Source organism: Photobacterium sp. DA100 (assembly GCF_029223585.1).
GTDB lineage: Bacteria > Pseudomonadota > Gammaproteobacteria > Enterobacterales > Vibrionaceae > Photobacterium.
Genome location: NZ_CP119424.1, coordinates 173014 through 288356 on the forward strand (window position 1 = coordinate 173014; position 115343 = coordinate 288356).

Here is a 115343-nt window from a genome sequence, read left to right on the forward strand (position 1 = left end):
CACATCAAATCGTATTAAACCCGTTGTTTTTCAACGGGTTTTTTCGTATCTGAGGCTTGTCAAATCACTTAACCGCAATTGGGTGAGACAATGTACTTACTAAAAGCACCAAATTCTTCTTATTTCACAAGGGATTGTATCCCGAAAACACTATGTGATCGTGGTTATCCCTTCGATATCAAGATTTCACTGCTAGCCAAGACAACTTATGGTCATTGATTATTCCTTTGTAGCTAAAATGGCTCTAATTGTGGCTAGCTCCTCTTCGCTGAACTGGGAATGTTGCAGTGATGCGACGTTTTCAGATAACTGTTGGACACTACTCGCACCAATAAGAACTGAAGTAACTCTTATGTCATTGAGTAGCCATGCCAACGACATTTGGGCAAGAGACTGACCGCGAGATGCGGCAATTTTTGCCAATGCTGTGATCTTGGGGAGCTGTTCCTTTAGTAATTGATGGTCAAAGTATGAATGCTCTCGGTTGGCACGACTATCAACCGGCTTTTCATTCAAGTATTTATTGGTTAACGCTCCTTGTGCTAATGGTGAAAACGCTATCATCCCTACCTTTTTATCACCCAACAGATCAAGGAGGCCTTTTTCTACCGTCTGATTCAACATCGAATATTCAGATTGTTGAATAGTACAAGGTGTACCCAGTTGCTTAAATACTTCTAATGCTTGACGAGTTTGTTCAGTATTGTAATTAGATAAGCCAATGTATAATGCTTTGCCTTGCCTAACTAAGCTATCAAGCGCCATTGCCGTTTCTTCTATCGGAGTATTTGGATCCGGTCGATGATGGTAATACACATCAACGTAATCCAAGTTCATTCTTTTCAGTGATTGATCCAAACTAGAGATGAGGTATTTTCGAGAACCCCCATTGCCATATGGGCCAGGCCACATATCGTAGCCAGCTTTTGTCGACACAAATAACTCATCGCGATAGCGTTTAAAATCAAGTTCTATTAAACGACCAAATGTCTCTTCCGCTGATCCATAAGGGGGACCATAATTATTTGCCAAGTCGAAATGGGTAATGCCCAGATCAAATGCCGCCCTCATTACTGCGCGTGAATTTGCAAAACTATCAACTTGGCCAAAATTATGCCAAAGCCCAAGTGACAGCGCGGGCAATTGCACACCACTATTGCCACAACGACGATATTGCATCTCTTGGTAACGTTGCCCATCAGCAACATACGTTTCAAAGGGGGCTTTATCATTTATATTCATTTGTCGCTCTCTAATTTCCGTTATTCTTACAAGGAAAATAGTACCCATCTATCTTTGTTAGGAAAATACGACAATACAGAATTCATTGTTCGATATATAATACAAACATAACGAGTATTTTTAAGTCAGCACTATGAGAAACCACAAAAAACTTGAGCGTATGATGCTATTTAATGCTGTAGCAAAGGAGCTCAGCTTTACCACCGCAGCTAAATCGTTGGACATCTCTCGTGGCCACCTATCAAATCAAATTACTTTGCTAGAAAAAGAGATGGGTGTAGCACTTCTCATTCGGTCTACTCGCTCCGTACGCCTTACACAGGAAGGGCAAGCTGTGTTTGAAGGAATGAAGATAATTCAAAAAGCGCTGTGGGATATAGAGAGAAGCACAGAGCAAAGTGATGCCTCTATCGAAGGGCTAATAAAAATTACCGCACCAAGACTGTTCTGCAAGACGTTTCTATTGGATGCTATAGTCGAGTTTAAACAATCTTACCCTCACGTCACTTTTTCCATTGACTGTAGTTACAGCAAGTTTGATCTTATCGAAAGTGATTTTGACCTCGCCATTAGGTCGACGACTAAACCACCAGAAAATATGGTAGCAAAGAAGATATTCGATTATCAGCACCAGTGTTATGTATCTCAAAGCTACCTAAAGACTCACGGCCCAGTGAAGAGTATTGATGACCTGAGCAATCACAACTGCTTAGTAGATAGCGAGACAACTACATGGGGTTTCGGCAATAGCACTATTCCCCTAAAACGCTGGCTAGATGTTAACGATCATGAGTTGCTAGTGAAATTAGCAGTGGAAGGATATGGAGTGATTCGAATCGCAGACTATTCGGTGGCTAGTGAAGTGAACAGGAAACAACTGATCCCTTTGTTTGAAGGTGCTGAAACAGAACGGTATGAAATGTATCTACTCTATCCCCACATTGTTCATAGACCAAATAGAGTAGCCATGTTCATTCAGTTTTTGCAGCAGTACCTCATCACAAAATAAACCCTATCGTGCACGTGACAAACAACGAGAAAAACTATGTCTCCACGCTCAAGTCCAGCTTTAACCGCATGAAATGAAACCCAAGCAATCCCTTTACCGGCAGCAGCCATTTTTCACCTAACTCCGGAATCCTTACTTCTTCTCTTAGTAAAAAAGTAGGTGACGCTAAGGCGCTCGAGTCCGTCCGCTCCGCCACTACAACGAAGCCTCAGCAGAAACGCTGAGGCTTTTTGTATCTAACGCTCCCGAAACCCCTGCGTATTTATCGTGATTTAAATTTTGTAAGTATTTAAATCGATGTCATCCAGTTGCTTCCGGGCATCCTCAAGCGACTGAGGGATATATAGCTGTTTCACGCTAGTGGCTTTTGCAGGACTGTCGAATGCAGATTTATAGTCATGCGGCATAGGGTCGACTGCATGGTTTGTGGGCTCTGAAGCTAAGGTCCAAGAGCAGAATTCGGTTCGGCTGGTCTTCAAATCGGCAAGGGCCGTAGTTGAAAACGACAAAAGTACTGTTGATAAAATAAAACGGTTCATCACCCTCTACCTTTGTGAATTTAATAGTTAGCAGAAAATTGCTGTGTTTCGAGTGGGAGGGATTATGTATTGTTTTACTAATGATGATAATGCGATTACTGAATAAATCACTTTTGCTAACAGGTAATAATCATGCCGAGCTATGCCGGCACGACACCTGAGGTGACACTCTATTTCGTAGGGTTACCGTGCGGGGAATTGCTAATCTCTTCACTCACCCAATGCAATAGCTGCTTGATGGCGCGGGACAGCACTTGGTTTTGGCGCACGATATAGCCAAGGCTTGTGGTCGGGAAGTCCGGCAGTGGGGTAATGGTGCTTTTCAGGTTGAGCTTCGGATGCAGCGAAAATGCCGGCACGATGGCGATGCCAAAGCCCGCTTCGGCCCAGTCGATTTGGGCGTCGACACTGCCGACTTCCATTACCCGGTATTTGGGTAAGTGTAAGCTAGGCAAAGCAAGATCAATCAGATCCCGGGTGCGGGTGTCGTGGCCCAATAAGATCAATGTGGGTTCTTCGCCTGATGGATTGCTCCTTCCTTCTTTGGCTTGCTGTTGCCAATCACTTAAGCCATTCCCCAGTGCGCACCAGCGAATCTGGCGCAGTTCGGTGAAGTGCAATGGCTGGCTCTCTTTCTGAGCAATAACAAAGCCTAGATCTGCCTTGGCGCTTTTGACCAGTTCGGCGGCTTGGGTAGAGGTGGTGTTGAACAGGGAAAGATCGATTCCGGGAAATTCACGTTTGAATGACTGAAAGGGTTTGATCAGCAACAGGCGAGAGATAATATCGCTGGCCGCTATTGAGAGCGTACCCTGAGATAAATCATTGATTGCATTGAGATCAGATTGACATACTTGCAGCTCTTGCAGCGTCGATTGAGCGCTTTGCAGTAGGCGTTCGCCTGCCTGGGTCAGGCGAAACGGGTTGCGCTCGACCAACTTCACCCGGGTGGCTTGTTCCAACTGCTTGATATGCAAGCTGACGTTAGGCTGGGTCATGTGCAGCTCAGAGGCTGTTTTGCCGAAATGCTCTAATCGAGCCAGGGTAACAAAAGTATTAAGCCAATTGAGATCAAGCATAAAGACTCGCCTATAGAATTGCTAATTGCTCTATTCTACGCCGTTTGTCACAAATTCCCATATGGAATCCTTATTAGGGTTATAACAATTATTAATTTTTCTTATTGGCTGGGTCGCCTTAGCATAATCGCATCTTTGTTTGGGAGAGTTAATTATGTCGTCTATCGTTGTTGTTGGTGCAAACTGGGGTGATGAAGGCAAGGGCCGAATCGTTGATTTCCTTGCCGAGCAAGCCTCTGCAAGTATTCGTTTCCAAGGTGGTAATAATGCTGGCCACACTGTGGTTAACGATCTGGGAACGTTCAAGCTGCACCAGTTGCCAAGCGGCGTATTTAACCCTGACTGTCTTGCGGTGCTAGGCCCTGGTATGGTTATCAGTCCTGAGCCTCTATCTACCGAGCTAGCCGAAGTGAAAGCTGCTGGGGTTAACGTAAACCTTTGCATTTCAGACCGTGCGACCTTGTGTCTTCCACTCCACGCTCTTGAAGATACTCTAGAAGAAGTGCGCTTGGGTGATGCAGCCTACGGTTCAACCCGTCAGGGCATAGCACCAGCTTATGGCGACCGCGTTATGAAAAAAGGTATTTTGGTCGGTTGGCTGAAGCAGCCAGAAGTACTGCGCGAGCGAATCCAGTTCTGGATGGACTGGAAACTACCACAGCTAAAAGCCCTTTACCCGAGCTTTGAGTTCAGCCAGACAGCCCAAGAAATGACCGACTGGTTGCTGGAAGTGTCTGAACCTTGGCGTGATGCGATCTGCAATGTGACCTTGCCGCTAAAAGCGCTGCAGGCTGAAAACCAGAACCTGCTGTTTGAAGCCCAGCTTGGTGCTGGCCGTGACTTGACCTACGGTGAATACCCATGGACAACATCGTCTAACGTTGTCTCTATGTATGCCGGTATCGGTAGTGGCTTGCCAGCCCTTCGCCCAGAGCGTGTAATAGCTGTAGCCAAAGCATTTAGCTCGTCGGTCGGTACGGGCACGCTGATCACAGCAATGGAAGAGCAAGATGCTTTCCGTGAAGCCGCCGGTGAGTTCGGTGCCACAACGGGCCGTCCACGAGACATGGGCTACTTCGATGCCGTAGCAACCCAGAATGGTGTAGAGCTGCAGGCGGCAACTGAAATCGCCCTGACCAAGCTTGATTGCCTAAGCGGCCTGAGCGATCTGAAAATCTGTGTGGCATACGATGGTGACCACAGTGAGAACCCAATCTGGCCTCAAACTGCCGCGCTTGCGCCTGTTTATGAGCAGATGGAAGGCTGGAGCGAAGACATCACCGGTTGCCGCAAGTTTGAAGAGCTGCCAAAAGCTGCGCAGGATTACGTATTGCGCATTGAAGAGCTGATGGGAGTACCGGTGAAAATGGTTTCTGTTGGTCCTGGCCGTGAACAGATGATCATGCGCTAATTTAGTTTTGGTTATAACTATCTGAATCGGATATAGAAAAGCCAGTACCACACTTGGTACTGGCTTTTTATTTGATGATGATTTGCTGCTATTCGACAGGTGATTCGAAGGAATCTGGCTTGAGCGTTAGTACTGAGCAGCTTAGTTGATTGATCATTGATTCTGCCGTATTGCCCATCAGGAAACCGGCGATACCGGTACGTGAGAGCGAGCCGAGGATCACTACATCGACACCTTTTGCTGATGCGTATAGCGGTAGCACTTCTCTGGCTTCCCCTTCGACAATCTCAATTTTCGTATTGACCGGACTGTTTTGGTGTGGGACCAATAACGACTTTAGCCGTTCTATCCGCTCTTGTTTCATTTTCTGCGAGAGCTGTTCGATATCATTATCGTCATAGCCGCTCCACTTTCTCAGGTAGCCTTCGGAGTCGAGCCGCCAGGCGTGGCACAGTGTTAAATCGGCACCCGTTATTTCGCAATACTCAATCGCAAGGGCAACCAGTTTTTTATTAAACTCTTGATATTCGATATTGCTAAGATCGATGGCGGCTACAACTTGCTCGATAGGCTTGGAATAGGAGCTAATCGACCAGATTGGGACTTCGGATTTACGTATTACATTTAAGGTATTGCGGCCTCGCTGGCAGGCCGTTTTTTTATCTGCCCGAGTTGAATCGATAATGACCATACTGGCCATCGATGATTTGGCTTCCTTGACGATTTCAATGTGCGGAATGCCGATACGAACGTGAGTGTCAAAAGTGATGTTGGGGTATTGGGTCTTGAGCACCTCAACGTGTTGATTTAACTGTCGGTGGTAAAACTTTTGGGCCTCTTCGATAATATTGACCGCAGTATCTGAATAATTGGCCACCTCCTTTAACTCACAGAGCTCTTCTATAACTGTCAGCAGGATGACCCGTGCAGAACATTGGTTGGCAAACCAAAATGCTTGGTGAAAGGAATCGTTGAGGGGTTGCTCAGGAGCAATGGTAACCAATAGTCGATTGAGTTTCATACTGCCTCCTTAAACACGCAAAAAAATGTCGCTATTGAAGTTAGTTTATAACGGTTGTATTTCTCTTGCCTGTCGGGTTCATGTTTGGTAACAGAATTACGCGTTTGTGAGACGGAATTTGAGGGATGGATCAGAATTTTCCGTCAATAGGGTAAACAATCAGATAAGGCCATCAAACGATGGCCTTATCTACTTTTATCATTAGTTGCCGCTTAGCAAACGTTGGTGAAGCGAGTCTTTTAATTCGGCTCTCTGGTGCTTGAGTTGGTGCATGGCAACATCATCGATAGGGGAGCCGCTGAGCTCCAGTTCGCGAATTTCCTTATCCAGAGAATCGTACTTTATTGCATCTTTGGCAAACACATCGTTGTTTGCGGATAAGTTGAAAATAGTATCTTTGAACTGCGGAAACTCGCTGAGTAATGAGTGATCTTCTCCTAACATACAACCTCCTAAACTTTACTCTCGGGCTAATTGCACCTAATAGGATAGCAGCTCTGGCAGTATCGACCGGACTTCCCTACAAAAAGTAGGGGGAAATGTGATTAATCTTGTAGAACCAATAACATGATCACCTTTTAGCAAAGAGCGGGTTATTCAGAGAGGCCATTTAAATACTATTTATAGGAATCTTATGGGGGAGCTCTTTGATCGCAATGTTCGAGTCAATTGGCGGCAAGGATTTTTCAATAACGCCATGGTTGGCCCAGATAACGTCGCCTTTTGAAACCGTCGCAGGCGTTATATTATTTGGTTTCGCTGCCGCGATTGTCCTCAAATAGGCCTCAGGAGTGAGGCCATACAATTATCCTGCCGTTACTATCAACCCCAGAGGCTCTAGCAGTTGCTCCTGCTGCCAATCACAGATCATGACGCCTTTCAGGCTGACGCGTCTTGGATCAAGACCGGTTAGATCAACGTGGCAGAGGTTGCACTCTTCGATATCAAATTGTCCCCAGCTATCGGCCGAGAACTCACCCCGGCTGAGATCTGAGCCTTTAAGAGAAGCACCGACTAAATTGGCACCTGTCCAGCGGTTTTCAAATAGTTCACATTGCTCCAATCGTTGGTTCTCTGGTTGGCATAGGCCAAATTACTTGCCGATATATAGGCTGAGCAGAAGTAGTTGTTTTGGGTTAGGTAGTTGGCGAAGCTGGCTTGGGAGAAGTTTGCCCCTTTCAAGTTGCAGGCACGGATCTCGATGCCGAAACACTGTGCACCGCGGAAGTTGGCCATGCTGAGGTCGCAATCTTTGAAGCTGGCTTCTTTGAGTTTGGTATATTCAAAACGGCACCCCTCGACATCGCCCCGCTCGATGAATTGGCAATTGGTGAACTCGGCTTCGGTAAAATTAGCCCTGCTGAAGTTACAGCGGATGAAGGTACAGTTCTCGAACTGGGCATATTCAAAGTCTTGCCCTGAAAAATCGTGCTCGATATAGGTTTGGTCTTTCATTAGAAATTGCCATTACTTGCGTCTTTATCCGGCAGATTACAGGTAAAAAAGGCTGAAAAGCCAGAGAAAGTTGAGCATGGCTAGCATTTTTTAACAGCTTAATCGTGAATCTGTGGCGTTAGTTTCTGTTAACGTTGAGAGGTATGAAGTGCAAACGGCCTGAATGGGGCTGAATAATGGTAGGAACTGCAGTTCAGTTAAAGTCACTATACAGGAGAGTCTTTGTCATCAAGTCTTTAAAGTATTTGGTGGCTTCAAGTTCAGCCATTTTAGAAGAGATGCTAGCTTAAATCAGCTCAGATTATGGAGGCAGAATAGTTATTAGAGATCAGCCGTGAACGCAAAAATTGTCCTCTATACAACTTGTATGCAATAGGTATAATAATTCATCTTGATTTAAAGTATTGAAGAATAGGAGTAATTAATCGTTATTTAAATAACGTTGTTGTAAGTGGCATAAACATAACAAAGATTTTTATTCTAGTAGATGGATTTAATGATTTCGTCAAGGATTACATACAAGCTAGTGCTTGAGTTTAATATAGAGAATATATCTGATCGTAAACAGGCCTTAAAGCGATATCCCATATACTTTAGCTCTGACTCGGCTGTTTAATGAGGTGCTTCTTATTCCTAAAGAAGCAACGCGATCTTTTTCTTCATCAATAGAGAGTGTTTTTAAGGATAATCCTAAAGTTAAATTAATTTACCCCTTAAAATCTGATTTTTATAACCAAGATAAACACCAGGTAATAATTGATAACCTTGATATAAATGGTCAGGATTTTGTTATTCTTGATCATGGTGGTTATTTTTGTGACTTGGCATCGAGTTTATATGAAAAGTATAAAGAACACTTTTTAGGGATTACTGAGATGACGGCAAATGGGCATTACCGTTATCAAAAAGTTCCGCTTAAAGTTCCGTTACAGTCTATCGCTGAGACGGAGCTGAAACGGAGTGGTGATTTTAGTGCTTCACAAAATATTGTTCACTATACGGAAAGAGCACTGCGTGATCGTTTCAGCCTGAGGCTATATGGTTCCCAACTACTTAATGCTGCAGTGATAGGCTTGGGGAATTTAGGTGAAGGCATTGTTGATGAGTTAAATCGTCTTAGCGGTAACGCGCCCTATGTATACGATATAGATCCGGTTAAGGTTGTTAGACTTGGTGCGAATAGTATTCGCTACTCCAGTAAAGAGCAGGTTTTACAACAATGCAATTTATTGTTTTTATGTAGTGGCAATATCAGTATTTCCGAAGAAGAGTTCGGTAACATCAGTAGCGAAAAGTATCTCTCAACGGTGACGTCTGCTGATGATGAGTTAGAGCTCGACGGTTTAGTTGCTCGTGGAGTATTAACCCTCGTCGAAAAATGCGAGCTAGTATCTACCTATAAAAATAGGCGTGGAGTAAAAATCCACTTAATAGCCCATGGCTCAGCAGTCAATACTTTGTCTCCGATGTCAATGGCCGATGAAACTGTTCAGCTCTTTCTTGCCGCACATATACAAGCGGCTCATAATATTGCTTCGTATCTGTACACACAGCGTGATTGTGGCATTGTTGAGTTATCGAAAGCTGATGAGAGTAGAATTGCGGCAACATGGCTACGTTGGTTCTCTTAGCACGTTTTGCGTCTAGTATAGAGATGATCGGCTGGGGGCGGTATTGTGATAAAGGAAAGGTGTGTTATGGGATTAAAGAACCGTTACCCCCATCACTCTTTATCAACTTGAAACAAAATTGTGACTAGCCCCAGCATCCCTCGGCATGTTTTAATTGCACAATATTCAAAAGAACAAAGACAAAATTTTTCAGGGACTAACATGGTGACAGTGAAAAGAGCGGCTGCAGGGATCGCAATGGTTTCTTTGTCGCTCCCAGCGGCGGCTTCAACCACACTTTCCGACACACGCAGTGTAGGGATGGGCGGTGCCGGGGTTGCATCAGCCAATTACCTGACGGCGAGCTTTCATAATCCAGCGCTGGCCACACAGAATAAAAACTATGATCGTTTTGGCATGATCCTCCCTGTGGTTGGAGGCCGTGTCTATGATGGCAATGATCTTCATGACCGGGTCGATGCATTTCAGGACTTGAATGATCAATTGGCAGGCAATCCTGATCTACAGGATGAATGGATTGCTGCACTGAAAGGTCTTGATAACGAGCGCATTGATGGCGATGCCAATATTGGTATGGTCATCGCTATACCCAACCGTGTTGTCAGCACCAACTTTTTTGTATCCAGCCACGTTACGGCACTGGTGACAACAGATATCGATGAGAATGATCTCAATAACCAGGAGATCGTCAACTCTAGCGCCCAAGGTATTGCCGGTGGCACGGTCGATATAGGCTTTACTTTTGCCAAAGAGTTTATTTTTTTGGAACGCGATCTGAGTTTGGGATTTTCGCCGAAGTTCCAGCAAATATTGACTTATAACTACCAAGATACCATTGATACATTCGACAATGATGATTTTGATATCGGCTCAGATTATGTCGATAAGTCAGCGTTCAATGCCGACTTGGGGGTCGCTTACGCGCTTAGCCGCAATGTAATGCTGGGCGCGAGCGCCAAGAACCTCTTTTCTCAGTCGCTTAAAACTAATATCAGTAACGGCAGCCAAGCAACCTTCGAAGTCAATACCCAGTACACTGCTGCGATTGCCTATAATCATCCGCGTTTTACTGTTGCTGCCGATGTCGATCTCAACAGCAATAAACCTTTCAAAGAGCATACCTATAAAACCCAGTTTGCCCGTGTTGGTCTGGAAGCGGATGCTTGGCGTATGGCACAGCTACGCTTGGGATATATCCACAGCATGACTGACTATGCCGATGATGTCCTAACCGCAGGGATCGGTTTGAAGCCATTTGGTAAATTCGGTTTAGATATCGCAGCCTTGTACGGCAAAGATGACAGCTATGGCGCTTCCGCGCAACTGGTCTTCCACTTCTAAATTGGCCAGAAACGATAGGAGAAGACGATTGTTATAGTGTTAACAATCGTCTTTTTTCATGCTTTTCTTAAATAAATGATCTATTTATTTTGCATGGTTCATGAAACCTTGTTTTTCAAGATAGTGAAGTACGGTCTCAGAAAAGCCAACATGGGAGTCGCGGGTGTATTTCAGACTGGTGTATATCTGCGCTAGGTTTTGCACATCGGATTCTTCAATTTTGGCTTTTAGCTCGGGGTAAGACATATAGCGGTTCCAGCCATCGGTCTCGCGCTGGTGGTAGATTGCCTGGATTTCATCATCAGTATGATCATGGTAGGTTTCGTTGTGAACCAACCCGCTCAATGGAAGACGATCTCGGGTTTCTGGCGCTTCATCAGCGTAACCGAGTGAATAGCCGACCACTGGCACGACACCTGATGGGAGCTCTAAGATCTCACCGATTTTGTCGCAATTAGCCAACGTTGACCCCATATAGCAAAGTCCCAGCCCCTTGGCTTCGGCGGCAATCGCCACATTTTGCGATACCAATGTGGCGTCGATAGCGGCGATCATGAAGCTCATAAAATTATCGAAGTTTGGCTTGGCATTGTTGAGCGCCAGCCATTTTTTCATGCGCCTGAAGTCGGCACAGAAGGTTAGCAGCACTGGGGCATCAACCACCATATTTTGCTGCATGTGCGGCTCAAACAGGGCTTCGCGGCGGCCCTTGTCCTTGGTCACGATAATTGAATATGACTGCATGTTGCCGGAAGATGACGCCCTGATCCCTGCTTGGAGGATCTGTTGTAAAACATCGTCACTTACTGGTTGTTCGGAATATTGGCGAATAGAGCGGTGGGCATGAAGGTGAGAAAGAATATCCACAGTGTGTCCTTACAGCATGATGGAAAAACAAAAGTACCAAACTTTGGCTTAGGCCTGCTATTGATAATCTAAAAGAAAGCATCTCGTATTGTAAGGCGTTTTGTGGTTATTGGTTGAGGTATACGACCAATAAGTCAGCTTCAACGGCGTTTGCTAACTTGGGAATGGAAGAAAAAATGCGGCTGAATAATTTATGATGATGTCCGCATACGACTAAATCAATATCCATTTTTTTCACGATTCCAGAGAGCTTGATATGGAGGTCGCCAATGACCACTAAAGTGTCAGTGATTGGATAGCCACACTGCTCTGCGAGGGTTTGCAATTCTTGCTCCAATGCCTGCTTTTCTTTTGGCGTCAAAGCAACTCTATCAACATTGACATGAGCAAAGGACAGTTTGCACTTCGCATCTTTAGCTAATGACACTGCTTTATCAATTACGTCCTTGCTGGATTGAGATAAATCAACCGCGACTAAGATATGCTGATAGCTCATCATGTGACTCCTGATTTGTGGCGACAGGTTTTCCTTAAGTCTAGCGCTGCACGTGTCTTTTGATGGCAGAAAAGGCACTGACTTGCGATACGTCCTAGTAATGCATCTAAAAGCACCAATAAGGCGTGTGGGCTAAACCGGTTGTCCATGTCTAAATAGGTATTAATCTTGATAACCTGCCTGCCAGCAGAGGCTTCTACACTTTAATATTGGCTTTGCAAACGGAGGCTGTGTGGGTGTGGTGCTTGGTTAGAAAGCTCATTTGTTGCCTTGGACTGTCGCTGTTACTGACATTGGGAGTAGGCGCGCAAACACTGCCGGATATCGATTTTGTTAATAGTGAAATTGAGCGCCTGAACAACGAGAATCCCAAAGATGAAAATCTACTCCGCCAGTATCAAAGCTTGGCTCAAAGCCTGAGTGATCAGAACGGCTTGGAACAAGAGCAAGCTAAGCTACGCGCTGTCGTTACCCAGTTTCCGCAGCAGAGAAGGCTTCTTCGCCAGAAGATCAATGAGGCCGAACAACTTCCCGTCTTTCAAACGGAGCAACTGGAAACCTATGAAGATTTATCACAAGCGCTGGCAAGGTTGCGAGCTTCGCTCAGTGAATGGCAAACCGCGAGCAAGGACAATGCCGAACAACGGAAGAGACTCAATGACTCCAGGGTTTCGTTACCCAATGAAATCGTCAGCCTCAATACCCAGCTGGAACAGGCGTCGCTAACTGTCAGTGAAAGTACGGATAAGCTGCAATCATGGTTGGCTCTGGCCAATGTTGCGACTCTCCAGCAAGAAAAAGAGCAAAAACTGTTGGCGCAGCAGACGTTGGATGAACGCAGTGAATTGCTACAGCTAGAGCAGGACTTTCTGGCAAAGAAAATAGACTTGGCAACGCCCTTACAGGCCAAGCTGCAAAGACGTTTGACCGAGATAGAGCAGGGGTCGGCTAGGGCTCTGATAGCCAAAGCCGAGCAGCTCAATTCAGAGCTTCACAATTCCACGGGGGGGCCAGAGAAAAGCATCAAAACACTGCAGGAGCAAGCAGCTAAACAGTTGGAATTTGCGAAAGAGCTAGAGCGGGTTCTGCTCAGTGTGGATGAAGCGCGCATTGAGATTCACCGTATTCAAGCCGAAAGGCAAAGCCTCAACGATGAACAAGTACTCATCAAGAATAATTTGGACTGGCTGAGAGAAAGTACCGCATTCGGCGCTTCTATCAGGGCACAATTACAGCGCTTGCCAAGTCGCGTCTCCGTCAGTGCCATTCCTGATCAAATTGCCAATGCCCATATCCGAAAATATGAGATCAGCCAACTTCGCACCGATACCGCTTTTGGCGACCAAGCGGGTAGCCGTACAATGATTCAGGAGGCTGACTCTGAGGTTGCATTAAAGCTCAAAAAGCTACACCAAGAGCTTCTGGCTCGGCTTAAACAAGAGTATGACAAGCTGATCAATGAGCTTAGCCGCCTGCAGGCTGCCACTCTTCAATATAAAGACGAGGTGAATAATGCTCGGGTTTTTCTCCGCGAGCAGCAATTATGGATACGCAGCAACCTGCCGCTGTGGAAAAACCTGACACGGTTTGAAATGAATGTGTGGTTTGGTGCCCATACCCCCCTCAAAGTGTTGTTCGAAAGGACAACCCAGCAGCAGCAACTGGCGCTGGCGTTTTCCATTGCAGCCTACACGCTGTTGTTTACCCTCTTGCGGTCAAGACTAACCCGGCTCAGCGATCAGTACAGGATGGACTACAAAAGCCTCTTCGGCCATCCGCTGAGAGATAAATTTCGCTATACCTTGATTTTGTTTTTCTTAGCCGTGTTCCGGGCCGTCATTTGGCCGTTGTGGTACGGCTTGACTGCCCTTGGCATTTATTGGCTGTGGCCATTACCGACCTCGGGTGATCTCCCCTCACTGATCTCCGCCAGCGCATGTGGTTTATTTGTCTTGGAGCTGATCCACGGGTTGACTGCCAAGGACGGGGTATTGGATCTGCATCTCAATTGGCCTTCGGAAATTTGCCGCTACTTATGTCGCGAAAGCCGGCGGTTGCGCTGGCCGCTGATTGTTATTCTGCTTGCCTTGTATTGCACTGAGCTGGTATCTGGCGAGAAGGAAGCAGAGGCATCACGGGTACTGTTTTTGCTGCTGGTCGGTTGTATGGCCTATATCTATACTTTTTTATTCAAGCGCGAACGTTTACCTATGGTGTTGCCGTCCCCCCTGCATCAGGGGGTACCGCTGATGCTGATCCGCGGTTTAGTCATCGGCTCTTTTTTCGTCATAATATTGATGTCTGTTATGGGGCTCTACCTGGCTTCCTGGGTATTGCTCAACTACCAGCAGTTGACTCTGTTTTTGATGTTGGGGGGGTTGCTGGCCTATCAGATGGGAGAGCGATGGCTCAAGCTGGAACACCGCCAACTGCACTATCAGCGCTTGTTGGAAAGGCGAGAGGAGTTGCTGGCCCATCAGCAAGAGCAGGCAGGCGAGCCTCCGGAGCTGGCCGAGCTGCGGGAAGTGATGCCGGAAGTAGAAGAGAGTAGTTTGGATGCAGAGCAAGTTAGCGAGCAATCGCTCACCTTGCTAAGAGGGCTATCCCTGCTCGGCTTTGTTCTGGCTTTGCTGACCTTGTGGTCGAGTGCTCTCGAGATGACCAGTTGGCTCTCCCACAAGGTCGTCTGGCAGGTAAGTGAAGTGGGCGAGACCGGGGTGGTGATGGTGGATATCACGCTTCAGTCGCTGCTGTATGCGCTTATCTCGCTACTGGTTACGTTTATTGCGGTGAAGAATCTTCCCGGTATTTTGGAGCTGCTGGTACTGCGCAGGTTGGATCTATCCCCAGGTATGGGTTACGCCACAACGACCGTGATACGCTACTTGCTGATGCTAGTCGGGGTGTTCGCCGCTTGTTCGTTCATCGGTTTCCAATGGTCGAAGTTACAGTGGTTGGTCGCAGCGTTTGGGGTCGGCTTGGGATTTGGCCTGCAGGAGATTTTTGCCAACTTTATTTCTGGCCTGATCATCTTGTTCGAGCGGCCTATCCGTATCGGTGACATTGTCACCATCAATGAGTTGTCGGGAACGGTGAGTAAGATCAAGACCCGGGCGACCACGATCATAGACTGGGATAACAAGGAAATCGTTGTGCCTAACAAGGTTTTCATTACTGAAAAGCTGATCAACTGGTCACTGACCGATCCTATTACCCGTATCGTGATCCCGATTGGTGTTGCCTATGGCTCTGATATCGAGCGCGTCGAGCAGCTCCTTTATCAGGCGGCCACTAGCCATCCGCTGGTGCTCAAAGAGCCCCCGCCCTCGGTATATTTTCTTGCTTTCGGCGCCAGTAGTTTAGATTTCGAATTGCGGGTTTACATTACCGCAATAGAGCATCGCTTATCGACTATCCACCTGATCAACAAGAGCATTGACCGTTTGTTCAAAGAGAACGGTATTGAGATTGCCTTCCCGCAATTGGATATCCACGTCAGGGATGTGAATCAGGGGAAAGGTAAACCACGCGGCGATTAGGGCTTGGTGTCCTTAGCTGCAACAAGGGAGCCTACAGCTGCAGCATGATTGACAGCGGGCAATGGTCACTGAGCTGATATTGTTTCAGTTGTTGTTCGGTATAAAGATATTCAGAAAAGGGTACCTCGGTGGTGTTCTTTTTTTGTATTCGGCTACCGACAATAAAGTGATCGATAAACCCGGGGTATTGCCTCACCTCCCATTGCCGTTTGCGCTTGTTATAGACCTGCGAGCGGCATTGGCTTGTTATCCCATTGGTGGCCAGTGTCGGAGCCGATGACAGTTCAGCGGTGAGAGCGGTCCAGAATTTGTCCCCCTTATTCGCCAGTCGGCGGTTAAAGTCCCCCAAAATAATAAAGGACTGTTGCTGTTCTTGCCGTTTGGCTATCCAGTTTTTGAGTACCTCAAATTGCTTTTTTAAAACAGTACAGTTCTTGTTGCGGTGACGGTTACTGTAGCAACCGCTTTTGAGGTGGACAGCTAGTAGTCTTAGTTCGTTTTTACCGTCTGGGTAGAGTGAGATATCAATACCATAGCGTAGGTATTGGTTACCCCATATATCCAGTTGATGGAGATCGGGGTGGCGTCGGTAATCTATTCCTTTTCGAATGGCAAAACCGACAAACTGCGGCCAGGGCCCTTTGTTGCTCTGAGTTTTCCTGCTTGAGAATTCTATCCGATATTGGTTGAGTGGAATTACCTTGCCGATTGATTGAGGGTCAGCGACTTCCTGAAAGGCCAATATGTCGGGCGATATTTCATTGAGAACACTGGCCAATGCTCGGTAGTCACTCGCGACTCTCGATGGAACGTCCGCCCGCTGCTGTCCATTCGCTTTATCTGCTGTCAGCCAATTGAGGTTCCAGGTTGTGATGGTTACTGTACCGGTGCTGTTACTTGAGGCTGCAGCAAGTAACGGTGAAGATAATAGCAACCCAAGCGCGAGCAGTAGTTTTGAAGCGGTCATGGGAATAGTCGGCCATCGCTGTTGAAAACGGTACTGTTACAGCGGGTGAACAAAAAGGCGATGTGTAAGAATGACGGTGCGGGAAGACAAACAGTTTGAATGCAACAGCAGCATTGTTGCAGGCGCAAAATACACACTTCCCGAAGTTTCCATTTGTTTCTCGATCAGGCTACGACCCCAAATATTCGACCGACCACCGCTGTCAGCACCATGGCTAAAGCCCCCCAAAAAGTGACTCTAACTGCCCCAATCGTTATTGATGCTCCGCCTGCTCTTGCGGCGATGGCTCCGAGGGAAGCCAAAAAGACCAGAGAGAAGCCGGCAACCATAGTGATGAGCAGTGATAGCGGCACAATCCATGCGACCAGCAATGGAAGGGCGGCACCGATCGTAAAGGTAGTGGCAGAGAAGACGGCGGCTTGAACCGGGTTTGCTCCTTGGCTATCCGACAGTCCAATTTCATCTCGGGCGTGGGCCCCGAGTGCGTCATGGTCCATCAGTTTTTCGGCAACTTGACGGGCCAGTATCGGATCGAGCCCTCGTTGCTCGTAAATTTGGGCAAGCTCCACGACCTCCTCTTCGTAGTCTTCTTCGAGTGAGCGCTGTTCGAGTGCCAAATCGGCTTTTTCAATATCCAGCTGTGAGCTTACCGACACATATTCGCCAGCCGCCATGGACATCGCACCGGCAACTAAACCGGCAATACCTGCCAGAAGGATACTATCTTGAGTGGTATTGGCCGCGGCAACGCCAATAATCAGGCTGGCAGTTGATACGATGCCATCATTGGCCCCCATCACCGCTGCTCGTAGCCAGCCAGCACGGTGCGAACGGTGGTTTTCCTTGTGGCTCATATATTATCCCCCGTTAGGTCTCTCGCCCGGTTAAATTAAGCATAAATCAATAATCACAAATAAACGCAGTGTATTTGACAGAAGGCGAAAATATATTGCTGGCAGGCTCAGTTTGGTCAGTATGATGTGAGCGCCTGTGCTTCTGACGCCTGAGTTACAATCGGCTCAAGCTAGGGGCGTTAATAATGCCATCGCCTTACGCTTAATCGTGATTTTACCCTGTGAAAGAGGGCAGTATTTTTAGGTGGTGATAAATACACATTCCATTCAACACAAATAAAAAATATGCGATTGTGAATGTAATCCGGTAACGACTGTTGTTATCGGCCATTTTACCAAAGTCGTAGTCTGTTGTTTTACTAAGGTATTGATATTAATTCAATTGGTCCTTGAGGAGATATTTTTAATTATTGAAATTGTTACGTTAGTAGAATTAAATTATTTGCCATCACCTTAGAATATGAGTAGGGACAGGTAGGAAGGTGAATTATGAAAAGCCAGAGCGTTAAATATTCTGATAGAGAGTTTGAATATTATTTTTCAAATTGTCAGCAAGAGGTCAGTCAGCAGGCAAGTTCCCTCCCTCCCGTTGTTTTTATTCACGGTATCCTTAGCAGTGGCCAGCTATTTACCCATCACATGATGCCTTATTTTAACTCGCTGGGTTTGACTACTTATTCCCTGACTCTTCGTGGCCATGGTTCACATTCCGCAAAGCCATCATCCCGGCCTTTTGATGAGCATATTGATGATGTGGCGGCTTTTATTGAGTTTGTATACCAACAGGAGAAAAAGCCCGTGGTGGTGGCCGGGTACTCTCTCGGAGGTTTGATTACCCAGCATGTCTGCCTGCGTGAAGAGATAAAGCCGAAATTAGCGGGTATGGTATTGATGGCATCGGTTCCCCCGCAAGGCTTTAGTCAGTTGAATCAAGCAATGTGGCTTGATAACCCTGTTTTATCTTTGGTCTTAGGACAGTTAATGGTTATGCCGAATATGGCGTTGCTTAACCCCTATTATCGCAACGTCTTGATAGATGCATTGTTTGCCTGCAAACCCAATGAGCAGCAGCTGGGGATGCTGCTTTCAGAGCTCAAGGCTGAAGATCTGCGGTTGTTCTTAGAGCCTCATCCTATTGATGACAGGTTATCATTGAGTGTTCCTGTCACTGTCGTCGGGGCTCAGGAAGATAAACTGGTACCTGCATCTCAAGTGGAGGCCACGGCGGTATTTTACGGGGTAGAGCCTGTGTTCTTCAGCCCGATGGGGCATGCAATGCCAGTGGAAAAAGAAGTGGCAAAACTAGCCGCTTACCTTGCCGGGTGGTGCAGCAGCTTGTGATGCCGTTAAGGCTATCGCCTTGGTGAAATTCACTTCACGGCCTCTTCTCTTAGGCTAGTAACATCCTGATTTACATTAATGTGAGCTCGGTGTTGTCGATTTTTTGATCTAAAACAACCAATCCCTCCAATACCTCTTTGTGGGTATCCAACCTATCCATATTAGGCATAAATTAATCAATAACCACTAAATTATTAAGTGTATTTTTTTTGCACTTTTTGATTTGGGAAGGATTCGGTGGTGTGCCTTAAAGGGGGGCTTTGTTGTGAGTGAGTTCCATGTCTGCAGCTTGATTGTTTACGTCGTGGCTGAGCAGCTTGAATCAATAAAAAAGACCATAGAGAGCTTACCGGTGGCAGAGGTGCCGATTTTGGGTGAATCAGGGAAATTGGTTGTCGTGCTTGAGGGCGAGCAAAAAAACGACATTGTTGGTCATTTTGACTATATCAAGCAGTTGCCCGGGGTACTCGATACCACACTGGTTTACCACCAAATGGAAGAACAATCTGAGCTAAAGGAAGCGTAACATGACAGTTACTAGACGTAGTTTCTTAAAGGCCAATGCAGCTATTGCTGCCGCCAGTGCAGCAGGGTTAACCATACCAGTCTCGGTGGCCAATGCCGCGGATGGCGATCAGGAAGTGAAGTGGGACAAAGCCCCATGCCGCTTCTGTGGTACGGGCTGTAGTGTGCTGGTGGGTACCAAGAATGGTCGAGTGGTGGCATCACAGGGAGACCCGGATGCACCGGTAAACAGGGGCCTTAACTGTATCAAAGGCTACTTCTTGCCTAAGATCATGTATGGGGAAGATCGCCTGACCCAACCGTTATTGCGAAAGAGAGACGGCCAGTATCACAAGGAAGGTGAGTTCACCCCGGTCAGCTGGGATGAAGCCTTCGATGTGATGGCTGACAAGTTCAAGCAGGCACTGAAAGACAAAGGTCCTTCTGCCGTTGGTATGTTCGGCTCTGGCCAGTGGACAGTCTGGGAAGGCTATGCCGCGGCGAAATTGTACAAGGCGGGTTTCCGCTCCAACAATATTGACCCGAACGCCCGCCACTGTATGGCGTCAGCGGTCGTTGGGTTTGGCCGTACCTTCGGTATGGACGAGCCTATGGGTAGCTATGACGATCTCGAACATGCCGATGCCTTCGTGCTTTGGGGATCTAACATGGCTGAGATGCACCCAATTCTCTGGACCCGCCTGACCGACCGCCGTCTGTCATCTGACAAGGTGAAAGTTGCAGTACTGTCGACCTTTACCCACCGCAGCTATGAGTTGGCTGACAACCCAATCATTTTCAAGCCGCAGACCGATCTGGCTATCCTCAACTTTGTTGCCCATTACATAATCGCCAATGACAAGGTCAACACGGACTTCATGGACAAGCATGTCAACATCCGCAAGGGTGTGACGGATATCGGTTATGGTTTGCGCCCAACCCATCCATTGGAAAAAGCAGCCAAGAACCCGGGTAGCGGTGATTCGACGCCGATGAGTTTCGACGATTACGCCAAGTTTGTCTCGACCTATACCGCGGAATACACCTCGGAGCTGACAGGGGTACCGGTCGACCAGCTTAACGCGTTGGCCGAAATGTACGCCAACCCGGAAACCAAGGTGGTGTCCTACTGGACCATGGGCTTCAACCAGCACACCCGCGGTGTATGGGCCAATAACCTGATTTATAACATCCATTTGCTGACCGGTAAGATCTCCAAGCCGGGCTGTGGCCCATTCTCGCTGACTGGCCAGCCATCAGCCTGCGGTACGGCGCGTGAGGTCGGCACCTTTGCCCACCGCTTGCCAGCCGACATGGTGGTGATGAATCCGAAGCACCGTGAAATGTGTGAAACCCACTGGAATATCCCAGAAGGCACGATCCCACCGAAGCCGGGTTACCACGCGATTTTGCAAGACCGGATGCTCAAAGATCGCCAGCTCAATGCCTACTGGGTGATGTGTAACAACAACATGCAGGCCGGGCCGAATATCAACGAGGAGCGCCTGCCTGGCTACCGTGATCCCGCTAACTTCATCGTGACTTCTGATCCTTACCCAACCGTTACGGCCATGGCATCGGACTTGATCTTGCCAACCGCAATGTGGGTGGAAAAAGAAGGGGCATACGGTAACGCCGAACGCCGCACCCAGTTCTGGCACCAGCAGATCAGTGCGCCGGGCGAGGCGAAGTCGGACTTGTGGCAGCTGATGGAATTTTCTAAGCGCTTCAAAGTTGAGGAAGTGTGGCCGCAGGAATTGATAGCCAAGAAACCTGAGCTCAAAGGCAAAACGCTGTTTGAGGTGCTGTTCAAAAACGGCAAGGCCGATAAATACAGCTTGGATGAAATCGCCGCCGACCAGCTCAACGACGAATCCCGTCACTTTGGCTTCTATGTTCAGAAAGGTTTGTTCGAAGAGTACGCCTATTTCGGTCGCGGTCATGCCCACGATTTGGCACCGTTTGATATGTACCACCAGTCCCGTGGTTTGCGTTGGCCTGTGGTTGATGGCAAGGAAACGGTATGGCGTTACTCCGAAGGCTATGACCCGTATGTGAAGAAAGGCGAAGAGTTCGCTTTCTACGGCAAGCCGGACAAAAAAGCGGTGATTTTCGCGCTGCCGTACGAGCCGCCAGCGGAATCACCGGATAACGAGTATGACCTGTGGCTGTCGACTGGACGGGTACTGGAGCACTGGCATACCGGTTCGATGACCCGCCGTGTGCCGGAGCTATACCGCTCCTTCCCGGATGCGGTGCTCTACATGCACCCGCTCGATGCCAAAGAGCGCGGGCTACGCCGGGGCGATGCTGTGAAAATTGTTTCCCGCCGTGGTGAGGTACTCACCCATGTGGAAACTCGCGGGCGTAACCGGGTTCCGCAAGGCTTGGTGTATATGCCTTTCTTTGACGCCGGGCAGTTGACCAACAAACTCACGCTTGATGCGACCGATCCAATTTCGAAAGAAACGGACTTCAAGAAATGTGCAGTGAAGGTGGTTAAAGCCTAACTATTGGAAACAGACTGATGAAGCGTTCACCTCTCAAATCATCACAAAGCCGCCGCCGTTTCCTCCGGGATGCCGCGCGAACGGCTGTGGGTGTGGGAGCGGCAGCGACCGTACTCGGACTACAGAGCAAACAAAGCCAGGCTGACAGCAGCGGTGTGCCGATAAGGCCGCCGGGTGCATTGCCTGAGCCGGAGTTTTTGCAGGCTTGCTTGCGCTGTGGGTTATGCGTTCAGGCGTGTCCTTACGATACCTTGAAGCTGGCAAGCTTGTTGTCGCCAGTGGCCTCGGGGACACCGTATTTTACCGCCCGAGCGATTCCGTGTGAGATGTGTGAAGACATCCCCTGTGTGGCAGCCTGCCCGAGTGGCGCGCTGGATCAAGGCCTGACCGATATCGATGATGCCCGGATGGGCACCGCGGTGTTGATTGACCATGAAACCTGCCTCAACTGGTTGGGTTTGCGCTGTGATGTGTGCCATCGGGTTTGTCCGCTGATTGATGAAGCGATCACCCTAGAACCGATCCGCAACCAACGTACCGGCTACCATGCCAAGTTTATCCCGACGGTGCATTCAGATGTCTGTACCGGCTGCGGTAAATGCGAGCAAGCCTGTGTGCTGGATGAAGCGGCGATCAAGGTTGTGCCGACGGCATTAGCCAAAGGCGAGCTCGGTCACCACTACCGCTTGGGTTGGGAAGAAAAGGCCAAGAAAGGGGAAAGCCTGATCCCTGAGGATCTGACTTTGCCAGCTCACAAGCCGGGTAACAGTGGAGGAGGTCAGTAATGGCTAAGCATTTGGCAAAAGATGCCGGCAAGGCAGCGACCGCCTCGCTAGGCTGGTGGAAAGCCCACCGTTTCTTGCTGCTACGCCGCAGCTGTCAGCTGCTGATCATCGCCTTGTTCATGATCGGCCCGGCACTGGGGGTACTGCGTGGTAATTTGTCGGCAAGCACCTTGTTCGACACGGTGCCACTGACCGACCCGTTGATCTTGCTGCAAACCATTGCTGCAGGCCATTGGCCTGAGCTGGCTGCCCTGCTCGGTGGTGTCATTGTGGTGGGCTTTTATGCCGTGCTGGCTCCTCGGGTGTTTTGCGCCTGGGTATGCCCGCTCAACATGGTGACGGATCTGGCCGCTTGGCTACGCCGAAAACTGGGAATCAAGCTCAGTTACCGCTGGTCATCAAACCTGCGTTACTGGTTGTTGCCGGTGCTGCTACTTGGCAGTGCGGTATCGGGCAGCGTGTTGTGGAGCTGGATTGACCCGGTTGCGGCGCTGCACCGTGGCTTGGTGTTCGGTATGGGTGCGGGTTGGGTGCTGATCTTGCTGGTGTTCTTGCTGGATCTGGTGTTGGTCGAGCATGGCTGGTGCGGTCATTTATGCCCGCTTGGCGCGACTTATGGGGTGATTGGCCGTAAGAGCCTGGTTCGTATCACCGCGACCAACCGCGAAGCCTGCAACAAGTGCATGGATTGCTTCAACGTGTGCCCCGAGCCAGAAGTGCTCAGGCAGCCGCTCAAAGGCGGAGATCGCAAGGTGATGAGCCAAGATTGCATCAGTTGTGGACGCTGTATTGATGTCTGTTCCGAGGAAGTATTGGAATTTAAAATAAGAATTGGAGCCAATAAAGATGAAGGGTAAGTATGTTGTGTCTGCGCTGCTGGCGGCTGTCGTGAGCCTGGCAGCATTTGCAGAGGTTACCTCGTTACGTGGCGCGCAGGAGATAGGGGATACCAATACCGTTGCGCCCATCAAGCCGGTGCCAAAAATGCAAGATAAGCTGGCCTTGGAATATGTCCATCAACCCCCACTGATCCCGCACTCAACGGAAATGGTGCAGATCAACCCGAGTAACAATGGCTGTTTGCAATGCCATGATGTCGACAAGTACCGCAGAACGGGCGCTCCGAGGGTGAGCCCAACGCACTACATGGACAGTAACAACAAGATCCTGAGTGACGTAGCCCCTCGCCGTTACTTCTGTTTGCAGTGCCATGTACCGCAGGCTGATGCCGCGCCGCTGGTGGAAAATACCTTTAAACCGGCTGGCAAATTCGGCCAATAGGAGGGGCTATGGAGAGTCAACGACCTGGAATCATCCGGCGTTTTTGGCAGTGGTTCAGAAAGCCCAGCCACTTTGCGATTGGCACTGTCCTGACCGTGGGTGTGGTTGCAGGTGTTATCCTGTGGGGCGGGTTTAACACTGCGATGGAGTACAGCAACACGGAAAGCTTCTGTATCGGTTGTCATGAAATGGAGAACAACGTTTACCAAGAGTATGTTGGAACCGTTCACTACAACAACAGCAGCGGTGTCAGGGCAACCTGTCCGGATTGTCACGTACCCAAAGAGTGGGCACCGAAAATGGTGCGAAAGATCCAAGCCTCGAAAGAGCTGTATGCCAAAGCGCTGGGACTTGTCGATACCCCGCAGAAGTTCGAGGATCACCGGTTTGAAATGGCCTCCCGAGAGTGGGACCGGATGAAAGCCAATGATTCTCAGGAGTGTCGTAACTGCCATAACTTTGAATACATGGATTTCAGCACCCAGAAGTCGGTCGCTGCCGGCATCCATAGCCGGGCCATCGAAGACGGCAATACCTGTATTGATTGCCACAAGGGTATTGCCCACCAACTACCGAAAGGTCATAAAATCGAAAGTGCGATTTAACGACGTGTAATTGCGATAAAACGAATCCCCAGTGGAGTGAACCGCTGGGGATTTTTGTATCTTTTGACCTTGAGAACGGCGAATTATCGTTACATAACACGTTCCACTTGAGGCAGTGGGTACGTATTGTTCAGAACCGCTTCTGTTGGTTCGTACAAGCGCATATGAAGGTAAAAATCGTCTTCAGGGGCGGGGAGCCAGTTACATCCATTGTCTTTTGGTTGTTCGTTTTGAATACAAATGGTCAGTGTGCCATCAGGGTTGTATGCCAATTCACCGGGGCGGTTGGTTGAAATAGAGTAGCGGTTTATCTCGTTTTCGACCATGTAGAGATTTTCGGCATCGTACATGGTCAGCGACCAAAATGCTTCTGCTGGCGCGTCAGCTGGCATGGTCATCCGGTATTGGTGAGCGCCAGACAGTTGGTTACCGTCAGCATCGGTATAGCGGTTGGGGTAGAGTGCCCGCTCGGGAACGTTCAGTCCGGCTGCGCGGAGGTTGATGCTGGCACGGCTCAAGTAGTCGTTGCCGTACTGGCCTCCTTCGAACATCATTGACCATCCGTTATTGCTTGTGCCGATGCTGCGACCGGCATAGTGAATGATCTGCTGTGAACTTTGCAGAGCTCGCAGCAAGCCTTTCTTTTGAGTATCAGATAGGTTGTCTGGATCGAACGGCTCATCGCCGCCAATACCGATGTACTTGAATTGTTCCACCATCGCGGCATCTTCTGATAGTGGGTTTTTACGCAGCTCCTGATCGATTAAGGCATACCATTCCAGTCCCTGCGGCTTGGCCATGGGCGGAATCCGGCCAGAGGATTTTTTGAGTTCAACCGGGCCATGGTTAGCGCCAAGCTCAGTTAATGGATAGCTGATAAATTTATCGTGGACTTCCAGCGCCGCCTGGGTGTCCTGCTCACCCGATACCCCGGTTCTTTGGATCAGCCATACCATTGGGGTTCTTGATTCGATAAGCGCATCTATACCCTCTGGTATGTCTCCTTCCCACCCTTGGTTTACCAGCAGGAATTTAGCGCCTCGGACCCCGGCATTATTGCGGTGGATATCGGTAATGGAGTCTGAGTAGGCATCCAGTAACTGGACGATATAGTACCGGGCGTCCGTTCTGGGAATTTCAAGCACCATAGGCCCAGAGAGATCAAGATCATAGTGGGCCTGTGAATATAAGGTATCGTTATTGACGGTCGGTACAATTCTATCTTGTGGCCCAGACAGTACCCGTGTTTTGCCCATCTGGTTGAGCGGGGCCATGGCATTGTCCATCGGTGCATCGACCGAGGTTGACGTCTGGCGTACCGCCGCGACGGTGAGAGGGCCTGCACCGTAAATGAAGGCCTGCACGCCCAAGTTGTAGGCGAGTTCTTCTTCTGCTGAGGGCTGGCTTTCAGCGGCATAAGAGCCGGTGATAGTCATTAGCCCAATCGAGCTACAGACTACGCTGGCCAATAGTGTTTTGTTCATATCAAACCTTATTTATCGTTATTTATTTCCTTGAGGGTAAATGTTTAGCGACTTCGATTGATTAATATCGACTATTAGTCTTTTTGATAATTGGTTGGCCAAGATAGGAATATTAGAAATGCTAATAGAGGCTATTTCTCTTATTTAGCAGGCTTTTATTTATGCTATCTCCGTCCTTTAACGGAGAAACGTTATGAAAACAAATAATAAAAACATGAAAAGTGCGTTAGCGCTTTCCATCGTGGCAGCCTCGTCGTCGCTGGCTTTTCCGGCATTGGCGGATAGCCCCAATATTGTCGCCATCATGGTTGATGATGTTGCGCCGATGGATATTTCGGTTTATCACCGGGGCTTAGGGGCTATTAAGACACCCAATATTGATCGCATTGCCGATAACGGGCTGATGATCAGCGACTATTATGCCCAGAGCAGCTCGACAGCGGGGCGGGCAGCGTTTATCACGGGGCAATACCCCTTCCGCTCAGGACTGACGTCGGTCGGTCAGCCGGGCTCGAAGCTGGGCTTGAAAAAAGAAACGCCAACGCTGGCTGAGCTTCTGAAGCAAAAGGGCTATGCCACTGTTCATGTCGGTAAGTCCCACCTGGGTGACAATAACAGTCATCTTCCGACCGTCCACGGTTTCGATGAGTTCTATGGGTTCTTATATCACCTTAATGTAATGGAGATGCCCGAGCAGCCTGAGTTTCCGAAAGATCCGAACTTTGTCGGTGTACCTCGCAATGTGCTCCATTCAATTGCGAGTAATACATATGATAAAACCGACGATCCCCGCTTCGGTGCGGTCGGCAAACAGGTCATCACCGATAAAGGAGCGCTTGGCAAAGCGCGCATGAAGCAGATTGATGAAGAGTTCCTGAACTTTGCGACTGACTGGCTAGACCGCCATGAAGCCAAAAACGATGACCAGCCATATTTCATGTGGTTTAACCCATCACGTATGCATACGATTACCCATGTCCGAGAAGAGTATGAGGGGGTGAGCCAAACCTCCACTTATTATGACGCGCTAAAAGAGTTGGACGATCAAATCGGAGTTTTGCTCGACAAGCTAGAGTCGTTAGGCGAACTCGACAATACCATCATCATGTTTACCTCTGATAACGGGGTGAATTTAGACCACTGGCCCGACGCCGGGGCCGCCTCGTTCAGAGGCCAGAAGGGGACTACCTGGGATGGTGGATTCCGGGTGCCGATGCTGGTCAGCTGGCCGGATAAATTCCCTCAGGGCCAATATGTTGAAGGCATGATGTCAGCCGAGGATTGGCTGCCAACCCTGATGGCTGCCAGCGGTGAGCCAAATATCAAAGCACAGCTGCTCGCAGGGAAAGTTATCGAGGGCGTTGAGCGGGTTGCGCACATCGACGGCTATAACCAGATGGATATGTTGGCCAATGGCGGCGAAAGCAATCGCCACGAATTCTTTTTCTATAACGAAACCGATCTCAATGCTGTTCGGGTCAACCAGTGGAAGGTCCATTTAAAGACCAAAACAACCTGGACAGAGCCAGCTAAAGAGTGGCCATTCGGGGTGCTGGTCAATATCAAGGCCGATCCGTACGAGCGTACCCCCGATACCCATGGTTGGTACCACTGGATGAAGCAAAAATCGTGGGTATTGCCGGAGTTCTACCAAGCGATAGGCCAATACCAAAAGTCGTTGCAAGAGTACCCGCCGGTCCAAAAAGGCACCGGTATCGGGATGGGTAATGACACCATCAATTAACTCCGGATGACGGCAATGCTCATTAGCGCCGCTGCTTCCATGGCGCTATTGGCAAAACCAATATCCGCTATTACCCCTTTTCTTTCATGTTTTGAATACCCTGTGCCCAGCAGTGTAAGGTTTCCTATGATGAAAAAAATGATGACGAAAACCGTGCTAGCCACCATGCTGGCCTTATCTGGCACCATGGCGGCGATACCCTGTGCCGCCGCAGTCGACAGCACCATTGTTACCACCCAGCAAGCGTTAGACAACGAGGGTTATGTATTGGGGGTCAATGCCTATATGTGGGGCTCGACGCTCGTCCGTATGGAGCAGATTGCCCGCCAGTACAGCGATGTATCGGCCCCTCAGTCTGATACCAGTTACCGTGGTCCGTTGAATGAATTTGGCCATGCCCGTCGCTTGAGTACCCCCGCCGATACGGATATGCCAACTGCCAACCGCGACACCCTCTATTCCAGTGCGGTACTGGATCTTAGCCAGGGGCCTCTGGTGCTGTCGGTGCCTGATGTGACTGACCGCTACTATGTGATCAACATGTTCGATATGTGGCACAACCTGTTCCAGTACGTCGGCACCCGGGAAACCGGGTCGCTGGAGAAAGAGATATTGATTGTGCCGCCGGGCTGGAAGGCCGATGGTGCGATCCCGCGTGAATTGAATATCGTTGAGGCGCCAACTAGCAAAGTATGGCTTTGGGGGCGGACTCAGGTCATGGGCGAAGACGACTACTCTGCTGCCCACGCCATCCAAGATCAATACACCTTAACCCCTTTGACCGAGTACATGGGAGGCGAATCACTTCAACTCCGCCCACTATCGCCACGTCCGGGCAGGGCTGATGATCCATTGCGTTTCTATGTTGAGCTGGGCGAATCTCTAAAAGAGAACCCCGTTGATGAACGCCAGCAAGCGATGCTAGGCCAGCTCAATAAAATAGGTATCAGCGAGCAAGGGTTTGACCGAAGTGGGTTAAGCGACACAATGATTTCGGCCATGGTTAAAGCGGTCGCCGACGGCCAGAAAATGGTGATGGCACAGCAGGCCAACCCAACCACGTTGGAGGTCAAAGATGGCTGGGTCTATGCCTTCAACCTTGATGGTTTTGGTGATGATAACGCCATGCGATCCTTGATTGCGCACCCATATCTAGGCGGGCAAGGAGCCAAAGAAGCGGTCTACCCGATGGCAGCGATGGACACGCAGGGCAAGCCTCTGACGGGCCAGCGCAGCTATACCATGAAATTTGACGGTGAGCCGCCGGTCGATGCCTTTTGGTCCGTCACCGTCTACGATGCCAAGTCTAAGATGTTGGTTGATAACCCGATAAACCGCTATAGCCTGAATAACTTATCGGATCTCAAAAAGTCACCGGATGGCTCATTTGAGATCACTTTCTCCCATCAACAACCATCCGCAGATACCAATTGGTTACCCACCCCAGCAGAAGGGTTTTATGTACTGACACGGCTGTATATCCCATCTAAGTCGGTCTTGAACATGGACTGGACAGTGCCAGGTCTAGAACAGCGTTAACACACCCGCGGGTGCTGAACCTGTCGGTTGGGCATCCGCTATCGGAGTCACAATGAAGTATGTAGTTTACTTGGGCGTATGCCTGACATCGGTGTCGGCATTTGCGCAAGAAGAGGCCGTGCAGGATATGTCCGATCCCCTTGCGGTTTATACGCAGGTCGGCATCGGGGCGACAGATAAAGGACTAAATCTCAAAGTCGGGCAGACCTACGAGACGGGCAGGGATGATACCGCGGCAATGAACATCATAGAGGTAAAAGGTTTCCTCGGGGAAAAGGTGGGTTGGCAGGATGGTAATGATGATAGCGTCGACAGCCTGCGTCTTAGGAACTTTCATGTCAACCTGACCAGTGGGCGCGGAGCCCAGCTGGATGTTAATTATGACATTGCTAGTGAGTCGGGCTCGGCATCGTACAGCTTGATACAGGCATTACCGCAAATGGGGCCCGTGACCGTCTATCCTCTGGTCGGGTTGGGGGCCAGTTTCATTAATGCGGCCAATAGTGAGGGCGAGAAACTGTTTGGCTATGCGCTGCCCGGTACGTTTGCTGTGGTAGGGACCTACGGCAAGGTCGCGATGAGCGACAAGCTGTGGCTGAACTACAACCCGATGTGGTTTACCACCTTGTCTGGTAGCGATAGCTATGTCGACTTTGGCCTCGAAGGGGATAGCAATGTGTTGAAGCATGAGGTTGCGCTTTCTTATCAATTTACTCCGCGCTTCAATGCCCGTTATTTTGCCAATTGGTCACAAAATGAAGATTTCAAGGACGGTGGACATCGGCTCGAATTCAATTATCAGCTTTAACGCTTAGGAGCAACTATGACGATCGCTTTGCCTTACAGCCTTGCTATCAAGCCTGTTGGATCATCCTGTAACCTTGACTGTAGCTATTGCTATTATTTGCAGCACCAGCCTGGTGGTGAAAAAAAGATGGATAGGGCAACGGCTGAAGCTTTAATTAAAAACCATATCCAATCACAACCTGGCAAGAGCAAGCAGGTCGACTTCATTTGGCATGGTGGTGAACCTTTATTAATTGGCAGAGACTTTTATAAAGACATTATTACCTTGCAGAATAAATGGGGCGAGGGGAAGTGTATCGTCAACACCATTCAGACCAATGGTACTTTGATCAACAAACGCTGGGCAGCGTTCTTCAAGCAACACAACATAATGGTCGGGGTCAGTATTGATGGTCCCAACCTGCTCAATGATATTGCTCGAATAGATTGTCATGGAAAATCGAGCTTCGAGAGGACAATGAGGGGGATCCGGCTGCTTAGGGATTATAACGTCGAATTTAATACCCTGACGGTGGTCAATAACCGTACCTACCATTCGGGTAAGCAGATTTATGACTTCCTCAAGCATAATGGCAGTCTTTATATGCAGTTCCAACCTTGTATCGACCATGAGCTGGACAGGCGTTTTGACTATGACTGGTCACTGTCGGGCGAGCAGTGGGGGACGTTTTTATGTGATGTTTTTGATGCGTGGTGCCAACGTGATGTTGGCAAAATTTATGTGCAGTTTTTTGAAAACTGTCTGATGATTTTGCTGGGGCGACCGAGCCAGATGTGCCACCACGCCCAGACCTGTGGCCAGCAGTTGATGGCAGAAGCCCAGGGGCAGGTGTATAGCTGTGATCACTTTGGCTACGATAGCTACCAGATAGGGAATGCCCGTCACCAATCACTGGCCGATATGGTGGTTAGCCCGGCGCAAGTTCAATTCGGCCAAAGTAAACACAACTCACTGTGCCGTGAATGTAAGTCCTGCGACTTTTTGCCGTTGTGCAACGGTGGCTGCCCTAAAAACCGAACGCTCGCGACGGCGGACACGTTGCCGCTCAACCAACTGTGCCAAGGCTATAAGATGTTTTTTAACTATGCTCTGCCAAGGCTGCTGAAAATGGTGGATGTAATGAAAGCAGGCTACCCAGCACAGTATTACTCCTTGTTTTAATCTATATTACGGCGATTCCATTTATAGAGAAGCGCAATGAGCAAAGACTATAATCTACTACGATTGTTGGTGGTGTTGTACGAAACCCGCCAGACGGTAACGGCGGCGAAAAAACTGAATGTCAGCCAGCCTACGGTCAGCCTTATGCTCAAAAAGCTTCGCGAGCAATTTAACGACGAGTTATTTGTACGTGATGGCAACCGTTTTGAGCCGACGGCAAAATGCATAGATTTAGTCGAGAAGGTTCCCTTTATTCTCGACCAGCTCGATGAGCTTTACACCAATGATCAGCAGTGGCAAATCGAGCAGATGCGCGGAGAAGTCACCTTGTTTTTTCCTCCGACATTGATGGCTCCGGTGGCCGCCCCCCTTATTGCCAAGTTGACCCTTCTTGCCCCCGGTTTGACGGTGAATTGTCAGCCTTGGTCGCCGATGAGTTTGCATGATCTTGCCAATCACCGAGCTTATTGGGGGGTGAGCTATTTACCGATGGAAACCAATAAAAATGTGGTCCAAAAGCCACTGCCTGATGACAGATTTATGCTTGTTACCCGAAGAGGCCACCCACTTACCATTAATGATCTTCAGGAAGTATTGAAATACCCGCTCTGCGTCAGTGTCATCCCCGGGTATATCGAAGCATCAAAAGTCGAGATGCTGATTAAAAAATATAAGCTAGAAAAAAACGTTAATGTGCGCTCTAGCGATATGAGTATGATGCTGGAACTCATTAAGCAGAGCGACGCAATTGGTGTGATGTCTGAAAAAAACGGGCCACTGCTAAATGATCAATTTCAAACCTATCCTTTGCCTGAAGTTCTGTATCAAGATACCTTCCGTCGTCAGGCCGCTTTTTTCTGCCATCTAAGAGACCGTCACTCACCATTTACCGAGTGGCTGTACCGAGAGGTAAAAAGCTTATTCGATGCGAGTGATAAAGTGCTGTAGGTGCTATTTCTTACTTGTCCAAGATGTAATCACCATGCTGTATTTAGCATGTTGCAAATTAACAACCAGGTATCATGCAACGGTTTACATTTAACGCTGTATTTCACCAGCTTACCGATTTTACATTTCGCAACAGATTGAGTGGTTTTTACGTATTTATTCTATTTTTTTTCCTTATATTGCCCATACCCAAGTTCCTTGGATATAAGACTTTATCCTGACATTAGGCTCTGTGAGATGAAAAATAAAACCTTTAAGCTTGCCACGTTAAGTGCTGCAATTTTGCTGGCTTCTGCGGGAAGCTATGCAAAATCCCCTACAACAATAGCTGAATGTAAAACCTTTGAATCGACGCCATCGGTTATCGTAAAAAGCGAGAATAACGAACTAACAAGCCAGACCATCACCATTGGTGCGACCGGCGATATGCACGGTCGTATCTTTGCGTATGACTATGCCCTTGACGGTGTCGATAGAAACGCCGGTTTCTCGAAAATTGCGACCTTGCTGCGTGATGAGCGCGCAAGTAACGACAATTTCCTGTTGATTGACTTGGGGGATACGGTCCAGGGTAACTCGGCAGAGCTGTTCAACAACGATCCGGTTCACCCTGTGGTTGAAACCATGAACAGCTTGAACTACGACGTGTGGGTACCGGGTAACCATGAGTTTGATTTCGAGCGCGCTTTCCTTGAGCGTAGCCTTGAGAACTTTAACGGTTCGGTGATTTCTTCCAATGTGGTTTGGGACAAGAACTCGGTGGACTGTAAAGCCAGCGAGGCCGAGGTGCCTTTCCTGCGCGGTTATCAGATCTTCGATTACAACGGTGCCAAAGTGGCGGTTATCGGTCTGACGCCGTCTTACGTGAAAGTATGGAATGCGTCTAATCCAGAGAACTTCCGTAACCTGGATTTCAAAGATGAGCTGGAGGCTGTTACCGAAACAGTCAACTCGGTCATTGACCAATACCAGCCGGATGTGGTGATTGGTGCTCTGCACCATGGCCGCAAGGAGCATGGCCGCGGCGTACATGAAATTGCTTCAAAGCTGGCTGACAAGTTCGATGTGATTTTCATGGGCCACGAGCACGCTCGCTTCATTGAGCAAGTGGAGAAAGGCGCGGATATCACGGCTGAAATGCCGGAAATTTCTGTTGGCGGTAACAGCGAACGGGAAGACAAGGCGAAATCCGGTGTGTACAACGCCCAGAACCGTCACGAGAAAGTAAAGATTATCGAGCCGGGGAACTGGGGCTGGGCACTGGCCAAGGCGGAAATCGAACTGGCGAAAGATCAACAAGGCAAGTGGCAGATTGTTGATACCACGCTATCGAACCGTAAAGTCGAGAATGTTCTAGAAGACAAGCAGTTGCAACAGCAGATGCAGCATATCCATGATTCTTCTGTTGAAGATGCCAATATTATGATTGGTAAGGTGAAAGGTAACTTCACCAACTCAGCAGGTGGCTTTGCCGATGAAGCCGTACTGGAAGAGCAGGTACTCAACAGCGAAGGTCTGCGCCTATACAGCTCCATCCACAACGGTAAGCTGGCCGATATGCCGATTACAGATTTGATCAATCAGATCCAAATCATGAATATCGAGCAGAAAGGATCTGACGCTGAAGGTAACAGCATTAAAGTTGATGTGTCTGCGGCAGCCCTGTTCTCGGATGGCTCTAACTTGTTCGATGGTCAGGAGTATCGTAAGAAAGACAGTGCCAACCTGTACATGTATGACAACCAGTTGGTTGCAGTCAGCATTAAGGGCGAGCAGCTAAAAGAGTACATGGAGTGGTCGTACGGTTACTTCAATACTTACCAAGAAAATGACATCACTGTGTCTTTCGACCCTGCAATCCCTGCTTATAACTACGATATCTTCGATGGCTCTATTCAATACACCGTTGATCTGAGCAAAGCAGTTGGTGAGCGTATTGATATTGCCGAAATCCGTGGCGGTGCGTTCAACCCTCAAGCGGATTATGTATTGGCGATCAATGATTACCGCCTCGGCACTTTGCTTGGCCAAGCTTGGATCACCCGCGAGCAGGTGATCTGGGATTCTTCCAACGAACCTGTTTATGCGGTACGTGACATGATCACCGAATACGTCGAGAACGAAGGTGTGTTGGATCGCAGCAAGTTCGAAAACGTAAACTGGTACATCAAGCAATACGGCGCTGCGAAGGCAAACGGTGAGGTCGCAGAGAAAGGCGATATCCTGATGCTGCGTGAAGGCGCGGGTGCCGAACTGTGGAACAAACTGCAGAACAAGGAAATCTGTGTAATGCGCTCAGGTCCGAGTGCGCGTGATTCCATCAATGTATCAGTGAACCTGGCCGATGAAACGACGTGGTTTGCCAACCCTAATTATTCAGCAGAGGCGACTCAGCAAGCCTTGTATGAAGGTTGTGCGTACAGCAACCAGCCAAAATAGTTTCCTCCCTTTATCCTAATTCAAGGCGCTTCGGCGCCTTTTTTTGTGCCTAAACCAGACGAAGATCACGATTGATCCTTACCCAAGGTTTGAATTTTTTGATTTAGGTGTTATTGTATTACAATATTAATTATCGGCGGCGTCGAGGGATAGTCTGTTTAGGCTCTTGGCATCGCCATTAACTAACGTAAAGAGAACATTGATATGTCTAATAAAGTCGCATTTATCTCTGGTGCTACAGGTGGGATCGGTTTCCAGGTGGCTAAGCGCCTGGGTCAAAATGGCTACACGGTGATCCTCAACGGTATCGAAGCGTCGAAAGGTGCAAGCTGCGTTGCTGAGCTAACTGGAATGGGCATCGAGGCCGAGTACCGTGGCTTTGACGTGACAGATGAGCATGCCGTGACCGAAAATATCAATGCGATCGGTGAAAAATTCGGTAAGATCGATGTTGTCGTTAACAACGCAGGTGGCCTAGGTGGCCGTAGCCCAATTGAAGGCATGGAAACTGAGTTCTTCCGCAGAGTCATGGCGCTTAACCTCGATAGCGCATTCTTTGTTTCCCGCGCGGCTATCCCGCTCCTGAAGAAGTCTGACAATGCGTCAATCATCAATTTCACGTCTAATGCAGCATGGAATGCAGGTGGCCCGGGTGCTGGTATCTACGGTACGTCTAAGGCTGCGGTTCACACCCTAACTCGCGCTCTTGCGAAAGAACTTGCACCAGCGAAAATCCGTGTTAATGCAGTATCGCCAGGTACTATCGACACGCCGTTCCACGCGCAAATTAAAGCGACTAAGCCAGAAGTATTTGCCTCCTGGGCTGACAGCATCATGCTTGGCCGTCTGGGCCAGCCAGAGGAAGTGGCTTCTGCGATTTCATTCCTGGTCAGCAAAGATGCTTCCTTTATCACGGCTGAAACCCTTCAGATCGGCGGTGGTCAGGCACTGGGGATCTAATCTAATCGCTCTTTTGCGCTATTTTAAAAGCTGAAAATGTAAGCGGTCGATACTGATAGGTATCGGCCGTTTTTGTTGCAGGTAGGAAAATACTTTTGCTGCTTCACCACTTTTTTGCTCGGAAATCCAAGTCTGTGTATTGATGAAATCAGTAAAACCAGCGACCTTAAAGATCTTACACTGGTTTACATAATAGATATTAAAACACGGTTATTGCGGCGAAATAGCAAAGCATTTTGGGGGAATTACCTGCGTTGTGGTTGGGAAGTGATCGTTATCTTTCATTTTGTAAGACATCACTTTGCTAACCTAACAGTTGAAAGTCATTTTAATCATCAATGGTTTTTTGTGATCCATCTCACTTAATTGTTTATCTGGTGTTTTGGTGTCGGGTTTTAATTTGGGATTAAAATCACATTTGCAAACGTTTGCCTGTGCGTTTTTTGCTCGTTTTGGTGTTGTGTTGTTGTTGCTGTTTAACGTTTGCTTAGCATGAAACGGTTTACAATTAACGATTCATTTATCGAACTTACCAAATTTACGTTTAGAAACACTCTTGGTTTTTTTTCGAGTTTTTATTCTATTGCTTAGGCGTATATTTCCCGGTGCTTTATATACCATTTTTTATATTTTCTTTTTGATTGCCTAACCATGAATAAAAACACAATGAAAATTGCTGCACTCAGTGCAGCGGTTGTTACCGCCCTCGCAGGGTGTAATAGCAGTAGCAATGATGAAAAGACACAACCATCACGTCCATCAATTGCAGAATGTAAAACCTATGAGCCAACCCAACCGGTTATTGTCAAAGGTGATAATGATCAGTTAACTCGCCAGACCATTACAATTGGTGCAACCGGTGATATGCACGGCCGTATCTTTGCTTATGATTACGCGTTGGATAGTGTTGACCAGAATGCTGGCTTTACCAAAATTGCGACTCTTCTAAACGAAGAGCGTGCCAGCAACGACAATTTCCTGATGATTGATCTGGGTGATACCGTCCAGGGTAACTCCGCAGAATTGTTCAACGACCTACCGGTTCACCCTGTGGTTGAAACCATGAACTTCATGGATTACGACGTTTGGGTGCCGGGCAACCACGAGTTTGATTTCGAACGTGCATTCCTTGAGCGCAGTTTGGAAGGTTTCAACGGCTCAGTGATTTCTTCTAACATCATTTGGGATAAGAACTCAGCAGATTGTAAAACTAACGGTCAGGAAGTGCCTTTCCTTCGTGGTTACCAGATTTTTGACTATAACGGTGCAAAAGTTGCGGTTATTGGTCTGACGCCTTCTTACGTGAAAATCTGGAATGCCTCTAACCCAGAGAACTTCCGCAATCTGGACTTCAAAGAAGAATTTTCGTCGCTAGAAAGCACGGTTGACCAAGTGATTGCCAAGTACCAGCCAGATGTAGTGATTGGTGCACTTCACCACGGCCGCAGCGAATCCCATGCCCGCGGTGTGAACGAAATCGCGTCTAAGATGGCAGACAAGTTCGATGTGATCTTCATGGGGCACGAGCACGCGCGTTTCATCGAGCAAATCGAGCTGGATGCACCGTTCGAGCAGGGTATGGACGATATCTCTATTGATGGTGAGAACCAACAAGAAGACAAAGATAAGTCTGGCGTGTATAACGCCCAGACGCGCCAAACCAAAGTGAAAGTGATTGAACCGGGTAACTGGGGCTGGGCACTGGCAAAAGCTGAAATCGAGCTGGAAAAAGATGAAAACGACCAGTGGCAGATTGTCGATACCACGATGTCGAACCGCACGGTTGCAAGTGTAGAAGAAGATGCCGCGCTGCAGAATGAAATGCAGCATATCCACGATGCCTCTGTAGAAGATGCCAACATCGAAATCGGCGTAGTACGCGGTAACTTCACCAATACACCAAACGGTAAAGCTGATGAAGCCGTGCTGGAAGATCAGGTGCTGAACAACGAAGGTCTTCGCCTGTACTCGACAATCCACAGTGCCAAACTGTCTGACATGCCACTAACGGATTTGATTAACCAAATTCAAATCATGAATGTGGAAGAGAAGGCCGGTATTGAAGTGGATGTGTCTGCGGCGGCCTTGTTCTCTGATGGCTCGAACTTGTTCGATGGTGAAACCTATCGTAAGAAAGACAGCGCCAACCTATACATGTACGACAACCAGTTAGTGGCGGTCAACATCACCGGTGCCAACCTGAAAGCCTACATGGAGTGGTCTTACAGCTACTTCAACAAGTATGAAGAGGGTGATCTGACGGTTTCTTTCGATGAAACTGTGCCTTCCTTCAACTACGATATCTTTGATGGTCACATTGAATATGTTGTTGATCTTTCTCAAGACGTAGGCAACCGTATTCAGGATATCAAGATCCGTGGTGTTGACTTGGCTGATGACCAAACGTATGTACTGGCTATCAACGACTACCGTTTTGGCTCGCCAATGAAGGAAGTCGGTTGGGTATCTGACGAAGATGTGCTGTGGGATTCTTCTGCAGAAGCTATCTACGCAGTGCGTGATATGCTGACTGATTATGTTGCCAAGAATGGCGTGCTTGACCGCGCTGATTTCGAAAACGTGAACTGGTACATCACGCAGTATGGCCCATCCGATGCCAAGGGTAACATTGCTGATGAAGACAAAGGTGCTATTCTTCAGCTGCGTGAAGATGGCGCACAAGGTGAAGCGCTATGGAACCGCCTGCAGAACAAGGAAATCTGTGTGATGCGCTCTGGTCCGGGTGCCCGCGATTCAATCAATGTATCTGTTAATGTCGATAACAACAACACTTGGTTCGTGAATCCTAATCCAAGCAATCCGTATGAAGGCTGTACTTACAGTAATCAGCCTAAGTAATGTAATTTGCTGAATATTATAAAGAAGGCGCTTTGGCGCCTTCTTGTTTTGGAACATTCAAATGTTAAAACGATTACTATTTCCCTTTGTCGTCTTTGTGATATCGACGGTTATCTTGTGGTACTCGCCTGCAGTGAGCGAGTCATTCAGGCCAAAAGCTTACAGCAATCAGGAATTTGTCCGCGCGAGTGTGATCGATGTTTTAGCTGAGAGTACTCAGTCAGATCCTTTAGTGCCTTCAGTTAAGACAGGACGTCAACGTTTGCTGGTGGAATTGCTGGAAGGGGATGAAAAAGGCAAGCAGGTTGAAGTCGAGAACCAGCTTAGCCGGTTACACAATGTTTACGTGAGCGCCGGTGACCGGTTCATCCTGTTGGTCAGAGAGCAGGGTGATCGTACTATTTACTGGCCCTATAACCATGACCGCTCATCGGCGGTCTACTGGATGGTGGGGATCATAGTGCTTCTGACGGTACTGTTTGCCGGTCTTCAGGGCGTTAATTCGGTGATTTCACTCTATTTTACCGGCGCGCTGTTAATCGGTGTGCTGATTCCGGCTTTGTTTGCCGGCTGGAACCCGATCCTAGTTACCATTGGTTTGATGGCGGTGAAGATTGTGGTCAATTTCCTGCTGGTTGCCGGCTGGAACAAGAAATCACTGGTTTCCATGCTGGGTACGCTGGCGGGTGTGGTCATGGCTGGCTTGATGGCGCAGTTTTTTGGCGAGATGGCCCAGCTTAACGGTTTATACCTCGAAAAAGGCGAAGATATTCTCTATCTCGGCGGCACCGCCCAAGTACAGGTGCGCTGGCTGCTGTTCGTCGCCATTATGATTTCGGCACTTGGCGCGGTCATGGATGTGGCGATTTCTATGGCCTCGTCTTATCACGAGTTGCGGGAGATGTCGCCGGAGCAATCTGAAAAAGATCGTCTACTGGCAACCATTCGTATCGGGCGTGATATTCTGGGCACCATGACCAATACATTGGTACTGGCTTTCGTCGGCAGCGCGCTGACCACCATCATGATGGTGTGGGGCTTTCAGATGCCGGTGATGCAGTTTATGAATATTCCGGCCTTGTCACTGGCGATGATCCATGGTTTGGCGGGGAGTATCGGCTTGATCATGACCGTGCCGCTGACGGTATTGATTGCCAGTGCTGTCTACCAGCGAAATGCTGATTTACCGGCATCTGCATCTGCCCCGAGCTCTGAGCCTGTGAAAGAGTGATTATCGACACTCATTAGCCCCAATACTAATAAAAAAGCCATGATGCGTTATTAATGCATCGTGGCTTTTTTAGTTGAGGCGGGAATGGGCTTTACACCATAAAGCCCAAATTCATAGTGCCGAAGTTAGTGGATGTGGTTGGGAAGATGGTTTGTATTCCGCCGTCACTTATTCCGAACCAACTCGCTAGGGTAGCTGCCATTTGCTCATGGGCTAAGGTAGGGATCAACCGGCCTTTGCCGTTGTCATCTGGGCTACCGACGCTAAAGTCGGGGTAAGCACCATAACAACCACTAGATACACTGCCACCAATCACCAACTGATTACTGCCCCAACCATGGTCAGTACCGTCATTGGCATTGTTGTGCATGGTGCGGCCAAAGTCCGACATGGTAAAGCTGGTGACATTGGGCTGCAGTGCGCCCAAGGCTCGGGTGAACTCAGTCAGCGCGGTATCGAGCTGGCTATACAGCGACTGGTGGCGTGGTACTTGGTTGGAGTGCGTATCGTAACCGCCCTGGTTTACGATAAAGACCTGTCTGCCGACACTGCCTGACGCTACGGAGGCGTCAATGATCCGCTTAACGGCCGATAGTTGCGAGCCCAGGGAGGTATTGCGGCTTATTGCCGGGTCGAGCTCGGTGGAATCGATCAGTGAGCGGAAGTTATTGTAGGGGGCCAGGAAGTCACCATGTTGCCTGAGATATTGCTGGTGGAAGGGAGACATATACACCTCTTCGACCATCTCGTTATATTCTCTTTCCAGTGTGCCGGAAGCGCTAAAGGCGTTAACGGCAGAGACCGACCCTTGGGTGTTGGTGCGAATATCACTGACATTCATGCCGCTCAGCCAACTGTTGCCGCCCAATGATACCAGCTCAGGGATCGCCCCGCCTTGGGCGAGCAGATCCATCAGCAAGCCTCCCCAGCCATAGGCGGCATAGGCGCTGGTATGCCAGGTACTCTCCCAGGCATATTGTTGCTTGGCATGGTTGAACAGGCCTGTCGGGTAAGGCGCGCCTGAGCCCGCCGGGCCGACAAGGGTACCGATATTGATAAGCCCTGCAGCCAGGCCATCGTGAAACAATGACTGGATGCCTGGCATATTGGGGTGCAGGCCAATTGGCACACCATTGCTATCCGTTTTGCCGGTCATTAGCAGATTGGCTTTGTCGATGGCAATATTGGGGCGGCGAGCAGCATACTTGCCATAGAGTTCCTCATCGCCAGCCATCATCATGTTGAACGAGTCATTCCCGCCTCTGAGAAACACGCACACTAGTGCTTTGTAATCTTCTGCTGCATAGGCCTTGCTAGAGAGGGAAAAAGCCATTGGCAGTGCTGTTGCCCCGGTCATCAGGGCGCTGTGTTGTAAAAATCGACGTCTCGATAATTTCATCATCATTACTCCTGAATCTGGAATTCGGGCGACATAGCAGCCATCCAAAATACCTTGTACATGTTGTCATGATTGCTCTTGGGCATGTCGTCATAGACATCGCCCAACCGCTGTTCAAGCTGTGGGGTCAGTGCGCCATCGAACATCGTGTCAGCGAGCAGGGCGAGGAAGTTTTCCCTGTCATCGGTAGTCCACAGGCCGGTGAAGGCGGAGTAATCCAAGATCAATCGATTATCGGGAAGTCCAGTTACATCACCGCTTAAGGTGATGTCGTCTTTGAGTTTGCGGAAAATCAGGTTAGACAGATTCGGAATTTCAGCTGATGTGTACAAGGCAAATTCAGGTCCGATTAGCCCATTGTCTTCCAGAGGACCACTCGGGGTATAAGTGGCCGGGTAGAAGTTAAAGACTGACGGTGCCGATAATGGTCCCTGCGAAAAGCGATGACCCTCCGGCGAGTATTGCGTGTCGAAACCGTAACCCAGTGAGGTATCTCGGTGGTGCGGGTAGTTGTCTCCCATCTGGCTGTTGAATGCGCGGTATAGCGCTGTCATGGTAACAATCGGCTCTCTGGCTTTTGATACGGAGATGGGGTTCGACTCGTAGGGTTGCGGATCGGTCAAAATGGCTTTGACCACGGCGGCCAAATCCCCCTGAGTGTCGTTGAAGGTACGGGCTACCCGTGCGATATAGCGCTTGTCGGGGTTGGAGGTCACCAGCTGTTTGATCAAATGGGTACTGACAAATACCGCAGTTTCTCTTTGAGAGACAAGAATATCGAGTAATCTTTCCAGCTCTTGATCGGCGGTTTCATTGCCGGGAAAATTGCGGCCAAGAATACGCTTGGGGTTCGTATCATGGTTGCTGGCGGAAACGACCATCGGGCTGAGCAAGCCATTGTCTTCATCCCAACCGGTAAACAGTCTTGCTAACTCTTGAACATCTTCTTCGGTATAGGCCGGGATGGGTTGGTTTGTCTCGCTGTCCTTTCTGATGGTGCCTTGATAGCTCACCTTCCACTCGCCCAAGGAGAAGAGTTGCAATAATTCACGGGCATAGTTTTCGTCGGGGTATTGATTATTCTCGGGATCTGGCGGTAAGTTCCCGGCCATAGTAAGGAATCGGCCCATTGCAGGCGAGTAGGTGACATCTCGGATCAGATCTTTGTAGTTGCCAAAAGCGTGTTTGACCAGAATATCGTAATATATCGCCAGCCCTCTCGCCCGCTCATCACCAGACAGGCCGGCATCGTTTTGCGAAACCACGACCATCTGGCTCAATGCGAAAGCAACACGCTGCCGCAGTTGGTCTTCGCTATTTAGGACAATTCCCCACCAGGCATTGCTGCGGTAATTTCGGTGCTCTTGGCTACTGCCGTTCAGATCGGCCCTGATCGACTGGATCCGCAGGTATTCGTCCAGATGGTATGATGGTGGGACAGCGATTTGCTCGTCAACCCACTGGTCAGGGGTTTTTCCTATGGTTGCGTTGACGTCGGCCGGTGTCGGCCCGAAGGTCCCTCGCTCTAGCAGCCGCGAGGCATTGCTATAGTCAAGGATCAGTGGCGGGATGATCAGTTCAAAGTTGAGGCTGTAATCTCCCGTCGATGCCCAGAGGCTATTCTCTGTGCTCGATTTTATCGGCAAAATAGTGCCGTCTGTTTGTAACTGTCCGGCAACCACTTCAACGCTTTGGTCATTGATACACTGAGAAATGTAGTATGGCCATTGTGCTGTACGGTTGTGGCTAAGTCTATTGATTTGACAGCTAAAGGTTTCAGTTGCAATTCCACCTTTGGCAACGGTGACTTCCACGGTATATGGGAAGTAGGTGTAGTTTATTTCTTTTGTGATGCTACCATTGTCAATCAAATCAACAGCGTATGCTTTTGCAGCAATAATTTGAAATAGCAGTACTACGATAGCATTTCTCAAAAAGCATAAGTTTTTGAAAAACATCGATGTTACTCCAACATTAATTGACAGATTAGAAAGATATGTTTAATTAAAAAATTAATACTAAGGCAAGTATTTGTTATTGATTAAATTCCTTTTCCTCTCTTTTATTACTGGCGTTTGAAATTTGATATAAAAATGGTAGCAAAGAAAAACAAACTGTATATAAATTTGGGCATGATAAGACCAATAAATATTTACTGGTGACTGAAATTGTGAGCTTTAGCCAAACTCACTTTGAAATTGTTATAAATATTGGTGCTTAACTTGACGTTGAACAAATCAAAACTAGCGGCTTGATGTTTTTTTGACGCCAAGGTAAAAGTTATGACACTGAAAAGTAAAGCGTAAATTGGCTTGTGTTACAAAAAGCGGGTTTAATGTTAGTTTGGGTTCAATACAGAAGAATACTTTTGTTGGTGCTTGAGATGTTTCATACGATACAACGCCTTGTCTGAGCGGTTAATTGCTTCGCGCAAGTTGCGCCGGTTGAAATTTTCAGCGATGCCATAGCTGTATGAAATGTTGAGTGCGGAAATAGTTGCTTCTATATCAACCAGAAACGACTTGGCTCGGTGAGATTGGAGAATGACAATAAATTCATCACCACCGAAGCGTATTATTATTTCATCTTGTTGGGTATATTGCTTTAGCCCCTGGCTGAATAATTTGAGTATACTGTCACCAAAATTATGGCCATGTTCATCATTGAGTTGCTTGAAGTTATCAATATCAAAAAAAACCAAATCAAATTGTTTGAGAGGGATCTTTCTCAACGCTTTCCGATTGTAAACCCCGGTGAGCTCATCGGTGCTTTGGCTAGACTCATAATGGTCTATTGTCTGTTTGACGCCCAGAGCAAGACAGCCAACACCAATCAAAGCACATCCGTCATCCAGAAAAATGGCAACAGGGACAGGAATGGATTCGAGTGTTTTCTTTAATGCGATAATTTCGTGTAGCATACCGTAGGCCTTTTCTAGGCCAAGCAACATCATTCCAAATAGAAATAATTTTTCTTTTTTTAAAACGGGATAGGCACAGATAGCAATAGCAGTGATGATAGTTAAGCTAAGGTACTCGACAACAAATCCAGCTTTGGAATAGAAAAAGGGGCTATCAACCTTGATTATAGGTAAGTGGAAAATCAATCCTATGAATACCGCGGTTGATAAAGCTTTAACCATTGATGTCACCCTATTGTGCATATAAATAATATGCCCTTAAGCTCATTTATACTCCTTGATAATAAGGTATATTTGATATGTATCAACAAAGCAATAGTCAGCTACGGCTATTGCCTGGTTGGTTTATCTAGACGTTATTGGGATCACCGAATGTCAAAAAGTTCGGGATATTTGCCTGAAAAAGAAGTCGATGAAGGTCCTGACTTTCAGTGGTTGCGTTTTGTCTTTATACAACACATGGATCGGCTTTGACGGTGGCCGAGAGGTCGTTAGGCATTCTGTTAGCAAACCCTGTTCAATGTCTTTTTCCAACAGAATTGCAGGCTGCAGGATAATTCCGGCATGCTCTATCGCCGCAGCTTTGAGCACATTGCCGCTGTTGCTGCTGAGCCTTGATTGCTGACGGCTGAAATATTGCGATTCGTATTCTTTCTGCTGGGGCAGATATTCACCGTAGTAGAATCCCAAACAGTGGTGGAGGCCTAGATCCTTGGTCTGGCGGGGCATGCCGAAGCGCTCGAAGTAGGTCGGTGACGCACAAAACAGTAATTGGTAATCACCCACCTTTCTTGCTATCAAGCTCGAATCCTCCAACTCACCGATGCGAAAGACCAGGTCAAAGTGGTCGTGCAGAGGGTCGATGCGGTTATTGTCGACTATCAGCTCGACGTCGATATGGGGATGTTGCTGGAGAAACTGTGCAACCAGGGGGGCGACGACAGTACTGCCATAGGTAACCGGTGCGTTGATCCTGATTGTTCCCATAGGGATGTTAGTTAAGGTCTGCAGGTTCTCTTCTGCCTCCCTGATGTCATCCAAGATCCGCTGGCACTGATGGAAATAGTTCTCGCCTGCTTCAGTGAGCGACTGCTTACGCGTGGTGCGGTTGAGTAGCTTGGTTCCCAGGTTTTGTTCCAGTGCCTTGAGATGTTTGCCTACCATGGTCGATGTGATGTTGAAGTGGGCGGCCGCTTTAGCCAAGCTTCCCCGCTCGACCACATCGACAAACACCTGCATGCTTTTCAATTTATCCATATTGCGAACTATAAGTTGATAAATAACGGAATAGATCGTTGTTTATCAAGTTGTAGATGTCAATTACATTGTTTCCCTATCTCTATTATGCAGTTGGGGCTTGAGAAGATGTTTGAACAAGGGTTATTTATCACAGCAGAGCTGAAGGTCATTGACGGTATTTCGCTGGAAGCAGCAAAAGCCGAAATAGCAAAGTTTTGCCAGGGGATGAACAGTGAGCCGGGGTGCTCCCTAGCGGTTGCCACACAGGACAGGGAAGATCCCCGCCGGTTTATCTTTTGGGAGCGATATGACGACCAAGCGGCGTTCGAGGCGCATTTTAATGCCAAGCATACGCAAGACTTCATTGCATTGGGATATACCCAGCTGGAGCAGGCATTTGAAACTCATCTAATGGCAGCAGGAGAGGAGTGATGAGCCAAGCAAAACATCAACCCGTGCAGTGGGGCATTTTAGGTACTAGCTTTATTTCTGGTGTGATGGCCGAGGCAATCCGCCAAGATGGCCAAAGTCTTATACATGCTGTGGCTGGGCGCAGACCGGAGCCTCGCGAGTCGCTGGCGAGTGCGTATGACATTCCGGTTCAATATGACAGCTACGACGCACTCTTAGCTGATCCAAAGGTAGATATTGTCTATATTGCTCTGCCCAATCACCTTCATCACGAGTATGTGATCAAAGCCGCGCAAGCGGGTAAGGCGATATTGTGCGAGAAGTCCTTGTCGGTGGATATGGAAAAGACCGAGGCGGCGTTAGCAGCGGTCGACCGACACCGGGTCTTTTTTGCCGAAGGCTTGATGTATCTCAACCATCCATTTACGGCTGGGATTCTTGATGTGATTAAGGCGGGAAAAATTGGTCAGTTGCGGGCGATCCAAGGCCAGTATACGGCGGCTATTTCGCAATTCGTGAATCCTGATAGCAAAGGGGCGCTCTACAACCTCGGTTGTTATCCGGTGTCTTTGCTACACCTGATCATCGAGCAGTGTTGTGGCCCAGAAGCCTTTGAAGGCTATACGCTATCAGCGATGGGGCGGCGGGGGAGCGACGGCAATATATGCGAGACACAAGCCAATTTCCAGTTCGCCAATGGCATGATGGCGCAACTGCATACTGCCGAAGATTATGGGCTGCATGCAGAGTTCACGGTATTGGGGACGACCGGTAGCCTGCAAGTATCAAGCAACCCTTGGTTACCTGGCGCGCAAAACCAACTGACTATTACCCAATATGAACAGAAGCCTGAAGTGATCGAAGTAGAAGCCGAGGGGGATGGTTTCCTGTATCAGGTCAGGGCCGTGCTGAAAGCATTGGAAAGCCATCAATCCCACTTAATCCGACCTGCTGCAAGGCCGGAAGATTCAAGACAGGTTATGAAGCTATTAACCGACTGGGAAGCGGCGGTAATGGCACAATAACCTCTCTTTGAGAGGAGCCCCCTAGACAAAGCCAATTTATTGCCCAGACGGATTAACCCGGCTAGCCATTCGCTCTGGGCGTACAATCCCATACATTGTACCCATTTAATTCGACAGAAAACCAAACTGTCTAATTGTACACTGTTTGTAATTGTGTCTTATTGTGTGGTTTTGCTGTGCGTTCTTCTACCCATCATTTTGATTACCTGCGTCGTCTTCCTCAACTGGCAAATACGGTTTACCCAAGTAGCCGGGGTTTTAGGAAGATAAAGAAAAATGCCCGCTTCTGTCTATGGGGGGTATTGAACGCCGATGCGGTAAAGGCGATGGCCGACGTTTTTGCCCATCCTGAGTTGGCGCCAGTGCTGCAGAAAAACCCGAAGATTTTCGAGAAACCGCTTAAGCCCTACCTGTGTGTCAATTGGACGCGTAAAGAGAAAATTGCCCGCATTCGGGAGCACTATCTGTTTATCAAAGACACCTTCGGCAGCCACGCGCAATCTGTGCTCTCCCCAAAAGGTGTCACTATCCTTGAGTTCACCGATAACCAAGAGGTGCGATATAAGGTTCAGCTTTGCCAAGGAATGAGCCGTGAGGGCTCGCTTGGGCTGTATCTGGTTGACGAGAATAACCGCAATATTTATTCGCTGACCTGTCATATTGCAACAGGCAATAAAAAGACACTGTATATTGGCGCTTTGCAAGGACCCAAAGAGGACATTGCCGATCGCAACCAGGTGATCAAGACCTTGACCCGTTCGCTGCACGGTTTGCGCACCAAAGCCCTGATGGCTGAATTGGTGCTGATCCTCGCCAATGTTCTCGGCATTGACGAAGTGCGTGGCGTGTCTAACAAAGGACATGTGTACCAAGCACTGCGCTATATTGGCTCGAAACGCAAAGCGGTGACCTTTGATTATGATGATCTGTGGCAGGAGTACGGGGCAACGAAAGAGAGTGCTTATTTCTATCGGTTGCCGCTGCAGCCGCCCCGCAAAGATCCGTCAAGCCTGAAGAAAACCAAGCGCCGCCTGTATACTAAGCGTTACCAGTGGCTGGATGAGATTAAAGTGGAGATGGGCAAGAATATCAGAGCCGTCATGAACTGCACTCCGCGATCTTAACCTAATAAAGCAATGTCCCCTCAGGCATGGAGCTTGAGGGGGGGTATAGGCTACCGCTAATAGTTTAGGGGATCTTATAGACGAACAACCGGAATAAGTTTTTGGTGTTTTAGCAAGTTACCGTCTGAGTCTTTGAGTAGTGGGTAATATCCATCCAAGAAAGCCCAGTTTTCATTATTCCATTTCAGCTTTGAAACATACCAGTGCTTGCTGGAAAACTCCTCAGATGTCGCACCATTGCCATTATCATCGGCAATATTGCCAATATATGATTTATCAGTGTTGAAATAGGACTGGTAAATTAGAGATGGCGGCTATCACTAGGTCAAGCTTAATTTTGCTTATTTTATCTGTCGATACCGGCATGTTGTCACAATAGGCAGGTAGTATTGGCGGCTTTAGTGAAATAGGTTTGGGGGAAGCATGGAAGTTCTTTTGGCATCGACGTATGAAGATATTGTTGCAGTTGCGCCGATTATGCAGCAGCTGCGGCCGAAATATGAGCTTGAGCAATTGATTGAGTTGGTGAGCCAGCAGCGCAAACAGGGTTACCAGCTAGTTTATGTCAGGGAGGGAACGTCGGTTTTGTCTGTTGCCGGCTTTGTCACGGGGCATAAATTGGGATGGGGAAATTACCTGTATATCGATGATCTGGTGACTGACGAAACTCAGCGCTCGACTGGAGCCGGAAGGTATTTGCTGGAATGGTTCAAGGATTATGCCCATATTAACCAGATAGAGCAGATCCACCTTGACTCCAGCGTACACCGCTATGGCGCGCATAAATTTTATTTACAGCAAGACTTTGTGATCGCCAGTCATCACTTTGTGTGTCAGTGCTAGTTTATTGCAGTTTGGTAGCTTTGCCGACTGTGCCTGTGGTGAGGGGCATATAGGCACAGTCGTTATCTGTTTCAGTATTAGTGGCAATAAGTTGGCTCCGGTGTCTCTTCCACAAGAGATGCCTGCAAGATTTCTTCAATCAGTAGCAGAGAGGCAGATTTCTGATCTTCCTGACACTTAAAGTCAATTGAAAGCACTTCTAATAAGTCTTTCAGCAGAAAGCTCATGTGTGACGCGTTTTTGCTGTTACTTACATAGGGCTCAAGATCGAATATCAGTTTTTCGATATCGCTGGTGATTGAGCTATTCGCCTCGTTTTTCCATTGTGCTCCCTTTACTTTGAGAACATCATAAATTGAATGGTATGTATTCATTGCTTCTGCACCCTTAGGAAAGCTGCTAATAATAGAAAAAACTAACTTTGTTGAGCTGATATCCAAGCGTTTTGGTGCTAATGGAATATAGATTGAGGCTCGTCTTTTGTTGTGACGTTATACCCCAGCGTTTTCTTTTTTCCTTACTGACATTGTGGATTTTAATCTGCGCTAGCGAGAAAAACTAGTAGGTATAACCTGAAAATGACAGTGCTTTAAACGTATTATTAGATAGCCATTCATTTTGCACCAACCCGTTCCCCTCGGGCTTCATAACGGTGCTCAATTGCCTCAAAGCGCTCCGAAAAAGTGATATTTTCTCTATGTTGCCCCGGTTTGATTCAATCTGAAATACCTCGTCACTGTTTTGGGGCGTCTGTGGTTTTGTTTGCACCAATATGCACCTTGGATATTAGGTTACTTGCTGAGTTTATAATGTTGAGTGATTTATAAATCTATGTTTATCAATGATTTATTATTATGTCGGGTGGGTTCATGTTTTTGGCATCGATTTTGATTGGGCTATGGATGCATAGTTATTACAAACGGAGATGTTAAGTATGACCACGAAGTCCAAACTGAATCTAGCCACGCTTGGCCTGAGCTTATCGTTACTGTCGGCGGCGGCTGTGGCCGAAGAGACGATCAAAGTTGGGATTCTCCACTCACTGTCAGGAACGATGGCGATCAGCGAAACCACGTTGAAAGATACAGTATTGATGCTGGTTGATGAGCAGAACAAAAAGGGAGGTTTGTTAGGCAAGAAACTGGAAGCGGTGGTTGTCGACCCGGCTTCTAACTGGCCGCTGTTTGCCGAGAAAGCCCGAGAACTGATCGAAAAAGAAAAGGTCGATGTGGTATTTGGTGGCTGGACGTCGGTCTCTCGTAAATCCATGCTGCCGGTGTTCGAAGAGCTCAATAGTATTTTGTTCTACCCGGTCCAGTATGAGGGGGAAGAGTCATCCAAAAACGTCTTCTATACCGGTGCGGCGCCCAATCAGCAGGCTATCCCTGCCGTTGAATATTTGATGGATGAACTGGACGTTGAGCGCTGGGTCTTGGCGGGAACCGACTATGTCTACCCGCGTACCACCAATAAAATTCTTGAGTCCTACCTGAAGGCTAAAGGCGTTGCTGATGAAGATATCATGATCAGCTACACCCCGTTCGGGCACTCGGACTGGCAGTCTATTGTCTCCGATATCAAGAAATTTGGCTCTGCAGGTAAGAAAACGGCGGTAGTCTCAACCATCAACGGTGACGCTAATGTGCCATTTTACAAAGAGCTAGGTGCCCAGGGCGTCTCCTCTGAAGACATCCCTGTTGTCGCGTTCTCCGTAGGCGAAGAAGAGCTATCTGGCATGGATACCTCGCCGCTGGTCGGCCACCTTGCGGCATGGAATTACTTCATGAGCGTCGATACCGACCAAAATGGTGATTTTATCGATTCCTGGCATGGTTTCATCAAAGATAAAAAGCGGGTGACCAATGATCCGATGGAAGCCCACTATATCGGGTTCAACATGTGGGTACAGGCGGTGAAAAATGCCGGCACCACTGATTCTGAAGCAGTGCAAGATGCCCTAATCGGTATTGCGGTGCCGAATTTGTCGGGTGGATATTCGACGATGTTGCCGAACCATCACATCACCAAGCCGGTATTGATCGGTGAAATCCAAGACGATGGCCAGTTTGATGTGGTCTGGGAAACAACCGGACTTGTTGCCGGTGATGCGTGGTCTAAGTATCTGCCTGAGTCTGCCAAGCTATATTCTAGCTGGTCCAAGCCTTTCTCCTGCGGAGCCTTCAACACCGAAACCAATAAGTGTTCAGGTGCGAATTAACACAGTGTACTGATATGGGCCCGATGCCCTTTTTGATGGCGCTTCAGGTTTGGCTGAAGCGCTATTTTCAGTGGGGATTCTCCCACTTTGGAAGTTGTTAATTGCTAGTAAGGACACCAGAAATGACATCACTAATGAAGCTCGTTAACGCGCTCATTATTCTCATGTTGTCTATTCCCATGGCGTTTGCTTCGGTCAGTTCAACGGATGAATTTGACCGGGTATTGATTGGGAAAAACAACAAGGAAAAGGAAATCGCCATTGAGTGGCTAGTTGCCAACCAGTCTGGCGGGAAGGCCAAGCCGATCCTCCGGGCCTGGCTGGAAGGCAACTTGTTTTATTACCGCAACAAGCAAAGCGAGAGCTACCAGCAGCTATATATCATCTCGACCAGAAGCGCCAAGCAGGCAGAAAATATTTGGGATGGAGAGTTATTGCCAGTTTCGCAAGCGCGAGATTTTGCCAAAGTGCGGGTTAATAACAAGCTGCGCAGTATTATCCGGATGCAGTTGGCATCCCTTGGGCTCAATTCGCCAGATGCGACAGTTCGCTTGCAGGCTGCAGAGGGGCTGCTCGGCCAAACCGATGATGAGATCATTGCAAGGATCAGTGCCCAGCTGAGTGTTGAGCCAGATGCCAAGGTACAGGATAGGCTGCAACTGGCGCTGGCGATCAATACCGTATTGGATAATGGTGCGCCTACCCAGCAGCGTATTGCGGCTGTCGAGTCGTTATCGCAATACAAGCAGGCGATTGTGCTGCAGACTCTCAATAAATTATCGCCAGTTTCGCTTGAACCGGAACTGGCGGCTGCGGTTGTAAAGGGGCTGGATAACTATCACCAGAGCCAGCGGTTTTATTCCGGTGTTGAAACGGTCTTTTTTGGCCTCAGTTTAGGGTCGGTGTTGGTATTGGCCGGGATAGGCTTGGCTATTACGTTCGGGGTAATGGGCGTCATCAACATGGCCCATGGTGAGCTCATCATGATCGGGGCCTACACGACCTATGTCGTGCAGCAATTGTTCCCTCAACAAGCCGGTGTCGCGTTACTGCTGTCGATACCCATGGCCTTTGTGATTTCAGGGCTAGTGGGGATCGCCATAGAGCGCAGTGTGATAAGGCACCTCTATGGCCGGCCGCTGGAGACGCTGCTGGCAACCTTCGGGCTCAGCCTGATCCTCCAGCAAGCCGTGCGTTCTATCTTCTCTCCGCTTAACCGTTCGGTCACTACGCCCGACTGGATGGCAGGGGCTTGGGAGCTCAATCCCATGCTGTCACTGACTTATAACCGCCTTTATATCATTCTCTTTTGTGCTTTGGTGTTTGTCGCCATGGTGATGGTGTTGAAGAAAACCCCTCTTGGTCTGCAAGTCCGGGCGGTTTCCCAAAACAGGGCGATGGCCAGGGCGATGGGGATCCGCTCCGAGCGTGTCGATGCCCTGACATTTGGTCTGGGTTCTGGCGTAGCCGGTGTGGCTGGCGTGGCATTGTCACAGCTGACGAATGTGGGGCCGAACATGGGCCAAGCCTACATCATCGACTCCTTTATGGTGGTGGTGTTTGGCGGGGTCGGCAACCTGTGGGGCACCCTGGTTGCTGGCTTGGGGCTGGGGCTCTTCAACAAGTTATTGGAACCTTGGGCTGGCGCAGTACTGGCGAAGATCTTGATGCTGGTCTTTATCATCCTGTTTATTCAGAAACGTCCTCGTGGGCTATTCCCGCAACGTGGCCGTGCGGCAGAAAGCTAAGGAGCGCTTGATGCAGTCTAAATCAATTATTCTCTCGGCTTTGGGGCAGGATCGGGGCGGTAAAGTCGTCCTCACTCTTCTGCTTGCTGCCGTTATTCTGGTACCGATGGCTAATCTTTTATTGCCAGCTGGCCACTCGCTACATATCGAAACCTTTACGATTTCGCTGATGGGCAAATACCTCAGCTACGCCATGCTCGCGCTCGCGGTTGACTTAGTGTGGGGCTACCTCGGGATCCTCAGTTTGGGGCACGGGGCTTTTTTCGCCCTCGGAGGTTACGCCATGGGGATGTACCTGATGCGTCAGATTGGAGACCGTGGTGTATACGCCCACCCGGTTCTGCCCGATTTCATGGTTTTTTTGAACTGGCAGGAGTTGCCATGGTTCTGGCACGGGTTTGATCAGTTCTGGTTGGCCTGTCTGATGGTGGTGTTGGTTCCCGGTGCGCTGGCTTATGTCTTTGGCTATTTGGCCTTTCGTTCCCGGGTGTCTGGCGTGTACTTGTCGATCATGACCCAGGCTTTGACCTATGCCCTGATGTTGGCGTTCTTTCGCAATGAAATGGGCTTTGGCGGTAACAACGGCTTGACGGACTTCAAGGACATCCTCGGTTACAGCTTGCAGCAGGATACAACCAAAATCGCATTGTTTGTGTGTACCGGCCTGGCACTTGCGGTTAGCTATATCGTGTGCCGCACGGTGGTTAGCAGCCGGTTGGGCCGTGTCGCGATGGCTATCCGTGATACCGAGTCGCGTACCCGGTTTATGGGCTATGACGTCGATGGCATCAAACTCTGGATCTTTGTGCTGTCCGCGGTGATCGCGGGGATTGCCGGTGCTTTGTATGTGCCGCAGGTGGGCATTATCAATCCGGGGGAGTTTGCCCCGCTTAACTCTATCGAGGTCGTGGTATGGGTCGCTTTGGGCGGTAGGGCAACGCTGTTTGGGGCCATTATTGGTGCCTTGATTATCAACTATGCCAAGAGCTGGTTCACGGTTGAATTCCCCGAGGTTTGGCTCTTCGCCCTCGGTGGTTTGTTTGTGCTTACCACCATGTATTTTCCGAAGGGGGTGATTGGATTTGTGTCAGACGTAGTAGCTCGTATTGGCCAAAGGAAACAGGAGCGAGGCTACCGGCAATCAGCTGCGCCTCAACCAGAATGCGGTACAGGTGAGGTAGTGCAATGACAGTATTAGAGACGGCAAAAAAACTCAGGACCTTTGCCCATGAGATGACCAACCGTGAAGAAACGTTTTCATTTCTCGTTCCCGATGAACATCCTCTGATCGATACCCGGCATAACATCCTGCTTTATGTCGAGGGTGTGAACAAGAGCTTTGATGGATTCAAAGCTATCGACGATCTCAACCTGTATGTCCGTGAGGGCGAGCTGCGCTGCATTATCGGGCCAAACGGGGCCGGGAAAACCACCATGATGGATATCATCACCGGCAAGACTAAACCCGACTCCGGGCAAGTCTGGCTGGGGGCGAATATCAACCTGCTGACAATGAATGAATCGCAGATAGCCAATGCCGGCGTGGGAAGGAAATTCCAAAAGCCTACCGTGATCGAGTGCCTGAGCGTGTGGCAGAACCTGGAGTTGGCGATGTCGGGAGTTCGAACCGTTTGGGCGACCTATAGGGCTAGGCTGACGACCGAGCAGAAAGAAAAGCTTGAGTCGGTATTGGCGCTTATCAACCTGGCGGATAACGCAGCGCTCTTGGCCGGTAACTTGTCCCATGGCCAAAAGCAGTGGCTGGAGATTGGCATGTTGCTGATGCAGAACCCCAAGTTGCTGCTGGTCGATGAGCCGGTTGCGGGGATGACCCACCAAGAGATGGATAAAACCGCAGAATTGCTCAATTCGCTGGCCGGCAAGCACTCGGTCGTTGTTGTAGAGCACGATATGGACTTTGTCCGCTCGATTGCCAGTGAGGTGACGGTGCTTCACCAGGGCCATGTATTGGCGGAAGGCACTATGGATCAAGTACAGAACCATCCTGAAGTGAAACGGGTTTATCTGGGGGAATAGCATGTTAGAAATCAAATCACTCAATCAATTCTACGGTGAAAGCCATACATTGTGGGATTTGGATATGCAGATCCCCGAAGGCAAGTGCACGGTGCTGATGGGACGCAACGGCGTAGGCAAGACCACTTTGTTGCAGTGCATTATGGGGTTGGTTGGCGCCAAAAGTGGCGACATTATCTTTAACGGCCAGTCGATTCTCTCCGAGCCGGCTGAGTCTCGGCCACGGTGGGGGATCGGTTATGTTCCCCAGGGGCGCCAGATCTTTCCGATGTTGACGGTACAGGAAAATTTGGAAATTGGCCTGCCTATCCGTGCCCGGGGGGATCGCAAGGTGCCCGATTTTATTTTCGACCTGTTTCCGGTGCTGAAAGAGATGCGTCACCGCCGTGGCGGCGATCTGTCCGGTGGCCAGCAACAGCAGCTGGCAATCGGCCGGGCTCTGGTGGTCAATCCCAAACTGTTGATTTTGGACGAGCCTACCGAGGGTATCCAGCCCAATATCGTGCAAGAGATTGGCGACATCATCAGGATGCTGAACGAAAAAATGGGCCTGACGGTATTGCTGGTTGAGCAGAAATTGCCGTTTGCCCGCCGGGTGGGCGATCAGTTCTGCATTCTCGATCGGGGACGCCATGTGGCAAGCGGGAAAATGGCGGCGTTGGATGACGCCTTGGTGAAGGAGTACCTCACGGTATGACAGCGTCTTTTTCAGCGGTGGCGGCCCACCCGACTGCAAGCCAAATCGACCTGCATACCCGTAAGGGGTGGCAGGCTGAGTTGAGTCTGAGCTATCGCGACAGGGTCGACAAAACGGTTCTCAAGCACCGAGAGCAAAAAGGGCCTTTGACGGTGCAGCAGGCACTCTATCCAGAAGGGGAGGTATGCCACAGTTACTTGCTCCATCCTCCTGGAGGGGTTGCCGGTGGTGATACGTTGGATATCCGGGTGGATGTGGCTACCGGAGCCAAAGTCTTGGTAACCACGCCTGGCGCCACTAAGTTTTACCGCTCGGAAGGGCGCTTTGCCCGGCAACTCCAACACTTGTCGGTGGCACAAGGAGGCCGGCTCGAATGGTTGCCCCAGGAGAATATCTTTTTCCCTGATGCCCATGCCCAGCTCAATACCGTTGTCCACCTGGCGAAAGGTGCACAGTTTGTGGGCTGGGAGTTGCACTGTTTTGGCCGCCCTGCACTAAATGAGTGCTTTGGTAGCGGAAAATTGATTGGCAAAACAGAGGTTTATATCGACGGTCGCCGCGTGATCTGTGAAGGGTTGAACTTCTCGGGTGGAGATAAGCTGCTGATTAACATAGGAATGCAGGGGTTCCCCATGATGGGGAACCTTTACTTGTCCGAAATAGGGCAAGGTTTCTATCAGTTGGTACAGGGCTTGCTATCAGATATTCAGAGCGAGTTAGGTGGTGACAAGCTACTCGTGGCGGCAACGCAGGTTGAGGGGCTTATTATTGTCAGGGCGCTTGGGCACTGGAGCGAAGATATCTTGCATTGCTTTACCCGGGTCTGGCAGCAAGCGCGAAGCCAGACGACGGGGAGAGCGCCTTCCCCTCCTCGTATCTGGGCCACTTAGTCGCTTAGCAACTTAGTTTTTTAGCCACTTAGCAACAGCGGGAGAATGACATGGAGTTGACACCAAGAGAGAAGGATAAACTGCTGATTTTTTGCGCGGGAATGCTGGCTCAGCAGCGCAAGGAGAGGGGGCTAAAGCTGAACTATCCAGAATCCATTGCCTTTATCAGCAGTGCCATCTTGGAAGGGGCGCGAGAAGGTAAAAGTGTCGCCGAGCTGATGGACTATGGCCGCACCCTGCTCTCTGTAAACGATGTGATGGAAGGGGTCGCTGCGATGATCCCCGACGTTCAGGTCGAGGCTACTTTTCCCGATGGTACCAAGCTGGTAACGGTGCATGAGCCGATCGTGTAGCGGTTCGGGTTTGGGGTGATAACGCAGATAAATAAGGAACAGCAATGGCAGGAAGTAGTGCGTTTAACACCTCCGCTTTTGTACCGGGTCAAATCGAGACGGCAAGCGGAGAAATTGAGCTAAATGCAGGGAGGGAAACCATTACGGTTGTGGTCGAGAACCTAGGAGATAGGCCGGTCCAGATCGGTTCGCATTACCACTTCTACGAGGTCAACGATGCTCTCAAATTTGATCGGCAAGCCTGCAAGGGGTTTCGCCTCAACATACCGGCCGGAACCGCAACCCGTTTCGAGCCGGGCCAGTCGAGGACCGTGGAGCTGGTTGATTTCTCCGGCAAACGGGAAGTTTACGGCTTTCAGGGCAAAGTGATGGGCAAGCTCTAGCTCGTCTGCATCTCTACAAATTATACAAGGAATAGTCATGGCAAACATTTCACGTCAGGCCTATGCCGAAATGTTTGGCCCAACTGTGGGTGATCGTGTGCGTCTTGCCGATACCGAGTTGTGGCTGGAGGTTGAAAAAGATTTCACCGTCTATGGAGATGAAGTGAAATTTGGTGGCGGCAAAGTGATCCGCGACGGGATGGGGCAGAGCCAGCGGCCAAGTGCCGAAACACCCGACTTGGTGATCACCAACGCTATCGTGCTCGATTATTGGGGCATTGTGAAGGCGGATGTAGCTGTTAAAAACGGCCGGATCAGCGGGCTGGGCAAAGCGGGTAACCCCGATATCCAGCCAGGGGTCGATATCATTATTGGCCCCGGTACTGAAATATTGGCAGGAGAGGGGGCCATCCTGACAGCGGGCGGCATTGATTCCCATATTCATTTTATTTGTCCGCAGCAAATCGAAGAGGCGTTGGCTTCTGGGGTTACTACCATGATCGGAGGGGGGACGGGCCCAGCAACGGGCACCAATGCCACCACCTGTACCCCCGGCCCCTGGAATATGGCACAAATGCTCCAAGCACTCGATGGCTTTCCGATGAACTTCGGTTTGCTAGGCAAAGGCAATGCCAGTCAGCCAGAGGCGCTGCGCGAACAGGTTGCCGCCGGGGCGGTGGGGCTAAAACTCCATGAAGATTGGGGCACGACCCCGGCATCGATTGATACCTGCCTATCGGTTGCCGATGAGATGGACGTTCAAGTCGCGATCCATACCGATACCCTCAATGAGTCAGGTTTTGTCGAATCGACCTTGGCGGCGATCGGCGACCGAGTGATCCATACCTACCATACCGAAGGAGCCGGTGGCGGCCATGCGCCCGATATTATCCGCGCTGCCGGTGAGTCCAACGTGTTGCCGTCATCGACCAACCCGACCCGTCCCTACACGGTTAATACGGTGGATGAGCATTTAGACATGCTGATGGTCTGCCATCACTTGTCCCCGGCGATTGCCGAAGACGTGGCCTTTGCTGAGTCCCGGATACGCCGGGAAACCATCGCCGCCGAGGATATCCTGCACGATCTGGGGGCATTTTCGATGATAGCCTCCGATTCCCAGGCCATGGGGCGGGTCGGTGAGGTGATCACCCGTACTTGGCAGACGGCCCATAAGATGAAGGTCCAGCGAGGCAGCTTGGCACAAGACTCCGGCTCCAGCGATAACTTTCGCCTCAAGCGCTATGTGGCCAAGTACACCATCAACCCGGCGATCACCCATGGTATGGCACATGAAATTGGCTCTGTCGAGGTGGGCAAGTTGGCCGACTTGGTGTTGTGGAAACCGGCCTTTTTTGGCGTGAAGCCGAGCGTGGTGGTCAAGGGCGGCATGATCGCCATGGCACCGATGGGCGATCCCAATGCCTCTATTCCCACCCCGCAGCCGGTTCATTACCGCTCGATGTTCGGCAGCTACGGCAAAGCGGCCATTAATACCTCCATGCTGTTTGTGTCGTCGGCTGCGGCAGAGGCCGGAGTCGCTGAGCAGCTCCAGCTCGGCAGCCAAATTGGTATCGCGCGACATTGCCGCACGATTAGCAAGTCAGATATGAAGCTCAACGATTGGCAGCCTCGCATTGAGGTTGATTCCCAGACCTATCAGGTGCGGGCTGACGGCGAACTGTTAGTGTGTGAGCCAGCGGAGGTCTTGCCCATGGCCCAGCGCTATTTCCTGTTTTGATTTATCTGGTTCGAATAATAACAAAGGAATAATCAATGATTGAGTTGGTAGAAGTGAGTGCAGAGGCAACATCGCAGCCCGATGCGTTTTTGAGCTTGCCGATTGATAGCCGGATCAAGAGCCGGTTGAAGGTGGTGCTGGACGATGGCCGTGACGCCGGTCTGTTTCTGCCTCGGGGCCATATTCTGCGCGGGGGCGAACAGCTAAAGAGTCGCTGTGGTGGCCTTGTGGTGGAGATCAGGGCGGCCAGCGAGCAGGTGTCGACCGTGTATTGCGACGATCGCCATTTGCTGATGCGGGTGGCATATCACTTGGGCAACCGGCATGTGCCGCTCCAGGTCGAAGCGGGCTGGGTGCGTTACCAGCATGACCATGTTCTGGACGAAATGGTCGAGGGGCTAGGGGCCCGGGTTACCGTTGAAACAGCGCCGTTCGAGCCAGAAGGCGGTGCCTATGGTGGTCGTTCCGGTGGGCACCACCATCATCACTAGAAAGAATGCTCACGTTTTTTGTACAAGGATATGACAATGAAAGCACTTAAAAATATCTCTTCGTTGGCCGTGGCGGCCTTGGTTCTCCCTGTTTCAGCCCATGCTCACCCAGGACATGATCACGCCTCGTTTTTCAATGGGCTTGTGCATCCGATCACCGGTGTTGACCACCTTATTATGCTGCTCGCTTTTGGCGCATTAGCCTTCTTTGCCGCCCGGAAAACCGCGACTCAATTGAGCTTGGTGGCCGCCGCGCTCGTGGCCATGGTCACAGGAACAATTGCGGGGCTAAATATTGGAGCCATCAGCGGTATTGAGGGGGCTATCGCCGCTTCGCTACTCGTGGTCAGCGCTGCGCTCTGGCAGGTATTGACGGCCAGTAAGCCGGTAAAAAGCATGGCGGTGGCGCTCTGTGTTGCCCTTATCTTTTGCCATGGTTATGCCCACGGTGTTGAGGCTTCAGGCAATGTTTGGCTGTTCGCGGTTGCGATGGCGATATCGGCGTCAGCGTTGATGCTGCTGGGCAACCGACTCGCCGCTTTTGCTTCCAGTCGCTGGGTCTCTGCTGGGGTGGCTTCTGCCAGCTTAGTCTATTTGCTGGTGGCTTGATATGGCGGCAGAGGCGCAGAGGATAAACGAAGCTGGACTAGGTGACAGCCAGTTTGCCACCTACCGTTTGTTTCAGCTAATTAGCCCCTCATTGCCTATCGGAGGGTTTACCTATTCGCAGGGGCTAGAATGGGCCGTCGAGGCCGGTTGGGTAAAAGACAGGGCGACTATGGTGCTTTGGCTGGAAAACCAGTTGCGTTGTAGCGTGGCCACACTTGAGCTGCCTCTCATCGACCGGTTTTACCAGGCTATTGAAGCCAAGGATCTGCAGGGCATCGCGGCATTGAGCAATCTGCTCTGTTCCAGCCGGGAAACCAAGGAGCTGCGTGCCGAGGAGGTTCAGCGGGGCAAAGCACTGAATGTTTTGCTCAAACAGTTGGAAGTACCGGTGGATGAGTATCTTGGCAGCAATGACGATCCCAACCAGTTGCTAGGGCTTTGTGTCGCAGGATATTTGTGGGGGATCAGCCCTGATGCCATGAAGCAGGGCTATCTGTGGAGCTGGGCCGAAAATTTGGTCATGGCCGGGGTGAAGTTGGTGCCGCTGGGCCAGACGGATGGCCAGCGGGCCCTGATTGAGCTGACCCGGCTGTTCCCAGAGATGATTTCAATATCCGGGCAGATTGATGAGGTGATGATTGGCAGCTTTACGCCAATCGTCTCGCTGGCCAGCAGTCTGCATGAAACACAATATACCCGTTTGTTCCGTTCTTAAGCCGAAGGGCAAGAGATCATTAGAAAATAAGGATTGTTATGGACACATATAAGCAGCCGCTGCGAGTCGGAATTGGTGGCCCGGTCGGGTCAGGAAAAACTGCACTTCTTGAAGTGTTGTGTAAAGCGATTCGCGACCAGCTGAATATCGCAGTGGTAACCAACGATATCTATACCCAGGAAGATGCCAAGATCCTGACTCGGGCCGAGGCGCTTGCGCCTGATCGGATCATGGGTGTGGAAACTGGTGGCTGCCCGCATACCGCCATTCGAGAAGATGCGTCGATGAACCTGGCGGCGGTCGAAGAGCTGGCCAAGCGACATAAGAACTTGGATGTGGTCTTTGTCGAAAGTGGCGGCGACAATCTGAGTGCGACCTTCAGCCCAGAGCTTGCGGATCTCACCATCTATGTGATTGACGTGGCCGAGGGCGAGAAGATCCCGCGCAAGGGAGGGCCGGGTATTACCCGTTCGGATCTGCTGGTGATCAACAAGATTGACCTTGCGCCTTATGTTGGTGCTTCCCTTGAGGTAATGGAGCAAGATACCAAGCGGATGCGTCCAACACGCCCATATGTCTTTACCAATCTAAAGGAGAGTCAGGGGCTCGAGATAATCATCGACTTTATTATTACCGAAGGGATGTTGACGCCCAAAGCAGAGTAAGTTGAATGCGTGTTGAGCAACAACCTCGAGAATGAAGCGATTCTTAATGAAACGTAGCTCTTTCGCATTAGAGCCTTGGCGATTTAGTGCTTGTCCAAAAAAAGCGCCCTGCGGGGCGCTTTTGATCGGTTGCTTTTTTTGGGGGGGGGGGGAATTAAGGGTTTTCGTTGCGGCTTACGACAATGCCGTCATCGTTGAAGCCGACTAAATCAGGAAGGCCATTACCCGTAATATCACCGAGTAGGCGATAGTGGGTATTGCTTGACCAACCTGCTTCGTAGCCGAAGTTGTTCCACTGCTCGGCAATCTCTTGGATACGGCCAGTCAGTGTGTAGACCGCCGTTACGCCACCCAAGAATTCGAAGCGCTCACCGTTGGAGTGGGCAACCAGAAGGTCACGATTACCCAAATTCGCCAGGTCGGCGCGGCCGTTGCCTGTCATATCGATGGCCAACTTAAGGTGGCGGTCATTCTGCCAGCCGAGGAAATCGAGTACGTCACCCTCTCCATGGTCGTTATCAAGCCAACTTACTTGAGGGGCGAAAGACCCATTTTCTTGCTGTAGGGCTGCGTAAATACCGCTGCGTCCATAGACAACCACGTCCGCGAGGCCATTTCCGTTAACGTCTGCAAGAAGGCGGTTGGTCAGGTTTAATTCGTTGCGGAAAATGCGGCCCGAGTCGTCATCTTCGATAATCGAATCCAGGCCAAAGTTGTCACTTACCTTAACGACTGGCGCGAATTCCTTGCCGTCAGAAAAGGCGACGTATAGTCCGTCTTCACCGAACGCAGCTAGGTCAGTTAGTCCGTTGTTATTGACATCAATCGCGACGAAATTATGGATTGAAGCGTCCCAATCGTTGTCGGTAGCGAAGTCGGTGCCCCAAAGCTCCATTTCTTCGAAATATTTGCCGTTTGACTTTGAGACATACACACCATCGGTGGTGACGGCGATCAGATCGGCCATGCCGTTGCCGTCAACGTCGCCAACCAAGCGGGTCATTTCGTTATTCCAGCCCTGCGCATGCTTTGGCAAGAAGTTTGAAGCCCACAGTGTTTTTTTATCGAAGCGTTTATTTTTCGACTCTGCGACATAAACCTCACTGCCTTTGAAGGCAACAATATCAGCCGTGCCGCTGCCGTTTACGTCAGCGAGGTATACTTGGCTGTTGGCGGGTGTCCACTCGCCGGCTCGGAACGAATCGCCCCACATTTCATCTGGGGAGAAAGCGCTTGAGGTGTAGCTGTTGTCATGGTCAAAGGTGTCAGCGCCAAAGAAGGTGTTAAAGTCACGGATTGCCGAACCGTCAGTCCCGTTAATATTGCCGCGGTAGATGTGGTAGTGGCTGGAAACGAGGTGCATCGAGCGGATTCGTACGCCGTCCTCAAGCATGGCGTCAACGATCTTGATAGCCTCTTCGGCGTTCTGGTAGGTAGTGGTAGAGTTCTCTTCTAGGATGATTTGATCTTCTGGAACGCCGTACTTTTCCATCAATATTTGCTGAATAGCGGCGGCTTCTGTTAGCTCACCTTTCTCAACACAAGTTTGGACCGATGTTGGGTTTCCTTTACCTGTTGCCATAAAGACAGGGTTCGGCAGAGATTGTGCAACCTCATACACACGGTCAACACGATATTCCATCAACTGGCGCGGGGTGCAAGATTGATAGTTAACCTGGAGGCCAAGGTTGATCACCAGGTCAATTGGTCGGTTTTCTTCATTTGCAGGTACGTCGGACGCCACAGCGTTAGCGGTGCCACCAATGAGTAGCGCACCAAGGATAGCTTTTGCAATTACACTCTTCTTCACGTTCAAAACCTTCTTAAAGTATGTGGGAGACTGTTAACCGTCTCTTATTAAGCGTTGGTTGGTTGGGCGTGAATATATCATGCAGGGGGATGCGTTTTGCTTTCAGGTAGTGGGCATTGATCGCATTATTCTCAATGCAAATAAAGTATTTTGCGAATCGGTGATCTTGCTTCAAATGGTCGGTGTTTATGGTGAATGGAAGGAAGAAGCATGATCCTTAACGTCATCTATAAGACATTTTGACGGTGGTGATCACAAATTTTTGCTTTGCGGCGATTGTTCTGGGTCATTTTCGGCCGACTCAAGTTAATCGAGTGTTCATAGGGGCTTATTTTCTTTGATTCTCTAATTAAGTCATTCCCTCTAATACACGGTTTGGCCCTATTCCGTAATTTGTTTTGTACCAATCAGGTTCTCTTTCATGTCTGTTCAAGAACGTTTTTGTCTGCTTCAGTGCTAGTTTACAAATATTTACACCTGATCACGTTAATATACATTGAAAGGCATATATTTAAGCTGATAGTACAGCAATAAAGGGGGCTGTTATGAAAGCGCAAAGTATGCTGCTTACTGCCTTGCTGGCAGTATCAATGGTATCTGTATCGGCGTGGGCGGCCGGCCCGCAATCAGGTAATCCACCACCAAGGCCTGCATTTAGCGATTTCGATACTGACAATGATGGTTATATCACTCCGCAAGAGTTGTCCGCCTTCCAGTCAAAGCGTATGCAAGAGCGTGCCGAGAATGGAGGACGTATGCAGTATGCCGGGATGCGTCCAGAGTTGTCTGATATCGATACCGATGGCGATAATCTGATATCAGAAGAAGAATTTCTGAGTCATCAAATGATGGGCCCACGAGGCCCGGGTAGAGGAAATAAAAGTAATTGGTAGGTCTCAACGATATGACACTTCGTGTGGATACGTACGTATAGGATTTTGGAGTGATGCTTATAACGTATAATTCTAGCCCTCCTTTGAGGGCTTTTTTATGACTTCTTATTGCGTTAAAAACGCTAGGAGAAAAGTTGAGATTTACCTAATTATGGGCAAGCACCGTTTTGGAGTCCAACAGTGATTGAGCTTGTTGAAAATTTTATAAGAAAAAATATTTAAGTTAATTATTTTAATAAAGCTAGCTGCGTATTTTGGCTACTGCCTCTGCGTGAAGGCGATTATTTGCTTTTGTGGGTTGGGTAAGAAATTCAGCCTGGAAGTTATTAAATGCTTTTAATAATAAAAAAATCAACCAGGCTAACTGTAATTAAACAAAAGTGAAATATTGTTTTATTATTTGTTTAATATTGTTCATCTATAGTCCGTTGAAATTTTTCAGGACTTAAATATGAACAAGAAGTATTCTTTTCTCTCTCTTGCTATTGCGGTGGCTATTGCTGGATGTAACAGTAGCTCAACAGGTAAAAGCTCTCCAGAAGTAAAAATCGGCCGCTACATGGCGGGTGACATCCATATGCATTCAACGATGACGGATGGTGACTACACTTATTATCAAGTTGCTCAAAAAGCGTTTGAGCAGTTTGGGTTAGACTTTATTGCAAATGCCGGACATGGCGGCTGGTACTGGATGCTTGATGAGGAAGGCTATCGCTTAGATGATAATGGTAATCGCATTTACCTAGAAGATGCTCCTGAGGTTGGTGAAAAACCACGACATGACTACGATTATGCGCTCGAAGTGGCTCGAGACTCTAAAACGGTTGCTCGTGATATTCAAATGCTCGACGGAGGCGCTTACGGCATCGTCAAGAAAGTTCGCGAAATGTACGCCGATAAGGGGCAGTTTGTCATCAATGGCCTTGAATGGAACGTTCCTGGGGTAAATGACCATGCTTCTATTGGCGTGATTAATGAGCAGGATGGAGAGATAATCGCAGAGTTTCATAGAAACTTTGATTACAGTGTGACGGATCATCATGGGAATATTTGGAAAGATCCGGAATATAAATGGTTAGCCTACGCTGGGGTTCAATTTCTAGAGAACAATTACGGTCAAGATGCTTACTTTATTATTAACCACCCGTCTCGCCGTATTAATTATAAAGTCGAAGACTACCGTAGCTTTCATAATGCGTCTGAACTCGTCACTCTTGGCTTTGAAGGCTTTCCTGGTCATCAGAAGCAAAACTTCCGCGGCGGTTACGACAACAATATCCACTATCAAATGATTGATGGTGAGCTGGTTGATAATTTTGATACTGGTCGTGGTGAGATTGGTGGTAAGTACGACTTCTGTGAGACCAACCTCCCTGAAGTCAATGAGTCATTGTATTACCATGCGCAAACGTATGGTGGTGCAGATTATGCGCTGGCAAAAGTTGGAGGTTTGTGGGATGCCCTTTTGGGAGAAGGGCGAGAGTTTTGGTTATTCTCAAATGCTGATTTTCACCATATCCGGGGCGACTTTTGGCCGGGTGAATACCAGAAGAGTCATAGCTGGGTCGAAAAAGAGTCTTATGAAGGGATTGTGGCGGGTATGCGTTCAGGTAACACCTTTGTCACGACAGGTGACTTGATAACTGATCTCGACTTTACCGTTAGTTCCGGCAATAAATCTGCCTACATGGGGGAGACTCTTGTTGCATCAACAGACACATCTAGCGTATCGGTTAAGTTCCAAACCGGGCAGAAGAACCATAATGATGATATAGCGACCATGGTTCAGCTGGATGTTATTGTTGGTGATGTTACGGGACGTGTCTACCCGGGTAATCCGACAGAATTCAATAATCCCAACAACGCTTCGACATATATTGCTAAAAGCTTCACCCCTGAGAGCGTGGAGTGGGTTGAGGGTGAAAATGGCTGGGTAACCGTTGAGTTTGAACTCGATGTAGAGGCGCACCAATATGTTCGTCTGCGTGGCTCAAGCAATGGCGCTAACGTTCCAGGATATACTGACCAATACGGTAACCCGCTGGTAGATACTCTTAAAGCAAGATTTAATGATGGCCAATGTATTTCTGAAGAGAGTGGTGATTTAGAGGAATGGAACCCTGAAGAGCCGTGGAATGATCTCTGGTTCTATTCTAACCCTATCTTCATTAAACAAGCATAGAGTTTGGGACAGAAATAAGTTTTGTCGCATAGATGGAAAGTTATCCACCTTGTGTCCGTTAGATGACGGCACAAGGTGTTTTTATTTTTTACTGGGCCAAACAAGCAATACAATCATTTCACGGACTGTCATCCAAACCATTATTCTTGGCTTTGAGTCGGCTGTTGAAACGGGGGATGGGGCGCAATGCCACTATCATGATTGACTAGGCGGCATAACATAGCGTGCCCGCTTGTTGTCTATTTACTTTTAGATAAAAACAGTTTCTCTATTCGTGCTGGCTTTGCATAAAGGTAACCTTGATGAAGAGTGACGCCTTGAGTAAGCAGGTATTGCGCTTGACGATCCGTTTCTACACCTTCAGCGATAATGCCGACGTTAAGCTCTTTTGCTAAGTTAATGATTGCGTTTAGTACGGGGGCATTAACACTTTGATGGCCAATAGAGTCAACGAAACATTTATCAATTTTAAGGTAGTCAATATTCGTTCTCTCTAATACAGAAAGTGATGTTTGGCCAGTGCCGAAGTCATCGATAAGAATATCGATGCCAAAAGTACGTAGGCGGCTAATGCTCTCACAAGCAACACTATCGAGAAATTGCCTCTCAGTGATTTCTAATCCAAGGCTGATACCGATACCGTCAAACTTATTTTTGTACAGCTTGAGTAAACGGATGTTTTTTGGGTTTGAGAAATAGCCCGGCGGTACATTAATACCTAGGTGTATACCCTCTCTAAAGTCTTTTCCTGCTAAGTCATGATAGGCTGCATTTAGTACATAATCTGTTAGTTCATCCATCAACCCATATTCTTCCATTAGTGGAATAAAAAGATCTGGGTATACAATACCTCGGGAAGGATGTTGCCAACGAACCAAGGCTTCGACACCAAAGACACAACCAGAAGAAGCATCAATGTGGGGTTGATAGTGAAGAAAGAATTCACGCATTTTGAGAGCAAGCTTTACCTCGGTGTACATACTACGTTTGCGACTAAACAAGTACCGCGCGAAGTACAAAGTGAGATAAACGACCAGTGTAATAGGGATAAATAACAGGAAGTAGAATGTCTTGCGTTCAGACGTAAATTTATCACTAGCCTCAAGTAATATTTCGTATTCGTATAAATCTGATTTGGCAATATATTGAGGATTAATTCCCCTCTTTGATTGCCCGACCGGTGCACTAGATTCACCAATAAAAAGAACCGCTCGTTTGAAGCGATTGTCTAACATGTAGCCTATTTTCGATCTGATATAAGCCTTATCAATAGATGAAACGGCGTAATATCCAGTATTTATTGTATCTTTATTAATGACAGACAGACCTGCGCCTGTAATACTATAAGGGTCCGGGATTATTACTAGCGTTGAAAATAATTCATCGCTAGGTATATGTATTGGCTGTACATCGACCCTATCCCCCCTTGATGAGCAAATTACATCTTGGTTGAGAAGAATTTGCATTTCTTCTATATCATGTTCATAACGTAAGTTTCGCTCAAGAAGTACACAATTTTGGGGATCTAGTAGAGCTGTTTTATTTTCAGATTCAACATCGGAAAATATTTCATTGGCCTCTTGAATGTATCTATTTACAGTTGTGACTAAAACTTCGTTGATACTGTTATGGACTAAATATGAGCCTGTGGCAAAAATGACTACAAGAGGTGAGACATAAACAAAAAATCTTAGATACTTCCGCATTTGCTTATCCATCCAGTAAACAATCTATTGCCATTTGCCCCATATTTAAGGGTGTATTAACCATGTCTGTTAACAGAACAAAGAGCTGTCAGTATATAATATATAAATTGAAAAAATAAGATTAAAACGTCTTTGTAGCACATGATTGTAAAGAGGTGTGTTATAGCGTTGGAGTTTAAATAGAAACGCCCATTGTTGGGTGTCAATCATGATCGCCCGCTCCGTTGTTGAGTTGGGAATACAAGGTGTCATAAACATCTCTCTGTTGGGGCTATATAAATGCGTTAGTTTGTTGCGGTGTTTGTTTTTGTGGGTGCAATAGTTGCAGTTGCAACTATTGTTGTGTAATCTTACCCCTGTTCTTCAAATGAACAGGGGTAACTGTTATGAACATGCAAAAAGCCACCCGAGTGAACAGTCATCGCTCTACGCTAATTTTGATCCATCGCTGCGCCGGTGCTATCGCCTTATGTCTGATTTTGACATTTTTTTTAAGCAGCTTAGCTGTTGATTTGGCAGGTACTCATGCCCAGATAGCCATGGTTAAGCAAGGGATCCTCTATTGTGTTGGGCTCTTGATTTTGGCAATGATGGTGACAGGGATATCAGCTAAAAAACTGTATCCGGGAAAAGCAAAAGGGATACTGGCAACAAAGCAGTTGAGAATGAAGCTGGCTGCTGCAAATGGATTGTTGATCTTGTTACCGGCAGCGGTCATGCTGGCACAATGGTCAGCCGCCGGGCAATTCGATCTCTGGTTCTGGCGATTACAGGGGCTCGAATTAATTGCAGGTGCTACCAATGCAACTTTGCTGGGATTGAATATCCGCGATGGGCTAAGAATAGCGAAAAACAGACGAGTTTAATTGCTGAGATCTATCTTTTTACCCGCAAGGCTGTTAGTGTCGCATCCCTTGCGGTAACGGGGTGAGACAGAAAGTACTTTTCGCCGGTGTTGCCAGTGTTTTTTTAGCCTGCAAAGTGATGTTGAATTTGCAGGCCATGACAGGACTTTGCCCGTGAGCAGCAACGCGTTTTCTACCTTGAACCTAAAGCCTGAACTAGAAGCCAACCTGGCGACCCTTGGCTATGCATCTATGACACCGATCCAGAGCCAGAGCCTGCCGCATATCTTGGCGGGTAAGGATGTTATCGCCCAGGGCAAAACAGGTTCGGGTAAAACCGCAGCGTTCGGTCTGGGCTTGCTCGACCACCTCAACGTAAAACGCTTCCGTATTCAGTCGCTGGTCCTCTGTCCGACCCGTGAACTGGCCGATCAGGTCGCCAAAGAGATCCGTAAGCTGGCTCGCTCTATCCACAACATCAAGGTACTGACCCTGTGTGGTGGTATGCCGTTTGGCCCGCAGATCGGCTCGCTGGAGCACGGTGCCCATATCATTGTGGGGACACCAGGACGTGTAGAAGAACATGTGCGCAAAGGCTTTCTTTCGCTTGATGATCTGAACCAGCTGGTACTTGATGAAGCAGACCGTATGCTGGAGATGGGCTTCCAGGATGCGTTGGATGCGATTGTCGATGCTGCGCCTGTTGATCGTCAAACCTTGTTGTTCAGTGCTACCTATCCAAAACAGATTGAAGCTATCGCCAGTGAAATCATGCATAAGCCGGTGATGGTGAAGGTCGAGTCGACCCATGATGAGAGCAGTATCGATCAGCATTTCTACCACGTAGAGAGCAACGAAGATCGCATGACGGCGCTACGCCTGCTGCTGTCTCTGCACAAGCCAGAATCTTCTGTGGTGTTCTGCAACACTAAGCGCGAAGCTCAGGAAGTGGCCGATGAGCTAGATATGTACGGTTTCAGTGCCATGGCACTGCACGGCGATTTGGAGCAGCGCGAGCGTGACCAGACATTGGTTCGCTTTGCCAACAAGAGTACCTCGGTATTGGTTGCCACCGATGTGGCGGCACGTGGTTTGGATATCGAAGCACTCGATTGTGTGATCAACTATCACCTTGCCCGCGATACCGAAGTGCATGTCCACCGCATTGGCCGTACCGGCCGTGCCGGCAGTAAGGGGGTGGCTTGCTCGTTCTTCAGCGACAAAGAGCACTACAAGGTTGCTTTGCTGGAAGACTATCTGGAGAAAGACATTGTCAGCGCCGAGCTGCCTTCGGCCTCCCTGCTTAGCCAACCAACGTTCCGCCCAGCAATGACCACATTGCAAATTCTGGGCGGCAAAAAGCAGAAGGTCCGTCCTGGCGATATTTTGGGGGCGCTGACCGGTGAAAACGGCATTCGCGGTGATCAGGTCGGAAAAATCAATGTGTTCGATATGGTGGCCTATGTTGCAGTGCGTAGTGATGTAGCCCGCACGGCCTTGAAAAAACTGGAAAAAGGCAAGATGAAGGGACGCTCGTTCCGTGCCCGCGTTATTAGAGGCTAAATAGTGCTTCGGGCCGCTTGCTAGATCGCATTTTCATCATCCGGCCAAGGGTAATTATTCATCTTGAGTCGGATTTCGCAGAACTGGGTTGTTTAAAACGGTACAAAAACAAACAGATAACCAAGGAGCTTGTTATATGTTTAAGAAAAATGCCGTGATTACAGCAGAAAGTGGCCTGCACACAAGGCCTGCAGCCCAGTTTGTGAAGGCCGCCAAGAAGTATGCGGAAGAGATTGAAATTGTGTCTAATGGCAAGACGGCCACGGCCAAGAACTTGTTCAAGTTACAGACCTTGGCGCTGGTTCAAGGGACGACAGTAACGGTGCAGTCGAGCAATCAGCAAGCCGTTAATGAGCTGGCGACGTTTATTGAGAATGTCACCGGTTAACGCCCGCCTTATTGTAACTTTCTTGCTCTGAGCAAGAGTATTCGCATCAAATCGAAAAAGCCCGCTAGTCAAGCGGGCTTTGTTTTTTCTCTTTTCAAATGAACAGACTATCGGCTTTCTTGCGCCAGCTGTGGCTCAGGAGTCGCTGGTGTGTTGACTGTCTCTGGCTCCTCATCGCCGTACTTCTGCATCAGCTTATGCTGGACATCGTTGAGCAGCGTGCCGTTTAGTTTGTAGTAGCGGAAGTAAATGAACAGCGCGATGGCAAAGAAGAAGCTCGGCAGGCCAATCATGATGCACTGCATGCCAAACACGGTATCGGCGTTTTGCTCGACGTTCGGGACATAGTCCACTGCGGTCAGGGCAATACCGATGAAGAAGGCAGCAAAGGCCGAGCCGGCTTTTACCACTAAGGTCTGAACCGAGTAGGCGATACTTTCACAGCGTACGCCCAGTTTGTATTCGCCGTAGTCCACGGTATCCGCGACCATGATGACATTAAGTACCCAGAACAGGGCGGTGCCGATTTGCAGCAGGATACCGGCAGTCGAAATCAGGATGATGCTTTGCGGGTTGTACATGCCGACATAAATCAGTACCAGGCTGCCAAGGATCGGGAAACCCGACGCGCAGGCCCAAAGCACACGACGGGAGAACATACCGGCAAGCTTAGGGAACAGGACTAGGGTGATCAGGTTGGCAATACCCGCATAGGCCATGTAGTAAGGGAACAGCGCCTCGTTACCAACCACATAGGTGAAGTAGTAGACCGCAAAGGCGGTGATGATATTGGTCGCGAGGTTGTAGGCCAGTGCCATGCATAGCACGCTGCTTAGCTGGCTGTTTTTGTAGATCAGCCCCACCATGGCTTTGAGCGAGATTTTTTCTTGTACCGGCGTATCTTCAAGCTGCGCAGTCGAGTAGCGCTCTTTGACATTACGCAGGGTGATGTAAGTGGATACCGCAAAGCATGCGATCAGTAACAGGGTGAAGACCTGGAAGCCAAAGCCCTTGTCGTCACCACCAACGTAGTTGATGAACGGCATTGCGATGGCGGCGGTGACAATCCATGCCAGGCTGGCAAAGAAGCGAGGGTAGGGAACCAACTCTTCGCGCTCGCGCTTGTCCAGCGTCAGGGTAGGGACCAACGACCAGAAAGGAATATCCATCAAGGTGTAAGTCATGCCCCATAAAATGTAAGTGACGGCAGCGTAGGCAATAAGCCATGGGCCTTCAAAGTAGTGGGCGTTGAACAGCAGGTAAAGCACAACAGAGTTGGCGATGGTCCCAATGAGGATCCAAGGTTTGAATTTACCCCAGCGGCTGCGGGTGTTGTTGACGATCCAGCCCATGATGGGGTCATTGACCGCATCCCAGATTCGAGCCACGAGGAAAATGGTACCGACAATACCGGCAGAAATACCGGCCACATCGGTGTAGTAAAACATCAGGTACATATAGACGATGGTAATGGCAAAGTCCTTGCCGAATGCACCAAAGCCGTAGCTTAACTTGGTGTTCATTGAGACGCTCATAAAAGCTCCTTGTTTCCTTTTCCCTGTTTTACTGCTTAATTAGGAAAGGCATTTATTGTTTGTGTCACGATAGGGATACACTCAAACCACTTCAAGGAGCAGGGCTCATAATTGGGCTCGGTCTCTTTGAGTGGTTTGAAAAATTTGCTTCTTGCTCTTTACCACCACGCCGCAAAGCATGGCGTGATGGTGTCATTGATGTTGTTTTCAGTGTGTGGTGATTAGAGCCTGATGGTTAGATCCACGCTGGCAGCCAGTCTTGCTGCGCTTCAATCAGCTCATCCACCAAGGCGTAGATTTCCTCAATGCCAAGTACGGCGGCAGTATGAGGGTCCAGCATAGCGGCGTGGTAAATGCGCTCGCGGTTTTCGGTCAGAATCGCTTCTGTCAGCAGGGTTTGGACATTGATGTTGGTTTGCATCAAGGCTGCAAGGTGGCTTGGCAGTTTGCCCACCGCCGTCGGTTGGATACCGTTGGCATCAACCAAGCAGGCGACTTCGACACAGCAGCCTTGCGGCAGGTTGTCGATAAGCCCCTCGTTTTTCACGTTGCCGTAAATCACGCTAGGGGTATTGGTCCAGATTGCATTCATAATGGTACTGGCGTACTCGTGGGATTCCTTCTGCTCGATACGCTCTGCTTGTTTGAAGGCTTCGAGATCTTTTTTCCAGTTGGCAATCTGCTCGACACAACGCTTTGGATACTCGTCCAATGGCACTTTGTAGCGTTCAATCAAATCTGGACGGTTTGGCTTGATGAAGTAAGGCGTGTATTCGGCAAAGTGCTCGGACGACTCGGTGACGAAGTAGCCCAGCTTCTTGAACATTTCATAGCGTACGATGTTTTCGCAGCGAGGGTTGCCGTGAATATTCGGCTTCGGTGCCTGTCCCATTTCGTAAGCTTTTAACAGATCCGGGTAGATGCTGACATACTCGCCGTCCTCGGTTTTCTTCTCCAGCGTCAGGTAGTAGGCCATGTGGTTGATACCGGCGCAGGTATAGCGCAGGTCGCTGTAGTCAATGTCCAGATCACGCGCCAGTTCTTCGGCTGTGCCCTGTACCGAGTGACATAGACCCACTTGCTTGATATGCGGGTATTTTTCGTACATCGCCCAAGTGTTCATCGCCATCGGGTTGACATAGTTCAGCATGGTGGCTTTTGGACAAACTTCAGTCATGTCCTCGCAGATCTGCCACAGGTGAGGAATGGTGCGTAGGGAGCGCATGATGCCGCCAGGGCCCAACGTATCAGCAATCGTCTGCTCCAGGCCGTGTTTTTTACACACGTCAAAGTCAATGACAGTACAAGGCTCGTAGCCTCCGATTTGGAAGGCCACTACGACAAAGTCAGCCCCTTTCAATGCTTCTTTTTGGTCGGTGTAGCAGTGGATGTTACCGGTTGCACCGGCCGATTCCATCAGCTTGCTGACAACGATTTGCGACTCTTCGAGACGGACAGGATCGATGTCCATCAAGGCAACTTCAGCCCCTTTTAGCGCAGGTTTGTGAAAAACGTCGCCAAGGATGTTTTTGACGAAAATGGTCGAACCGGCCCCGATGAAGGTAATTTTAGGGTGATGCATGGCTGTTCCTTTGTATGCTTGGTTTTGATGGGTACATCTTCATCGAATTGGGGGCGGCTATCTTCCCTATAGTGGGCAATTATGTCCCGTTTTCTAAGATTTTTGTGCTGGTATCACAAATTCGCTTGTTGGAGGGGGGGAAAATTGGGCATGAAAAAGCGTGATTATCTGGGGGAGCTGAAAACAAGAAGAGGCAAGTTCTGGCCTTGCCTCTGTGCGGGGATATATGTTTGATTTTATATATCAGCTAGATAGTATTATTTAATCTTTCTCTCAGCCGTGGGCTGGTGGTAGCGCATCAGAATAAATCCGCTTTGCCAGCTCAGGATTGGCGTGCTGAATTTGTTGATAAGCCGTTTGCACCATCTGGTAGCGGCCACAGATATAGATATCTTGCTCTGCCCTCAATTCGCTGTTGGCAAAAAAGATATCTAGCAGTCTGCCCTGATGTAGCCCGGCTTCCTCAACCAAATTCGTCATATCATCGCTAGAAAGCAATTCAACAACAGGTACATAGTGTAACTGCGGGTGCGCTTGGCTCAGCGCTATCATTGCCTCGTGCTCATACAAGTCGCTTAGGCGTTTGCCACCCCAGAACAAGGTGATATCGGGTGGCGTTGGCTGTGACAGGGCCTCCAGCACAATGCTCTTGGCATAGCTGAAGCCTGAGCCGCCGGCAATGACCGATATCGGTCTGCCTGCTGATCTGAAGTAAGCCTCCCCGGCGGCTTGCCCAAGCAAGAAGGGCTCCTGATTCAGCCTATGGGCGCGAAAATGGGTAATTTCCACAGCTAATTCAGAATCTGGCAAAATCCCACCAATTTGTATTTCAATAGCATCGATATCACCGCATTTTCCTTCTTTTTCCCGAGGCGATCTGCTAGCGATAGAGTAGGACATTGCTTTTGGGCTGCTTGAAAAGGGCAAAGTCAGATACTGCCCTGCCCGGAAGGGGTAAGGCTGTTGCGGTTGCAGCGTCAGGCTCATGGTATGGCCGTTGAGCCATCTCATGCCGATAAGCTTAAAGGGGGTCATAGGACGTTCCATCGCGTTATCGCTTGAGTACGGCTGTGACTTCGCAGCGCTTGCCACTTGAGGTGCTGCTTGCGTCAAACAAAATATCAAGCTCAATCAATTTGTCACTCATTTCGCTGCTAAAGGCTACATTTTCAATCACAAAGCAGCCATTTCCCTCGCAGCGTTTATCGAAGTCGATGTGCTCCTCGCCGTGCGCACCAATGCCGTAGCTATCGATAACAATGAAAGCCGGTTGCTTGGCCAGAATCGCATCCAGTACCTCGCTCTTAAGCGTGGTATCGGCTTTGCCGTATTCTGGGGTGCCGTAACCATTGTTCTCAAGGTTTGCGGTAAACAACACCAAAGATTTACCACTAAGTTCAAGTGGTTCGATGCCATCAAGGCTGGGCATGGCCTGGGTACAGTCAAGTAAAACGGTATCAGTATTGTAGTGGCTGTCTGCCGGTACTCTGGTATAGCAATCGATATGGGTGCCAATATGGCCAAAGGCATTGACTGAGTCAGACTGTTTCTTGGCCCATTGGTAAGCCGGGTGATCTTCGTTGATCAACAAGCTGATGGACTGGCGTGTGCGATTTGATAGGGCTGATGTCGCTGGGTAAGACATACAAAGGCTCCAGTTGGTTGTTGTTAATGTTGGGAGCCATTGTAGGCAAGTCTCGAAATGCCCATTACAAACATTAAGACTAAAAATATCAAAATAAGGACAGGTTGACTGTCAGGGTGTTTCTTTAGTACCTGCTGTTTTGACCGTGGCGGTTCGAAAAGTCATCGGTGTTAGTACCGCCTTTCCAAAGCGACGGTCTGGCCATGTCGATGATCTGGAGGGCGTTAAAGGCCGTGCCGGCGAATAGGCCATCTGCAAGCTCTTGGTGCAAATCCGGATATTGGTCACCAAAAAGTGCGTAGGCATAGTGTTCATAGCGTCGGCTAAGGCCGGACTGCGCCAAAACAGCGGCTATTTGACCGTTGGTATAGGCTTCCCTTGGGCCATAGGATGTCACCAGCATCGGACTGAGTGTCTTGATGTATTTGCGGATAGTTCTTCGTTTGAATAACTGGGTGAACACGAACATCATTGCTCTCCTCTGCTCAAAAGTCTATTAATACAGTGTTCAATAGATTTTGGCAACCTAAGTGTGGTGGTGATCGTCGTCCAATGCCTCTGCAATAAAGTCGATAAAAGCCCTGATACGCAAAGGCAATGAGTGGCTGGCCTTATAGACGGCATACAAAGGGATAGTTTGCTTGTTGTAGCCCGTCAGTACCTGAACCAATTCGCCGGTTGCTTCATAGGGGGTAACCATCCAGTGGGGCAAGATGCTGATCCCCTGTCCTAGGACTGCCATCTTCAGCAGCATTTCTGGGCTGTCTGTCCGGAAATATTCATTCAGGGGCACTTTTTCTGATTGGCCCTCGCGGCTGGTCAATGTCCAAACATTGGACGGGTATACCAACGAATATGTCAGGCATTGATGGCCGGTTAGTTCGCTAGCGGTTTGGGGCGAACCGTGGCGCTGAAGGTAATCGGGGGAGGCGCAATAGACCATGGTATTTTCCATCAGCTGTTTGGCTTTCAGTCCTGAATCCTTGAGGTAAGACGCGCGGAAAGCAATATCGATATTATCGCGGTAGAGATCGATGTGCTGATCATTGAGGGATAAGTCGATGTCGACTTCTGGATGCAATGCCATGAAGTCAGCAATCGGCTCTGCCAGCAGGTGCAGTCCGAGTGACGTGGGCATTGATAGTGCCAGCCTCCCTTTTGCTGTGAGCTGTTCACCTTTTAGCATCGTCTCGAAGCCGTCATGTTCTTCCAGCAGGCGCAGGGCGTGCTGATAATAGGCCTCTCCCGCGTCGGTTAGAGACAACTGGCGGCTTGTTCGGTGCAGCAGCAAAACCGATAGTTGCTGTTCAAGCCAGGCGACTTTCTTACTCACGCTGCCTTGGGTGATGTTGTGTGCATGGGCGACAGCGGTAAAGCTGCCAAGTTGAACGACGCGGATAAACGTCCGGATACAGTCTAGTTTGTCCATTACTATTCCTGTTTGGAATGTTTGGTAATCAATTTTAGCTATATATCAAGTGTAATTGGAATGTTTATGATTGTCCCCGGGTTAAATAACGGGACAGATATCATGACGACCACTCAAACTATTATCACAACTCTTCTCGGCGCGTTCTTCGTGTTTGCAAGCTCAGTCAAACTGCTAGGCTGGCACAAGTTGATTTTTACTACCCAGTTGGCCTTCTTTGTGAAGTATGGCCTTAACCGGCAATGGATGTTCATGGTGGGAGCCATTGAGTTGACTGCTGCGGTGCTGATTATCTCTCCGCTGTTAATAACAGTACCGATTGCTGCGTCCTTATCTTTAGTCGGGGCGGCAGGCCTAGCCGCCGTGTCATTTGGCGCGATTGCCTGCCACCTATGGTTCGACTCCTGGCGGGATGGCATACCAGCAATGGTTACTTTGGTGTTGTCAGGCTATTTACTGCTGGTAATGTAACTTGGAAGGTATTGCCGTTGCCCGAAGAGGCGGGCAGTAGGCAGATCTCCCCGCAGTGGAGGCTGGCGATGTCCCGCACGATGGACATCCCCAAGCCGGCCCCATCACCCCGTTCGGTATGGGCGCGAAAGAATTTTTCAAAAATCTTGTCACGGATATCAAGTGGGATAGGCAAGCCGCTATCGTTGACGGTGACAATGATGTTCGGGTTGGTGAACTGGGCGGTCACGGTGATGTTGGCTGCCCGGCCAGCGTAACGGATAGCATTGTCAATAAGATTGCTGAACAGAGCCGAGAGCAACAGCGCATGGCCGTTGAACGGCAGGGCGTCGGGACACCTTAGTTCCAGCGATTGCTGGTTGCGCAGGGCTAGCGGAGCCATGGTGGCGATGACTTCGCGCAGGATCTCGGCAACATCGCATTTGGTTAAATGATATTGATGGTGTGCTTCGATTTTTGACAGCATCAGAAGTTGTTGGATCAGCCGATCGGTACGGTCTATGCCCTTTAGGATTTGTTGCAAATCACTTTGAAGCTCTTGCTGGCGATCACCGGCAAGGGCGATAAGCGCGTTTTCGGTGTTGAGCCTCAAAACTGACAGCGGGGTTTTCAGCTCGTGCGCGGCAGTTCGGGTAAGCCGTTTTTCTCGCTGCCAGGCTTTGTCGAGCTCGCTGAGCAAGTAGTTGAGCTGAGAGACCAGCGGGGCCAGTTCGACCGTTGGTTGGCTGACTGTTATCTCGGCAAGATGATTGATGTGGCGATCGGCAATCGCTTCACGTAATTCTTTGATGGGCTGAAAGAATTTGTTTGCAAGCAAAATAATAGCCACAGCGATGGCTGCAATTAAGACAAGCTGCGGGATGGCGGTAGACAAGGCTATCTCGCCGATTAACTCATTTCTGACCGTCAGCCGCTCGGCAACGACCAGATAAGCGGGTTGCTCTCCCACTAACAGTGCTGGGAGTTGGATTTGGAAACGGCGCCATTCTTCGCCGTTTATTGTGGTTTGAGAAAACCCCGACAGATCCGGATATCCGATCAGGGCTTCAGGGGCGCCGGGTGACTTAATGACGATTTTCTCTTGTTGGTAGAACTGGAACATGAGGTTTTTTTCATAGGGATGCCCAAAAGGAGAGGCGGCATCGTCGTCATCGTATTGCTCGATGTCCTGGTACCAATTGGCATAAGCCTTGGCGCGGGTTTCCTCCGGCTCCTTTAGCATATGCGGCACACTGAGGGCGAGGATCTTGGCGGACTGGCCGAGTCTGGCATCATAGATCTCTTCGATTTCATGGTGCGTTTCGGAGAAGATCGCCGCCCATGAGATAAGGGCAAGCACCGAGGTGATGCTGACACTGGCAATGATCAGTCGGCGCTTGAATGAAAAAATGACCTTATCCCCGCGGCTATTAATTGTTTTCAATGATATACCCTACACCTCGGATATTTTTTATCAGTGATCCCCCTACTTTTTTACGCAAGTTGTGAATATGTACCTCGATGGCATTGTCGCTGGCGGTGTCATCCCACCCATGCAGGGCCTGTTGCAGTTTTTCTTTGCTGAGCACACGGCCTGCTTGAGTCGCTAGGGTAGCCAACAGTTTGAATTCGTTTTTGGTTAGCGAGATGGGCCTGTCTTGTACGGTGACTTCGTTGTTTTTCAGCGAGAGCGATAGGTCGCCGATTTCCAGTACGGTTTCCGTGCAACCGGCAGCCCGCCGGATCAGGACTCTCAGCCGGGCAAGCAGCTCCTCGAGGGCAAAAGGTTTAACCAGATAGTCATCCGCGCCGCCATCGAGGCCCTTGACCCGGTCTTCTATATCATCCCTGGCGGTCAAGATAAGGACGGGCAGGGTGTGCCCTTCACGGCGAACACGGTGAAGCACGTCCAGGCCATCGGTGTCGGGCAGGGTGAGGTCGAGTATCACAGCCATGAAGGTTTCCGTCCGCAAGGCGAGCTCGACCCCGTTACCGAGCTGAAGCCAGTCGACGGTATAGCCGTGGCGGCTGAGCGAAGCGACCATCGATTCACCGAGCATGCGGTCGTCTTCTACAAGTAGTATTCGCATGGCTATTGTAGTTCCTTGAGCTTGGTGGCAATTTCTTGTTGCCTTCCTTGGTCGGCTAATGGCCGGCCCGGGCGAGGGGCAGCGTGCTGGGCTTTTTTCAGGAAGGCAATCGCTTCGGACTTGCGCCCGTTACGGGCCAGAAAGTCACCGTAAAAATAATTGGGGTCAATGCCGTTGGGGTTAATGGCAAGAGCCTGTTTTAGTAGCTCTTCAGCCTTGTCATCATCCCCGAAGCTAATCGGCCATCCCGGTACCTGATAGTATAGTGAACCTAAGCTGGTAAATGCTGATCCATCAAGGACTTTTGGATCGTTTTGGATCACATCTTCTAGCAAAACTTTAGACTCTTTGACCAGTGACAGCGCACTCAGCCCCCCATCGGCACCCGCCAGCGTGCTTTTGTTGATGGCAAGCCACACTTTGAGGTCGGTACGGTTAGGCTGCTTCGTGAGTGCTTGCTGATTTAAGGTTATATTATTCTTTAAACATTTGATTTTATTATCGTGGTTGAAGGTGTCATATTGGCATTTGGCCCATTGGTGCTGAATCGTCTGCAAAGAAGCAGGTTCGTCAGCCCAACTGGTTGCGGGTATAACGAGAAAAAGTGCGGCGATGACTGTGTTATGGCTCATGGCTGGCTCCTTAGGTAATCGCTTTACCGGGTTAATGGGTTTTATGAGCAAACGCGCTGATAACGGCAGACTGTTTGCGAATTGCCGCAGAGACAACGGCGGGAAACAGCTGGTTAATGCGGGCAAAGACTTTCTCCGGCCACCCTATCCACCGGGCCGAGACTTCCTGCTCGAGGCTTCTGACGATGGCGCTGGCCACGACTGGTGGCATATCGGTAGCGTTACCCAACTGGCGGTTCATTTGACTGACACGCTGATCGTTCAGGCTGGTTTCGGTCGCTCTTGGCGCGATATACAAGACCTTGATGTTGGCCTCTTCCAGCTCGCGGCTTAGCGCTTCGCTAAAGCGGTAGAGCCCGGCTTTGCTGGCGCAGTAGGTCGTATAACCGGGATAGCCAATGGCTGCGAAGGTCGACCCGACATTGAGGATGAGCCCCGGCCGGTTGAGCCAGCACAATGCCTTTTGGCTGAGCAATATTGGCGCGACAAGGTTGAGCTTGATTTCCTGCTCGATCGATGGACCGTCCCGCTGGGCCAAAAAGGCAAAATGGTTGACGCCGGCATTGTTGATCACAATATCGATTGCTACTCCATCGTTGCGCCATTGCTGGCATTGCTGGGCTAGCGCGTTGAGATCACTGCTACGGGCCAGATCAGCCTTAAAGCACATATGTGGCTGGCCTGCGTGCTGGCCGTTGGTGGACAGTTGCTGCAGCAGTCTGTCCAGTTTGCGTTGGTCGCGGCCGATCAGAATGAGGTGTGCCCCTTTGCTGGCGAGTTGACGGGCTAGCTCGCAGCCAATGCCGCCGCAAGCGCCGGTTAGTAATATCCTTTTATTGGTCAGTTCCATATTGGCCTACCTCTATGCGGCTGAATGTTGTTCGGTGGCGGAGGCGGCTGTTTCGCCTAGCGGAAGCTGGGCCAGCATTTCGCCATACAGCCGGTAAACCATGTTCGCTCCGTCAACAATGGCTTGCTGATCGGCAGGATCGGTGATCCGGTTCATGAGCACCTCGAACAGTTGGATATGCTGTTGGTCGAGGGCGCTGTGTGACATCAGGTAGGTCATTGCTTGGTCAGGCAGCTCCAAGGTCTTCTGAATATGTGCGGCCATCTGCCCCCCGGCGGCGACACTGGTTCCTTCAAGTACCCACACCATGCCGAAAAAGGCGAGAGGGTTACCTCGGTCGATTTGGTAGTAGAGGTAAGCGACCATCAATTCGATATGGCAGCCTACTTTGCCGGCTCCGGTATTAGCGCGAACAGGCGCCGTGTCGACGTGACAGGCATCGAGATCACTGAGGATCCAATCGTGGTGCCCTTTCTCCTCCTCGATGTATTCCCCTATGGCCTGTCGGAGCCACTCGTATTGCTCTGGCAGCCTTGAACCACAAGCCATCAGCAGAGGTACCGTGTGTTTGACATGGTGATAGGCCTGAGTCAGAAAGGCGGTGTAGGTGGCGTGGCTTATTCCTCCTTTGCCGACAGCGTGGAACACGGGAGCTTGGTACATCTGCTCACGGGCGGTTTGGGTTTGTTGTTCTAGTTGGTCAAAAAAGCACGGTGTTGCAGTGAGCTCGCGGGTTACGTCACTAGTCATCAGGCTGTTCTCCGAAAAGGCAAATAGAGTCATGGGCTTGGTCTGCATAATGTTGTGCATGGCATGGGACCACTGGGTTTGAAGTTGGCATAGCGGTGCGGTAAATCGTCGGGTAAAAATGTCACGCCGTGGGCGACCATTCGCTGTCAGCAAGCTGGGTTGTGCGCTGAAGCTGGATGTGATGATGATCCCGCCGATGCGGGCGTAATCGGGGAGCCCGCTGTTCAGCAGGTCAATCGCGTGTTCGATAGCTGCTTTCTGGGTGGTGATATTGGTACCGTGGGCCAGACCGACGATTGCGGCGAGTTTGTCGCAGCCGTCGCCCACGATAACAGACTGCTGCAAGGCCGGATGGAGATGCGCTTCGGCTTCAATCCATTCCGGGGACACGTTCCTGCCGAATCGGGTGATCAGAACGTTTTTGCGGCGGCCGGTGATGTGAAGGAACCCCTGTGCGTCGAGGTAACCTAAGTCTCCGGTGCGGATTTCCCCCAGCGGAGCCAAAGGCCTGTCACGGGTGTAGCCGAGCATAGAGGGACCGCAGACGATGACTTCCCCTTCTTCGCTGATCCGAACTGAGCAGTGGGGAAGGGGTTGGCCGACACTGCCAGGCTGGTGGTTTGCAGGGGTGTTCAAGCTGACCACCGAGCCGCATTCGGAGAGCCCGTAACCTTCGAAGACCGGAATATTTAACTGCTGGGCATGCTCGAGTAGGGGGCGGGCAACTTTGGCACCACCGACAGCCACGAACTTGAGAGATTCGGCCAGCGTTGGCTGTTGCTGGCAGAGATGGCACAGTGCATTAAGCAGGGCCGGTGTCAGTACCAGGCTCTCGGGGCGGAACCGGGCGATGGCCGCGGCAAATCGCGCAGCATCGAGCTGGGCTGAGCCCGTCAAGCCGACTTGCTCGCCTGGCAGGATGAACGAGGTGATCCCCAGCAGGAGCGGTACATACAGTCCGCTGATATTTTCCAGCAATGTTGTCAGCGGCAAGATCACCAGGTGGCGGGCGGGGGCGTTCTTCCCTTGTAACTGCTGTGCCAGCGAGCCACTGACGCTGTCGAGCAGATCTTGGTCCAGGCAAACGCCTTTGGGATGCCCGGTAGAGCCGGAGGTGAAGGTGATTTTACGGGTACCGGCCGGGAGTTGTGCGAAAGCGCTGTCAGCCTGGCGGATGCTTGTTATCCGGCTTCGCAGGATAAGGGGCTCCCTGAGCTCTGGGTGAAGCGACAACGCAAGCGGTTCGCCGTATGGGTCTGGCAAGGTTTCGAGCAGTGCTTCGGGCCAGTCGCCCACCAACAGTGCGATATCTGCCTCATCCAGCAGATGCCCGACTTGGGCGGGATGGAAGAAAGCCGGGACAGGAACAAGAACCTTGTTAGCAGCTATCGCAGCGAGATCAGCTATCGCCCAGGCCAGGCTGTTTTCTAGCCGCAGGGCAATCCGTCCGGCATTGTATGTCTCGAACGTCTGCTGCAAGGACACGATGGCCTGCCAGAGCTGCCGGTAAGTAAGCGTGAGCATGGGAGAGCGTGTACTGCTCGCTGCGCATCCTTGCAGGGCAATAGCCGCTGGCTGGGTGGCAGCGTAGTGGGCAATTGCAGCGAGAACCTCTGACGCATATTTGATCTCGTTATGTAGCGGCATAGTGCTTAACTCCAAAATGCGTGGCTTATTGTGGTCGGACGGCAGGCGTTCAGGGCCGGTTGCGGTGCGTGAAAAGGGTTATCCGGCTTCAACCTGTTGGCTTAGGGCGCCCAAGCGCTTCGACAGTTGCTGATAGGCGCTGGGAAGATAGCCGCAGCAGACCCTCGGGTGGTGGCGGTAATAACTGCCCCAGATCTGCTTGGCATTTTCGACATGCTCGGCTTTTGCTTCGCAGAGCTGAATCGGGGCAAGGCCGAGACGCCGCATCATGGCATAGAGCGGATCGGTGGCGGTGAATACGCACCACTCGAAACCCTGCTCGATAAGGTATTGGGTCAGCAGTAAGAAGTGTAAAGGTGCCGAGCCTTGGGAGAATGACGCCAGCTGGCCTATTTCAATAAGGTGTTGCCGCTCAACACGTTGTTGGCCGGCGCTCATTATTAAGGTTTCTGCGGGCGCTGAAAGGTATCCCTCAAGAAACAAGGGCCCGGTACTGGCGACACGGATGCCGCACGCTGATTTAAGCTGGTGCTGTTTATTGAAAACAGCAAGCAGCAACGGCATGAAGTCGGTGACATTGGCATTGAATGCTAGTCTGTAGCGCTCGGCAATATACCCCTCGACATCTCTGCGCAATGGATGTTGGCTACCGATGAGCTGAAGCTGGAAGGTTGACAGCATTGGCGTTTCCCCTAAACGTTATCCGTTGTGTTCAAATTAGAGGGGAAAACTTAAGAAAGGCTTAAGAAATATAAAGCGCCATAAATTTTGTTAAGAAATAGACTTTTTTTGTTGTACCGTAGTTGGTTTAACTCGTTGAAAGAAAGTAGGTTAATTCTTCACTGGTTCAAAGCGAAAAATATAAGGAAAACAACCGCCGGGTAAGTCCCTAGCGGGCCCGTTGGGGACAAAGCCGAGCTTTTGATAGAAGTTCACGGCATACCTCGAAGCATTGAGGAGGATTGCTTGCTTGGGGGAGCGCCCTCGGCACTCTTCAACGGCTGCGTCGATGAGCTGCCGCGCGATCCCTTGGTGATGGTAGTGAGGATCAACAAATAAATTAGATAGGTTCCAGTACTCTTTAACCAATATCGCGCCAACCACGCTGCCATCGATACGATAGACATAGTGTAAAGAACTGTCTGGGTGCGTGCGCCACCATAAAATACTGTCAGCACAACTGGCGATAAGTTCATCCTGGATATGTTCCGGCTCATCAACACATGATCTGATTGCCCGGCCTGTAAGGGTAATAATGTCGGAGATATCCCTGAATTTTGCTTGCTGAATCATGCGCACTCTTCCTTGTCACAGTGTCATTGGTCTTATCATTCTAAATAATTTACCCGCAAAGGAATATCATTGTGTTTTTAATTCTCTTGATGGATTAAAAAATTTCGTACTTGTGTGATTACCTAAAATATATTCCAATTCAGAATGCCAGTGTTGTTAATTGTGGAGATTAAGTTAATCTGGCAGAAAAAATTACTAACAATTTAAGCAAAAGATTATTTGTTAATTTTCTAGTGAGTGCTCAATGTCCATGGGTGTTTATTGATAGAATGATTATGTGTGGGAATTTTAAAGTGTAAATACCATGGAGAAGGTATATGCTACATGCTGTATCCCCTGATGATAAGACAAACCTAACTTTAAAAGAGCTTAAGACAGACTTGCACAGTATAGAAACATCGAATGCTGAATTTACTGTTAATGGCGAACAAAAAGATAACAAAGCAAAATTTAATTCGCATCGTTTGCGAATTAAAAATGTAGAAAGGCCACAATCCAGCTACTATTTTTTGGCGGATAATGAAAATGAAAAAAATGTCAACTGGGTTGTAGGATTAAGTCAGGCTCACATACTCTATGGCTTTAAGTCATCGAGCGAAATTGATGCGCTATTGAAAGAGCGGGAGTCTTTAAGGCCTTTATCTGATGTACTGTATATGTTGGGTATTAAGGGGCTGTATAACCACCTCAACAAGGCATCGATTGATGACATTTATAATTGGCTATGCCCGATATTGTCTGAAACCCAATCAGATTATCGAAACGGTGTCATAGAGAAAAATAATCCAGATTATTGGCTGCATAGGTTGGTGGATAGTTATGATCTCTATGGTTACCCCTTAGATGCTAACTTGTTTAATGTTTACTTACTAAAAATGGCTAGCTTATCTTTTGGGCAGGCACTCACAATAAAAAATAACCATATATTTATGCCAATACAGGGTTCTTACTTGGAAGTGATAGGCTTCCAGCAATCATTATGTGAATTTGATGTGGTTGACTGGTTGTACGACAGAGAGTATGAAGTAGATAAATTACATTTTTAAAATTTGGAAATACTACGTTAACGGATAATGGCAACAGCCTGTAACCGCAAGGCATCGTGCTTATTCAATCGTTCGAGAAGAATCGAAAGGTATTACTTTCCTGATAGCACTGGCTATAAGCAATAAGGGGGGAGATTAATATCCTTAAATGCCTGATAGCCAGCAATAGGTTAAACAAAGCTGTGCATGGTGGCTCAGCGCTAAGAGCAACGGTTTTGCGTCAACTTAGTTTAATTTTAGCAATACGTCGTTTGCCTACTTGGACGATTTGTTCACCGACAGGTAGGGCTACCGATGGATCCTCGACCTTATCGCCTGCTATTTTCACGGCCCCCTGTCGAATGAGACGCAGGGCTTCTGAGGTTGATGACGTTAATTTCGCTTGCTTTAGCACTTGGCTAAGCGTCAGTCCATGCTGGAATTCAATCGTCTCTAAGTTGTCTGGCATTATCTTTGCGGCGAAACGTTGGTTGAACATGTTCTCAGCATGATCAGCTTCTGGCTCCGAGTGGAAGCGGGTGACGATTTCTTTGGCCAAGAGTACCTTGATTTCTTTTGGGTTGCGGCCGGATTCGATATCCCGTTTGAACTGTTCAATTTCATCTATGCGGCGAAAAGACAGCAACTCGAAGTAGTTCCACATCAAGTTGTCTGAAATTGACATCAACTTGCCGAACATTTCTTCTGGCGATTCGGTAATGCCAATGTAATTGGCGGCTGATTTGGACATCTTCTTCACGCCATCGAGGCCGACCAGCAGCGGCATGGTGATCACCACCTGCGGCTCCATGTTGTGATGCTTTTGCAGTTCACGCCCCATCAGCAAGTTAAAGGTCTGATCCGTGCCGCCCAGCTCAATGTCGGCTTTCAATTCTACCGAGTCGTAGCCCTGGAGCAGTGGGTAGATAAATTCATGGATACCTATAGATTGCTGCTCGGCAAATCGTTTTTTGAAGTCCTCCCGCTCCAGCATTCGAGCGACTGTTTGGCTAGCAGTGAGTTTCAGCATGCCTTCAGCCCCAAGTTTGGACAGCCAATGTGAATTAAATACGATGTCGGTTTTTTGCGGATCGAGTATTTTGAACACTTGCTGCTGGTAGGTCTCGGCGTTGGTAAGCACCTGTTCTGTTGTCAGTGGTGGGCGGGTTGTATTCTTGCCGCTCGGATCGCCGATTTTGCCGGTAAAATCGCCAATAAGAAAGACAACCTTATGGCCCAGGTCTTGGAACTGTCGAAGCTTGTTCAGAATGACAGTGTGGCCGAGGTGGATATCCGGCGCGGTAGGATCGGCACCAAGCTTGACCACCAGAGGTCGGTCTTTCTTCAGTTTCTCGATTAATGCTTTTTCAGGGGTAATTTGCTCTGCCCCTCGGTGGATAAGAGCAAGGGCTTGGTCAATGTTCATCGTAGCTCCGCCAATAGTTGGGTGTTACCTATCATTTATTCTGATACTGTGATTGCAAGGAAAGTGTCTGTTAGTATTCTTATGTACTAATATCCATCACCACGCAGGTAGAGCAGCGTAGCAAAAATATTGCAGGACGAAAGTTAGCAGCTATCACACATCGTGATGGCTGGGGGTAAACAACGAAAGGGTGTGAATCAGCAGTTATGTATAGCTTTGAGCAATTGAAAATGTTTGTCGCCGTTTGCGAGTGTGGGTCTTTTTCGGCGGCAGCAAGAAAGCACCTGCGGGCACAGTCGGGGGTAAGCCAGTCGGTGTCGAACCTTGAAATCGCGTTGAATCAAACCTTGTTTGACCGCTCAAGCAATATGCCCACGCTGACAGCCCAGGGAGAAGCGCTGTTGCCAATCGCCCGTGCAATATTGCTGCAGCAACAGCGTCTGGATCAAAAGGTGATGGCCCTGGATGCCGATGAAGAGCATGAGCTGGTGGTCGCGATAGAAGAAAGTGTGGTTGAACCGGATTTGCTGGGGCAGATCACTGCGGTCGGTGAGCAGTACCCGATGACCAGCATCGAGTTAATCTCGGCTTCGACTTTCGACATCAAGGCGATGGTCAGCGAGGGAAGGGCGCATATCGGTGTGGTCTATTCTGACGGCAAAATATTGGAAGATACCGAGTTTGCTACGGTGGGCTACAACCGGTTTTTGACCCTGGCTGCCCCACAACACCCTCTGGCGCATAAAACGGCGCTTAAAGATGACGATCTGCGTAACTACCGCCAGATCGTACAACGCTCATCCAGCGGCAAGGAGCTGTGGTTCAGTTATGCGATCAGTTCGCAGGTATGGTATGCCAATAACCATCAGTTGCTCTTGGAGTTGGCGGCTCAAGGTCTCGGTTGGGCTATCGTCCCTGAAAGCTTAGCGGCATCCTATGTAGAACAAGGCAAGCTGGCGGTGTTGGATCTTGCCTACGAACCCGATGGTTGGCTGACAACGGTAGATGTGATCCAAACGCGCCGCCATTCGGAGGGGCCGGTACGCCAAGCATTGTTGCAGATCCTCGAGAAGACGCTTGCTGCTAAGCCGAGGTTGTAGGACCTCCTCCTATTTCTTGAGTTTTGATAAAGGTGCCCGGCTGGAAATCATGCACAATGATGCGATTCCCGCGACTGCGAATGATCCAATGGCCCAGTTTACCGGGCTGATACACATGGCGATGTCGGTTGGCTCCGAGCAAGGCGTCGATGCATTAACCGCCCGTTTAGCCAATGATGGTTATAACGTCGTAGACGGTCCGCGGCGAACCGGCGATGGTTATTATGAGAGCGTTGTACTTGACCCTGAAGGAAACCGGTTGGAAATCACGCTGTGAATGACATCATTTAGCGTGGCAACTATCTGCACACACCAACTTTGAGGAAGGATATGAAGGAAGTAAAAGCGGTACTGTTTGACATGGATGGCCTGATCTTTGATACCGAAGGGCTTTATAAGGCCTGCTGGCAGTCAGCGGCTAACGAGCAAGGACTTGTGCTAACCGATGAAGACTATCAATCATTTATTGGTGTGCAAGATGAAGAATGTGAGCGACGGGTTGCGATAAAGTTTGGTGAAGCATTGGATCTCGAGCGCTTCTGCCAAGTGAGAGACGCCATGTTTAGTGCCGAGCAGGACAAGGGTATTCCATACCAGCCAGGCTTTGCCGAGCTGTTTGCACATATTAAGCAAAACGGGCTGAAGTGTGCACTTGTGACTTCTTCGCCGATCAAGAAGGTCACCCACCATTTTGCCGGTACGGATTATATCTCGCAGTTTGACGCCATTGTTACGGCCGAAAATGTAGCAAACGGTAAACCGGCTCCGGATTGCTACCTGATGGCTTGCGGCCAGTTGGATATCACCCCGTCGAGCTGTTTGGTGCTGGAAGATTCAAACAATGGCATGCGCTCGGGGCTTGATGCCGGCTGCCAGGCGATAATGATCCCGGATTTGCTAGCGCCAGCTGAAGATATCGTGTCAAGAGCCACGTCAATTGTTGACTCCTTACTGGAAGTTAAGCCATACCTCTAAATGTTGACCATGGGGAAATTGATGAATCTGTGATCTGAAAAGCATGCCTTTGCACCAGCCTCTGGCACTATAGTTAAATGTTGAATAGAAACAACTAACTAGCGGGGAAGGTATGCGACAGATAGGTGATGGTATTTGGGTTCACGAAGACTCAATGAAGATGTTGGGTACCAAGCTCGGATTGAGGATGACGGTTATCCGGCTGAGCGACGGTCGCCTCTGGGTACATTCACCCACTGCGATTTCTCCTGCGCTCAAGCAGCAAATTGATGAGCTTGGCTCTGTCTGTTTCTTGGTTGCGGCCAATAACCACCACAGTAAATGGTTACAGGATTGGATTGAAGCCTATCCCGATGCCGAGGTGTACGTCAGCGCCGGGATCCCCCGTAAAGTACCGCTATCTAATTACCATATCCTACAGCGTGGGATGGAGAATGTATGGCAAGATGATTTGGAGTGGCAAACCATGCCGTCGGTGCCGCTGTTCAATGAAACAGTTTTCTTTCATCATCGCTCAAAATCTTTGATCGTGACGGACTTGGTGCAAAACTACCCTGAAAATACTACTCATAACGGCTTGGCTGGCGCGATGACTAAATATGTCTTTGAGCCGATTGGCTTCAAAGGGCGCTGCGTCGCCCCTCCTCTGAAAATGGGGTTTACCATCAAGGATAAACCGGCTTTCTATCGTTTTATCCAAAGTGTGCAGGAGTGGGACTTTGACAAGATTATCGTCACCCATGGCGACATAATAGAAGATGATGCCCAGACAGTTTTTGCCAATTTGTCTTCAAGATTTGCCTCATAACTGAGAGATATAGTGTCGAATTTCAGCGTACTGTTGCGATAGTGAGCACTTAATTGTCTGGGGTAAAGTTTCTACTTTACAGCGTGCAAAGAACGCCGTATTATCCACCGCACTTACGGAGAGATGGCTGAGTGGTTGAAAGCACCGGTCTTGAAAACCGGCATACGTTAATAGCGTATCTAGGGTTCAAATCCCTATCTCTCCGCCACATTAGAAAAAGCCGCTGAGAAATCAGCGGCTTTTTTGTATCTGGAATCTAGGGTTCAGCTGAGCGAAGCGAGACAACGTTGCTAGCTAAAGGCGCTGTAAAGCAACGGCCGCAGGGCGAAGTAAACCCTATCTCTCGGCCACACTCTGCGGGCTTGCAGAAATGCATAGCTTGCACAAGGGCACCTCTGGTTAATAACTAAATCACTTTTATCAATGAGATAGGTGTTATAAAGGCTGACTTTAGAGTGGTGGCTCCAATGTTCGCGGTTTTGTGCGTACATTCCTTTTGTATCGTTGCTATTTTGTGGCTTTTCACTTGAGAGGTCAGTTTATGGGCAGTTTATCGAGAAGAGCGGTACTCAAAGGGCTTGGGTTGGCTGGCGTCGTCGGCGGGGTAGGGGCTTGGGCCCTTGCCGAGAATAAAGCGCCTGAACAGGTGCTCGAAGAAATGTTCCAGGATGCCTTAACGGCTTTGCCGGCGGCGACCATCAGTGCGGCGGTCATAAAAAGCGGCGAGCTTGCCTGGGCGAAAAGTTTCGGTTACCAAGATCTGGAAAGCAAAACCCCCGCATCACTCGACAGTATCTGGCCGACTCTGGGCTCGGTATCGAAGTTGGTTACCTGGACTGCATTGATGCAACTGGTGGAAACAGGGGCGATACAACTCGATGGTGACATCAGTGACTATCTGGGGTTCACGCTGCGAAATCCCAGCTTTCCGGACACGCCAATCACGCCATACCATTTACTGACCCACTCTTCCTCGCTATCTTCCCGTCGGATGACCTCTGCACCGGACATTATGGCCGATCTGTTCTGTAAAGATTATCAAGAGAGCCTGAACGCCTGGGTACTGGCATACCTTGCTCCCGAGGGGGCATACTATAACTCCGAGCTTGTTTTCGATAATTACCGTCCCGGTGATTTTGCCAATGTAACACCTGATCCACTGGGCGTTGTGGCGGGGTATTCCAACTTAAATGCCATGCTTGCTGCTTACATGGTTGAACAGGTTACATCACAGTCGTTCGAGGAATACACCAGCAAGCGTATTTTTTTACCGTTGGGTATTGAGGATGCCGGGTGGCAAAAAGATGTGTTGAACCAAGCAAAAATTATCACGCCGTATGAAGCAAAAAACAGTCCTCGGCCACCTGTCATGGCGGTCTATACCAAGAGTATGCAAGACCGGGGATATATGGGAACTAGCGAGATAGCGGCAGTAGGCAATAAGAGTTATTTCTCGATGGCCGATTGCCAGTTCTTCTCGCCGTTCAGCTCTGCGGCTTTACTCGGCGCTTCGACTCATGCATTGACGGCATTTATTCAGTCCTTTTTGCCACATGCAAAAACCAGATTGCTGCAAAGAGAAACGTTAGATCGCATGTGGAAAGTCCACCGGCAGGATGCCATCACCGGCAGCAAGCTGGGGCTGGGATGGTTCCAGTTTGCACCCCCCCGACATGGTGTGTTCTGGGGGCATGACGGAGGAGGGCCGGGTATCCTTTCTCGGGTGATGATTGATCCGCACAGCGGAAATGGCGTGGTATTGCTAATCAATAACTTTTTCGTGGATTTCAGGCGTCGTTCGCAGCTAATTGAGGAGCTTTGCTCTTCCCTTAAAGTGGTTTAGCAAGCACGCAGTAATTTTGTTGCCCCCCATTCTGGATATGGCCAAAGGAAACCGCTGATATCAGCGGTTTCCGTTTGTGTGGGTTACAGGCTCTCAACAGCATTTTGGATGGCTGGGCCAATCTGGCGCTTACGAGACGTTACCCCTTCAAGCGTCAGCATATCTTTTTCGAGATCTGTCGCGTCAAAAGCGATTTTGAGCACCTTTAAGTCGCTACTATCAGCCCATAGCAGGTTGGCTTTTTTGTCTTTGGTGTTGGTGATTGAGAAGAACAGATGGTCCAGTTGATTGGCCTTTTTGTATGCCCGCATGGCTGCCAGCAGCTCTTCTTTGCGGTCGAGTAGTTGCTGGGCGGTGAGGGTTTCTGCCACGCCGATACCAACTTTCTTGCCGCCGTATTCAAAATTTTTGTAGTCCATGGTCAAAATGGTGCTGGCGGAAAGGTGGCTGAGATCTGATTTGGCGATCAGCATCTGCTGGCCGAAATCCTCTATGTCATTGATACCCGCCAGGTCAGCAAGTTGCTTTGCGTAGTATTTGTCGTATTCGGTGGTGGTGGCAGACTGGAAGAGCACGGTATCCGACAAGATAGCCCCTAAAGCGGCACAGGCGAGCTGCTTGGGCAGGGTAATATCAAGTTTGGTGGCATTGTCTGCCAAGATCGTTGCTGCTGAGCCCCAGCCTCGGATATCCATGGCGACAATCTGTGGGGTATTGATTGGCGAGCCACCAATGGCATGGTGGTCGATAACGGCAACGATAGCGTTCTGATCAATGGTTGGCGTGAGTTGAGTGGTCTGGTTGAAGTCGACCAGGCCTATTTGGACGTTTTTGTAGTCTGACTCGATGCGAGGCGGTTCGGCGTTACAGTAGCTGAGAACAAACTCAGACTCCGGATTGATCTTCTCTGGTACCGTCGCTTCTCCGCCATAGATGTGAGCTGCCAGCATGGCTGAAACGACGGTGTCGGTATCTGGGCTTAGGTGACCGGTCCAAACCAAGTTGTCCGTATTATTGTTCGCGGGATACTGTAGATCGAAGGCATGGCTGGGCGAACCGGTCGATATGAGTACAGCAGCAACGAGAGGTGAAAGCTTCACGGTAATTTCCCTATTAAATTCAATGAGAGTGAAGCAAAACTACCTTTGTTTTTTTACATAAATATTTCAAAGCGTTAGCTTTATATATGGCAATGATTAAAATCGAACTTCGACCTCCATGCCTTCAATCCAGTACCTGGGGTCTAGGTCGCCTTCGAAGCGCAGGGTGATCTTTAGGTATGCCGGTTGTCCTTCAAACGGGCGCCTTAGCTCCTGCGGTAGTTTGTTAACGATCTCGACAGGCTTGCTGACGACGGCGTCCATTTTTTTTCCGTCGGGGAAGGTAACAGTTGCTTTGTTGCCGAGATCGCCGAACTTCAGGTATTTTGGATTGAGGAAGGCAACAATTTCAGGAGTGATATTTTCCGCCACAGTGATCAATGGCGTGTCCATCGTTATTCTTTCTCCCTCTAATACGTGAATATCGATGATTCGTCCATCGATTGGGCTACGGATAGTCAGGTTATCTTGTCGGGCTCGTTTGACGACCAGCTCTTGCATTAAGCGGCGATGGGCCTGGCTTACAGGGCCTGCAAGGGTTACTTCATGCAAATGGCGCAGGGCTTCAATGTAAGCCAATTTTTGGTTGTAGAGTTGATTGTTGAGGGAGCTGCTGATGTTGATTATCGCAGCGTAGTCAACCTCAGAGACCTGCCCTTTGGTTCTGAAATTGTCATACTTTGCTTGGATTTGCTTGAATTTCTGCAGATTTTGCTCTGACTGTGCAATTGCAGCCTGGTAGAGCTTGTCGATGTTCGGTGAGGGTGGCGTGAGCTTGAGTAACTCTTTCTCGATAAAGTGTGTCTCTTCATCAAGCGCGGGGTCGGATAGCAATATAATGGCTTGGCCTTTTGTTACTTGGTTGCCAACAACTGTCGGCAATGGTGCCACGAGACTATTCTCAGCAGAGGTGATGGTTACCGGATAGGAGGTAATAATCGCTGGGGCAATCACCAGCACTTGGGTGCGAAACAGATAGTACCCCATTATGAGCAGCGGACTGATGACCAAGGCAAGGATCAGGTACCAGCGCAGTTTATATCCGCCACGCTTTGCCTGCCCGTAAACGACTTTGACGCCGCTTTCTGACTGGGGTTTTTGCTGCTTGTCGAGGTGGAATTTGACTTTCATCGTTTAGAATCTTTTTCCTCGTTTTAGTACCCACCAGGGGGCCATGCTCGATTCTTCATGGCTGCGACGGACGACTTCATTGATCATGGCAAAAGCGGTGAGAAGGCGCATAATAAATTGATAAATAGGATAAATTGGCAGCCATACAGCCGCTTTCCAATCACTGCTTCGCTCAGACACCAAGCCGCAGTAAACAATAAAGAATAGCGATGAAAAGATGAGGTAAATACAGTACAGCAGCATGGAGAGGGCCAGCACAAAACCGAGCGGGTAAGCCAAGGTAATGTATATCGTATAGCCGGCAACTATGATGGGCAGCAGTACGTTTTGGATCACTCCGTATGCCAAGGTGAAAATGAAGTTGCCCCAGCCCAGCAATGACGGCGTCAATCCTTCGCTGTGCTTGCGAAGGAACAGAAAGAGGAGATCGCCGTCCCACCTCAAACGCTGCATGATCAGCCCTTTCAAGGTATCGGGTACGTCGGTATGACCAACTGCGTGGGGGGAAAATGCCAGGTTGTAATGGGGGTAGCGAACCTTATATTGTTTCAGGCGTGTGGTGAGATCGAGATCTTCGGCGGTATGGGTGTCCCATCCCCCGACTTGTTTGAGAATTTTTGTTCTGAAGGCTCCAAATGCCCCCGATATATTATTCAATACCCCCCAGTTTGCCATACCTGTCTTCCCGGCTTGCATAGATAACATGTATTCCAGCGCTTGCATACGTGTGAGGAGGTTCGCCGTATGGTTTCTGACCCGCAATGCGCCGCCGCAAGCGAGAGTGTGGGGCGAAGAAAATACCTGCGCCATGTTATAGGCCATATCGTTATCAAACGAGGTATCCCCATCGACGTTGATGACAAGTTGGCCCTTCGCCATGGCTAGCCCTGCGTTGAGGGTCGATACTCTCCCACCGCGCTGCCATTTAGGGATAACATAGATTCTTCGGTCTTTTTTGTGGCTATGGAATTGTTTACTGCGCATAGCGGCAAGGTAGGTGTCTTTATTCTGACTTGCTCCGTCAACGACTGCCAGTATTTCGATGGCTCCCGGATAAACTTGCTCAATTAAGGTATCGATTGTGATTTGAATGGCATCACCTTCGCCGTAGCAAGTAATGATAAAGCTGATACTGGGAAAATGACGAGGAGAGGGGCTGGGGGGCTGGGAAGCCCAGCGGAAAATCCCCGTTACAACCAGTAGATATAGCGGTAGTTCAACGATGATTAACATCGGAAACAGCAGCAGCCATACTTCATGGTTATCTCGCAGGACGAGAAATAGGTACTCAAAAATGTAGATGCTATCTTGCAGCATAAATGTTACCTACGGTTTCAGCGAGCCACACCTTGATGCCGTCGTTAATCCTAGGATCCGGTATTTTGAATGCGGAGACATGGAGAGTAAAAAGATCGTCTTCAATCAATTGGCTAAGTTTTTCTATTTTGCTTTGCAAGACTGGCATGGTTGATATCTTGGTTTTAGGCATCAAGACCAAGAGAAGATCTTGCTTGTACTGACAACATATGTCGGTATCGCGAAACAGGCCGTTGAGCCTGTTGGTAATTTGGTCTAACAGGGCAAACAATTTATTGTCCCCATAAAGGTTGCTGTATTTTTCCAGCCCGGGGAGATGCATGCTTAGTAGCAGGTGCTCTTCATCATGGCGTAAGGCGACCTTGTTTAGCCACAGTAGGATATTTTCAAAGTAACCGGCATCGACTTTGCCCTTGATTGACAGTTCCGGTGCCTGCAGCATTTTGCCATGTTGGTAGACATATTCACCGAGTTGCCCCAGTTTAAGTTGATAAATCTTTTGGACAATCAGTTCCGCTATTTCTGTTTGTGCCTCACAGCTGAGGCACTGACTGATAGTTTCTGCTTCCACGAACAAATGAGAGCACTTATGACAAATGTGGGTCTCTAATGGCCTGTCATAATCAACCCCGATATGGCGCAGTTGAGTTATACACTTTGGGCATTCTAGTTTTCCTTTACGTAGAAAACTTTGTTGGTCACCAACGTGTCCGCAGGTAAAGCAATGGAGAGAGGTCTGTACGTCGATGTCGATACTTTTGCAGCTAGGGCAGACTTCGACATAGTTAAGGTGGCCGCTATTGCATTGTTTGCACACTCTTATGCGGTCAATGAGGATGTCGTTTTCCAATATTTCTCGTTTAGCTTCGGCAAGAATAAACCGATAGCTCGAATTCAGCTCAGGGTAGAGAACCTCTATGATGGGGTAGCGATAGATTGATAGTGAATCGAGCAGCTTAACGGGTCTTACTCTGCGTTGCCGGTTAATGCCAAGCCAGCCAACCAGTGGCTCGATTTTCTCTAATTCTGGCAGTTTGCTGAGTTTGACCTTGGTGTTTTGCCAGTGCTCGAAGGCTGTTTGCTCATTGAATATCCCGTCAATCAAACAGTCACTGTATGGGTTACTATGCACGACGTACGTAGACCATGACCAGAATTTGGGATGGTTGAACATCGCAGTTAGCGTTTGGTTCTGCTCTTCGGGGACATCAAGGTTGATGCACAAGATACCGCCCCAAATATCAGGCAGGTCTTCCACTGTGCCAACAACGCCAACTTGCTCAAATAAAGTGGCCTCGGGGGCGTTATTTCCAAGCCAATATAAGCATTTGTCGGTAAATAGCATAGATCGGCCCCAATGGTTTGTAATTGGTATATAGAGGTCAAATCAACAACAGCTAATAACAAAAGATAGTGAACTTCAGAAAACTTGGTTTCCTAAACTTGCTACAAAACGAATGGCAAAATTGAGTCTGGTAACGGTTTCGCAGTTTGGACCTACACGCTTTTGTGAACCGTGATGTAGTGGCCCTGGAAGCCGACAATCCCCAAGCTTTTCAGTGCCTGATATTGAGGTTGGTGTTCAACCCGGGTTGCTATGGTCTTGATATTGCGATGATGCGCCGTCTGAATCAGTGCCCTGAGGGCATCGTGCTGAACTGCCTCGGTTGGCTGGCGGGTAAAATCGGTATCGATTTTGACATATTTGGGGTGGTATTGACGTAAGTAGCCAACCGATTCGAAATGGTGGCCGAAATGATCAATGCCATAGGTAAACTGGTGTTTGTCGAGGACCAGGCACAGCAGCCGGGTTTGAGCACTCTCTTCGAGAAAAGCGATCTCGGGCAATTCGAAAATAAGCTGCTGGCTGACGACAGGATGCTCGGCGAGGAAACTGTCGAGCCATTGGATAAATTCGGTATCTGCAATCGACGTCGGCGCGATGTTGATCGCCAGAAAAGTTTGGTGAAGTGACAGGTAATGAACTGCCTTTTGGATAATATGGCGATCCAACGGCGACGTCTGTCTGAGGGCATTGAGGGCCGGAATAAAGAGGTGGGCGGAATAGCAATGCTCTTGGTGCTTGAGTACCGCAAAGACTTCTTGGTGAAGGGGGTGGTGTTGGCTGTCTCTGACCGTTTGGAAGGACAGGGTAATGTGGTCACTGTCGATTGCGGTTTGGCACAGTTCGAGCCATTGCTGCTTACCCCATAGCAGATGCTCGGGTTGATGCATCTGTTGCAATGCCTGGTGTGGCGTTTGATTGCCTTGGTCTTCAGTTTTGGGGAGCGGGCCTTTTTGATGGCGAATAGCAGCCAATCGGCTAGGACTGTGTTGGGCCTTGGATAGCACATTATCGCACTGGGCCAGCAGCGCAGACACCGCCAGTGAGCTTCGGGTTTGTTTGGTGATAATACCACCACAAACGGGCTGGAGGCTCTTTGGGGAACACCTAGTTTGAATGTGGCTGAGCTGATCGAGCAGGCTCTGCAATGTACGGGTGATTTGTTCTTCGTCGATGGCATCAGCCTGCTCTGGCTGGATAATGATAAATTCACTGTGGCTCAGTCGCCCCAGTTTCGCATGGGCTGAGGCCGTACTTTTTAAGTGGTGCCCCACTTTTTCTGCGAGCTGGGCCGCCTGCGGAAAGTGCTTTTGGCTCCGCAGCCGGCTTATGGCCTCTAGTCTCACTATCACAATAGTCCCGGCGGTGTCTTGCTCTAGCCAGTCTTCCAGGTGGAGGAGCAGCCGCTTGCGGTTATTGAGCCCGGATTCCTGGTCTTGATACGCTTGTTTTCGGAGCAGATCGGCCTCTTGGGCTTGCTGGTTGAAGTGCTGTTCAATTTTGGTCGCCATTTGGTTGAAGGCATGGGTCAGCGGGATGAACTCCTTGGTCGATGGTGCGGGCAGTGGCTGGCCAAAGTGCTGGTCGGCAATGGCATGGGCTTTTTGCTGTAATTGGCGCAGTGGCTTTTTGACGAATCGATCCAGTAACAGCTTCAAGACCAGTACGCCGATAGCAAAGCCGATGATGAATGTACTCAGCAGTTGCCAGCTGCTTTGCCACAGCTTGCTGTATGCCAGCGTTGGATAACTGGTGACGGTAATTTTTCCATACTGGAGCCAGCTGCTGGTCAGGGTGTTTTGCCGGGTCACGGCAGGGATGTTGACCCATTGCCGAAACCAGTGCGGGACATCACTTGGCTGGGAGGGGGAGGACCGTTCGATAATGATATTGCCCTCCAGCAGCTGCAACGTGACTTTTTGGTACAGGCTGGCGTCGAAGATGGCGTCGATCACCGACTCGATGGCGACAGTATCATCCTGTTCGAGGTAGGGGGAGATGGCCAGCCCGACCGCATGGATGGCGTTATCAATTTCGAGGGTTTGCTGTTCAACCAAATAGCTGCGCGTGGTGGTAAACTGGCTAAAAGCGATCCCTGCCAGCAGTAGCAGGAATAGCAGGCTCAACCCTAACAATAGCTGGCGATGGAGTGACATTGTAACGCATTGCCTCCTACTTGCCCCAGATAGCGAAATTAAGCTAAAAACGCAGCCAGCCCAACCGGAGAATACATTGACCTCTTCCAGTGGAGTACACTCGTGCTGCCGATAAAGAAAACGATAAATGACTTATGTATTATAGGCAGCAGGACTCTTTGGTAGAAGCTTAGGGTATCGCTTGAAATGATGTCGTAGCGAGTTTGGGATCCTGCGGGATGCTTTGAGTATTTAGTCAGATATTGGCAGCCAAAAGAACGGTGAGAATACAATCTCACCGACGGAAATAGCCAAGCAATGAGGTCTTGAACTGATATTTATTTTGAAAACTTCTTCGTTTTTTAATTAATTAAATTAGAAAGTTAAAGAAAGCTGGGGTATTTGTCCTTATTGCTCGTGGATTAGAAATAATATTTCACTATTTATACAAGCCATAGGTTTCAGTTACCCGTTGATCCAGTTTGCTTTAAAGACTCGAAGGAGGTTTTCGCCCAAGAAACCACGTATTTCTTTTTCTTCCCAACCGTATTGTTCTTCCAGTACTTTGGCAACGCCCCAGGCGTCAATCGCAAATGCCATTTCTGTGATTGAAGCATAACCATTTTCAGGATTAAATTTGTCAGGATTGCGAATAGTAAAATTTAAGGTTTCTTCATAGGTATGGATGTAATCAGAGCCAAATCCCGTATGTAATCGACCGTTTTTTTCCGTCTCTTGCGAAATATGTTCTGCAATATAGTTGACCGATTTTGCAAGCGCTTCAGGCGAGGCGTCACCGTCTTTATTATGCCAACCGCCAAGGAAGTTAATCGCGACGACACCATCCGTTTTCGCAATTGCAACAATGGCCTCATCGCTAATGTTGCGGGTAATATTCACAAAGTGATCCGGATTTGAATGCGATGCTATAACCGGTTTGGTCGAGTACTTTGCGATATCAATACAGACTGCATTTGTATCCGGCACCCTTGTTTTAGTCTCGTAAATTTCGTTCATCTCACAAGCCAAATCATAGTGATCACATTTCTCTGTAATGCTTGCAAAGTTGCTATTAAACCTTGGCGTATAAATCCTTGTGATGGCGGAAATCACGACAGCCTAGGATGAGTGCCGCAAGGATCCAGAATTCCAAGCAGAACTGACTCGCCTCTGTAAACACTTCGTTGGCCGCCCTTGCCCTATCTTCCATACTGCGAACCTAACGGCGAAGTACGCCACGCAAATCTACCTCAAGCGTGAAGAAATCAACCATACTGGTGACCACATGATTAACCATTGGCTGGATGATTTGGTCAATACCGTCAATCAAGTCGGTGTGGGTGACGGCGCCGCCGATTTCTTGCTGGATAACGGCGAGGACGATCTTGAGCGTCTGCTCAATAACATCACTGCTGGGATCGATGCTGGCGCGGCGGTAAGTTTATCGGTCGCGGTGAGTGATACCTCGCAGCAAAATATCGTCGTTGAAAATATCGATCTCGCCTCGTTGGGGCTCGGTGCCGGCTCTTCATCAAACGATATCATCACAGTTGCCTTTGGCTAATGGTGTAGCTTAGATTTGCCCCTTTGGTGTTTAAGTAAATTCTTTTTCAGTCCTGTTGACGTAGCAATGCCATATTTTGCTAATATGGTTTGAAGCGCTAAACCCTACATACCTTTGGTAGTGTTTCAAGTTCATCTACTTCGATACCCTAATAGTTAGCATCCTGGGCGGTAAATTTATGGACAGGAGGGCTAGCTGATTGATAAAGGCAGTTGCCTTTCTAGACTGCGTTAGATAACCAATTACTTTTATGAAGGTGAGTAGGTAGTTTGAAAACTTCCCTTGTTGATGAATGTGTGGTCACTTGCAGAAGTGTTAAGCCTTTCAACTTTTAATCAATATTATCCATATTTTGTACGACATCAAATTACCAGTTACGATATGTGTAAAGTTGCTTATCATGATGATATATTGTCAGTTTAAAACTATAACGCCAAGGAAAAGGTTAAATTAATGAACAAAGTAATAGCTTTATGTGTTAGCGGTATATTTCTTTCTGGTTGTACGACAGCAAGATTAGCTGATAGTGTAGAGAAAAAAGCAATTAACTCTGACAAAGCCGTCATTGAATCTCATGATAAAAATAAAGAGTATAGTACTGCGATGCAGTTAATGTACCTTGGTACTCAAAAAGAACCTGATAGGCATAATAATCTTGATGAATTATCAAAAGATTATTATAAGAATATTGATACACACAATAGTGCTGTTTCTTTAGGGGCTGTTTTGGTCTGGACTCAGACATTATCGGTACTTGATACTGCATCTTTTTTCTTTGGTACATCAAAGTATGATAAATTGTTTGGTCATTACAAGGGGGATACTTTATTGTTTATTGAGCCATTCTCTAATCAAGAATCAACTGAGGATGCATATTTAAGAACAAATAATAAATTAAAATCAATAATTCAAGATGCATACACAGAAAATGAGTATGCCATTTTTGAGTATGAGGAAAGTGTTTTTGGTGATATCACTAAGTTTATTACAGTATGGAATAATGCAGATGATGACTGTAAAAATTATTTAGAGAGTGAGGATTTTACACCGTTATGGCTTGATGCACCCAAAGAGTATCGGGAATGCCATGTAAGAAAAGATGGCTTTATTTGGAATCCCAAAGTAATACATGGCACACTAGATATTGACGGTGTGCCTAAGGCAGATAACTATTTTGTTGTCTCTTATGTTGCGGGTAAGTCGCTCAAGGAAGCGGCAATAGCTTCAGGTTTAAGTGGTGTTTATAGTTATGAACCTGCATATACATGGCGCTCCCAAAGTAGCCTTGGCAAGAACTACTCTAATGATCCCGAGTTGGTTAAAGCTGATATTAATTTAGGCATCATCTCACCATTCCCATATTTAGTTAGAGTCGAAGATAATACTGTCATGATGTTTAAGGCAAATTAAAAAAAGCTAGATCTAATTTATTTAGATCTAGCTTAAAAATTTAGTTTGATCTTAAGTAGTAAAAACAAGGTTTTGATGTACATGTAGTAATTCATCGTTCGCTAAATTAGCATAGTCACTGACACGTTTCTGTTCAATTACGTTTTATCACCTCGTTAAAACCAGCGGCTATTGCTAGCAAGTAGCCGCCCCTTGTTGAGCGTGTCTAATAGTGCGCTCAACAAGGCGATAAGAACACGAATACAAAGGCGCGTGTTTATCTTCTGGGTATTGCCACGACTTTAGCAGAGCTGATTACAAAATGTACGCTAACTCCCATTGCTACCACATTTAGCCCTACAGAGTGTGATAAAACAAAAAGAACATAACAAAATTTTACTCCGTTATGTGGTCGGTATGCTCTTATCAATCCCAAGACAGAGACACCTATAACAGAGGATTATGATGGAGCGTACAAAAACACTACTCGCAGCCGTTCTTGCTACAGGCTGCCTTTCTTCCACTGCTTATGCTGACACTATTTTGCATGCCTTCAACTGGAAATACTCAGATATTACGGCTAATGCTGCTGAAATCGCCAACATTGGCTACAAAAAGGTTTTGGTTTCACCAACATTAAAATCATCAGGAACTGAGTGGTGGGCTCGATATCAGCCACAGGATATTCGGGTTATTGATTCTCCTCTGGGCAACAAAACAGATTTTCAAGCAATGATTGATACGCTTAAACAGCACGGCGTAGAAGTTTATGCCGATGTTGTACTGAACCACATGGCGAATGAAACCTGGAAGCGGGAAGACTTGAACTACCCGGGAGCAGAGGTACTCGCAGACTACGCAGCAAATAGCGAATATTATGCGAAACAGACCCTATTTGGCGACTTAAGCGAAAACATTTTCTCTGCAAATGACTTTCATCCTGAAGGGTGTATCTCTGACTGGGGAGACCCAGGTCATGTACAGTACTGGCGCCTTTGCGGGGGAGAAGGTGATCGCGGTTTGCCTGATCTTGACCCGAATAACTGGGTTGTATCGCAGCAGCGATTATACCTTCAGGCTCTGAAGCAGATGGGGGTAACTGGATTTAGAATTGACGCAGTAAAACACATGAGCCAGTACCAAATAGATCAAGTGTTTACCGCCGAAATTACTACTGGAATGCATGTGTTTGGTGAAGTCATTACCAGCGGTGGAGCCGGAGATTCAAGTTATGAGGTATTTTTGGAACCCTACCTCAATAATACCGATCATGCAGCCTATGATTTTCCTCTGTTTGCATCAATCCGTTCTGCGTTCTCTTATGATGGCAGCATGACAAAACTGCATGATCCACAAGCTTATGGCCAGGCACTGGATAACGCTAGAGCAGTCACTTTTACTATTACACATGACATTCCTACCAATGACGGTTTCCGTTATCAGATCATGGATCCTGAAGATGAAGCACTCGCTTATGCTTATATTCTTGGTAAAGATGGGGGAACGCCACTTATTTACAGTGATGAACTACCTGATAGCGAAGATAAAGACAATGGCCGTTGGGCAGATGTCTGGAATAAAACAGATATGAAAAACATGATTGCTTTCCATAATGCTATGCAGGGGCAAGGTATGACGGTACTGCACAGTGACCAGTGCCTAATTATTTTTAAACGTGGTAAGCAAGGCGTTGTCGGAATTAACAAGTGTGGCGAAGAACGCAGCCATACTGTCGATACGTATCAGCATGAATTCAACTGGTATCAGTCATATCAGGACACGCTTTCTGATGCGACTGAAACGGTAAGCTCTCGTTATCATACGTTCAGCATTCCTGCGCGCACGGCAAGAATGTATATGCTCTAAGCACAATGTGGCCTGATCTATCATGAACAGGATCATTTAGTTATAAGTAGACAGATTTGCTGTAGCCCGGTGAGTTTTCCCCGGGCCATTTCCGCAAGCTAAATCGTCGTGATCACATTTCTCTGAAATGCTCGCAAGGTTGCTATTCAACCTTGGCATATAAGTCTTTATGATGGCTGAGTGTACTCATTGAATAGGACAAGGAATGCCATGAAGAACTCGTTTGATCACGCTCTACCCAATGCTCAAGGTTATTTTGGTGAATATGGCGGCAGTTTTATTCCCGAAGAGCTGCAAAAAGTGATGGAGGAGATCACCGCAGCCTATGATGAGTGCCGTAAGGATCCCGCATTCCAAGCAGAACTGGCTCGCCTCTATAAACACTTTGTTGGCCGTCCTAGCCCTATCTTCCATGCCGAGAACCTATCGGCGAAGTACGGCGCGCCAATCTATCTCAAGCGTGAAGATCTCAACCATACCGGTGCCCACAAGATTAACCATTGCCTGGGTGAAGCCCTTGTGGCCAAGAAAATGGGCAAGAAGAAGCTTATTGCCGAAACCGGGGCTGGCCAGCACGGCGTGGCGCTGGCAACGGCTGCCGCGTTGGTTGGCTTGGAATGCGATATCTACATGGGTGAAGTGGATATCGCCAAGGAGCACCCGAATGTCGTTAGAATGCGCATCCTTGGTGCCAATGTGATCCCGGCAACCCATGGCCGTAAAACACTCAAAGAAGCCGTGGATGCTGCGTTTGAAGCTTACCTTAAAGATCCTATCAACCAGTTATATGCTATTGGCTCGGTGGTCGGCCCGCACCCGTTCCCAATGATGGTACGTGATTTTCAGTCGATTATCGGCAATGAAGCCCGCGTTCAATTTAAGGAGATGACCGGAAACCTGCCGAATAATCTGGTGGCCTGTGTCGGTGGTGGTTCTAATGCGATGGGGCTGTTTACCGCGTTCTTGGATGATCAGGATATTGCCATTCACGGGGTAGAGCCCGCAGGACGCTCATTAACCGAAGTCGGCGAACATGCCGCGACGTTGTCGCTGGGTGAACCCGGTATCATGCATGGCTTTAAGTCTTACATGTTAAAAGACGAGCAGGGCGAACCGCAGGAAGTGTATTCGGTTGCCAGTGGTTTGGATTACCCATCGGTGGGGCCGCAGCACAGTTACCTGAAAGATATCGGCCGGGTTAGCTACGGCACAGCGAATGATCAGGAAGCGATTGATGCTTTCTTCGAGCTATCACGATGCGAAGGTATTATTCCGGCAATCGAATCGGCCCATGCCCTGGCGTACGCCCTGAAGCTGGCCAAGCAAGGTGAAACAGGCTCAATTCTGATTAACCTTTCTGGGCGCGGGGATAAGGATATCGATTTTGTGGTGGAGAACTACGGTAAAGAATACGGTATCGAATCATTGATTTAATTCGAGTCGAGGCTAAGCCAGCGGGTTTTAGTTCCGCTGGTTTTCTTGGTGCCTATCGCTCATCGCCCATGTCATTGTAATTGTCTCACTTTTCAGAACACTGATTACTACCCGTCAGTCAGCGTTTATTGACCTTAAAACGGCTATTTTTAATAGAGTTTTGCTAGGGTTAATAAAAGTTTTGCAAATGTTAAGGATATAACAATATGGAAATGGATTGGGTCAATGGCATTTTGAGGTTTGATTCCTTTTTTGCCGTCACCATCGGGATACTGGTGCTGTTTATTGGCCGACAGCTTAATAATGTGTTCAAGCCACTCAAAGAGTTCAGTATTCCAGAGCCGGTCACGGGCGGTATTTTGTTTTCGGTGATCATCGCGATTGTTTACAGCGTGTCGGATATCGCCATTGAATTTGATCTGGTCGCGCGTGATGTGCTTTTGGTGTACTTCTTTACCACCATTGGGATCAATGCGAGCTTGAAAGATTTGCTCAAGGGGGGCTTGCCCTTGGTGATCCTGTTGGCGATCACCATAGCTTATATGATGGTGCAAAACTTCACGGGGATAGGCGTGGCCAAAGCCTTTGGCCTTGAGAGCCCGGTTGGTATGCTGGGAGGCAGTGTTTCACTCATTGGCGGCCATGGTACCGCTATTGCTTGGGCTCCCCGTATATCGGAAGGCTACGGCATCAGCAATGCGATGGAGATAGGGGTCGCCTGTGCCACCTTTGGTCTCATCCTGGCAAGCTTGATGGGCGGTCCCATTGCTAAGTTTCTCATCGCCCGCCATGATCTCAAGCCAGAGAAAAAAGAAGCGTTGGATGTGGGGGTTGCGGATGAGGAGTCAAATGGCCACATCTCGGGCTTCGATTTCCTCGATGCCATTTTATCCATTCATGTTTGTGTCATTCTTGGTTATATCCTCAATGAATCAATTGCCGAAATGGGCTTGCAATTACCGCTGTTCGTCACCTGTTTGTTCGCTGGTATTGTGATGACCAATATTGTGCACAATATCGGTTTCCGACGTATTACAGGCACGAGCTGGCCAGCGAGAAAACCTGCGATAGCGCTGATTGCCGATATTGCTTTGGGCACTTTCTTGGCGATGTCGTTGATGAGTATGCAGCTATGGACACTGATTGACTTGGCGGGGCCTATTTTCGCTATTCTTACCGCGCAGTTCATCGTTGCGGTGCTGATCAATATCTTCGTGGTGTTCCCGGCGATGGGGAAAAACTACGATGCGGCGGTTATCTGCTCCGGTTTCGGAGGAATTTCACTGGGCTCCACGCCGACGGCGATGGCCAATATGTCTGCGGTCTCCCAGCGCTACGGTAACTCCCATTTGGCCTTCATTATTGTGCCATTGGTGTGTGCGTTCTTTATCGACCTGGTCAATGCCTTGATGATCCCGTACTTCCTGGCGAATTTCTAATAGCACTGTGTGTTCATCGCATAGCTGGCTTTCCTCTCCCCTCTCCATCAGTCGCAGTGCTGGCTTATGGAGGAGGAGATTTAGCCGGCGCTCTTCGCTAGATGAATTTCAACTTCTTCAGAATGATGATCTCAATCGCCACGATAAGGATTAGGCCGAGACAAAACAGAGGGAATGCCAGCGGGTCCTCAACCCCTGGTATTCCTCCTATATTGACACCAAGCAACCCGGTGAAAAATCCAGCGGGGAGAAATAGGCCAGCAATGACAGAGAACAAATAGGTATTCCTGTTCATCGTTTCTGCTTGTCGCTGGTTGATATTGGCAAAGTAGAGATTGACCTGGTCGATATAGAACTCGATAGATTCGTTCATTCTCACGATGGTATCTAGGCAGTTTTTGAAATGGTTCTTGTGTCCGGTCAATACCTCTATCTCAGCTTGTATAAGATCTTCAAGTACATAGCGCTGGGGCTTGAGGTATCGGCGAAGTCGCAGCAGGCGGGAATATATCGCATTGAGTTCTTTGGGATCAGCCTTGACGTTGTGATCCATTTCGTTGAGCGTATCTTCCACGGGGGAGAGAAAACCTGAGATGATCCCGTTGATGCTGTTTGCCATTGCTTGCAGCAAGTCCGGTAAGTTAAGCGGCCCGATACCTTGTTCCAGTTGGTTGATGATTTTCGTGACGGCTCGCGAAGGTACCTTCCGTGTTGAGATAAGGGCACCTTTGAACCAGAGAATACGTAGGCTAAGCATATCGTCGGGCTCAGCCCCTTGGTTGAGGTTGATGCCGCGCAATATCACCAAAAAACAATCGTCGCTGTACTTTTCGAATCGCGGACGTGTGTCATCGGCGAGCAGGGAGTCAACAACGGCCTCAGGGATCTGATTAGCGAGCAGCCAGTCCTTCAGTCCTGCGGCATCTCGCTGGCAGTGATACCAGTTTTCGGCGAGGAGTTTTTGTACCTCCGGTGGGTTTTGCCTTGCTGCGCCGGATGAAAAGTCCCAGCTAGAAATAACAAATCCTTTCATCACACACATCCCTTTTTTGGTTTGATGTGTAATTAATTCATTAGAAAACGGTATCTTGCAATATTTTTGTTAAGGATTGCTAGCTGTGTCATCGCAATTTTTCATTGTGATTACGTAATTCCAAAATTCTCATCTATATTTCAAGCTATTGAGGTATAGGGGAAATTTTCTATGCATGCCATGTTGGCTAGGGGATTGTCTTCGTGTTACGAAGCCTTGTTGTCAGGAGCCTTGTTAGCCGCCCTTGCCGCTCCCTGCCAAGTGACGGCAGAAGAGGGGGGGAGTGGTCACTATCTGCCCGGTACATTGTCATCGAGGATCAATCAAATTCCACCCAGTAAATCACTCAATGTGTATATGGATCTGAGCGGGTTTGACGGCAGCACTCAGAGTGAACTGAGTGTTCCCTTGGCGGGTTTGGCGGTAAACGATCTGAGTATTACCACCCAGACTTATTCGATGAACCTTGTTTGGAATCCGGGGATTCGATTAAAAGGCGGGTGGCAATATGCCATGGCAATTGCGTTGCCATATAGTTCAGTGGAAGTCTCTGCCAGCCAAGAACATAATGCGCAAGGGCATCGCCTGCGAGACAGGGACAGTGGCCTTGGCGATATCATGATTGCCCCCTTGATGTTGGCTTACTCTTTGTCTGAATATTGGCTAACGGAACTACATTTCAACCTTTATGCCCCGACCGGTAATTTTGAACCCGGTAAATTGGCCAATGTCGGTAAAAATTACTGGAGCGTTTCACCTGTTGCCTGGCTTCAGTATATTGAGCCGGTCACCGGACAAGAGTTTACTGTGTCAGGCGGAATCGATTGGAACACCAAAAATGAGGATACCGACTATCAGACGGGTACCCAGATGCATGTTGACTCGACGCTGATCCAATATATTCCTCTGTTGTGGGGCTTCACCGGGATCGGCTTGTCAGGTTACTGGTATCAACAGCTCAGCTCGGACTCTGGTAGTGGGGCCGTATCGGGAGACTTCAAAGCAAAGGCTGTCGGCCTGGGGCCGGTTATTAGTTATCGGGCAACCTGGTCTGGGCGGCCGATTCGGGCGGAATTAAAGTGGATCAATGAGCTGGAGGTTCGTAATCGTGCAGAGGGGGACCGGCTCTCTTTCAAGCTGTCAGCCCAGTTTTAGCTGTGTGATTTCAGTCGGATTCCGATTCCTACCAGGCATGGAACAGGAACATAAACTTTATGTGCCACATGAAACCCGTACTCTTGCTATCGATGTGTGATCGGCTGATCCCAAGGGCTCAATCCGACAATATTGCTTACTGAAGTGGCCTATCAACCTCATAGAAAGACGTATATGCACGAGCTATACCCTATAGGGATCTAAGGTTAACTTTGAAGTGTGGGCGATTATTTGCATGTAAGCTATTCCTTACACCTTAAATACCCGAACTGCATCGAAGAAATGCGCTAAGCATCCCCTGTTGGTGTGCCTGTAAATGCTACTTTCCCAATTTATGTTGTGCTGTGCCCAAGCGTGGCAATTAGTGCTAATGGTTTGGGTGCGGTAATTATTTGCAGAGAATAGGAATAAAGGATTATTCGATGGGGAAACGTCACCTTCAACAGCCGGTGAAGCAACGTGTCACATTGGCCGCAGCCATCATTACCAGCGCGTTGCTGTCAGGGTGTTTCGATGGGGATAGAGATGAGAGCATTTCAAAGCCAACGACTACACCAACACCGGACAATAATACGATTGAATTAGTTATTACAACGTCTGAGTATGCAGCCATAAATCGAGCCATTACCTTGAGTGCAGCGGGAAGTACCACAGAAAATGGCAGTGCCTTGACTTACCAATGGCAGATTGTCGAAGAGCCGGAAAAAGATGCTGGGAATATATTGGCTCCGTCATCAAGGAATACCCGACTCTTAGCATTGGTCGAGGGTAATTATACGATTAAGCTGACTGTGTCAGATGGTGAGTATTCCCGCTCGGGAACCAAGACACTATATGTCGATTATGATGCTGATGGTATACCGTCTAGCCGTGATCTGGACATTGATGGAGACGGTACATTAAACGTTGATGATCAATTCCCAAAAGATATCACGGAGTGGATCGATTCTGATGGTAACGGGGTCGGTAACTATGCTCAGAGTGACGAAGATGGCGATGGCAAGCCCGATCAAAGTGATGCCTACCCGTTTGATCCTGAGCAGCAGGACTTGTTTGTTTATTCTGAAATGGAATTTAACGGCAACCTCTACCCTAATGGTAATCAGTTGAACCGCAGCTACCCATTTGCTGTAAAAGGGGTGGTTGAGTCGGGCTCGGGTTATGAAGTGGATACTGATTATTTCCTATTTGATGCCAAGGCCGGCGATATCATTACGCTGTTGCTGCATAAAACCAATAAAGAATTTGCCCCATCTTTGGCTCTTCTGAGCAGTGCTGGTGCCAGCTTGCCAACAGTAAAAGTTGATTGGTCACATGAAGATTACCTTGCGGTGAGCTCGCGTATTACTGCCGATGGTTCCCATGCGTTCTCGGTAGCTGATATTAATAATGCGGCATCGGAACAATTTAGCTACCGGGTTAGCGTGTTCAAAGATAGTGATATGGATGGGCTGTCCGATGATACTGAACTGGCGCTAGGCATGCAGCCAACCAACCCAGATAGTGACGGCGATGGCATCCTCGACGGCTTGGAACAACTGTTGTCCGCAGGAGATGTAGATCAGGATGGTGATCAGCTGCCGGCCTGGTGGGATCTTGATAGTGATGGCGACTTAATTGATGATTCAGTTGAGGGCGTGCAGGACATTGATGGCGATGGAGTGGCTAACTTCCTCGATACGGATTCTGATGGCAACGATATTACCGATGATGTGGAAATCGGTTTTGACCCGATATTGCCTGAGGACTCAGACAACGATGCTATCTTGGATTTTGTCGATACCGATGATGACAACGATAGCCTCAAGGATATCAATGACAATGATCGTTTGTCTCCACTAGAGCAGGCAGAGCCGGGAGATAAAGAAGGTCGCCTGGTAGTCACAACTGTCACGGTGATCACCACTGATGGCAGCCATGCCATAGAAGGTGTTGCCCGCCGTGGAGATACTATTCGCCTCGAGGGTGAAGGGTTTGGCACAACACCAATGATCGCTTGGCAGCAAGGGACTGAGCTACTTAACCTTGTACCACAAGTCGATGAGTCAGGTGTCCTGACATTCACCGTACCGCAAAAGGCGCAATCAGGTGAGATCAAAGTGTCTAACGGCGGGAAGATCTCCTACCCTCACCAGATCACCGTGGTGGATGCCGATAGCCCATTGCTGTTTGATGTGGAAGTCATCGGCGATGTGGGTTACGCCTTTGCAGGTGAGAGCATCACTTTGCTAGGGATAAACCTGAGTGCGCCATCTGTCAGGGTGAACTTGAATGGTGTGGAGTTGATCCCAACATCTGTTTCCAATAATCGTATCCGGGTTACCCTTCCGCTGGATGCTGCCAGTGGCGTGATTGCCGTGGTTAGCGACGAGATCTCTAACCGCCTGCCCGTTGAGGTTCGCCAGCAGACGGGAGGCAGTGTCGTCTTGCCATCGGGGTCGACCTTGGCCTTTGATCAGCTAACAGCTGAGTTTCTGGGGTCTTCAGACAGCGCTGTTGCCGCTAATGGCAGCTTCGTCCTGCCAACACGGAACCAGGGAGCAACGACTGTCCACCTGTTTGCACCTGAACAAGCAGGTAGGGAGCCGGCGATTTTCCTAAGTGGTGTCGTGCTGCCGGGGCAGGGTAGTATTGAAATCAGCCCCTATACCATGGCGGCTGGCTTGGTATATACCAGCATGGGGTTAGAGGCAACGATCCATGCTGATGACCAGCGTGCAGTGATGGACGTATTGCTAAACTCGACTCGGGCATTTGGTGATTACCTTGACGAGAAGCTAGGGCAAGATCCGTACTACCTCGAAGACTACCGCCGGGCAGACTTTACCGAAATGTTCCTGAAGGCTATCGAAACGGCTGGTAGCGCTGTAGATTCTGCGCTGTCTCAGGGGCAGATAAGCCAAAAAACAGCGGCGCTGGTGAGTGCTAAGTCAATCGTTGCTTATGCAAGCCAAGCTGCTGGCGCAGAAGTGACGCCACAGCCTTTCCAGCAAGATTTCGGAGTCAGCTTCCAAGACGCTGGTGACAGCGTCAACGGTAAAATTGATATTGAAAATGATACGATGATGTTTGCCGATTATAAGCTGCTCAATGCTTACAATGGCAAGATCATCCGGGATTATGCTAACAGCTATTTCTCCTCTGACTTGCTCGGCCCACAGAGCGGGATCTTCAGCTTCTACAATGCCAATATGAAGACGGAAGATCTCAAACACCGTTCGGCAGATCTACGATTGTACACGCCAGGTTTCAAAGGAGAGGTATGGCATATCTATAAAAATTCGCCATCATATAAATTGGCAGTACGTACTTTCATGAGTCAGGCATTTGTTCCGGTGGTCAATACTGTGGTAGGGCTGCGAATGACAGATAGCACTACCAGTAGAGTGTTGGACATCCTGTTCCAATATGGTCTAGTTGATGCCGTTGAGTCAGGCTGGAGCAAGGGCACCGTAAGTGGCTTTGCTGAAGGCGTAGAGGCTATGATCAAAAAATCAGAAGCGTCTACCTATGAAGCTATTGTCAAAGCTGTCGCGGTAAACCAGGGGCCAGCTGTTGTTAAGAAGATGGCGGTTGCATTGGGCATGAAATTGACACCTTGGGGAAGTGCGGCGACGGTGGTTTCGGTAGGTGGCACCGCGGTGGATTTGGGCAAGCTGGCGACAGATATTGCCACCACTAGTAGCTACCTCGAGTTCCGGGTGAACTTCCCGATTTCGGTCGAGGAAGTAACACCGGCAGTGATCATGGTTGATGGCGAGCCAAAAGATGTAGCCCTGAAAGGGCAGGGTTTAGACCCGGTTATTAAAGGCAGTATTTTCGGTGCGACGACCCACAAACCTTCAGTGACCTTTACTGATAGCAAGCAGGAAATCCATACCGATGACGCGCCAACTTATGAGTCGTACATCGTGGGAGCGGGATTGACAGCACCGGTGTCCCCGCTGAAAGTTCGCCTGCCTGCGGATTACCTTGATAAGGCCGAGTCACCGTTATCGGTGAAGTTATCCCACCACCGTCTAGACAGGGATCCGTTTGTTGATGACTTGGTAGAGGTTAAGCTGGATACCCAGTTCACGATTGAGCTGGTGAAGGAGCTGACACTTTCAGCACTTGATCCTTCGACCGGGGCATGGGGAGAAACGGTAACCATCTCAGGTGCCGGTTTCTCGCGGATCATTACCGATAATCGGGTATTTTTCACCGGTGATGAGGGACAGCCTGTTGCCGTGATGATCACTGGAGCGACGCCTTCGGAGCTGACAGTTGTGGTGCCAAATGGTGCTGAGACGGGTGACGTATGGGCCGAGGTTGTGAATGTCAACGGCACCCAGCAGAGCAATACGTTGCCGTTTGAGCTGGAGCAGCAGACTTACACCTTTACGTTTGGTGATAACGGTGCAGCGAATGATGACACTTATGCCTTGTATGTTAATGGCCAGCTGATCCGCACAATGGCAAGCCCCTCCCGTTCGGTCAGTGCCGATGTGCCGCTGACGCCGGGGGTGCACCAGGTTGAATTGCACGGTATCACTGCCCCTGACCGGATCGGTACTTACTACGTCTCGTTCCCGGCAGGAGTGACCTTGATCAGCGGTGATGCGATGACAGGCTCGGATCTCACGGCAGGTAAAGTGAAGCGGTATTCGGTTGAAGTTCAGCCGGTAGCGCCAGCGAAAGCAGGGACCAAATCACTGCGCAGGGCTGGAATGCCAGTGCCTATCTTATGGGATGAATAGCCCTTGCTGGTAAGTAGTGATGTGTAAAAAGAAAGGCCGATTCATCGGCCTTTCTTGTTTGCTTTGGTGAGACGTTCATGGAAAGAGTGATGAGAATTAAGAAGAAACATGTCTTTTTCTGGGGGGCAATATTGGTTTTTTCCCAGCTAATTCTATGGCTGATTGATTTTACTGTTGAATCGACAAGCTCGATTAATAGAAAAGCAATTACTGAACTGTGGTATATCCGGCCAATGATTTTAGTGTTAGGACTATTTCTCATGGCATATAGCCAGTACCCACGTAGCCGGTTGGGGAAGGTGGGGCGGTGGATTTATCGCTTTATTCTGTGGCTGATAAAGACCAAGCGCTCCGCAAAAAAGTAATCTAAGCTATGCGCAAGTTAAAGGCAGGTGGCTGCCTTTAACCTCACATTGAGACAGTTAGGCGTTTTTTAGCACAAACTCTTCAATCACTTTCGCCACACCGTCGTTGTCGTTGGTGTCGGTGACGTGGTTGGCAATCGCTTTGATATCGTCGGTGGCGTTGCCCATTGCCACACCCAGACCGGCGTATTTAATCATGTGGTGATCATTACCCGCATCACCCATGCAAATCACTTCGCTAGCGTCCAGGCCCAAATGCTCGGCAAGCATAGCAACGCCGGTGCCTTTGTTGCTGTTCGGGTTCATCAGCTCGAGGAAGAAAGGGGCACTTTGCACCACGGTGTACTGGTCGTAGAGGCTCGCAGGCAGTTGGTTGATCGCTGCTGTTAGGATTTCCGGATCCGCGACCATCATTACTTTGATCACTTCTTCGTCGTCGGCAAGCTCGGCAAAATCAAGCACTGTCGTCGGTACGCCGTTGATCACTGATTCATGATCGGTATACGGGTTGTTCTCTGGCGTGATCAAACCGCGTTCAGGGGTAAAGGCATGAATGAAAGTACCGAAATCATTGGCCAGGCTGGCGATATTCTTCGCATCTCGGCCTGTCATGATCTGCTTGCGGATCACTGTTTTGCTAGCAACACGTTGCACCAAAGATGCGTTGTAGCTAAGGACATAATCTTTTTCGCCAGTCATACCCAGTTCATCGAGGTACTTGGTCATGCCCTCCAGTGGGCGGCCGGAAGCTAGGACCACTTGCACACCGCAGTCGCGAGCAGCCTGGATAGCTTGTTTGGTTCGAGGTGAAATGGCCTTCTGCGAGTTAAGCAGTGTGCCATCCATATCAAGGGCAACCAGTTTATACATTGATTCGTCCAATCCGTGAAAAATTTCAGAGCCCGCATACTAATCAATTTTTGTGATCAACTCGACACCCTTTGATGATGTTAGTGTGACATTTCAGGACTGGCTTGATGTGTGTCAACTGAGAGTACCGTGCACTGGGTTTTGAGAAATGCAGCATTACAAATTGTTACTTGTTTGGAAATGGGAGGGAGGTATAAGTTTATGAAAATAATCATAAAATCAAAGTGTGTTCAGCTTGGTTTCTAACATGTATTAAGTGGTTGTTTTATCGGTGTATATTGGCCTTTTTGCCTACGATATGTGTGAAACTATCAAACAACTCAAAGGGATTTGTGGCTTTTCTCACTGTTTAATTCGCATGGCGAATTTAATATTTCTTCAACCCACAAGGGGGGAGTGAGAGTGGTATCCAGCCCTACCCCAATCAATCATGCTGGGTATCAGCCCCAACAATTATGATGAGTATGTCTGAGGAATAATCATGAAAAAAACGATCTTGTCTGCTTTGGTTGCAGGTTCGATGCTGTCGTCGGCAGCGTATGCCGCTGCACCAAATACCGATTTGAATTTAATGCCATATCCACATTCTGTGGAGCTGCGTGAAGGCAAGGTCGAGATTGATGGTGATTTCAAGGTTTTCATCAAAGGCTACCAGTCCGAGCGGGTGGCGTTTACCGCCAAGCGATTGCTCAAACGCCTGGAGCGCCAGACGGGTGTGCCGATGCTCAATCCATATGTCGATAGCGAAGACAAAGCGACACTGGTGATTGATATCCAGCAGGCGCCGAAAACAGCAGTTCAAACGGTTGAGGCGGACGAGTCCTATACCCTGACGG

General features: G+C 49.0%; 95 protein-coding genes, 2 tRNA genes and 3 pseudogenes (2 of these 100 only partly in view). 60 read left to right on the forward strand and 40 right to left on the reverse strand.

Translation table 11 applies throughout. The features are described 5' to 3' along the window. Positions 1 to 2, forward strand: a tRNA-Ser gene (locus PTW35_RS18500) (it extends 89 nt beyond the left edge of the window). 217 nt (positions 3 to 219) lie between these two features. On the opposite strand, the gene PTW35_RS18505 is transcribed toward PTW35_RS18500, so the two are convergent. Next, positions 220 to 1242 carry an aldo/keto reductase gene (locus PTW35_RS18505; RefSeq protein ID WP_281028435.1) on the reverse strand — a complete coding sequence of 341 codons (1023 nt, stop codon included), beginning with the start codon at positions 1240 to 1242 and terminating at the stop codon, positions 220 to 222. Positions 1243 to 1375: 133 nt separating this feature from the next. Between PTW35_RS18505 and PTW35_RS18510 the strand changes: the two genes are divergently transcribed. Beyond that, the gene (locus PTW35_RS18510; RefSeq protein ID WP_281028436.1) at positions 1376 to 2251 is read left to right on the forward strand and encodes a LysR family transcriptional regulator; all 876 of its coding nucleotides are present in this window, start codon (positions 1376 to 1378) and stop codon (positions 2249 to 2251) included. A 272-nt stretch (positions 2252 to 2523) separates the two neighbouring features. Here PTW35_RS18510 and PTW35_RS18515 read toward each other — a convergent pair whose 3' ends face one another. Beyond that, positions 2524 to 2790, reverse strand: a complete 267-nt coding sequence (locus tag PTW35_RS18515; RefSeq protein ID WP_281028437.1) for a hypothetical protein — start codon at positions 2788 to 2790, stop codon at positions 2524 to 2526. A 170-nt stretch (positions 2791 to 2960) separates the two neighbouring features. After that, the gene (locus PTW35_RS18520) at positions 2961 to 3869 is read right to left on the reverse strand and encodes a LysR family transcriptional regulator (protein WP_281028438.1); all 909 of its coding nucleotides are present in this window, start codon (positions 3867 to 3869) and stop codon (positions 2961 to 2963) included. Positions 3870 to 4023: 154 nt separating this feature from the next. Here PTW35_RS18520 and PTW35_RS18525 point away from each other — a divergent pair, with 154 nt between their 5' ends. Beyond that, the gene (locus tag PTW35_RS18525) at positions 4024 to 5280 is read left to right on the forward strand and encodes an adenylosuccinate synthase (protein WP_281028439.1); all 1257 of its coding nucleotides are present in this window, start codon (positions 4024 to 4026) and stop codon (positions 5278 to 5280) included. Between the two features lie 88 nt (positions 5281 to 5368). On the opposite strand, the gene PTW35_RS18530 is transcribed toward PTW35_RS18525, so the two are convergent. From PTW35_RS18530 to PTW35_RS18540, 3 genes and pseudogenes are all read right to left on the reverse strand, one after another. Beyond that, positions 5369 to 6301, reverse strand: coding sequence for a universal stress protein (locus tag PTW35_RS18530; protein ID WP_281028440.1), 933 nt, complete (start codon positions 6299 to 6301; stop codon positions 5369 to 5371). 201 nt (positions 6302 to 6502) lie between these two features. Then, positions 6503 to 6745, reverse strand: coding sequence for a YdcH family protein (locus PTW35_RS18535; protein ID WP_281028441.1), 243 nt, complete (start codon positions 6743 to 6745; stop codon positions 6503 to 6505). Positions 6746 to 7106: 361 nt separating this feature from the next. Continuing rightward, a pseudogene (locus PTW35_RS18540) lies at positions 7107 to 7756 on the reverse strand (Qnr family pentapeptide repeat protein). Between the two features lie 620 nt (positions 7757 to 8376). Between PTW35_RS18540 and PTW35_RS18545 the strand changes: the two are divergent. Together PTW35_RS18545 and PTW35_RS18550 are read left to right on the forward strand one after the other, a co-directional pair. Then, on the forward strand, positions 8377 to 9387 hold the full coding sequence (locus PTW35_RS18545; protein ID WP_281028442.1) for a hypothetical protein: 1011 nt from the start codon (positions 8377 to 8379) through the stop codon (positions 9385 to 9387). Between the two features lie 201 nt (positions 9388 to 9588). Further along, entirely contained in the window at positions 9589 to 10728 is a 1140-nt protein-coding gene (locus PTW35_RS18550) for a conjugal transfer protein TraF (protein ID WP_281028443.1), read from the forward strand. An 84-nt stretch (positions 10729 to 10812) separates the two neighbouring features. Here PTW35_RS18550 and PTW35_RS18555 read toward each other — a convergent pair whose 3' ends face one another. Both PTW35_RS18555 and PTW35_RS18560 read right to left on the reverse strand, forming a co-directional pair. Then, positions 10813 to 11595, reverse strand: a complete 783-nt coding sequence (locus PTW35_RS18555) for a nitroreductase family protein (RefSeq protein WP_281028444.1) — start codon at positions 11593 to 11595, stop codon at positions 10813 to 10815. 106 nt (positions 11596 to 11701) lie between these two features. Next, positions 11702 to 12091, reverse strand: coding sequence for a universal stress protein (locus PTW35_RS18560; protein ID WP_281029100.1), 390 nt, complete (start codon positions 12089 to 12091; stop codon positions 11702 to 11704). A gap of 245 nt (positions 12092 to 12336) precedes the next feature. On the opposite strand from PTW35_RS18560, the gene PTW35_RS18565 reads away from it, so the two are divergent. Further along, on the forward strand, positions 12337 to 15630 hold the full coding sequence (locus PTW35_RS18565; RefSeq protein WP_281028445.1) for a mechanosensitive ion channel domain-containing protein: 3294 nt from the start codon (positions 12337 to 12339) through the stop codon (positions 15628 to 15630). A gap of 31 nt (positions 15631 to 15661) precedes the next feature. On the opposite strand, the gene PTW35_RS18570 is transcribed toward PTW35_RS18565, so the two are convergent. Both PTW35_RS18570 and PTW35_RS18575 read right to left on the reverse strand, forming a co-directional pair. Next, positions 15662 to 16597 (reverse strand): endonuclease/exonuclease/phosphatase family protein, encoded by a 936-nt coding sequence (locus PTW35_RS18570; RefSeq protein ID WP_281028446.1) that lies wholly within the window; start codon positions 16595 to 16597, stop codon positions 15662 to 15664. Between the two features lie 164 nt (positions 16598 to 16761). Continuing rightward, positions 16762 to 17451 (reverse strand): VIT family protein, encoded by a 690-nt coding sequence (locus tag PTW35_RS18575; RefSeq protein WP_281028447.1) that lies wholly within the window; start codon positions 17449 to 17451, stop codon positions 16762 to 16764. A gap of 489 nt (positions 17452 to 17940) precedes the next feature. On the opposite strand from PTW35_RS18575, the gene PTW35_RS18580 reads away from it, so the two are divergent. The 7 genes from PTW35_RS18580 to napC all read left to right on the forward strand — a co-directional run bounded on the left by PTW35_RS18580 (position 17941) and on the right by napC (position 24477). Beyond that, complete coding sequence (locus PTW35_RS18580) at positions 17941 to 18792, forward strand: alpha/beta hydrolase (protein WP_281028448.1); 852 nt, start codon at positions 17941 to 17943, stop codon at positions 18790 to 18792. A gap of 265 nt (positions 18793 to 19057) precedes the next feature. Beyond that, complete coding sequence (locus PTW35_RS18585) at positions 19058 to 19318, forward strand: chaperone NapD (RefSeq protein ID WP_281028449.1); 261 nt, start codon at positions 19058 to 19060, stop codon at positions 19316 to 19318. Between the two features lies 1 nt (position 19319). Further along, complete coding sequence (gene napA, locus PTW35_RS18590) at positions 19320 to 21806, forward strand: nitrate reductase catalytic subunit NapA (RefSeq protein ID WP_281028450.1); 2487 nt, start codon at positions 19320 to 19322, stop codon at positions 21804 to 21806. Between the two features lie 17 nt (positions 21807 to 21823). After that, a complete protein-coding gene (gene napG / locus PTW35_RS18595; protein ID WP_281028451.1) occupies positions 21824 to 22591 on the forward strand; it encodes a ferredoxin-type protein NapG in 768 nt (255 codons plus the stop codon). Then, entirely contained in the window at positions 22591 to 23448 is an 858-nt protein-coding gene (gene napH / locus PTW35_RS18600; protein WP_281028452.1) for a quinol dehydrogenase ferredoxin subunit NapH, read from the forward strand. Before napG ends, napH begins: the two co-directional genes overlap by 1 nt. Further along, the gene (locus PTW35_RS18605; RefSeq protein WP_039465999.1) at positions 23438 to 23872 is read left to right on the forward strand and encodes a nitrate reductase cytochrome c-type subunit; all 435 of its coding nucleotides are present in this window, start codon (positions 23438 to 23440) and stop codon (positions 23870 to 23872) included. Before napH ends, PTW35_RS18605 begins: the two co-directional genes overlap by 11 nt. A gap of 8 nt (positions 23873 to 23880) precedes the next feature. Then, complete coding sequence (gene napC, locus PTW35_RS18610; RefSeq protein WP_039465998.1) at positions 23881 to 24477, forward strand: cytochrome c-type protein NapC; 597 nt, start codon at positions 23881 to 23883, stop codon at positions 24475 to 24477. A gap of 89 nt (positions 24478 to 24566) precedes the next feature. Here napC and PTW35_RS18615 read toward each other — a convergent pair whose 3' ends face one another. Then, a complete protein-coding gene (locus PTW35_RS18615; protein WP_281028453.1) occupies positions 24567 to 25961 on the reverse strand; it encodes a DUF1214 domain-containing protein in 1395 nt (464 codons plus the stop codon). Between the two features lie 193 nt (positions 25962 to 26154). Here PTW35_RS18615 and PTW35_RS18620 point away from each other — a divergent pair, with 193 nt between their 5' ends. The 9 genes from PTW35_RS18620 (at position 26155) to PTW35_RS18660 (ending at position 39650) form a co-directional block, all read left to right on the forward strand. Further along, entirely contained in the window at positions 26155 to 27705 is a 1551-nt protein-coding gene (locus PTW35_RS18620) for a sulfatase-like hydrolase/transferase (RefSeq protein ID WP_281028454.1), read from the forward strand. A 126-nt stretch (positions 27706 to 27831) separates the two neighbouring features. After that, positions 27832 to 29244 (forward strand): DUF1254 domain-containing protein, encoded by a 1413-nt coding sequence (locus tag PTW35_RS18625; protein ID WP_281028455.1) that lies wholly within the window; start codon positions 27832 to 27834, stop codon positions 29242 to 29244. A gap of 52 nt (positions 29245 to 29296) precedes the next feature. Beyond that, a complete protein-coding gene (locus tag PTW35_RS18630) occupies positions 29297 to 30052 on the forward strand; it encodes a hypothetical protein (RefSeq protein ID WP_281028456.1) in 756 nt (251 codons plus the stop codon). 15 nt (positions 30053 to 30067) lie between these two features. Then, positions 30068 to 31213 carry an anaerobic sulfatase maturase gene (locus PTW35_RS18635; RefSeq protein WP_281028457.1) on the forward strand — a complete coding sequence of 382 codons (1146 nt, stop codon included), beginning with the start codon at positions 30068 to 30070 and terminating at the stop codon, positions 31211 to 31213. A gap of 36 nt (positions 31214 to 31249) precedes the next feature. After that, entirely contained in the window at positions 31250 to 32161 is a 912-nt protein-coding gene (locus PTW35_RS18640) for a LysR family transcriptional regulator (protein WP_281028458.1), read from the forward strand. Between the two features lie 237 nt (positions 32162 to 32398). Beyond that, complete coding sequence (locus PTW35_RS18645) at positions 32399 to 34600, forward strand: 5'-nucleotidase C-terminal domain-containing protein (protein WP_281028459.1); 2202 nt, start codon at positions 32399 to 32401, stop codon at positions 34598 to 34600. A 204-nt stretch (positions 34601 to 34804) separates the two neighbouring features. Then, positions 34805 to 35560 carry an SDR family NAD(P)-dependent oxidoreductase gene (locus PTW35_RS18650; RefSeq protein ID WP_281028460.1) on the forward strand — a complete coding sequence of 252 codons (756 nt, stop codon included), beginning with the start codon at positions 34805 to 34807 and terminating at the stop codon, positions 35558 to 35560. A gap of 666 nt (positions 35561 to 36226) precedes the next feature. Next, entirely contained in the window at positions 36227 to 38419 is a 2193-nt protein-coding gene (locus PTW35_RS18655) for a 5'-nucleotidase C-terminal domain-containing protein (RefSeq protein ID WP_281028461.1), read from the forward strand. A 61-nt stretch (positions 38420 to 38480) separates the two neighbouring features. Further along, positions 38481 to 39650 carry a YibE/F family protein gene (locus tag PTW35_RS18660; protein WP_281028462.1) on the forward strand — a complete coding sequence of 390 codons (1170 nt, stop codon included), beginning with the start codon at positions 38481 to 38483 and terminating at the stop codon, positions 39648 to 39650. Between the two features lie 91 nt (positions 39651 to 39741). Here the strand turns inward: PTW35_RS18660 and PTW35_RS18665 are convergent, their stop codons facing one another. The 4 genes from PTW35_RS18665 to PTW35_RS18680 all read right to left on the reverse strand — a co-directional run bounded on the left by PTW35_RS18665 (position 39742) and on the right by PTW35_RS18680 (position 45226). Beyond that, entirely contained in the window at positions 39742 to 41052 is a 1311-nt protein-coding gene (locus PTW35_RS18665) for a DUF1501 domain-containing protein (protein WP_281028463.1), read from the reverse strand. A gap of 2 nt (positions 41053 to 41054) precedes the next feature. Continuing rightward, positions 41055 to 43007, reverse strand: a complete 1953-nt coding sequence (locus tag PTW35_RS18670; RefSeq protein WP_281028464.1) for a DUF1800 family protein — start codon at positions 43005 to 43007, stop codon at positions 41055 to 41057. A 380-nt stretch (positions 43008 to 43387) separates the two neighbouring features. Next, entirely contained in the window at positions 43388 to 44191 is an 804-nt protein-coding gene (locus PTW35_RS18675) for a GGDEF domain-containing protein (RefSeq protein ID WP_281028465.1), read from the reverse strand. A gap of 153 nt (positions 44192 to 44344) precedes the next feature. After that, positions 44345 to 45226 carry a LysR substrate-binding domain-containing protein gene (locus PTW35_RS18680; RefSeq protein WP_281028466.1) on the reverse strand — a complete coding sequence of 294 codons (882 nt, stop codon included), beginning with the start codon at positions 45224 to 45226 and terminating at the stop codon, positions 44345 to 44347. Positions 45227 to 45334: 108 nt separating this feature from the next. Between PTW35_RS18680 and PTW35_RS18685 the strand changes: the two genes are divergently transcribed. The 4 genes from PTW35_RS18685 (at position 45335) to PTW35_RS18700 (ending at position 48611) form a co-directional block, all read left to right on the forward strand. Continuing rightward, a complete protein-coding gene (locus tag PTW35_RS18685; RefSeq protein WP_039458077.1) occupies positions 45335 to 45640 on the forward strand; it encodes an antibiotic biosynthesis monooxygenase in 306 nt (101 codons plus the stop codon). Continuing rightward, positions 45640 to 46644, forward strand: coding sequence for a Gfo/Idh/MocA family oxidoreductase (locus PTW35_RS18690; protein WP_281028467.1), 1005 nt, complete (start codon positions 45640 to 45642; stop codon positions 46642 to 46644). The genes PTW35_RS18685 and PTW35_RS18690 overlap by 1 nt, the downstream gene beginning before the upstream one ends. Before the next feature lie 176 nt (positions 46645 to 46820). After that, the gene (locus PTW35_RS18695; protein WP_281028468.1) at positions 46821 to 47768 is read left to right on the forward strand and encodes a VirK/YbjX family protein; all 948 of its coding nucleotides are present in this window, start codon (positions 46821 to 46823) and stop codon (positions 47766 to 47768) included. 423 nt (positions 47769 to 48191) lie between these two features. After that, the gene (locus PTW35_RS18700) at positions 48192 to 48611 is read left to right on the forward strand and encodes a GNAT family N-acetyltransferase (RefSeq protein ID WP_281028469.1); all 420 of its coding nucleotides are present in this window, start codon (positions 48192 to 48194) and stop codon (positions 48609 to 48611) included. Positions 48612 to 48688: 77 nt separating this feature from the next. Here the strand turns inward: PTW35_RS18700 and PTW35_RS18705 are convergent, their stop codons facing one another. Further along, positions 48689 to 48985 carry a hypothetical protein gene (locus tag PTW35_RS18705; protein WP_281028470.1) on the reverse strand — a complete coding sequence of 99 codons (297 nt, stop codon included), beginning with the start codon at positions 48983 to 48985 and terminating at the stop codon, positions 48689 to 48691. Positions 48986 to 49545: 560 nt separating this feature from the next. Here PTW35_RS18705 and urtA point away from each other — a divergent pair. The 13 genes from urtA to ureG all read left to right on the forward strand — a co-directional run bounded on the left by urtA (position 49546) and on the right by ureG (position 61158). After that, positions 49546 to 50829, forward strand: coding sequence for an urea ABC transporter substrate-binding protein (gene urtA, locus PTW35_RS18710; protein ID WP_281028471.1), 1284 nt, complete (start codon positions 49546 to 49548; stop codon positions 50827 to 50829). 122 nt (positions 50830 to 50951) lie between these two features. Next, on the forward strand, positions 50952 to 52577 hold the full coding sequence (gene urtB, locus PTW35_RS18715; protein ID WP_281028472.1) for an urea ABC transporter permease subunit UrtB: 1626 nt from the start codon (positions 50952 to 50954) through the stop codon (positions 52575 to 52577). Between the two features lie 10 nt (positions 52578 to 52587). Then, positions 52588 to 53766 (forward strand): urea ABC transporter permease subunit UrtC, encoded by a 1179-nt coding sequence (gene urtC, locus PTW35_RS18720; RefSeq protein ID WP_281028473.1) that lies wholly within the window; start codon positions 52588 to 52590, stop codon positions 53764 to 53766. Then, entirely contained in the window at positions 53763 to 54614 is an 852-nt protein-coding gene (gene urtD, locus PTW35_RS18725; protein ID WP_281028474.1) for an urea ABC transporter ATP-binding protein UrtD, read from the forward strand. The genes urtC and urtD overlap by 4 nt, the downstream gene beginning before the upstream one ends. Position 54615: 1 nt before the next feature. Next, entirely contained in the window at positions 54616 to 55311 is a 696-nt protein-coding gene (gene urtE / locus PTW35_RS18730) for an urea ABC transporter ATP-binding subunit UrtE (protein WP_044621546.1), read from the forward strand. Beyond that, complete coding sequence (locus PTW35_RS18735) at positions 55308 to 56201, forward strand: urease accessory protein UreD (RefSeq protein WP_281028475.1); 894 nt, start codon at positions 55308 to 55310, stop codon at positions 56199 to 56201. Before urtE ends, PTW35_RS18735 begins: the two co-directional genes overlap by 4 nt. 50 nt (positions 56202 to 56251) lie before the next feature. Next, positions 56252 to 56554: an urease subunit gamma gene (gene ureA / locus PTW35_RS18740; protein ID WP_044621545.1), complete on the forward strand. Its 303-nt coding sequence runs from the start codon at positions 56252 to 56254 to the stop codon at positions 56552 to 56554. Positions 56555 to 56598: 44 nt separating this feature from the next. Beyond that, positions 56599 to 56937, forward strand: coding sequence for an urease subunit beta (locus tag PTW35_RS18745; RefSeq protein WP_281028476.1), 339 nt, complete (start codon positions 56599 to 56601; stop codon positions 56935 to 56937). A gap of 37 nt (positions 56938 to 56974) precedes the next feature. Next, positions 56975 to 58678, forward strand: coding sequence for an urease subunit alpha (gene ureC / locus PTW35_RS18750; RefSeq protein WP_281028477.1), 1704 nt, complete (start codon positions 56975 to 56977; stop codon positions 58676 to 58678). A 35-nt stretch (positions 58679 to 58713) separates the two neighbouring features. Beyond that, positions 58714 to 59169 carry an urease accessory protein UreE gene (ureE, locus tag PTW35_RS18755; protein WP_281028478.1) on the forward strand — a complete coding sequence of 152 codons (456 nt, stop codon included), beginning with the start codon at positions 58714 to 58716 and terminating at the stop codon, positions 59167 to 59169. A 36-nt stretch (positions 59170 to 59205) separates the two neighbouring features. Continuing rightward, entirely contained in the window at positions 59206 to 59778 is a 573-nt protein-coding gene (locus PTW35_RS18760) for a HupE/UreJ family protein (RefSeq protein WP_281028479.1), read from the forward strand. A gap of 1 nt (position 59779) precedes the next feature. Further along, the gene (locus PTW35_RS18765; RefSeq protein ID WP_281028480.1) at positions 59780 to 60493 is read left to right on the forward strand and encodes an urease accessory UreF family protein; all 714 of its coding nucleotides are present in this window, start codon (positions 59780 to 59782) and stop codon (positions 60491 to 60493) included. Positions 60494 to 60531: 38 nt separating this feature from the next. Continuing rightward, positions 60532 to 61158 carry an urease accessory protein UreG gene (gene ureG, locus PTW35_RS18770; RefSeq protein WP_281028481.1) on the forward strand — a complete coding sequence of 209 codons (627 nt, stop codon included), beginning with the start codon at positions 60532 to 60534 and terminating at the stop codon, positions 61156 to 61158. A 154-nt stretch (positions 61159 to 61312) separates the two neighbouring features. Here ureG and PTW35_RS18775 read toward each other — a convergent pair whose 3' ends face one another. Next, entirely contained in the window at positions 61313 to 62968 is a 1656-nt protein-coding gene (locus PTW35_RS18775; RefSeq protein ID WP_281028482.1) for a YdcF family protein, read from the reverse strand. A gap of 545 nt (positions 62969 to 63513) precedes the next feature. Between PTW35_RS18775 and PTW35_RS18780 the strand changes: the two genes are divergently transcribed. Both PTW35_RS18780 and PTW35_RS18785 read left to right on the forward strand, forming a co-directional pair. After that, positions 63514 to 63861, forward strand: coding sequence for an EF-hand domain-containing protein (locus PTW35_RS18780; RefSeq protein ID WP_281028483.1), 348 nt, complete (start codon positions 63514 to 63516; stop codon positions 63859 to 63861). Between the two features lie 451 nt (positions 63862 to 64312). After that, on the forward strand, positions 64313 to 66043 hold the full coding sequence (locus PTW35_RS18785; protein ID WP_281028484.1) for a hypothetical protein: 1731 nt from the start codon (positions 64313 to 64315) through the stop codon (positions 66041 to 66043). A 239-nt stretch (positions 66044 to 66282) separates the two neighbouring features. Here the strand turns inward: PTW35_RS18785 and PTW35_RS18790 are convergent, their stop codons facing one another. Continuing rightward, entirely contained in the window at positions 66283 to 67761 is a 1479-nt protein-coding gene (locus PTW35_RS18790) for an EAL domain-containing protein (RefSeq protein ID WP_281028485.1), read from the reverse strand. A gap of 374 nt (positions 67762 to 68135) precedes the next feature. Between PTW35_RS18790 and PTW35_RS18795 the strand changes: the two genes are divergently transcribed. The 3 genes from PTW35_RS18795 to PTW35_RS18805 all read left to right on the forward strand — a co-directional run bounded on the left by PTW35_RS18795 (position 68136) and on the right by PTW35_RS18805 (position 70545). Continuing rightward, positions 68136 to 68615 (forward strand): hypothetical protein, encoded by a 480-nt coding sequence (locus PTW35_RS18795; RefSeq protein ID WP_281028486.1) that lies wholly within the window; start codon positions 68136 to 68138, stop codon positions 68613 to 68615. A gap of 153 nt (positions 68616 to 68768) precedes the next feature. Next, complete coding sequence (gene dbpA / locus PTW35_RS18800; RefSeq protein WP_281028487.1) at positions 68769 to 70157, forward strand: ATP-dependent RNA helicase DbpA; 1389 nt, start codon at positions 68769 to 68771, stop codon at positions 70155 to 70157. A 136-nt stretch (positions 70158 to 70293) separates the two neighbouring features. Then, entirely contained in the window at positions 70294 to 70545 is a 252-nt protein-coding gene (locus PTW35_RS18805; protein WP_281028488.1) for an HPr family phosphocarrier protein, read from the forward strand. Between the two features lie 107 nt (positions 70546 to 70652). Here PTW35_RS18805 and melB read toward each other — a convergent pair whose 3' ends face one another. The 6 genes from melB to PTW35_RS18835 form a co-directional block, all read right to left on the reverse strand. Beyond that, the gene (melB, locus tag PTW35_RS18810; RefSeq protein ID WP_281028489.1) at positions 70653 to 72080 is read right to left on the reverse strand and encodes a melibiose:sodium transporter MelB; all 1428 of its coding nucleotides are present in this window, start codon (positions 72078 to 72080) and stop codon (positions 70653 to 70655) included. Between the two features lie 235 nt (positions 72081 to 72315). After that, a complete protein-coding gene (locus PTW35_RS18815; RefSeq protein ID WP_281028490.1) occupies positions 72316 to 73662 on the reverse strand; it encodes an alpha-glucosidase/alpha-galactosidase in 1347 nt (448 codons plus the stop codon). 273 nt (positions 73663 to 73935) lie between these two features. After that, complete coding sequence (locus tag PTW35_RS18820) at positions 73936 to 74697, reverse strand: hypothetical protein (protein WP_281028491.1); 762 nt, start codon at positions 74695 to 74697, stop codon at positions 73936 to 73938. A 16-nt stretch (positions 74698 to 74713) separates the two neighbouring features. Continuing rightward, complete coding sequence (locus PTW35_RS18825) at positions 74714 to 75307, reverse strand: hypothetical protein (RefSeq protein ID WP_281028492.1); 594 nt, start codon at positions 75305 to 75307, stop codon at positions 74714 to 74716. 124 nt (positions 75308 to 75431) lie between these two features. After that, positions 75432 to 75779 (reverse strand): DUF6559 family protein, encoded by a 348-nt coding sequence (locus PTW35_RS18830; RefSeq protein ID WP_281028493.1) that lies wholly within the window; start codon positions 75777 to 75779, stop codon positions 75432 to 75434. A 54-nt stretch (positions 75780 to 75833) separates the two neighbouring features. Beyond that, positions 75834 to 76736, reverse strand: coding sequence for a LysR family transcriptional regulator (locus PTW35_RS18835; protein ID WP_281028494.1), 903 nt, complete (start codon positions 76734 to 76736; stop codon positions 75834 to 75836). Between the two features lie 102 nt (positions 76737 to 76838). Between PTW35_RS18835 and PTW35_RS18840 the strand changes: the two genes are divergently transcribed. Continuing rightward, positions 76839 to 77207: a DoxX family protein gene (locus PTW35_RS18840; RefSeq protein ID WP_044621978.1), complete on the forward strand. Its 369-nt coding sequence runs from the start codon at positions 76839 to 76841 to the stop codon at positions 77205 to 77207. On the opposite strand, the gene PTW35_RS18845 is transcribed toward PTW35_RS18840, so the two are convergent. From PTW35_RS18845 to PTW35_RS18875, 7 genes are all read right to left on the reverse strand, one after another. After that, a complete protein-coding gene (locus tag PTW35_RS18845; RefSeq protein ID WP_281028495.1) occupies positions 77167 to 78630 on the reverse strand; it encodes a sensor histidine kinase in 1464 nt (487 codons plus the stop codon). The genes PTW35_RS18840 and PTW35_RS18845 overlap by 41 nt on opposite strands. Next, positions 78617 to 79276: a response regulator gene (locus PTW35_RS18850; protein ID WP_281028496.1), complete on the reverse strand. Its 660-nt coding sequence runs from the start codon at positions 79274 to 79276 to the stop codon at positions 78617 to 78619. The genes PTW35_RS18845 and PTW35_RS18850 overlap by 14 nt, the downstream gene beginning before the upstream one ends. 2 nt (positions 79277 to 79278) lie before the next feature. Next, a complete protein-coding gene (locus PTW35_RS18855) occupies positions 79279 to 79908 on the reverse strand; it encodes a tetratricopeptide repeat protein (RefSeq protein ID WP_281028497.1) in 630 nt (209 codons plus the stop codon). Positions 79909 to 79939: 31 nt separating this feature from the next. Beyond that, positions 79940 to 80758: an SDR family oxidoreductase gene (locus PTW35_RS18860; RefSeq protein ID WP_281028498.1), complete on the reverse strand. Its 819-nt coding sequence runs from the start codon at positions 80756 to 80758 to the stop codon at positions 79940 to 79942. A gap of 12 nt (positions 80759 to 80770) precedes the next feature. After that, positions 80771 to 83155: an AMP-binding protein gene (locus PTW35_RS18865; RefSeq protein ID WP_281028499.1), complete on the reverse strand. Its 2385-nt coding sequence runs from the start codon at positions 83153 to 83155 to the stop codon at positions 80771 to 80773. Between the two features lie 78 nt (positions 83156 to 83233). Continuing rightward, complete coding sequence (locus PTW35_RS18870; RefSeq protein ID WP_281028500.1) at positions 83234 to 83836, reverse strand: thermostable hemolysin; 603 nt, start codon at positions 83834 to 83836, stop codon at positions 83234 to 83236. 150 nt (positions 83837 to 83986) lie between these two features. Next, entirely contained in the window at positions 83987 to 84448 is a 462-nt protein-coding gene (locus PTW35_RS18875; protein ID WP_281028501.1) for a GNAT family N-acetyltransferase, read from the reverse strand. A gap of 317 nt (positions 84449 to 84765) precedes the next feature. On the opposite strand from PTW35_RS18875, the gene PTW35_RS18880 reads away from it, so the two are divergent. Continuing rightward, complete coding sequence (locus PTW35_RS18880; protein WP_281028502.1) at positions 84766 to 85494, forward strand: hypothetical protein; 729 nt, start codon at positions 84766 to 84768, stop codon at positions 85492 to 85494. A gap of 220 nt (positions 85495 to 85714) precedes the next feature. Here the strand turns inward: PTW35_RS18880 and tyrS are convergent, their stop codons facing one another. Further along, entirely contained in the window at positions 85715 to 86899 is a 1185-nt protein-coding gene (tyrS, locus tag PTW35_RS18885) for a tyrosine--tRNA ligase (RefSeq protein WP_281028503.1), read from the reverse strand. A 206-nt stretch (positions 86900 to 87105) separates the two neighbouring features. On the opposite strand from tyrS, the gene PTW35_RS18890 reads away from it, so the two are divergent. The 6 genes and pseudogenes from PTW35_RS18890 (at position 87106) to PTW35_RS18915 (ending at position 91625) form a co-directional block, all read left to right on the forward strand. Beyond that, the gene (locus tag PTW35_RS18890) at positions 87106 to 87999 is read left to right on the forward strand and encodes a LysR family transcriptional regulator (RefSeq protein ID WP_281028504.1); all 894 of its coding nucleotides are present in this window, start codon (positions 87106 to 87108) and stop codon (positions 87997 to 87999) included. Beyond that, positions 87986 to 88276: pseudogene (locus PTW35_RS18895) on the forward strand (VOC family protein); the annotation flags it as partial. The gene PTW35_RS18890 and the pseudogene PTW35_RS18895, both read left to right, overlap by 14 nt. Before the next feature lie 53 nt (positions 88277 to 88329). After that, on the forward strand, positions 88330 to 88974 hold the full coding sequence (locus PTW35_RS18900) for an HAD family phosphatase (RefSeq protein WP_044621525.1): 645 nt from the start codon (positions 88330 to 88332) through the stop codon (positions 88972 to 88974). A 112-nt stretch (positions 88975 to 89086) separates the two neighbouring features. Next, positions 89087 to 89782 (forward strand): DUF4336 domain-containing protein, encoded by a 696-nt coding sequence (locus PTW35_RS18905; protein ID WP_281028505.1) that lies wholly within the window; start codon positions 89087 to 89089, stop codon positions 89780 to 89782. Between the two features lie 117 nt (positions 89783 to 89899). After that, positions 89900 to 89990 (forward strand) — tRNA-Ser (locus PTW35_RS18910). A 333-nt stretch (positions 89991 to 90323) separates the two neighbouring features. Beyond that, positions 90324 to 91625, forward strand: a complete 1302-nt coding sequence (locus PTW35_RS18915) for a serine hydrolase domain-containing protein (RefSeq protein ID WP_082060509.1) — start codon at positions 90324 to 90326, stop codon at positions 91623 to 91625. An 83-nt stretch (positions 91626 to 91708) separates the two neighbouring features. On the opposite strand, the gene PTW35_RS18920 is transcribed toward PTW35_RS18915, so the two are convergent. The 6 genes from PTW35_RS18920 to PTW35_RS18945 all read right to left on the reverse strand — a co-directional run bounded on the left by PTW35_RS18920 (position 91709) and on the right by PTW35_RS18945 (position 99670). Next, on the reverse strand, positions 91709 to 92725 hold the full coding sequence (locus PTW35_RS18920) for a manganese-dependent inorganic pyrophosphatase (protein ID WP_281028506.1): 1017 nt from the start codon (positions 92723 to 92725) through the stop codon (positions 91709 to 91711). Positions 92726 to 92821: 96 nt separating this feature from the next. Next, positions 92822 to 93856 carry an HlyD family efflux transporter periplasmic adaptor subunit gene (locus PTW35_RS18925; RefSeq protein WP_281028507.1) on the reverse strand — a complete coding sequence of 345 codons (1035 nt, stop codon included), beginning with the start codon at positions 93854 to 93856 and terminating at the stop codon, positions 92822 to 92824. A gap of 3 nt (positions 93857 to 93859) precedes the next feature. Further along, positions 93860 to 95173 carry a glycosyltransferase gene (locus PTW35_RS18930; protein ID WP_281028508.1) on the reverse strand — a complete coding sequence of 438 codons (1314 nt, stop codon included), beginning with the start codon at positions 95171 to 95173 and terminating at the stop codon, positions 93860 to 93862. Further along, complete coding sequence (locus PTW35_RS18935; RefSeq protein ID WP_281028509.1) at positions 95160 to 96518, reverse strand: diguanylate cyclase; 1359 nt, start codon at positions 96516 to 96518, stop codon at positions 95160 to 95162. The genes PTW35_RS18930 and PTW35_RS18935 overlap by 14 nt, the downstream gene beginning before the upstream one ends. A gap of 152 nt (positions 96519 to 96670) precedes the next feature. Further along, a complete protein-coding gene (locus tag PTW35_RS18940; protein ID WP_281028510.1) occupies positions 96671 to 98674 on the reverse strand; it encodes an EAL domain-containing protein in 2004 nt (667 codons plus the stop codon). A 444-nt stretch (positions 98675 to 99118) separates the two neighbouring features. After that, the gene (locus PTW35_RS18945; RefSeq protein ID WP_281028511.1) at positions 99119 to 99670 is read right to left on the reverse strand and encodes a membrane dipeptidase; all 552 of its coding nucleotides are present in this window, start codon (positions 99668 to 99670) and stop codon (positions 99119 to 99121) included. A gap of 79 nt (positions 99671 to 99749) precedes the next feature. On the opposite strand from PTW35_RS18945, the pseudogene PTW35_RS18950 reads away from it, so the two are divergent. The 5 genes and pseudogenes from PTW35_RS18950 to gltS all read left to right on the forward strand — a co-directional run. After that, positions 99750 to 99968, forward strand: a pseudogene (locus tag PTW35_RS18950) (tryptophan synthase subunit beta); the annotation flags it as partial. A 702-nt stretch (positions 99969 to 100670) separates the two neighbouring features. Further along, positions 100671 to 101627, forward strand: coding sequence for a hypothetical protein (locus PTW35_RS18955; RefSeq protein WP_281028512.1), 957 nt, complete (start codon positions 100671 to 100673; stop codon positions 101625 to 101627). A 444-nt stretch (positions 101628 to 102071) separates the two neighbouring features. Next, positions 102072 to 103472 (forward strand): alpha-amylase family protein, encoded by a 1401-nt coding sequence (locus tag PTW35_RS18960; protein ID WP_281029101.1) that lies wholly within the window; start codon positions 102072 to 102074, stop codon positions 103470 to 103472. 210 nt (positions 103473 to 103682) lie between these two features. Then, the gene (trpB, locus tag PTW35_RS18965) at positions 103683 to 104906 is read left to right on the forward strand and encodes a tryptophan synthase subunit beta (RefSeq protein ID WP_281028513.1); all 1224 of its coding nucleotides are present in this window, start codon (positions 103683 to 103685) and stop codon (positions 104904 to 104906) included. Positions 104907 to 105118: 212 nt separating this feature from the next. Then, positions 105119 to 106345, forward strand: coding sequence for a sodium/glutamate symporter (gene gltS, locus PTW35_RS18970; RefSeq protein ID WP_281029102.1), 1227 nt, complete (start codon positions 105119 to 105121; stop codon positions 106343 to 106345). 97 nt (positions 106346 to 106442) lie between these two features. Here the strand turns inward: gltS and PTW35_RS18975 are convergent, their stop codons facing one another. Further along, the gene (locus tag PTW35_RS18975; RefSeq protein ID WP_281028514.1) at positions 106443 to 107378 is read right to left on the reverse strand and encodes a CorA family divalent cation transporter; all 936 of its coding nucleotides are present in this window, start codon (positions 107376 to 107378) and stop codon (positions 106443 to 106445) included. Positions 107379 to 107549: 171 nt separating this feature from the next. On the opposite strand from PTW35_RS18975, the gene PTW35_RS18980 reads away from it, so the two are divergent. Both PTW35_RS18980 and PTW35_RS18985 read left to right on the forward strand, forming a co-directional pair. Further along, positions 107550 to 108533 carry a transporter gene (locus PTW35_RS18980; RefSeq protein ID WP_281028515.1) on the forward strand — a complete coding sequence of 328 codons (984 nt, stop codon included), beginning with the start codon at positions 107550 to 107552 and terminating at the stop codon, positions 108531 to 108533. A gap of 422 nt (positions 108534 to 108955) precedes the next feature. Further along, positions 108956 to 113272: an IPT/TIG domain-containing protein gene (locus tag PTW35_RS18985; RefSeq protein ID WP_281028516.1), complete on the forward strand. Its 4317-nt coding sequence runs from the start codon at positions 108956 to 108958 to the stop codon at positions 113270 to 113272. A 422-nt stretch (positions 113273 to 113694) separates the two neighbouring features. Here PTW35_RS18985 and yidA read toward each other — a convergent pair whose 3' ends face one another. After that, complete coding sequence (gene yidA, locus PTW35_RS18990; RefSeq protein ID WP_281028517.1) at positions 113695 to 114507, reverse strand: sugar-phosphatase; 813 nt, start codon at positions 114505 to 114507, stop codon at positions 113695 to 113697. Between the two features lie 481 nt (positions 114508 to 114988). Between yidA and PTW35_RS18995 the strand changes: the two genes are divergently transcribed. Continuing rightward, a protein-coding gene (locus PTW35_RS18995) for a family 20 glycosylhydrolase (RefSeq protein ID WP_281028518.1) crosses the window boundary here: on the forward strand, positions 114989 to 115343 show its 5' portion. The gene runs 2093 nt beyond the window's last position; 355 of the gene's 2448 nt are visible here — the first part of the coding sequence; its start codon is at positions 114989 to 114991; its stop codon lies off the right edge, out of view.

Bases quoted from the DNA above. Each gene is read 5' to 3' on its own strand.
- PTW35_RS18900 (WP_044621525.1), top strand. From the start codon at position 88,330: ATGAAGGAAGTAAAAGCGGTACTGTTTGACATGGATGGCCTGATCTTT.
- PTW35_RS18525 (WP_281028439.1), top strand. From the start codon at position 4,024: ATGTCGTCTATCGTTGTTGTTGGTGCAAACTGGGGTGATGAAGGCAAG.
- PTW35_RS18840 (WP_044621978.1), top strand. From the start codon at position 76,839: ATGACGACCACTCAAACTATTATCACAACTCTTCTCGGCGCGTTCTTC.
- PTW35_RS18960 (WP_281029101.1), top strand. From the start codon at position 102,072: ATGGAGCGTACAAAAACACTACTCGCAGCCGTTCTTGCTACAGGCTGC.
- PTW35_RS18580 (WP_281028448.1), top strand. From the start codon at position 17,941: ATGAAAAGCCAGAGCGTTAAATATTCTGATAGAGAGTTTGAATATTAT.
- PTW35_RS18530 (WP_281028440.1), bottom strand. From the start codon at position 6,301: ATGAAACTCAATCGACTATTGGTTACCATTGCTCCTGAGCAACCCCTC.
- PTW35_RS18945 (WP_281028511.1), bottom strand. From the start codon at position 99,670: ATGAACGAAATTTACGAGACTAAAACAAGGGTGCCGGATACAAATGCA.
- PTW35_RS18520 (WP_281028438.1), bottom strand. From the start codon at position 3,869: ATGCTTGATCTCAATTGGCTTAATACTTTTGTTACCCTGGCTCGATTA.
- PTW35_RS18535 (WP_281028441.1), bottom strand. From the start codon at position 6,745: ATGTTAGGAGAAGATCACTCATTACTCAGCGAGTTTCCGCAGTTCAAA.
- PTW35_RS18660 (WP_281028462.1), top strand. From the start codon at position 38,481: ATGTTAAAACGATTACTATTTCCCTTTGTCGTCTTTGTGATATCGACG.
- PTW35_RS18980 (WP_281028515.1), top strand. From the start codon at position 107,550: ATGCATGCCATGTTGGCTAGGGGATTGTCTTCGTGTTACGAAGCCTTG.
- PTW35_RS18620 (WP_281028454.1), top strand. From the start codon at position 26,155: ATGAAAACAAATAATAAAAACATGAAAAGTGCGTTAGCGCTTTCCATC.
- PTW35_RS18645 (WP_281028459.1), top strand. From the start codon at position 32,399: ATGAAAAATAAAACCTTTAAGCTTGCCACGTTAAGTGCTGCAATTTTG.
- PTW35_RS18690 (WP_281028467.1), top strand. From the start codon at position 45,640: ATGAGCCAAGCAAAACATCAACCCGTGCAGTGGGGCATTTTAGGTACT.
- PTW35_RS18680 (WP_281028466.1), bottom strand. From the start codon at position 45,226: ATGGATAAATTGAAAAGCATGCAGGTGTTTGTCGATGTGGTCGAGCGG.
- PTW35_RS18805 (WP_281028488.1), top strand. From the start codon at position 70,294: ATGTTTAAGAAAAATGCCGTGATTACAGCAGAAAGTGGCCTGCACACA.
- PTW35_RS18505 (WP_281028435.1), bottom strand. From the start codon at position 1,242: ATGAATATAAATGATAAAGCCCCCTTTGAAACGTATGTTGCTGATGGG.
- PTW35_RS18675 (WP_281028465.1), bottom strand. From the start codon at position 44,191: ATGGTTAAAGCTTTATCAACCGCGGTATTCATAGGATTGATTTTCCAC.
- ureC (WP_281028477.1), top strand. From the start codon at position 56,975: ATGGCAAACATTTCACGTCAGGCCTATGCCGAAATGTTTGGCCCAACT.
- napG (WP_281028451.1), top strand. From the start codon at position 21,824: ATGAAGCGTTCACCTCTCAAATCATCACAAAGCCGCCGCCGTTTCCTC.
- tyrS (WP_281028503.1), bottom strand. From the start codon at position 86,899: ATGAACATTGACCAAGCCCTTGCTCTTATCCACCGAGGGGCAGAGCAA.
- PTW35_RS18985 (WP_281028516.1), top strand. From the start codon at position 108,956: ATGGGGAAACGTCACCTTCAACAGCCGGTGAAGCAACGTGTCACATTG.
- PTW35_RS18955 (WP_281028512.1), top strand. From the start codon at position 100,671: ATGAACAAAGTAATAGCTTTATGTGTTAGCGGTATATTTCTTTCTGGT.
- PTW35_RS18835 (WP_281028494.1), bottom strand. From the start codon at position 76,736: ATGGACAAACTAGACTGTATCCGGACGTTTATCCGCGTCGTTCAACTT.
- PTW35_RS18890 (WP_281028504.1), top strand. From the start codon at position 87,106: ATGTATAGCTTTGAGCAATTGAAAATGTTTGTCGCCGTTTGCGAGTGT.
- PTW35_RS18685 (WP_039458077.1), top strand. From the start codon at position 45,335: ATGTTTGAACAAGGGTTATTTATCACAGCAGAGCTGAAGGTCATTGAC.
- PTW35_RS18865 (WP_281028499.1), bottom strand. From the start codon at position 83,155: ATGCCGCTACATAACGAGATCAAATATGCGTCAGAGGTTCTCGCTGCA.
- urtC (WP_281028473.1), top strand. From the start codon at position 52,588: ATGCAGTCTAAATCAATTATTCTCTCGGCTTTGGGGCAGGATCGGGGC.
- PTW35_RS18575 (WP_281028447.1), bottom strand. From the start codon at position 17,451: ATGAGCCACAAGGAAAACCACCGTTCGCACCGTGCTGGCTGGCTACGA.
- ureA (WP_044621545.1), top strand. From the start codon at position 56,252: ATGGAGTTGACACCAAGAGAGAAGGATAAACTGCTGATTTTTTGCGCG.
- urtE (WP_044621546.1), top strand. From the start codon at position 54,616: ATGTTAGAAATCAAATCACTCAATCAATTCTACGGTGAAAGCCATACA.
- PTW35_RS18630 (WP_281028456.1), top strand. From the start codon at position 29,297: ATGAAGTATGTAGTTTACTTGGGCGTATGCCTGACATCGGTGTCGGCA.
- PTW35_RS18790 (WP_281028485.1), bottom strand. From the start codon at position 67,761: ATGGATAAGCAAATGCGGAAGTATCTAAGATTTTTTGTTTATGTCTCA.
- PTW35_RS18830 (WP_281028493.1), bottom strand. From the start codon at position 75,779: ATGATGTTCGTGTTCACCCAGTTATTCAAACGAAGAACTATCCGCAAA.
- napA (WP_281028450.1), top strand. From the start codon at position 19,320: ATGACAGTTACTAGACGTAGTTTCTTAAAGGCCAATGCAGCTATTGCT.
- PTW35_RS18935 (WP_281028509.1), bottom strand. From the start codon at position 96,518: ATGCTATTTACCGACAAATGCTTATATTGGCTTGGAAATAACGCCCCC.
- PTW35_RS18940 (WP_281028510.1), bottom strand. From the start codon at position 98,674: ATGTCACTCCATCGCCAGCTATTGTTAGGGTTGAGCCTGCTATTCCTG.
- trpB (WP_281028513.1), top strand. From the start codon at position 103,683: ATGAAGAACTCGTTTGATCACGCTCTACCCAATGCTCAAGGTTATTTT.
- PTW35_RS18550 (WP_281028443.1), top strand. From the start codon at position 9,589: ATGGTGACAGTGAAAAGAGCGGCTGCAGGGATCGCAATGGTTTCTTTG.
- PTW35_RS18925 (WP_281028507.1), bottom strand. From the start codon at position 93,856: ATGAAAGTCAAATTCCACCTCGACAAGCAGCAAAAACCCCAGTCAGAA.
- PTW35_RS18510 (WP_281028436.1), top strand. From the start codon at position 1,376: ATGAGAAACCACAAAAAACTTGAGCGTATGATGCTATTTAATGCTGTA.
- PTW35_RS18515 (WP_281028437.1), bottom strand. From the start codon at position 2,790: ATGAACCGTTTTATTTTATCAACAGTACTTTTGTCGTTTTCAACTACG.
- ureG (WP_281028481.1), top strand. From the start codon at position 60,532: ATGGACACATATAAGCAGCCGCTGCGAGTCGGAATTGGTGGCCCGGTC.
- PTW35_RS18820 (WP_281028491.1), bottom strand. From the start codon at position 74,697: ATGACCCCCTTTAAGCTTATCGGCATGAGATGGCTCAACGGCCATACC.
- PTW35_RS18825 (WP_281028492.1), bottom strand. From the start codon at position 75,307: ATGTCTTACCCAGCGACATCAGCCCTATCAAATCGCACACGCCAGTCC.
- PTW35_RS18975 (WP_281028514.1), bottom strand. From the start codon at position 107,378: ATGAAAGGATTTGTTATTTCTAGCTGGGACTTTTCATCCGGCGCAGCA.
- yidA (WP_281028517.1), bottom strand. From the start codon at position 114,507: ATGTATAAACTGGTTGCCCTTGATATGGATGGCACACTGCTTAACTCG.
- PTW35_RS18570 (WP_281028446.1), bottom strand. From the start codon at position 16,597: ATGACCGCTTCAAAACTACTGCTCGCGCTTGGGTTGCTATTATCTTCA.
- PTW35_RS18875 (WP_281028501.1), bottom strand. From the start codon at position 84,448: ATGATTCAGCAAGCAAAATTCAGGGATATCTCCGACATTATTACCCTT.
- gltS (WP_281029102.1), top strand. From the start codon at position 105,119: ATGGATTGGGTCAATGGCATTTTGAGGTTTGATTCCTTTTTTGCCGTC.
- PTW35_RS18605 (WP_039465999.1), top strand. From the start codon at position 23,438: ATGAAGGGTAAGTATGTTGTGTCTGCGCTGCTGGCGGCTGTCGTGAGC.
- PTW35_RS18850 (WP_281028496.1), bottom strand. From the start codon at position 79,276: ATGCGAATACTACTTGTAGAAGACGACCGCATGCTCGGTGAATCGATG.
- PTW35_RS18655 (WP_281028461.1), top strand. From the start codon at position 36,227: ATGAAAATTGCTGCACTCAGTGCAGCGGTTGTTACCGCCCTCGCAGGG.
- urtD (WP_281028474.1), top strand. From the start codon at position 53,763: ATGACAGTATTAGAGACGGCAAAAAAACTCAGGACCTTTGCCCATGAG.
- PTW35_RS18905 (WP_281028505.1), top strand. From the start codon at position 89,087: ATGCGACAGATAGGTGATGGTATTTGGGTTCACGAAGACTCAATGAAG.
- PTW35_RS18615 (WP_281028453.1), bottom strand. From the start codon at position 25,961: ATGAACAAAACACTATTGGCCAGCGTAGTCTGTAGCTCGATTGGGCTA.
- PTW35_RS18640 (WP_281028458.1), top strand. From the start codon at position 31,250: ATGAGCAAAGACTATAATCTACTACGATTGTTGGTGGTGTTGTACGAA.
- PTW35_RS18860 (WP_281028498.1), bottom strand. From the start codon at position 80,758: ATGGAACTGACCAATAAAAGGATATTACTAACCGGCGCTTGCGGCGGC.
- PTW35_RS18735 (WP_281028475.1), top strand. From the start codon at position 55,308: ATGACAGCGTCTTTTTCAGCGGTGGCGGCCCACCCGACTGCAAGCCAA.
- PTW35_RS18785 (WP_281028484.1), top strand. From the start codon at position 64,313: ATGAACAAGAAGTATTCTTTTCTCTCTCTTGCTATTGCGGTGGCTATT.
- PTW35_RS18665 (WP_281028463.1), bottom strand. From the start codon at position 41,052: ATGATGAAATTATCGAGACGTCGATTTTTACAACACAGCGCCCTGATG.
- PTW35_RS18870 (WP_281028500.1), bottom strand. From the start codon at position 83,836: ATGCTGTCAACCTTCCAGCTTCAGCTCATCGGTAGCCAACATCCATTG.
- PTW35_RS18880 (WP_281028502.1), top strand. From the start codon at position 84,766: ATGCTACATGCTGTATCCCCTGATGATAAGACAAACCTAACTTTAAAA.
- PTW35_RS18745 (WP_281028476.1), top strand. From the start codon at position 56,599: ATGGCAGGAAGTAGTGCGTTTAACACCTCCGCTTTTGTACCGGGTCAA.
- PTW35_RS18650 (WP_281028460.1), top strand. From the start codon at position 34,805: ATGTCTAATAAAGTCGCATTTATCTCTGGTGCTACAGGTGGGATCGGT.
- PTW35_RS18795 (WP_281028486.1), top strand. From the start codon at position 68,136: ATGAACATGCAAAAAGCCACCCGAGTGAACAGTCATCGCTCTACGCTA.
- PTW35_RS18780 (WP_281028483.1), top strand. From the start codon at position 63,514: ATGAAAGCGCAAAGTATGCTGCTTACTGCCTTGCTGGCAGTATCAATG.
- PTW35_RS18760 (WP_281028479.1), top strand. From the start codon at position 59,206: ATGAAAGCACTTAAAAATATCTCTTCGTTGGCCGTGGCGGCCTTGGTT.
- PTW35_RS18700 (WP_281028469.1), top strand. From the start codon at position 48,192: ATGGAAGTTCTTTTGGCATCGACGTATGAAGATATTGTTGCAGTTGCG.
- PTW35_RS18670 (WP_281028464.1), bottom strand. From the start codon at position 43,007: ATGTTTTTCAAAAACTTATGCTTTTTGAGAAATGCTATCGTAGTACTG.
- ureE (WP_281028478.1), top strand. From the start codon at position 58,714: ATGATTGAGTTGGTAGAAGTGAGTGCAGAGGCAACATCGCAGCCCGAT.
- urtA (WP_281028471.1), top strand. From the start codon at position 49,546: ATGACCACGAAGTCCAAACTGAATCTAGCCACGCTTGGCCTGAGCTTA.
- napC (WP_039465998.1), top strand. From the start codon at position 23,881: ATGGAGAGTCAACGACCTGGAATCATCCGGCGTTTTTGGCAGTGGTTC.
- melB (WP_281028489.1), bottom strand. From the start codon at position 72,080: ATGAGCGTCTCAATGAACACCAAGTTAAGCTACGGCTTTGGTGCATTC.
- PTW35_RS18635 (WP_281028457.1), top strand. From the start codon at position 30,068: ATGACGATCGCTTTGCCTTACAGCCTTGCTATCAAGCCTGTTGGATCA.
- PTW35_RS18915 (WP_082060509.1), top strand. From the start codon at position 90,324: ATGGGCAGTTTATCGAGAAGAGCGGTACTCAAAGGGCTTGGGTTGGCT.
- PTW35_RS18855 (WP_281028497.1), bottom strand. From the start codon at position 79,908: ATGAGCCATAACACAGTCATCGCCGCACTTTTTCTCGTTATACCCGCA.
- PTW35_RS18765 (WP_281028480.1), top strand. From the start codon at position 59,780: ATGGCGGCAGAGGCGCAGAGGATAAACGAAGCTGGACTAGGTGACAGC.
- PTW35_RS18705 (WP_281028470.1), bottom strand. From the start codon at position 48,985: ATGAATACATACCATTCAATTTATGATGTTCTCAAAGTAAAGGGAGCA.
- PTW35_RS18815 (WP_281028490.1), bottom strand. From the start codon at position 73,662: ATGCATCACCCTAAAATTACCTTCATCGGGGCCGGTTCGACCATTTTC.
- PTW35_RS18560 (WP_281029100.1), bottom strand. From the start codon at position 12,091: ATGAGCTATCAGCATATCTTAGTCGCGGTTGATTTATCTCAATCCAGC.
- PTW35_RS18625 (WP_281028455.1), top strand. From the start codon at position 27,832: ATGATGAAAAAAATGATGACGAAAACCGTGCTAGCCACCATGCTGGCC.
- napH (WP_281028452.1), top strand. From the start codon at position 22,591: ATGGCTAAGCATTTGGCAAAAGATGCCGGCAAGGCAGCGACCGCCTCG.
- PTW35_RS18930 (WP_281028508.1), bottom strand. From the start codon at position 95,173: ATGCTGCAAGATAGCATCTACATTTTTGAGTACCTATTTCTCGTCCTG.
- urtB (WP_281028472.1), top strand. From the start codon at position 50,952: ATGACATCACTAATGAAGCTCGTTAACGCGCTCATTATTCTCATGTTG.